Origin of the sequence: Leisingera sp. M658 (assembly GCF_025144145.1) — a bacterium.
Lineage (GTDB): Bacteria > Pseudomonadota > Alphaproteobacteria > Rhodobacterales > Rhodobacteraceae > Leisingera.
Window position 1 is genome coordinate 350,591 of sequence record NZ_CP083546.1, and the last position, 112,023, is coordinate 462,613.

Genomic DNA, 112,023 nt, shown 5'->3' on the forward strand with positions numbered 1-112,023 from the left:
CGAGCTGGACGGCAAACTGCTGTGGGCGCGGGACATGGGGCCGGATTTCGATGCCTCCAAACACGGGCTGAAGCCGGTGCATTGCCGCGACCTGGCCGGGCTGATCTACATCTGCCTGGCGGATGAAGCGCCGGATTTTAACGGTTTTGCCGAGGTGGCCCGCCCCTATCTGGAGCCGCATGATCTGGGCAATGCCAAGGTGGCCTTTGAAAGCTCGATCATTGAGAACGGCAACTGGAAGCTGGTCTGGGAAAACAACCGCGAGTGCTACCACTGCGGCGGCAACCACCCGTCGCTGTGCCGGACCTTCCCCGAGGATCCGTCGGTGACAGGCGTTGAGGGCGGCGAGACCCCGCCGCATCTGCAAAAGCACTTTGACCGGATCGAAGCGGCAGGCTGCCCGGCGCAGTTCCGCATGGATGCGCGCGGCCAGCACCGGCTGGCACGGATGCCGCTGAACGAAGGCGCGGAAAGCTACACCATGGACGGCAAGGCGGCAGTGGCCAAGCCGCTGGGCCGGGTGCCCTTTGCGGATGCCGGCACGCTGCTGAAGTTCCATTATCCGACCACCTGGAACCACTTCCTGCCGGATCATTCCCTCGTGTTCCGTGTCACTCCGATCAGCCCGACCGAAACCGAAGTCACCACCAAATGGCTGGTGCACAAGGATGCGGTTGAGGGCCAGGATTACGACATCAAGCGCCTGACCGAGGTCTGGATGGCGACCAATGACGAGGATCGCATCGTGGTCGAGGACAACCAGAAAGGCATCAACTCCCCCGCCTATGAACCCGGTCCCTATTCCGAGGTGCAGGAAAGCGGCGTCATTCAGTTCTCCAACTGGTATGCCGAGCATCTGACCCGCGCGCTGACCGGCCGCCATCTGATTGCGGCGGAGTAAGGTCATGGGATTGCAGGCCAATTTTGAGACATTGGACGAAACCCTGGCGTGGAAGGACGACGAGATGCTGGAATGCGTCTCGGTTGTTCCGGAAGCGCCGAACACCGCCACCTTCAGCTTCCGCGCGCCGTCCGGCGCGTGGTTCAAATACCAGCCGGGCCAGTTCCTGACACTGGAATTGCCGGTGCCGGAAGGGACCGTCTGGCGCACCTACACCATCAGCTCGTCGCCCTCGCGGCCATTGTCGATCTCGGTAACGGTCAAGGCCCAGGGCGACAGCATCGGCACCCGCTGGATGCTGGACCATCTGCGCCCCGGCAGGATCCTGCGCGCCTCCGGCCCGGCAGGGGTGTTCACCCTGCCAAAACGCCCGAATGGCAAGTTTCTGTTCATCTCCGCAGGCTCGGGCATCACGCCCAGCCTGTCGATGACACAGTATCTGTTCGACCGCGGCCAGTCGCCCGACATCTGCTTTATCAACTGCGCCAAACGCCCCAGCGAGATCATCGCCCGCCAGCAGCTGGAAAGCATGGCGTCGCGGCTGCCGGGGTTGAAGCTGAACCTGGTGGTGGAAGAGGACGATCCCTATCAGGTCTGGACCGGCTACCGCGGCCAGCTGAACCAGATCATGCTGGGCCTGATCGCGCAGGATTACCTGGAGCGCGAGGTCTACTGCTGCGGACCGGAACCCTTCATGCAGGCGGTGCGCGACATGCTCAACGGCCTGGGCTTTGACATGGAGAACTACAACCAGGAGAGCTTTGGCGCGCCGGTTGAAACAGCCGCTGATGTGCCCGAGATCGACGATGTGGTGCCGGAGGAAACTGCTGCCGCCGAGATCAGCTTTGCGGCGTCCGGTGTTATGGCAACCTGCACCGAAACAGATACGGTGCTGGCGGTGGCCAAGGCTTCGGGGCTGAACATCCCGTCGGGCTGCACCTTTGGCATCTGCGGCACCTGCAAGGTCAGGAAAACCGCAGGCGAGGTGCATATGGTCCACAACGGCGGCATTTCGGAGGAAGACGTGGAGGCCGGTTACATCCTGGCCTGCTGCTCCAACCCGATTGGCCGGGTTGAGGTCGATATCTGATGAAAACGGGCGCGCGCCGGATCTGGCGCGCGTCCTTTTTTTTAAGGCCTGATCAGGCTTCCAGCGCCAGTTTGTGCACGTGGATTTCGTTGATCGGGTGGCTCTCGGCGCCGATGATACCAGGGCGGGCGTGACGGTAAAGCGAGCGCCAGTAAGGCTGGATCACGGTGCCGTCGTCACGCATGAACTGCTCAATCTTCTCCATATGCCCCCGGCGGGTATCGGCATCGGCAATGGCTGAGGCGGCCTCCAGCATGCTGTCGAACTCGGTGCTGGCGAGACCGGTTTCATTCCAGGCCACCCCGGTTTTATAGGCCAGTGTCAGCACCTGCACCCCCAGCGGGCGGTGGCCCCAGTCGGTGGAGCTGAACGGATATTTGTCCCAGTCGTTCCAAAAGGTGTTGCCGGGCAGAACCGTGCGTTTGACCTTGAGGCCGGCATCGCGCATCTGCGCTGCCAGCGCATCGGTAGTATTGCGGCGCCAGTCGTCGTCGATTGAGAACAGCTCATGCTCGAAATCGAGCATCCCGGCCTCCTCCATCAATTGGCGGGCGGCTTCCGGGTCGCGCACCGGGGCGCCGATATCGGCGTATTCCGGGTGGATCGGGCAGACGTGGTGGTTCTCCGCCAGGGTGCCGCGCCCGTCATAGCCGAGTTCCAGCAGCACCGCGTTGTCGCAGGCCAGCGCCAGGGCGCGGCGGACACGGGCATCGGCATAGGGCTGCGCCCCGTCCACTTCGGCATCGCGGTTGGTGCGCAGCACCAGAGTGTTGGCCGAGACGGATTCACTCAACTTCCAGCCGATGGAGGTGAAGATATCGACGTATTCCCCCACGGTTTCATAGACCATGTCGATTTCTTCGGCCTCGGCAGCTGACAGATGGGTGGAGCCGTCGGTGCCGAAGTCAATAAACTCGATCCGGTCCAGATGGGCACCTTCGCCCCACCATTCGTGATCGGTGTTCTTTTCCAGGGCCACTTTGACACCGACCTCGTATTCCACCAATTTGTAAGGCCCGGTGCCGACCGGGTCGGCGCCCGGATCGCCCGACCAGCCGTCCGGCACAATGGCCGCGGGGTATTCGGTCACTGCCGGGATGATGGTGATGTCCGGGCGGGTGAGCTTTACCTTCAGCGTCAGATCGTCGACCACCTCCAGCGCGCCCTCGGCGGGGCCGTCGCCGGCCTCGTTCTGCAAGGAGCCCATGCGGGCCGCCATTGAGTTGCCTTCCCATTTGCCATCGCACCAGCGGGCAAAGTTATAGGCGACGTCCTTGGCCGTCAGGGTGCCGCGGCCGTCGTTCCAGTTCACGCCGGGGCGGATGTGCAGCAAGTATTCGGTGGCATCCTCGTTGACCTCCCAGCTTTCCAGCAGCCGCGGCTCAAAGGTGCCGTCGGCATTGTATTGCACCAGGTATTCCAGGTAGCCGCGCACCAGATTGCCCAGCTGCGGCCAGTTGAACAGCGGCGGATCAAGGAGGGCGCGCACGACCTGCTGGATGCGGATGGTGCCGCCCTTTTGGGCATTGGCTGCGGCCTGCACCGGCTGGCTGAGGCCGATCATGCCATAGGCCGCGGATGCGGTCACACCCAGCGCGGTTGCGCGGGACAGGAATTCGCGCCGGTCCAGTTTGCCTTGGGCTGTTTCCTCCGCATGCATGCGCACTGCGGGGTGGTGGGTTTCCCTGTTATAGTATTTGGTCATTTTGCTTCCTTTGTTGCTGTGTTCAGCGGCGGGAAAGATGCGGGCAGCAGTGGAAAGGGTGTGACTGGCTGCCCCGCCCGCCAGCAGCCATTCGCCGGTGGCTTTATTCCGCCGGCTCCTGAGTGATGGTGGTGGCGATTCCAGCCTGCTCGCGGCGGCCGTCGTTGTAGATCGCTTTGATCAGGGCGGCGCATTGCAGCACCATCACCACTGAGAAGGGCAGGGCGCCGATCACCATAGCGGTCTGGATTGCCTTGAGGCCCCCGACCAGCAGCAGCGCCGTCACCACCGCGCCAAGCGCCACACCCCAGAAAATGATATGCGGGCGGGCCTTGGGGCCTTCGTCGCCGGCGGCGTTGATGGTGTTGACGATCAGCACCGCGCTGTCCGCTGTGGTCACCAGATAGGTCATCAGCAGAACCACGATCATCACCGACATCGCCCAGCCGACCCAGGGCGACAGCATGTATTGTACCATGGCAAAGATCTTGTCGCCATCAGGTGCCGTGGCGATCTGGCCGTCGGCGCCGCCGTAAAGCTCCAGATCAATTGCGGTGCCGCCGGCCCAGGTGAACCAGACAAAGCACATCAGCGACGGCACGATCATGGCGCCCAGCACAAATTCGCGGATTGTGCGGCCCTTGGAGATCCGCGCCAGGAACAAGCCGACAAACGGGGCGAATGCAATCCACCAAGCCCAGTAAAACACCGACCAGCCGCCCTGCCAGCCTTCCAGCTTTGTGGCCACGCTGTCCGGGGTGCCGTCGCCGGTCCAGACCCGGAACATCATGTCCGGCAATGCGATCAGGTAATCCCACAGGCCAACTACCAGCGCCTGCAGGCCAAAGAAGGTGGAGCCGAACAGCAGAAAGAAGCTGAGCAATGCGATGCTCAGCACCATGTTGATATTTGACAGCCATTTGATCCCCTTGCCGACACCCGACAGGGCCGAGGCGGTGGAGGCTGCCATTATCACCAGGATTGCCACGATCACGCCGGCGGTATTGGCGGTGCCGGCCTCGTTGGCCAGCCCATCAATGCCAATCCGGGTGAGGCCGGAGACAAACTGTTCCACTCCGAAACCCAGGGTCTGCGCCACGCCGAGGATGGTGGCGACCACGGCGACGATATCCACCACATGGCCGATGGATCCGGACAGGCGGGCGCCGAACAGCGGTGTCAGCGACGAACGCATGGTCAGCGGCAGCCCGCGGCGGTAGCTGAAGAACCCCAGTGCCAGCCCGGCAATTGCATAGCAGGCCCAGGCACCCAGCCCCCAATGCAGGAACGACCATTTGTAAGCCATGCGGATATTGTCCGCAGCACCGCCGTTGGTCAGGCCCTGGATCACTTCAGGATTGTTGTTCCAGTGATAGATCGGCTCGGCCACCGCCCAGGTCAGCATGCCGACCCCGATGCCGGCCCCGAACATCATTGAAAACCACGAAAAGTTGGAAAACTCCGGTGTGTCGCCGTTCTGGCCCAGCTTCAGCCGTCCGGCGGCGGGCCAGATCGCCAGCGCGATACAGCACAGCACGAACAGCGCCACGGTCCAGATGTACCAGGCCCCGAAAGAGGCCAGAATGAAGCCGTTGACCGAATTCAGCACCGCACCGGATTGTTCGGGAAAGGCAATGGCCCAGACCACCAGCCCGCCGATCATCAGTTTTGAAGAAATGGTGACGATCTGGCTGAAGCCCCGGTAAAATCCGCTGTCGGACGTGCCGATCGGCAGATCCGTTAAAGGAGGTTTGATTGACATGAAAAATCCCTGTTTTCTGTTGATCTGCCGGTTGATGCCGCCCGGGGCTACGGCTTAGCAGACCTTACACAGGGCATTTTCTGGTACAAAAATTCTGCCTTTTGCAGTAGGCAATAATTTATGAATGACATTAGCAGCATTAATAGGAAGCTGAGCTATAATCTGGTCGCGCTGCATAGTTTCGACCTGGTGGCCCGGCATGGTAATTTCACCGGCGCAGCCGAGGCGCTGGGGCTGACACAATCGGCGGTCTCGCAGAAGATCAAGGGGCTTGAGACGGAATTGGGTATTGCTTTGTTCCGGCGCGAGCATCGCGGCGTGTCGCTGACCAACGAAGGTGTGCGGCTGTTGAATGTGGTCCGTCCGGCGATGGCGCAGATGGGAAACTCGGTGGCGTCGCTGCTGGAGCGCAAGTCCCGCCCCAGGGTGCGGATTTCGGCGGATTTTGCTTTTGCCAGCTTCTGGCTGCTGCCGCGGCTGTCGCATTTGCGCGCCGAACTGGGCGATGAGATTGAGATCCAGATCCTCGCCTCGCAGGTAGCGCCGGACGACTATGGCGAGGATTGCGATATCAAGATCCACGTCGGCCCGCGCAGCAGTATGGGCGACGGCGATGTGATGCTGCTGCAGGAGCGGGTGGGGGCGGTGTGCAGCCCGGCCTATCTGGAACGGCATGGCCCGGTGTCTTCGGCAGCAAGCTTGCTGGATTTTCAGCTGCTCAGCCTGTCAAAACCGGCCTCGGCGGAATGGCAGACCTGGCAGGGCTGGTTCGATCGCTTGGGTATCGCGGGCGAGCGGTCGAAGAACTATATCAGTTTCAACAACTACGACATGGTGGTGCAATCCGCAGTGTCTGGTGACGGCATTGCCCTGGGCTGGCTGGGGCTGATCGACAGGCTGTTGCAGAACGGGTCGCTGGTCAGAGTGGTGCCGGATGTGGTGGTCAGCGATGCCGGCTATGTGATGTCGCGCGACTATTCCAGCCGCCTGCGGGGGCCCAGTCTGGTGTTCGACTGGATCGCCGAACATCTGGCAGGTTCTGCGGTGATGTAGGGCTGGTGCCGGATTACCAGCCGCGGCGCCCCAGCAGCGCGTGCAGCCGGTGCTGCGGAGCAAAGGCATCGACCGCGGCAGGCCGGGTCAGCCGCAGCAGCACCCGGCGCAGCAGCAGCCCGCCCAGGCAGGCAAAGATCACCCCGCCGGCCGCCTGGCCCAGCAACACCCCAGGCGCACCGTATAAGGTGCCGCCCAGAACGGCCAGCGGCCAGGTCCCCAGGGTGTGGCGGCCCCAGTTGATCCATGTGGAATAGACCGGGTGGCCCAGATTGTTGAAGCTGGCGTTTTCGACAAACAGCACCCCGTTGAAGAAATACGCCAGTGCCAGCGGCCCGCAGAACAGGTAGATCAGCGTGCGGGTCTCGCCGGTGGCCGAGAACAGATCCGCAATCGGCACCCGCAGGGCAAACAGCACCGCCGCCATCAGCAACACATAGACCGCGGTAAAGGCGATGCCGGCCAGAAACGCCTGGCGCACACGGGCAAACTGCCCGGCGCCAAAGTTCTGGCCGATGATCGGGCCGATGGCGCCGGACAGCGCAAAGATCACCGAAAATGCCACCGGCATCAGGCGCCCGATCACCGCCATCCCGGCGACCGCCTCAGTTCCGAACTGGGCGATTTCGCGCAGCACAATGGCATTGCCGAGCGGGGTCGCGACATTGGTCAGCACCGCAGGCACTGCGATCGCCCGGATCGCCCGCAGGTCGCCGCCGATCTGCCGCAGCGAGGGCCGCATGAAGCCCTGATGCACCCGGATGGCGGGCCAGAAGGCGGCCCCCAGCATACAGGCCCGCGCCAGCACTGAGGCAATGGCCGCGCCATCCAGCCCCAGTCCCAGGCCAAAGATCAGCAGCGGATCCAGCACCGCATTCAAGCCGCCGCCGTACAGCGTCGCCATCATCGACCGGCGCGCATCGCCATGGGCGCGCAGCACCGCCATGCCGGTCATCGCCAGCGCCATTACCCACATCGTTGGCAGGATGATCCAGACATAGCGCATGGCCAGCCGCAACACCTCGCCCTCAGCGCCGAGCAGCGCCAGGATCTGCTCCAGATAGGCCAGCACCAGGACCGGCATCAAAAGCCCGGTCAGCATCCCGATGGCGGCCACGCTGGTGGCATATTGCTGCGCCTGATCCGGCCGCCCGGCGCCCAGCTCCCGCGCCACCAGCGAACCTGCAGCGATGGACAGTCCGATATTGATCGAATTGGTGAAAAACAGCAGCGTTCCGGCATATCCCACCGCAGCTGCCAGCGCGTCATTTCCCAGCATCGCGATAAAGGCCATGTCGACGAAATCAACCGCAAACATCGCCATCAGCCCGATGCTGGCGGTCAGCGACATTCGGGTGACATGCCGCATCAGGCTGCCGGTCAGAAAGACGGCTTTGCGGTCCGGTTGCTCTGCCATCTTTCAAACCCTTTGATGGTTATGATCCTGTCCCGGGCGGATATCTTCCTCCCTGCATGACGACGCCACCGCCCCGGTCTTGTCAATGCGTGCCGCTGCGCGTGGCGGCCGGATCAATCTGCGAACAGGTAATGGGTCTCGGCAATCTGCATGGCTTTCTCCTCGGTCAGACCCAGGAAACCGCGCAGCTGGCCTGCGTTTTCCTCCGGGCTGCTGCTTTCCCTCATCTGGAACAGCTGGCTGAACCCGGCATCGCGGATGCGGTCGTTTTCATGCAGGATGTCGTTGCGGATAGTCGGCAGCAGCCGCTCCAGCGTCAATTGCGGTGTACGCTCACCCGCCAGCCCGACCCGGTGCGCGTGGCCGGTCAGATAGTCGTTGCTGAACTCGCATTCGATCTGCAGGAAGCGGGTCGAGGAGCGGTCGGAATGAAAATCGTTCATCAGGTCGATGGCGCCGGGATCCAGACAGATGATCAGCTGGTCGGACTCGTAGTATTCGAACAGCATCCGCATCAGCGCGCGGCGGTGCCGGGTGCGCTTCATCAGCGCCGCTTGGATGCCGCCGAGGTCGGGCAAAGGGGTGTCTTCTTCGTTGAACAGGTAGTCGATGGCCGGGATATTGGTCACTTGCCGGATCTGCTCCAGCAGCCGCTTGGCCACGTGCCATTTCTTGCAGATCACGATCAGCAGCTCGCGTTCACGCCCCAGCGAGCTTTCGGTCTCCCAGAACCGCGGTGCAAACCGGCGCCCGATCCGGCCCCTTTGGACCAGGAATGTATACAGGCTGCGCCCCTCGTTGGAGATTTGGAAGTCGACGCCTTGCGCCGCATAAAGCCGCCCAAGCCGCGACTTCAGCTCGGTCGCTTCCGGGCTGATCTTGCGGGCGAACAAAAAGTCCTGACTCAGCAGCAGGTCGTAATGGTCATTGTGGAAATTCACCGGCATGCCGTAATCGGTGAACATCAGGAAGGTGAGGGTGCGGGTCTCGATCTCGCCTTCCGGGATCAGATGGCGCACCAGGGTCTGAAAGAAAGTTTCATCCGGGATCCAGGTGGTGCGGAAAAACCGCATCACATCGCGGCGCCTGCGGGTGAATTCCAGGATCCACTCTACCGTGCGGCGGCGCAGGCACCACCACTGGCTGCCGATCTGCACCTGGATATCGGCCGGCACCTCGCGCTGCAGCCCCAGGCGTTTCTGCAGCCCATGGCTCCAGTAAAACAGCTGCTTGTGCTTGCGCTCGTTAAAAATGTGCCGGTAGATCAGCCGGTCTTCCTTCATGCCGGTTTTGATCCAGTCGCTTTCGAAGAAATCAAAGCTTTCGATGAAATCTTTGTCATGCTGATCAAGGAACCGGTGGGCATACTCCGCAGTTTTCACCGCCATGCAATCGCCCGACAGCATGTAGAAATGGGTGGCGCGCGGGAATTCATCAACCGCGCTGCGCAGCGCGTGCAGCGTCGCCTCGACCAGCGACCATTCCCCCCAGCCGCATTTGATCCGCTTTTTGGCAAAGGCCACATTGGGATTGTCCGCCAGTTCTGTTCGGATCAGCTGGTAGTCTTCCGGCGCCGCCCGCCCGTCAAAGTGAATCGCCATGTAATCGCCGGCCGCGGTCAGCCGCTCAGCCTGCTGGATGATCGCCTCGGGGTCTTTATGGCAGAGCAGAATATATGCGATTTTTGCCATGGCGTGGACGGATTGCCTTGTTTTGCCTGATTGTTTCCCTTGATAAGCGGGCTTAAGGCACGAATAAACCAGATAGTTCCCGTTTCGGTAAACATATGCGAATACTGCTGGGGACAAGGCAAGAATAAACAAGAGGGCAGCGGATGGGGTTCCCCGGCACCTGGATGACGGAAAGTGAAACTGTGGTCTACCGGGTGGTGCCGAAATGCGCCTGCTCGACGATCGGGCAGATCCTGCATTACTCCGATCACGGGCAGTTTTTCGATGGCGACATTCATGACGCCAAGGATGGCCTGCACAAATGGGCGCTGGAGCACAGCCAGGGGCCGATCACCCGCAATGTGCAGGGGCATCGGTCTTACGCCTTTACCTGTGTTCGCAATCCTTACACCCGCGTGCTCAGCTCTTTCTTTGACAAGATCTGCGGCATTCAGCGCAACGGGCGGCGCTACCGCGGCAATCTGGTGCCCAAGCTGGCCTATGAATACGGCATCGAGGTCGGCGGCGAGGACGGTAAGCAGGAATTCGACCAGATCGCCAGCTTCCGCCGGTTTCTGCTGTTCGTGCGCGACACCATCCGCTGGCGCCGCCCGATGGACCCGGACATCCACTGGTCGGCGATGTCGGGGCATGTGTCCACCTTCATTCTGAACGGCGGCCGCTACAACCGGATCTTCTGGACCGAGGATTTCAACACCGGCATGCAAGGCGTGCTTGATGCGATCGAAACGCCGCATGCCGTGGACCTGGACGCGATCCCGCGCTTCAACGAAAGCGAAGGCCACGGCCCCAAGCGCGCGCACGCCGTTGAGGACTATTTCGACGATCTGTCAATGCATCTGGTCTATGAGATCTACAAACGCGATTTCGAGCTGTTCAAATACGATTTCGAGAACCCCGGCAACAAGATGCCGGTGGGCGAGATCGACCTGGACGAGGTGCACGCCAAGCTGGGGGAGTAAGCAGGCGGGCAGGGCGCTCCCGCGCCTTGCCGCAGCATCAAAGATGCAGCGCCAAAAGCCTTGGGCCCAGCGCCGCTGGCGCGGCGCGGGCGGGTGTCGCAATCGGCCATTCGGCTTCACCTTTGGCTAAATACTCCCGCCGGAGACACGCCGCGCGTTAGCGCGGCGCTTGGCCCAACGTCGCTTGGCGTGCTGGCGTTAGTTAGCGGGGCGTAGCGGGGGCGGGAGTTTTTGCTGAAACAGGAATGTTGCTGAGAGGCGGTTCAGGGACAGGCGCAAAAGAAAACCCGCCGCGTTTTTTGCGGCGGGTGTTGAAGGTTTCGTGACTGAAGGGCTTCAGTCCTCGTCAGGCAGCGCGCGCACGGCGCCCTTGGCCGCCGATGTGGCCAGCAGCGCGTAGGCTTTCAGCGCCTTGGATACTCTGCGCTTGCGCGGTGCGGCGGGTTTCCAGCCGGCCGCATCCTGCGCTTCGCGGCGCGCGGCGAGTTCCTCGTCCGGCACCGCCAGATGGATCGAGCGGTTGGGAATGTCGATCTCGATGGTGTCGCCCTGCTGCACCAGTCCGATCAGACCGCCTTCGGCTGCCTCGGGCGAGACATGGCCGATCGACAGGCCCGAGGTGCCGCCGGAGAACCGTCCGTCCGTCAGCAGCGCGCATTTTTTGCCGAGGCCTTTGGATTTCAGGTAGGAGGTCGGGTAGAGCATTTCCTGCATCCCCGGACCGCCGCGCGGGCCTTCATAGCGGATCACAACCACGTCGCCTTCTTTGACCTTGCCGGTCAGGATGTCGTTGACCGCCGCGTCCTGGCTTTCGCAGACATAGGCCGAACCGGTGAAGGTGAGATTGCTGGCATCGACGCCGGCGGTTTTCACGATGCAGCCGTCCAGCGCGATATTGCCGAACAGCACCGCAAGGCCGCCGTCCTGGCTGAAAGCGTGTTCCTTGGAGCGGATCACACCGTTTTCACGGTCATTATCCAACTCCTTGTAGCGGTTGGACTGAGAGAACGCTTGTGTTGTGCGCACGCCGCCAGGGGCCGCCTTGAACAGCGCCTCGGCCTCGGGGTTGTTGGCAACCTTGATATCCCATTTGGCAATCGCCTCGCCCATGGTCGAGGTATGCACGGTGCTGCAATCATTATGCAGCAGGCCCGCACGGGACAATTCACCCAGGATCGAGAAGATACCGCCGGCCCGGTGCACGTCTTCCATATGCACATTGGCCGTGTTCGGCGCCACCTTGCACAAGCAAGGCACCTTGCGGCTCAGCTGGTCCATGTGGGACATGTTGAAGTCGACTTCGCCCTCATTGGCAATCGCCAGCAGGTGCAGCACCGTGTTGGTGGAGCCGCCCATGGCAATGTCCAGGCTCATCGCGTTCTCAAACGCCTTGAACGTTGCAATCTCGCGCGGCAGCAGGCCTTTTTCTTCGCCCACATAGTGACGCTTGGTGATGTCGACGATCTTGCGGCCGGCCTCCAGGAACAGGTGTTTGCGGTCCGCATGGGTCGCCAGGGTCGAGCCGTTGCCGGGCAGCGCCAGGCCCAGGGCCTCGGCCAGGCAATTCATCGAGTTGGCAGTGAACATGCCCGAGCACGACCCGCAGGTCGGGCAGGCGTTCTCTTCGATGTGCTGGACCTGCTCATCGGTGAACTTGTCATTCGCCGCCGCCACCATCGCATCGACCAGGTCGATCTTCTTCATGTCCAGATCGGCAATGTCGATCTTGCCCGCTTCCATCGGGCCGCCGGAGACAAAGATCGCCGGGATGTTCAGGCGCATGGCGGCCATCAGCATGCCCGGAGTGATTTTGTCGCAGTTGGAGATGCAGACCATGGCATCGGCGCAATGGGCGTTGACCATGTATTCGACGCTGTCGGCAATAACTTCGCGCGACGGCAGTGAATACAGCATGCCGTCATGGCCCATGGCGATACCGTCATCCACCGCGATGGTGTTGAACTCCTTGGCGACACCGCCGGCCGCCTCAACCTCGCGGGCGACCATCTGGCCCAGGTCCTTCAAATGCACGTGGCCGGGCACAAACTGGGTGAAGGAGTTGACGATGGCGATGATCGGTTTGCCGAAATCATCGTCTTTCATGCCGGTGGCGCGCCACAATCCGCGCGCGCCCGCCATGTTGCGGCCATGGGTGGAGGTTCTGGATCGGTACATTGGCATCAGGCTATTTCCCTTAGTCTTTGCCCTCAGGGACACGATTTGCGCAATAAAGGCAACCTGCCGGGGGGCTGTTCGGTAATTTTGGCGCAGTTGGCGCCGGATTTCAGCGGTGAAATGTCTCTCGGGTTGTTTCTTAGGCGCGGGCGGGCGCAGGCTCGGGGCTTTTCAGCCAGTGATTCACCGCCAGTCCCAGCACCAGCGCCCAGAACGGCGCGCCGATTCCAAAGAAGCTGACGCCGGACACTGTGGTCATGAAGGTGATCAGCGCCGCCTCGCGGCCCTTGGCGTCTGACAAAGCGGCAGACAGGCTGTTACCGATGGTCGAGAGCAGCGCAAGGCCCGCGACAGTGGCGACCAGCGCTTTGGGCGCGATCAGGAACAGGCTGATGACGGTGGCGCCGCCCAAGCCCACCAGAATGTAGACGAGGCCCGTCATGACGCCTGCCAGATAGCGGGTGTCCGGGTTCTCATCCGCTTCCGGACCGGCGCAGATCGCGGCTGTGATGGCGGCAAGGTTGAAGGCAAAGCCGCCGAAGGGTGCGAGCAGAAGCGAGGCCAGCCCGGTGACAGTGAGGCTGGCAGAGACCGGTGTCTCGTATCCGCAGGCCTTGAGTGCGACCACACCGGGCATGTTCTGCGAGGACATGGTGACGATATAGAGCGGCAGGCCGATGCCGATGAGAACCGGCAGCGAGAAGGCGGGCATCACAAACTCAGGCCGCGCCAGGGTGAGGTCCAGCGCCTCCAAGCTGCCAAAGGCGCCGGTGGCTGCGCACCAGGTCACACCTGCCGCCAGCACCGCTGGGATTGTGTAGCGGGGAAACAGCTTGCGGCCAGCCAGGAAGGTGAGACCCATCACCGCCACCAGCGCGGTGTCACTTTGCAGCGACGTGAAAGCCGAGAGGCCGAACTGGAATAGTATGCCCGCCAGCATCGCGCTGGCCAGGCTGTCCGGGATAAGGCGGGAGAGGGCGGCAAACCAGCCAGTGACGCCGGTGAGGGTCAGGAGCACGGCGCAGAGCATGAAAGCGCCGACTGCCTCAGCCAGCGGCACACCGTCGAGGCTGACAGCCAGCAGCGCCGCGCCGGGGGTGGACCATGCTGTCAGGATCGGCATCCGGTAGATCAGCGACAGGATCAGGCAGGTCAGCCCCATCCCAAGCCCCAGCACCAGCATCCAGCTGTTGGCCTGGGACTGGGTGGCGCCGACGGCCTCGATGGCTTGGAAAATGATCGCGACAGATCCGGTATAGCCGACCAGCACGGCCACCGCGCCGGAGACAAGATGCGAGAGTTTCAGATCCTTGAGCATGCGGCTTTTCCTCTGGCGCCGGATCGGCTAGGGGTGTCGTGCGTTATAGCGCACATTACACATCGTGCGTTATAGCGCACAAGTGCTTTTTGAGCGGCGGATCTTATGAGCGATGAAACCATCACCCTGAACTTGCGGAACATCCGTACGCAGGCGGGGCTTAGCCTGTCCAAAGCGGCGGAGATCACGGGCGTCAGCAAGGCAATGCTGGGGCAGATCGAGCGCGGCGAATCAAGCCCGACGATTGCCACCCTGTGGAAGATCGCCAAAGGGTTTCACCTGCCGCTGACCGCGCTGATTGGAGAGGCTACGCGGCCGGTAAGCGCGGCCACCGGTGTTTATGAGACGGTGCAGTTTCCGGGCAGTATAGGGGTCAAGATTGTCTTTCCCTTTGATCCGCTGCTTGGGGCTGAGACCTTTCAGGTCACGCTGCAGCCAGGGCAAAGCCACCAGTCCCAGCCGCATGACACCGGCGTCACCGAGGAAGTGTTTGTGCTGCACGGGTCGATGGAGGTGCTGCGAGACGGCGAATGGGTGATGCTGGAGGCCGGGCAGGGGTTGCGCTTTGCCGCCGACCAGCCGCATGGCTACCGCAGCGCCGGGACCGGCGCGGCTTTTCTCAACATGCACCACTACCGGCAGGCAGGTCTGACGCAGCGGGACTAAATCCTTCACTTGTGCATTGTCTGCGGCGGGCCTACCAATTGCCCAAGCCATTGAGTTTTCTGGATTTGAAAGGGCACCGGAATGGACACGCTGCGCGGAAGCCTGTTGATGGTGCTGGCCATGGCCACCTTTGCGCTGGAGGACATGTTCATCAAATCCGCGGCCCGCGACATTCCTGTGGGACAGATTCTGATCCTGTTCGGGTTTGGCGGCATGGTCATCTTTGCTGCGATGGCGCGTGCGCAGGGTCACGCTCCCTGGCACCCGGGTTTTGGCACGCGCCCGATGCTGCTGCGCTCTGTGGCAGAGGTCGCAGGACGCCTGTGTTACACGCTGGCGATTGCGCTGACGCCTTTGTCCTCGGCCTCGGCCATCCTGCAGGCGACGCCTTTGGTTGTGGCAGCAGGTGCTGTGGTGTTCTTTGGCGAGACGGTGGGCTGGCGGCGCTGGCTGGCGATCGGGCTGGGGTTTGCCGGGGTGCTGCTGATCCTGCGTCCGGGCCTGAGCGGGTTTGAGCCTGCCTCGTTGTTTGCGGTTGCCGGCACGCTGGGGTTTGCGGGCCGGGATCTGGCCACCCGCGCGGCGCCCAGGGACATGAGCAACAACCAGCTGGGGTTCCTTGGCTTTGCCATGCTGGTGGTGGCCGGTGTGGCCGCGCTGGGCTGGACGGGCGGGGCGGTCTGGCCAAGTCTGGGCAATTCGCTGAAAATCACGGCAGCCACGGGGATCGGCGTCATTGCCTATAACGCTTTGTCCGGGGCGATGCGGGCGGGCGAAATCTCGGTGATTGCGCCGTTCCGCTATACCAGGCTGATCTTTGCCATGGTGCTGGGGGTGCTGGTTTTTAGCGAACGGCCCGATATGCTGACCCTGATCGGCAGCGCAGTAATTGTCGGCAGCGGTGTTTTCACGCTGCTGCGCAGCCGCAAGCCGTGATGCGCGTCTTGCGCCCGCCGCCGCGCCGCCTTACATCTGCCTCCCATGGCCAATAAGAAGCAGACATCCGACCCGAATTACAAAGTGATCGCCGAGAGCCGCCGGGCGCGGTACGATTACGCAATCGAAGACGATATCGAATGCGGCATCATGCTGGAGGGGTCCGAGGTCAAGGCGCTGCGCGGGGGCGGCTCCAACATCGCCGACAGCTATGCCGCGGTGGAGAACGGCGAGCTGTGGCTGGTGAACGCCTATATCCCGCCTTACGAGCAGGCCAAGCTGTTCAGGCACGAAGAGCGCCGCCGCCGCAAGCTGCTGGTATCGCGCAAAGAACTGTCGGATCTGTGGAACGCCACCCAGCGCAAGGGGATGACCCTGGTGCCGCTGGTTTTATACTTCAACCACAAGGGCCGCGCCAAAATCAAGCTGGGCATCGCCAAGGGCAAGAAGAACCACGACAAGCGGGCGAGTGAGGCCAAGCGCGACTGGTCCCGCCAGAAACAGCGGCTGCTGAAGGACGCACGCTGATCAGGGGAGGGCGCTGCCCTCTTGGCCTGGCGGCCAATTCACCCGAGGGTATTTCCAACCAGAAAGAAGCAGGGTTTGTGCGCCTGCAAGCTGATATCGATGCGTGCATGGCTTTGGTGCTATTCTGCCTGACAATCCCCTGCAGCCGGCCGGTGCCGCCGGGGCGGGTCGTGGGGGGCAGGGATGCGTTGGGTATCTGACTGATTAGTCGGATATGCCTTGCCCCGCAGGTTCGCTTTTGGATCAAACCCGGACAGAGACCGCGGCCCGGCGGGATGTGCCGCTGCCGGTGCCGATGATCAGCGCCAGTGCAGACAGCCTTAAAACTGTACCTGTTAGGGGGTGGCTGCGATGTACTGGGCTATATTCTCTTTCCCAAGCAGGCGCCTGTGCGACTCGAAGTCAGGGCCGGCAAAGACAATCCGCAGGTTTTCAACCTCCAGCAGCGGCTGCAGCGCCTCGACGGGCAGGCCGATCGCCCGGAGAATCGAAAGCTCTTTAAGGTTCTTAAGCGGGGTGAGATCGGTGACGGCTGTTCCGGAAATGCTGAAGTCCCAAAGGGTCTCCATGTCCTGCACCGCAGCAAGGCTGGACACGGCAGTATTGGTGAGCGACAGCACACGCAGGTTTTTGCCCGCCAGAGGCGCAAGGCTGGAGACGGCGGTGTCTGTCAGGTTCAGCTTGTGCAGCGCATCCAGCCCGTTCAGCGGTGTGATGTCGCTGATCCGGGTTCCGTCCAAGGCCAGCTCCTTCAGACCGGTTGCCCCTGTTATCGGGATCAGGTCCCTCACCTGCGTGTCTGACAGGATCAGGGTGTGCAATGCGGGCTTCCCTTCCAGCCCGTCCAGGTTTTCCAGCTGGGTTCCATCGGCGCGCAGCATCTCCAGCCGGTCGGAGGCGGCCAGCGCGGCCACGCTTTTGACCGGGCAATTGGAGATCCAGGCCACCTGCAGGTTGGTGCCCGACAGCGGGCTGAGGTCAGAGACCTGAGTGTTGAAGGCAAGAAAGACTGCCAGATCAGTAAGGCCGGATAGCGGGCTTAGGTCGGACACACCGGAATCCGCAATATTCAAGCTTTGCAGCCGGGTCAGGCCGCTGGCAAAAGACAGATCGGTGACATCCCCGGCCCCCCAGACCGAGAGATGCTCCAACTGTGTCATCCGGGCCAGCGGGGTGAAATCCGGCGCGCGGACAGAATCAAGACTGAGCCGCTTCAGCCGCGGCAGCCGGGTCAGCGGTGCAAGGTCCGGTGCGGTGATGTTGACCAAGGCCAGCCTTTGCAGCTTTGGCATCGCGGCGAGGGGGGACAGATCGACGGGGTCCTTGAACCGCAGGTCGGCCATCAGTGTCAGATCAGTCAGCTCAGTGAACTGGATCAGCCCCTGCAAGTCGGGCGTGTGGTTTCCAATCCGGACCTTTGCCTTCAAGTCGTTGCTGTCAATGCATGTTTTGCCGATATCCACGCATTCCGCGCGCAAGGCACCGGGGCAGAACATGCCCGCTGCAATCAGAAATGCTGCAAGGAAACTGGGGAAACCGGACATACAATGGGCCTTTGCAATGAAATGCTGAAACTGGGGTCCATGTTATTACCGCTCCGTTAAAGGCCCGCAAGATTTTTGTAACCACAGGTAGAGGGCGGCGCGGTCTTGCACCGCTGCGCCGCCGGATGTACCCATGGCGCATGCGCAGAAAGGGAGACGCTTTGATGCAGGATGATCCGAAGACGCTGGTTTCCACCGACTGGCTGGCCGCCCATCTGAAGGATCCGGATCTGCGGGTGCTGGACGCATCCTGGTATTTGCCGCAGGAAAACCGCGACCCCAAGGCGGAATATGACGCAGCCCATGTCCCTGGCGCGCGCTTTTTTGATATTGATGATATCTCGGACCACCGCTCGGAATTGCCGCATATGGTGCCGCCGGTTGAGAAATTCATGTCCCGCCTGCGGGCGATGGGTGTGGGCGACGGCCACCAGGTTGTGGTCTATGACACCGCCGGGCTGAAATCCGCCGCCCGGGTCTGGTGGCTGTTCCGGCTGATGGGGCAGCACAACATTGCCGTGCTGGACGGCGGTTTCCCGAAATGGCAGGCCGAAGGCCGCCCGGTTGAAGACCTGCCGCCGGTGATCCGCGACCGTCATATGACCGTACGGGTGCAGAACCACATGGTCCGCGATGTCACACAAGTTTCGTCCGCTGCCAAACTGGGTGACCATGAAATCATCGACGCCCGCGCCGCCGAGCGGTTCCGCGGCGATGTGCCGGAACCCCGCGAAGGGCTGCGGGCTGGGCATATCCCCGGATCGAAAAACGTGCCCTTTGGCAGCTTGCTGAATGCGGATGGCACCATGAAAGATGCTGATGGACTGGGCGCCGTGTTTGCCGCGGCCGGTGCCGATCTGAACAAACCTGTGATTACCACCTGCGGGTCGGGCGTCACCGCCGCCGTCCTCAGCCTTGCACTGGAGCGCATCGGCAAGACCGATCATGCGGTCTATGACGGGTCGTGGTCGGAATGGGGTGCCTTCCCGACCCTTCCCGTTGCTACCGGAGAGAACTGATGTTCGAGACCCTGAAACCCCAGCCCGCTGACAAGATCCTGGCGCTGATGCAAATGTACCGCGACGACCCGCGTGCGGACAAGATCGACCTTGGTGTCGGCGTTTACAAGAACGCCGAGGGCGTCACCCCGGTGATGCGCGCGATCAAGGCAGCTGAGCATAAGCTGTGGGAAGAGCAGACCAGCAAGGCCTACGTCGGCCTGGCCGGTGATCCGGCCTATGCGGATGCGATGATCAAGCTGATCCTGGGCGATGCGGTTGCGCGTGAAAACATTGCGGCTGCGGCGACCCCCGGCGGCACCGGCGCCGTGCGCCAGGCGTTTGAGCTGATCAAGATGGCCAACCCCAAGGCCCGGGTGTTCGTGTCGGACCCGACCTGGCCGAACCATGTGTCGATCCTGAACTATGTCGGCATTGAAACCGTCACCTACCGCTATTTCGACCGCGACACCCGCGGTGTGAACTTTGACGGCATGATGGAAGACCTGAAAGGCGCGCAAAAAGGCGACGTGGTGCTGCTGCACGGTTGCTGCCACAACCCGACTGGTGCCAACCTCAATGAGGTGCAGTGGAAAGAAGTCATCGCGCTCTTGAACGAGCGCGGCCTGATCCCGATGATCGACATTGCCTATCAAGGCTTCGGCGACGGTCTGGAAGAGGATGCGCTGGGTGTGCGCCTGGTCGCCTCCAGTTGCCCCGAGGTGCTGATCGCAGCCAGCTGCTCCAAGAACTTCGGCATCTACCGCGAACGCACTGGCCTGCTGATGGCGGTGTCCAACGACGCGGGGGCGCAAGGGTTGAACCAGGGCACGCTGGCGTTTCTGAACCGGCAGAATTACTCTTTTCCGCCGGACCACGGCGCGCGTCTGGTGACGATGATCCTGAACGATGAAGCCTTGCGTGCCGATTGGGCGGCAGAGCTGGAAGACGTGCGCCTTGGCATGCTGGACCTGCGCCAAAACCTTGCGGATGAATTGCAGCGGCTGACCGGCTCGGACCGGTTCGGCTTCATCGCCCAGCACCGCGGCATGTTCTCGCTTCTGGGCACCACGCCGGATCTGGTCGAGAAGATGCGGGTGGACAATGGCATTTACATGGTCGGCGACAGCCGCCTGAACATCGCCGGTCTTAATGCGCAAACTGTACCTGTGCTGGCCAAGGCGATCGTCGACGCCGGCGTCTGAGGCCGCGCCGTCAGGACAAGCCGAAACGCGCTCCTTTCAGGGGCGCGTTTTTCTATGGCGGCTGCAAATCCAAGACTTTTGGAAAAGTCTTGGCAAAAGTTTTCCAAAACTTTTGCGCGCTGCAAATGCACAGACGGCGCTCCATGAAAGCGCCGTCCTCTTGTTTCAATACCGTGCAAGGGGTCAGCTCGGCGAGAATTCCGGATAGGCCTCCATGCCCAGCTCCGCCATGTCCAGCCCGTTGACCTCATCCTCTTCCTCCACCCGGATGCCGGTGGTGGCGCGCAGGATGACCCACACTATGGCCGAGGCGGCGATGGTGAAGACCCCCACCACGGCAATCCCGGTCAGCTGTTTCAGCAGCGTTGCATCAGGGTTCGACAACACGACCGCAACAGTGCCCCAGATACCGCAAAGCAGATGCACCGGGATGGCGCCGACCACGTCGTCGATCTGCAGCTTGTCCAGGAACGGCACGGCGAAGACCACGATCACGCCGCCGATGGCACCGATCAGGGTGGAGAGACCCAGGCCCGGCGTCAGCGGTTCAGCTGTGATCGCCACCAGACCAGCAAGCGCGCCGTTCAGGATCATGGTCAGGTCCGGCTTTTTGAACAACACTTGCGTCAGCACCAGCGCAGCCACCGCGCCACCCGCTGCAGCGGCATTGGTATTGGCGAAAATACGCGAGATATCGGCAACATCCCCAATTGAGCCCATCGCCAGCTGCGAGCCGCCGTTGAAGCCGAACCAGCCCATCCACAGGATGAACGTGCCAAGCGTCGCCAGCGCCAGGTTGGAGCCGGGCATCGGGATGGTCTTGCCGTCCTTGTATTTGCCAATGCGCGGCCCCAGGATCAGCGCTCCGGTCAGCGCCGCCCAGCCGCCCACCGAATGCACCACAGTGGAGCCTGCGAAGTCCAGGAAACCCATCTGCTCCAGGAAGCCGCCGCCCCATTTCCAGCTGGCCTGGAACGGGTAGATCACCGACGTCAGAACGATGGTGAAAATCAGGAAAGGCCACAGTTTGATACGCTCCGCCAAAGTGCCCGAAACAATCGAGGCAGTGGCGGCACAGAACATCAGCTGAAAGAAGAAGTCCGAGCCGGTGGCGGCATAGGAATAGTCATCTGCACCTTCCGCGGTGATCCCCACCGCCTCCAGCACACCGGGGCCGAAGACGCCGGACAGCACACCGTCAACCGCCCAATTGCCCAGCGGATACATCAGGTTATAGCCGATCAGCCAGTAGAATACGGCGGCCAGCGAGAACAGTGCCATGTTCTTGGTCAGCTGCATGGTCACATTCTTGGACCGCACCAGCCCGGCCTCCAGCATGGCAAAGCCAGCGGCCATCCAGAACACCAGGCAGCCGCCGATCAGAAACAGCAGCGAGTTCAGGATAAACACGGTGTCGGTCGCGGGATTCACACCCGGCGCAGGGCCGTCCTGGGCCAGTGCCAGACCCGGCAGCGCGGCCAGTGCCAGGGCCGCCAGGGGGAGTTTCAGGGTCTTCATAAGTCTTTCCTCCATGCCGGGCGCCTTCAGAGCGCCTCGAGGTTGGTTTCGCCGGTGCGCACCCGCACGGCCTGTTCCACGTCCAGAACAAAAATCTTGCCGTCGCCGATCTTGCCTTCACCCAGCTTCCCTGTGCGGGCGGTCTCGGAAATCGCGCTGACGGCCTGGTCGGCCTGATCGGCGGGCACCACAAGTTCCAGCTTCAGCTTCGGCACAAAAGTCACCTCGTATTCGGCGCCGCGGTAGATTTCCGTGTGCCCGGCCTGGGCGCCAAAGCCTTTGATTTCGGTAACCATCAGCCCGCTCACGCCAAGACCGGTCAGCGCCTCGCGGACCTCGTCCAGCTTGAAGGGTTTGATGGCGGCTATGATCATTTTCATCTCTGCATCCCTTGGTTTCCGCGCTGCTCCGGCCCCAAGCCGATGCATTGTGCACCTGCAGCAAAACCCCCGGCCCGAGTCGTGCAAAGCCCAAGGCCAGCAAGTTTCCGCGTGTCATTCTGCGCACGCACAATAATTTTGCGCCTTTTGCCCGCTTCGCTTAAAAACCGGCCATCTGGCAAAGGGGGAAAGCTCCGGATTCTGCCCCCTCTACAAACCGGGGCGGGCAGGGTATTGTCCCGGGAAACGGGCAAACCGGGCAGGACATGACGATGGCACAAGGATCCGGGCGCAAGCCTTTGGTGGCAGAAAAACGCTATTCCGCAGGCGGCAAGGGCAAACCTTCCGCTGCGAAAAAGCCTGCGCGCAAGAAACCCGCACGCAAGGCCAAACCCAAGAAGACCGGCCTGTTCGGCCTGTTTTTCCGCAAGAAGACACGGGCGAAACCGGCCCCGAAGAAGCGCGGCTTCACCGGTCTCTTGCTGGCGCCTTTTGTCTGGGTGTTCCGGCTGGTCTGGGGCTTCAGCTGGCGGGTCGGCATGGTGGTCTGCCTGCTGGTCGGTCTGGCTGTGGCGTTGCAATATGCCAAACTGCCCGAGGTTTCGGCTTATCTCGACGGGCGCGCGCGCGGGTCGGTCACCCTGCTGGACCGCAAGGGCGACGTCTTTGCCTGGCGCGGCGATCAGTTTGGCGGGGTCATCCGGGCCGATACGGTTTCGCCGCACCTGAAAAACGCGGTTGTCGCGACCGAGGACAAGCGGTTTTACCGCCACTTCGGCATCTCCCCGCGCGGCGTTGCCAGCGCCATCCGCATCAACCTGCGCGAAGGGCGCGGGCCGCTGTCAGGCCATGGCGGCTCCACCATCACCCAGCAGGCGGCGAAGCTGCTGTGCCTGGGCCGGGTCTATGATCCCACCGAATGGAAAAGTGAAAGCGCTTACGAGGCCGACTGCCGCAAGGGCTCGCTGTGGCGCAAGGGCACCGAGGCGATCTTTGCCCTGGCGATGGAAGCCAAATACACCAAGGACGAGATCCTCTCGATCTACATGAACCGCGCCTATATGGGCGGCGGCGCATACGGTGCCGAAGCTGCGGCGCAACGCTATTTTGGAAAGTCTGCCAACCAGCTGAACCCGGCCGAGGGTGCGATGCTGGCGGGTCTGCTGACTGCGCCCTCGACGCTGGCGCCGACCAACAATCTGCAACGTTCACAGGACCGGGCGGCCACCGTGCTGCGGCTGATGCAGGAGCAGGGCTATCTGACCGCCGCCGAGATGCAGCAGAACCAGAACGCCCCGGCCGTGCTGAGCGAAGCCGCGGCGGCGCGGGCGGGCGGGTATTTTGCCGATTGGGTGATGGATTCCATTCCGGATTTTCTGGGTGATCAGACCACCGAGGATGTGGTGATCCGTTCCACTCTCGATCAGCGCCTGCAGGGCGCGGCTGAGGAAGCACTGAAGTACATCTTTGAGAATAAGGTCCGCCCTGGCTCCAAGGCGCAGGCGGCCATTGTGGTGATGAGCGCCGATGGTGCCGTGCGCGCGATGGTGGGGGGGCGCAAGACGCGGGTCTCCGGCGTGTTCAACCGGGCAACCCAGGCCAAACGCCAGACCGGATCGGCCTTTAAACCTTTTGTCTATGCCACAGCGCTGGAACTGGGCTATTCGCCCTACGACCGGGTGCTGGACGCGAAATACTGCATGAATATTCCCGGCTCCGGCCAGTGGTGCCCCGAGAATTATACCCGGAAGTATTATGGCGAAGTCACCCTGGCCCGGGCGTTGCGGGATTCCCTGAATGTGCCGGCGGTGAAAGTCTCCGAGGCGGTGGGCCGAGACAAGGTCAGCATCGTGGCCAAGGATTTCGGCATTGACAGCGATCTGGCCGCAGGCCCGGCGCTGGCGCTGGGGGCCTCGGAAAGCACTCTGCTGGAGATGACCGGAGCCTATGCGGGCATCCTCAATGGCGGTTCCTCGGTAACGCCCTACGGGGTGACCGAGCTGAAGCTGGTGAACGACAGCGACGCGCTGATGGGCGCCAGCGGCGGCATCGGCGAACGGGTGATCCGCCCCGAAGCCGCCCAGCAGCTGGTCTGGATGATGGAAAAAGTGATTTCGGGCGGCACCGGCAAGCGGGCGCAAATCCCGGGCTGGCAGGCGGCAGGAAAATCGGGGACGACTTCTGCGGCCAAGGATGCCTGGTTCATCGGGTTTACCGCGGATTATGTGGCGGGGGTCTGGATGGGCTATGACGACAACACGCCGCTATCGGGTGTGACCGGCGGCGGCCTGCCGGCCGAGATCTGGCGCGAGACCATGGTGCGGGTGCATGACGGTCTTACTCCCAAGCCGCTGCCGATGCTGGAGCCTGCCCCGATCGCCCCGCCGCCGCAGCAAACCCGGCGCGAGCGCCGCCGCCGTCAGGGGCCGCAGCTGGGCAAGGAACTGGGCCGCGCGGTGGACAATATCCTGCGCGACATCCTGGGCAACTGACTGAATTGCAGCAAACGTGGGGCTCCCGCCCGGTGAAGGCCCCCCTGAGGGGTGCCTACGCCAGTTGGGTCCGGCGCCGCACCTGACGGTGCGGCGCACGCCCTGCCCGCCGGGCAGGGCGCCAGGCCCAACGGGAGCGCAGCATCCAGGATGCTGCAGCGACGGGCGGGAGTTTTCGCCTTTGCTCCGCAAGGCACCGGACTGACCCGCCAAATAGAAAAGGCTCCCCGCAGGGAGCCCTTTGACCGTCATTCGTTATGTGCGTGTTTCAGCTCAACCGCTTCAACTCTGCAATCAGCGCGTCGATGTCGCCCTTGTGGCTGTCCAGGATGGCGCCGATCTCGGTGCGTTCGGTCAAGAGCAGGTTCACACCTTCGATGAACATATTGAAGAACAGATCCTGGCCGGAGCGGTCCGACACCAGGAAGGTCACTTCAAACGGCGACTGGCCCTTGAGGTAGGCTATGGTGCTCACCTCATACCATTTCTTCACCTTCTTGACGCCTTTGACTTCCAGCTTGCCGCCGATGAATTCGCGGAAGCGCTTGCCGTATTTGCGCGAGATATAGCCCTGGAACGCCTTGGAAAAGGCCTTCTTCTGGGACGAGGACGCCCGGCGCCCGTCCACACCCAGCGCATAGGCGGCGATATAGGAGGTGTCGCTGTAACGCTGGAAGATCCGCTCAAACTCGCGGAACATGGCGTTCTCGCCCTTGCCGGAATCGATCACCCGGTTGATGTCGCCAACCAGGCTGTTGATCAGCGTGCTGGCGCTGTTCTCGGTCAGCGCCCACAGGGCTTGCGGTGCGGCAATCAGAGCAGCGGCTCCGGCGCCCAGGCCAGTCAGGAATTTGCGGCGGTCCATATTCAAAATCCTTCAGTGTTCAGTTCGAACGGATCGATCTCCTGGATCTCCTCGCCATCGCCCAGCTGGAACCGGCGGTTCTGCAGATAGATCAGGCGCGATTGCGCATAGCTGTCGGCGCTCTCGTAGAGAATCGAGTCGATCGTGTCGGAATAGTTGCCACGATCGCCCATGCGGCGCACGATCTCAGCGTAAATTGTGATATTGTCGGCAGTATTCTGCTCGGCGTAGCCCAGCGGGTTGGTGAAGAAATCGACGGCAACCCCGACCGCGTCGCGGCTGGTGGAAGGGCCCAGCAAGGGCAGCTCCACATAGGCGCCTTCGCCGACGCCCCAGGTGTGCAATGTCTCGCCGAAATCGGTATCGACCGCAGGCACATTGAATTCGCTGGCCGGGTCGGCAAGCCCGGCAAAGCCAACGGTAGAGTTGATCACAAACCGCGAAAAGGCATTGCCGGCCAGTTTCAGATCGCCCTGCAGCAGCGCGTTGACCATCTGTCCGGGCATCGACAGGTTCTCGGCAAAATGCGAGAAACTGGTCACCATTGGCGCGGGCACGATTGCCACATAGCCTTTAGAGGCAGGCCGGAAGGCCAGCCGGTCAACGCCGCGGTTGAAGGCGTGAATTCCGCGGTTGGTGCGCTCATAAGGGTCAAAAACTTCACCCGAGGCCCGCGCAACCGGATCCTGTTTTGCGCAGCCGGCCGCAAAAACGGCCAAAATCAGCGCAGATACAAATTTCAGCGGTCGCAAATGAAAAGGCATTCGGGTAAGTGTCCAATTGATGCTGGAACAGACGGGTCGGAGGGCAAATAAGGGTTCCTCAGCCTATTTCCAGTGCGATTACATTTATTCACCAGCTTGTGTCTGTTCTGATACAAATTCAGGCACTACCAATGGCCCGGGAACTTCTATTGCAGACTGACCATGAATAAAAGCATTTATAAGAGCGGTTATGATGAGCTTCGGGCGGTGCGGCAGCAGAGCCGGGGGCTGTACTGGTTCACCGGGATTTTCAGTTTCTTCGTGAACCTGCTGATGCTGACCGGGCCTCTGTATATGATGCAGGTCTATGACCGGGTGCTGGGCAGCCGCTCGGAGGCGACGCTGCTGGCGCTGTCGCTGCTGGTGGTGTTCCTCTACGGCATGATGGGGCTGTTGGATTATGCCCGCGGCCGGATCATGGCGCGGGTCGGGGCGCGGCTGCAGGCGGCGCTGGACCACCGGGTGTTCGATGCGATGATCCGGCGCTCGGCGGTGGCGCAGGATCCGGCGGCGCAGACCGGGCTGCAGGATCTGGAATCGGTGCAGCGGCTGATCTCCTCGCCGGTGCTGACCGCCGCCTTCGACCTGCCCTGGACCCCGGTCTTTTTGGCGGGCATTGCCCTGTTCCATCCCTGGCTTGGGCTGCTGGCCCTGGGCGGCGGCGCAGTGCTGGTGATGATTGCGATCCTCAACCAGCTGTTCACCCGGCTGCCGGTGCAAAAGGCCAATATGACCGGCCACAAGGCCAACCTGATGTCCGAGGAGATCCGCAACGAGGCCGAGATGATCCAGTCGATGGGCATGCGCGGCGCGGCTTTCGGGCGCTGGAAGCAAGGCCGCGATGCGGCGCTCACCGACAGTGTGACGGCCAATGACACCGGCGGCGGCTTCACCACGCTGACCAAGACGCTGCGGCTGTTCCTGCAGTCGGCGATGCTGGGGCTGGGCGCCTATCTGGTGCTGCAGGGCGAGGTGACGCCGGGGGCGATGATCGCGGGGTCGATCCTGATGGGCCGCGCCCTGGCGCCGATCGAACTGGGCCTGGGCCAATGGGCGATGGTGCAGCGGGCGCTGAAGGGCTGGCACAGCCTGGCCGAACTGCTGGCCAAAGTGCCGGAGGAGGCCGAGCGCACGGCGCTGCCGAAACCCAAGGCGCTGCTGGAAGTGCAGGGCATGGCGGTGGTGCCGCCGGGCAGCAAGACGCCGCTGCTGCGCAATGTCAGCTTCCGGGTGCAGCCAGGCCAGGCGATCGGGGTGATCGGGCCGTCGGGCTCGGGCAAATCGACCCTGGCGCGGGCGCTGACCGGGGTCTGGGCGCCGGCCGCGGGCTCGGTGCGGCTGGACGGTGCGGCGCTGGATCAATACGCGCCGGATGTGCTGGGCGGCCATATCGGCTATCTGCCGCAGCGGGTGCAGGTGTTCGACGGCACCATTGCCCAGAACATCGCCCGGCTGCAGCAGCAGCCGGATGCCGAAAAAGTGGTGGAAGCCGCCAAGAAGGCCGCCGCCCATGAAATGATCCTGAAACTGCCCGAAGGCTATGACACCAAGGTCACCGCCACCGGCGGGCGGCTGTCGGGCGGCCAGATGCAGCGGGTCGGGCTGGCCCGCGCGCTGTATGCCGATCCGGTGATCGTGATCCTGGACGAGCCGAACTCGAACCTCGACAATGAAGGCTCGATTGCGCTCAATCAGGCGATCAAGCAGATCAAGGCCGAGGGCCGCTCGGTGCTGATCATGGCGCACCGGCCCGCGGCGATCCAGGAATGCGACATGCTGCTGGTGATCGACAAGGGCACCCAGACCGCCTTTGGCCCCAAGGACAAGGTGCTGCAGGAAATGGTCGCCAACCACCAGAACATCCGCCAGGCCACTGGCACAGGAGGCGTGCGATGAACGGGCAAAGCAACTGGCCGGCCCGGCGGCCGCTGATCATCGGCCTTTTGGCGCTGCTGGTGCTGGTGGGCGGCTTCGGCTCCTGGTCGGTGCTGTCGTCGATTTCCGGCGCGGTGGTGGCGACGGGGCGCATCGAGGTCGACCGCAACCGCCAGATCGTGCAGCATCTGGACGGCGGCATCGTGGCCGAAATCCTGGTTGATGAGGGCGACACCGTGGCCGAAGGCGCCACGCTGATCCGGCTGGATGCCAATGAGCTGACCTCGCAGCTGGTGATCACCGAGGGCCAGCTGTTCGAACTGATGGCGCGCCGCGGCCGGCTGGAGGCCGAGCGCGACACCGCCGCCGCGATCACCTTTGAGCCGGAACTGCTGGAGGCGGCTGAAGTGCAGCCGGATGTCAGCGATCTGACCGAGGGCCAGCGCCGCCTGTTTGAAGCCCGCAAGGACACCACCGCCCGCGAGATCGAACAGCTGGAGAAGCGCCGCACCCAGATCCAGGAGCAGATCCGCGGTGTGGAGGCGCAGCAAACCTCGATGAATGTGCAGCTGGAGCTGATCGGCGAGGAGCTGGAAAGCCAGCAGTCGCTTCTGGACCGCGGGCTGGCGCAGGCGGCGACGGTGCTGAACCTGCGCCGCACCCAGGCCAGCCTCGAGGGGCAGCTGGGCGAGCTGGTGGCCACGGAGGCGCAGTCCGAGGGCCGCATCACCGAGATCGACATCGAGATCCTGAAGCTGGCCACCAGCCAGCGCGAGGAGGCAATCAGCCGGCTGCGCGACCTGCGCTACCAGGAGCTGGAGCTGGCCGAAAACCGCCGCTCGCTGCAGGGGCGGCTGGCGCGGCTGGACATCACCGCGCCGGTCTCCGGCATTGTCTACGGGCTGCAGGTGCAGACGCCGCGCTCGGTGATCCGCCCCGCGGATCCGGTTTTGTACCTGGTGCCGCAGGACCGGCCGCTGGTGATTGCGGCGCAGGTGGCGCCGACGGATATCGACCAGCTGTACACCGGCCAGGAGGTCACCTTGCGGTTCTCGGCGCTGGACCAGCGCTCGACGCCCGAGCTCTTTGGCCATGTCACCCAGGTCTCGGCGGATTCGTTTGAGGATCAGGGCAGTGGGGTGTCCTATTACCGCGCCGAGATCGAGCTCAACCCCGGCGAACGCGGCCGCCTGCCTGCCGGCACGGTGCTGATCCCGGGGATGCCGGTGGAAAGCTACATCCGCACCGACGCGCGCTCGCCGCTGGCCTATCTGGTCAAGCCGCTCGCGGATTATTTCAACAAGGCCTTCCGCGAAAGCTGACGGCACAAAGTAAGGCCAAGATTGCGCAAAGCCGCACTGGTGCTTCGCATTTGCTCTTTCCGAATTCCGCCTGTCCGGGTAGCGTCCCGGCCAGCAAAGACTCGGAAGGAAATCGGCCATGAGCATTGAAGCAAAACTGAAGGAGCTCGGGGTGACCCTGCCCGAAGCACCGGCACCGGCGGCGAACTATGTGCCTTTTGTGGTTTCGGGCGATATGGTTTACATCGCGGGCCAGATCTCGGCCGATGAAAACGGGCTGATCACTGGTAAGCTGGGTGCTGATCTGAACGTTGAGGCCGGCCAGGCTGCAGCCAAGCGCTGTGCAATTGCGCTTCTGGCCCAGCTCAAGGCAGCTTGCGGCGGTGATCTGGACCGGCTGGTGCGGGTCGTTAAGCTGGGTGCATTTGTGAACTCGGCCCCTGACTTCACCGGCCAGCCGATGGTGGTGAACGGCGCCTCCGACTTCCTGGTCGAAGCCCTGGGCGACATTGGCCGCCATGCCCGTTCGGCGGTCGGCTCGGTGTCGCTGCCGCTGGGTGTTGCAGTGGAAATCGACGGCGTTTTCCAGATCAAATGAAGCCCGTCCTGCCTGCCGCTATCCTGACTGTCCCGCTGGCCCACCGTGCGCTGCATGATGCCGCGGACGGGCGCCCGGAGAACAGCCGCGCTGCCATCCGGGCAGCAATTGCGGCGGGTTATGGGATTGAGATCGATCTGCAGCTGTCCAGCGACGGCTGTGCCATGGTCTTTCATGACAACGGTCTGGACCGGCTGGCGGAGGCCTCTGGTCCGGTCCGCGCCAGGACCTGCAGCGCGTTGCAGGCCATCCCGCTGAAGGGCGGTGACGGGGAAGGCATTCCGGAGCTGTCTGAAGTGCTGGAGCTGGTGGCAGGCCAGGTGCCGCTGCTGATAGAGCTGAAGGATCAGAACGGGCAGATGGGCCTTACCGATGGTGCGCTGGAGCGGGCCACGGCAGAAGCGCTGAAGGGCTATGCCGGTCCTGTGGCTGTGATGTCCTTTAACCCCAATTCAGTCGCGGAACTGGCCCGGCTGGCGCCGGATATTGCCCGCGGCATCACCACCAGCGCCTATGATCCCGCGGAATGGCCGGAGCTGCCCAGGGCGGTCTGCGACGGCCTGCGCGGCATCCCGGATTTCGCGCGCACCGGGTCGAGTTTTATCAGCCACGAAGCCGGCGATCTGCCCCGTCCGCGGGTGCAGGCGCTGCGCAACGATGGGGTGCCGGTGTTGTGCTGGACCGTGACCTCTGCGGCGGAGGAAACCGCGGCGCGCGTCTTTGCCGACAATGTGACGTTTGAACAGTACCTCTCGCCGCTAACATCTTGATCCCGCAGGCGCAGACCCCACATCTTTGAAGCGGTGCGGAGGAATTGCATGACCCAGGCGCAAATCGAAATCCGGGTGCTGGCCTCACTGTCGCAGATCGCGGCAGAGGACTGGGATGCCTGCGCCTGTCCTGAGGCGGCAGACGGCACCCGCCCGCTGGATCCATTTACCACCCACCGGTTTCTAAGCGCGCTGGAAGACAGCGGCTCGGTCGGGCCCGGCACTGGCTGGCAGCCGCAGTATCTGACCGCCTATCAGGACGGGCTGCTGATCGCCTGCGCGCCGCTTTACGCCAAGGGGCACAGCCAGGGCGAATATATCTTTGATCACAATTGGGCGCATGCTTATGAGCAGGCCGGCGGGCATTACTACCCCAAGCTGCAGGTCGCGGTGCCCTTTACCCCGGCCACGGGACGGCGTTTTCTGGTGCGCCCGGGCTTTGACGGTATCGGCCATTCGGCGCTGGTTCAGGGGGCGGTGCAGCTGGCAGCCGACAACAAACTGTCCTCGCTGCATGTGACCTTTTGCACCCAGGACGAGGCAAGGATGGGGGCGGAGATGGGGCTGATGCGCCGCTCTACCCAGCAGTTTCACTGGCAAAACGACGGTTATGCCGATTTCGAAGGTTTCATGCGGGCGCTGTCCTCGCGCAAGCGCAAGAACATCCGCAAGGAGCGGATGCAGGCGCAATGTTTCGGCGGCGAGATCCGGGTCTATCAGGGGGACAGCCTGCAGCCTGAGCATTGGGATGCCTTCTGGGAATTTTATCAGGACACCGGTGCGCGAAAATGGGGCGCGCCTTATCTGACGCGGCAATTCTTCGATATCGCCCATCACACGATGGCGCAGAATATGGCGCTGATTCTGGCAGAGCGCAACGGGCGCTATGTTGCAGGTGCCTTGAATTTCATTGGCCGTGAAACGCTTTACGGGCGTTATTGGGGCTGTGTTGAGCACCATCCCTGCCTGCATTTCGAGCTGTGTTATTATCAGGCGATAGAGCTGGCGATAGCCCTGGGGCTTGACCGGGCTGAGGCGGGCGCGCAGGGTGAACACAAGCTGGCGCGCGGCTATCTGCCGTGCGAAACACACAGCTTGCACTGGATCGGCGATCCCGGGTTTGCCGGGGCCGTCGAACGCTACCTCGAGGCTGAACGGGCCGCCACCGAGGAAGAGATTGAAATCCTGACCGATTACGGCCCGTTCCGCAAAGCCCAAGTGGAGGAGCAAGAATGACGGAAAAACTGTCCGACGCCACCCGCGGCCCGCTGCTGGAGCCGCTGTTTGCCACCGGCTGGGAAATGGTGGAGGGCCGGGATGCTATCACCAAGATCTTCAAGTTCAGCAATTTCGCCGATGCCTTCGGCTGGATGACCCGCGCCGCGATCTGGGCCGAGAAATGGAACCACCACCCGGAGTGGAGCAATGTCTACAACCGGGTGACGGTGGTTCTCACCACCCATGATGTGGACGGGGTCAGCGCGCTGGATGCCAAACTGGCGCGCAAGATGGACGGGCTGTTCGGCGAGCCGCAGACTTGAACGGACGCTCTGACGGAAAGGTCAGCAATTCTGTCCAAATGTTTCGCGCGCGAAACATTCCGGCAGGCATGCTGACCTTATTTTTCACCGTTTATTAAGGGGTTGTCCTGCGGCCGCCGGGTCAGGCAGCCGCAGCCGGACTTGGCTTCAGCCCATTGACTCCAGCAATCCTTCGCCGGCGGAAAGCTCGCATTGGCCGGGGTTTTCTTCCTTGTTGAGGACTTTCACCTCGCCGTCCTCCACCAGCATCGCATAGCGCAGCGAGCGTCCGATCAGACCGGCCGAGGGCACGTCCAGACGCATGCCGATTGCCTCGGTCAGCGTGCATTCGGCATCCGACAGCATGGTGATCCCGGCCTCGGTGGCACCGGTGTTTTCGCCCCAGATGTTCATCACAAACGGATCATTACCCGCCAGGCAGATTATTTCCTCGACACCCTTGGCGGCAAACTGATCCTTGGTGCGGATGAAGCTGGGCACATGCGCCGAATGGCAGGTGCTGGTAAAAGCGCCGGGAACCGCGAACAGCACGACTTTGCGCCCCTTCAGCTTGTCTGACAGCTGCACCTGCTCGGGGCCGTTGTCTCCGATGAGCGTCAGTGTCGCGTCCGGCAGTTGGTCTCCAACAGAAATCATCGCAGGTTCCTCTTTCTCATGATTGCGTTTTGAAGCCCCGGGTATATAGGGTCCGATGAAAGCGTGACGGGAACTGCTGAGGGAGGCAAGGGATTATGTCCCACATCGTCGTTATTGGAGCAGGGCAGGCCGGGTCCTCGCTGGTGGCAAAACTGCGTAAGGATGGGTTCGACGGGGAGATTACCCTGATTGGCGCGGAAGACGCACTGCCCTATCAGCGCCCGCCTTTGTCCAAGGCCTATTTGCTGGGCGAGATGGAGCTGGAACGCCTGTTCCTGCGGCCCGAAAGTTTCTATGCGGACAACAACATCACCCTGAAGCTGGGTCAGCGGGTGACTGGCATCGATCCGGCAGCGAAAACTGTGAGCCTGGGCGATGAGGTAATCCCCTATGACCAGCTGGCGCTGACCACCGGTTCCGACCCGCGCCGCTTGCCGGCGGCGATCGGCGGCGATCTGGACGGCGTCTATGTGGTGCGCGGATTGGCCGACGTGGATGCGATGGCACCGCATGTGGCCGAGGGCAAGCGCGCGCTGATCGTCGGCGGCGGCTACATCGGGCTGGAGGCCGCCGCGGTCTGCGCCAAGCGCGGCGTGCACGTGACGCTGGTCGAGATGGCTGACCGCATCCTGCAGCGTGTTGCGGCGCCGGAAACCTCGGATTTCTTCCGCAGCCTGCATTCCTCCCACGGAGTGGACATCCGCGAAGGCGTTGGGCTGGAGCGGCTGGAAGGCGAAGACGGCAAGGTGACCCGCGCAGTGCTGAGCGGCGGCGAAACCGTTGAGGTGGATTTTGTCGTCGTTGGCGTCGGCATCACACCCACTTCGCAACTGGCTGAAATTGCCGGGCTGGAGCTGGACAACGGCATCAGGGTGGACGCCAAGGGCCGCACTTCGGACGCTGCGATCTGGTCGGCGGGCGATTGCGCCTCCTTCCCGTTTCAGGGCAAGCGCATCCGCCTGGAAAGCGTGCCGAACGCCATTGATCAGGCCGAGGTGGTGGCGCAGAACATGCTGGGCGCGGACAAAGAGTATATTGCCACACCCTGGTTCTGGTCCGATCAGTATGACGTCAAACTGCAGATTGCGGGTCTGAACACCGGCTATGACAATGTGGTGACCCGCCAGGGCGAGGGCCAGCAGGTGTCGTTCTGGTATTACAAGGGTGATCAGCTGGTGGCAGTGGACGCGATGAACGACCCGCGTGCCTATATGGTGGGCAAACGCCTGATTGATATGGGCAAAACTGCGGACAAAGCGGTGGTGGCTGACACCGCCGCTGATCTGAAGCCGCTGCTGAAAGCGTGAGGATCATCGCAGGAGACTTCCGCGGCCGTGCCTTGGCCGCGGTGGGCAAGGGCGATGCGGGCGCCCATCTGCGCCCGACCACCGACCGGGTGCGCGAAAGCCTGTTCAACGTGCTGATGCACACCGGCGCCATCCCCGGCGCCCGGGTGCTGGACCTGTTTGCTGGTACCGGCGCGCTGGGGCTGGAGGCGTTGTCACGCGGCGCGGCTGAGGCGGTTTTTGTGGACGACGGTCGCGTGTCAGGCGGTTTGATCCGCAAAAACATCACCATTTGCCGCGCCGAAAGCCGCTGCACCCTGGCCCGCCGCGATGCACTGAAGCTGGGGCAGAACCCGGCGGCCCCCTTTGATCTGATCTTCCTTGATCCGCCTTACGGCAAGGGGCTGGGGGAAAAGGCCCTGGCCGCAGCTGTGGCCGGCGGCTGGGTGGCGCAAGACGCTTTGGTGGTCTGGGAAGAAAACGCACCGGTCGCCGCACCGGAAGGGTTCGAGCTGCAGGACAGCCGGAAATACGGCGATACCCATATTTCGCTGATGTGGAAAGCCGCCTGAGGCAACTTTCCTAAGGCAATTTGCTGCAAGTCCTTCACGGATAGTGGAAAACAGGGCACTTTCCGGGCAGTTCACAGCCGCTGGTCCGGCGTGTTTCCCAGTGCAGGGCCGCAGTCTTTTGGCGCATCACAGCTGCGGATCCCCGGCAGGTTTGCCAAGGCTCTTGCCGTTTCCACAGCGAAAACGATCCCTGCGAAACCTCGCAATTATCCCACCCTTGCCCCGATCTTGCCCGATTTCACCCGCATCACTGGGGGCAACACGGATACACGAGGATGGGTGAATATGGACCGACTGACCGAGATGGAGGCCTTTGCCAATGTGGTGGACCAGGGCGGCTTCACCGATGCGGCACGCAAGATGGGGATCTCGAAATCCGCAGTCTCCAAGCATGTTTCAAGCCTGGAAACCCGGCTTGGCGCGCGGCTTTTGAACCGCACCACCCGCCGGGTGTCCCCGACCGAGATTGGCCTCGCCTATTATGACCGCGCCCGCCGGGTGCTGAATGATGCAGGCGAAGCGGATGCGCTGGTTACCTCAATGCAATCTGCCCCCTCGGGGCTGCTCAGGATTTCTGTTGCTACCGATTTCGGTGTCAATCACCTGTCGCCGGTACTGTCGGATTTCCTGCAGGACTTCCCGGACATCACCGTCAACATGGTGCTGAACAACCGCTATGTGGAGCTGATCTCCGAAGGCTTCGACATGGCGGTTCGGATCGGCGAGCTGGAAGACAGCTCTCTGCGCGCCCGCAAGCTGACCGAAACCACCAAGCGGATGATTGCCTCTCCCGCCTATCTGGAAAAATACGGCCGTCCGCAAAAGATTGACGAGCTGAACAGCCACAAGCTGCTGCATTATTCCAGCCAGTCCAGCGGCAACGTCTGGAAGATCACAGCGCCGTCGGGTGAAAAACGCCAGGTGCGCACCTCAGGCTGGTTGTCGGTGAATGACGGGCAATCGCTGCTGAATGCCGCGATTTCCGGCCTCGGCATCGCCTATCTGCCCAGCTTTCTCTACTCGGAAGCGCTGGAAGAAGGGCTGGTCGAAGACGTGATGCCCGGCTTGCCGGTGGAAACCCAAGGCATCTATGCGGTCTACCCGCCCGGAAAATTTACCCAGCCCAAAGTCCGGGCCTTCATTGACTTTCTGGTGCAGGCTTTTGCCGACCGCGACCCGTCGGAATGGAAAACCTGAACCGGGTCTACGGAAAACCGGACCAAGATATCCCTCGAAGACCTGCCCCCGCACCGAATGCGGGGGCCTTTTTTGATCCGGTGACTCTGCTTTTTGCTGCAAAACACCGCGGGAAAGGCTCCCGCCCGCCCCGGATCAATCAAAGATTGACCCGCGCCCGTTGGGCCAGGCTCGGCGCATAGCGCCGAGCCTGGCCCAACACCGCCAAGGGGTCTTGGCAAAGCCAAGGTACCTGCGGGGGCGGGAGTTTTCCGGTGCGTATCCTTTGCAGGGCCTCAATCGGCGAGCAGCACAGCTTCAACTCGCCGGTTTGCTTCGCGGCCGTCCGGGATCAGATTGCTGGCTATCGGGGCTAAAAAGCCGGCGCCGGCGACCTCGATCCGTGCCGCATCCGCGCCCAGCTCCTCGACCAAACGGTCCTTCACCGATTGCGCGCGGCGTTTGGAGATACCGATGTTCTGCTGCTGCGAACCCACCGTGTCGGTATGCCCGACCAGCAGCAGGCGGTATTGCGGATTGGCGGCCAGATAGTCCGCAAGCGCGCGCAGGCTGGCATAAGTGCCGTCCTGCAGCCGGGTGGAGCCGCTTTGAAACACCAGATCCGTCAGAACCGCGTGGCCGCGCACCTCCAGCACTTTGGCCAGTTCCACCGGCCGCACCGTGCCGGGCGTCCCAGGGCCAGGTTTCACCACCGCCGGCACGGCTGTTGCCGTTGCAGCCGATCCAGGCGGATGCACTGTGATCATTTGCAAAAAAGCCGCGCCGCCTGCGCGTGATACCAGGAGCGAGACCGCCTCGTCCCCTTTGGCCGCGGACAGGAAGTGATAGCTGGAGATATCCACCATCATGTCCGGCGACGGCACCACCTCAATCCCGAAGCGGAAGCCGAAACCGCCGCAATCACGCGCGGCACAATCCAGCAGCACCTCATAACCGCCGGCCTGCAGCTGGTCCCGCAAGGGCGCCAGGATCTGCAGCACAGTGCTGTCTCCTCCCAGCCGCCAGGTGCGGCGCAGAATCCGCCCTTCGAACCGGCGCGATGGGACTTTGTCCGCCTCTTCCGGTCCGATCGGCAGCTGGTAAACACCAAGCGCCGTGACCCGTTCCGAAACAGCATCTGCACCGGCTGGCAGGATGATTTCAGCCGCCGCCGGCAAGGCCGGAAGCAGCATCACCGCGGCTGCCGAAATGAAACGTCTTAGCGGCACTGGCTGTGGTATTCCGGGTTGGGAACCATGGCAGTGGCGCTGGCCACCCGGTTGGACATGTTGAAAAAACCCGCAACATTGGCAATGTCCCAGATCTCCCGGTCGCTGAAGCCTGCATCCCGCAGGCCTTGCCGGTCCGCTTCCTCAATCTCCGCGCTGGAAGTGGTCATCTTGGCGGCAAAATCCAGCATTGCGCGCTGGCGTGCTTCCAGCGGCGCCACCCGGTAGTTCATCACCAGCATTTCACCCAAAGCCGGATCACCCGACAGCTGCGCCATGCGCCACCAGGCAATAGAAACACCGGTTGATCGCCGAGACCACCACCGCGATCATCTCCCGCTCCAGCTTGCTGAGGCCGCTGTCCGCCAGCATCAGGTCGTTGTACATGGCGGTAAAGGCATTCAGCTTGTCGATGTCAAAGGCATTGGCCTTAAGCACGTTGGGCACAAAGCCCAGCTTTTCGACGCAGATATCGAAATACTTCTGTGTCTCCGGCGGCAACGGGTCCGCCATCGGCAGATTCAGGGCTGTGGGCGGGGTTTGGTCACGCATCGGTCAATGGCCTTTCTGTAAAATCCGGTAGTGGTACTGTCCGGTGCATTTCATGCCGAGGGAAGCATAAAGCCCGTTGGCGCCCTCGTTACGTTTGGTGCACAGAACCGCCAGCTCGCCGGCACCGTTTTCCAGCGCCCAGAATGCCGCCTGGCGCATCATCCAGGCGCCCATGCCGCAGCGGCGCTGATGCGGCAGGATTTCCAGTGCGTGGACTATTGCCACCCCATTGTGAATGGCCACGAACCCGGCGCCAGCCGGTTTGTCCTTGTGGCGGGCCAGCAGCCCGGTCTTTGGCCCCTGTACCCGCTGCATCACCGCCAGGCGTTCAGGCCCGATGCCGCCCTGCTCCCAGATCTCGCGCTGGATCGCCAGCGGTTCCCAGACGCAAAAGGCGGTGACCCGCGGCACCGGGATATCCGTCAAATGCGCGGCCGGGCAGGTCCACAGGTTGACCGGATCCTTGACCGCATAGCCGCGCGCCGCCAGCTGCGCGTCCAGTTCCGTCTCGCCGTCGCGGATCATGAACAGGCCGTCCTGGCCCATCGCGCGCATTGCGTCCTCAGCCGCGGCAATCTCCGCGTCCGAGGCAGTGCCGTGTACCGTCGCCGCCGACACCCGGCTGCCGCCGCCCTGACCGTCGCGCAGGGTCACGGGGCCCAGGCCGCGGGTGGAGGCAGGCGGCCATGTCGCCTCGGTCAAAGCATAGTAACGGGGATCGGTGGTCACTGCTCCAGCTCCTTTGCCAATGCTGTCATTGCCGCATCAATGCGCGCGCCATCGGTGCCGCGGATCACGATATTGGCGCCAAAGGCACCGTCTTTTTGGAACGGGTAGCAGCCGACTGACAGATCCTCATATGCCTCGGCCAGCGTGCGCAGCGGTCCGGCAATCTCGCCCTCGCCGCGCAGTACCCGCAGGGTCTGCGACAGCATCGGCTGGCCGCCGGTCAGGGTTGGTAATACGCTGGCCACCATCGCCTGAAAGATCAGCGGTACACCGGCCATCACATGCACATTGCCAAGGGTGAACCCCGGCGCGGCCGAGACCGGGTTTTCGATCAGCGCGGCGCCCTCCGGAATGCGTGCCATCCGCAGGCGGGCCTCGTTCAATTCCAAGCCTTGAGTGTCATAATGCGCCTGCAGGATCGCGCGGGCGTCATCGCGGACGTCCAGATGCGCGTCAAACGCCTTGGCGATGCAGTCTGCGGTGATGTCGTCATGGGTTGGACCGATGCCACCGCTGGTGAATACATGGTCATATGCCCCGGCCAGCGCCTGCACTGCGGCTATGATCGCGGCCTCGTCATCGCTGACAATGCGCACTTCCATCAGGTCTATGCCGTGTTTGGCCAGCTCGCCCGCAAGATAGTGCATATTGGCATCGCGGGTGCGGCCCGACAGGATTTCATCCCCGATGACCAGCATGGCAGCTGTTGGATTGGCCATGGTCTTCCTCCCTTGATACCTCGTCTTCGCAGATATAGGCCTAAGCCCATGCGCTTTGAAACCCCTCTGATCCCCGCCGTGCTGATCCGCCGCTACAAACGGTTCCTTGCCGATTGCCGGCTGGAGGACGGGCGCGAGGTTACCGCCCATTGCGCCAATCCCGGCAGCATGATGGGGCTGGCGGAGCCGGGCATGAAGATCTGGCTGGAGCCGAACGACGACCCGAAGAAAAAGCTGAAATACGGCTGGCGGCTGGTTGAGCACGCGGACGGGCATTTCACCGGCGTTGATACTTCGGTTCCGAACCGCGCCCTGCGGGCTGCGCTGGAAGCCGGAGAAATCAGCGAACTGGCCGCCTACAAGACCGTGCGCCCCGAGGTGAAATACGGCGAGAAGAGCCGCGTCGACTTTCTGTTGCAGCAAGACGGTCTGCCGGATTGCTATGTCGAAGTGAAAAGCGTGACGCTGTCGCGGGAACCGGGCCTGGCGGAATTCCCGGACAGCGTCACCGCCCGCGGCACAAAACACCTTGGCGAATTGGCCAATATGGCGGCCCAGGGCCACCGGGCTGTGATGCTGTATCTGGTGCAGCGCACCGACTGCGACCGGTTTCAACTGGCTGCAGATATTGACCCGGCCTATGCCGCCGCCTTTGCCCGCGCCTATTCGGCCGGGGTGGAGCGGCTGGTGCTGGGCACCAGGATCACGCCGCAGGGGGTCGAGGCCGGCGCGCCGGTCGCCGCTGCACATTAGCAACGCCGGCCTTCTGGTCAGGCGGCCTTGCTGGCTGCGTCTTCCTGGCTGGCAGGGTCTGCGTGAACAAGCGTGCGGGTCGGGAAGGGAATATCGACCCCGGCAGCATCCAGCGCTTCTTTGACCTTGCGCTTCATATCGGCCTGATACTGAAAGTGCTCGGCTGCATCGACCCAGACACGCACCAGAAAATCCACCGAACTGCTGTTCAGCGCATTGACCTGAATGAAGGGTTCCGGATCGCTGTGCGAGCGGCTGTCGGCCATGATTGTGTCGCGGATCACCTGTTCTGCCGTGGCCAGATTGGCGCCATAGCCGACACCAAAAGTCCACTCTGCCCGGCGGGTGTCGAAGGCGGAGTAATTGGTGATGGTATTGCCCCAAACCTCGGAGTTGGGGATGATCACCTTCAGATTGCTGAGGCTGGCGATGACAGTATTGTTCAGGGTCATTTCATGCACCGTGCCCGTTTCGCCGTTCACATCGATGAAGTCACCCAGCTTGAACGGGCGGAACAGGATGATCATTACGCCCGCTGCCACATTCGACAGCGCACCCTGCATGGCCAGGCCGATCGCCAGGCCGGCGGCACCGATGGCCGCCACAATCGATGTGGTCTTGACGCCAAAGGTATTCAGAACAAACAGCACCGCAAAGGCGAGAATGACATAACGTGCCAGATTGCCGAGGAAATGAAACAGGGTCACATCGAGTTTGGCGTGGGTATCACCCAGGGCCACGATCCGCCGCTTGACCCAGCGCGCGGCGATGAAGCCCGCCAGAAGAATGGCAATTGCGGCCAGCACGTTGCCCAAGGCCTGCGCCAGAAATTCCAGCGTCACCAGATCTGCCAGTGATTTTCCTCCGTAAATCTCAGTCTTCATCAGGTCATCAATGTTATCCATGCCGCTGCATTCCTCCTGGCTTGTGCTGTTTCCGCTCTCCCGGCCCAACGCAGCAGGGTTGAAAAAGTTCCCAGAAGCCGCCGCTGCCCCCTCTGGCCCTTTTGGCCAAGACCCCTTAGATAGCTACGGAACAAAACCCGATGGAGCTCCGCCTGATGAGATCGAAAGACGGCCGCACAACCAAGGACGGCATCCGCATTCATGAAGCCGGCGACTTTGCCGGCATGCACAAGGCGGGTGCCTTGGCGGCGCGTATTCTGGACGAGATTGCCGCGCATGTGTTTCCGGGCCAGACCACTGGCGAGATCGACCGCCGTATCACACAGATGGTCGAAGATGCCGGCGCCAAATCCGCAACCATCGGTTACAAAGGCTATCAGCACGCCAGCTGCATCTCGGTGAACCATGTGGTTTGCCACGGCATCCCCGGCGACAAGAAGCTGAAGGATGGCGACATCCTGAACATTGACGTGACTGTGATTGTCGACGGCTGGTTCGGCGACACGTCGCGGATGTTTGTGGCCGGTAAGCTGCCGCGCAAGGCCGAGCGTCTGATCCAGGTCACCCATGATTCGCTGATGGTGGGCATCGAGGCGGTGAAGCCCGGCAATACCTTTGGCGACATCGGCCATGCGATCCAGGTCTACGCCGAAAGCCAACGGATGAGCGTGGTGCGCGATTTCTGCGGCCACGGATTGGGCACGGTCTTTCATGCGCCGCCCAACGTGCTGCACTATGGCCGCCCCGGTACCGGCCCGGTGCTGGAAGAGGGCATGTTTTTCACCATTGAACCGATGATCAACATCGGCCGCCCGGAGACCAAGATCCTGGCGGATGAATGGACAGCCGTGACCCGCGACAAGTCGCTGTCAGCGCAGTTTGAGCATTCGATCGGGGTCACTGCAGACGGGGCTGATATTTTCACCCTGTCGCCGGCCGGGAGATTCCACCCGACCTACGGGTAAGCTGTCAGGGCGGCGGCGGGGGCCGGCCCCCGCACCCCCGGGGTATTTTCAACCAGAAAGAAGCAGCAGCGGGCTTTGGGACTAACCGTCCCGGTCCTCTGCTTCCTGCTGCCGCCACAAGGCCAGCAGCATGGTGCTGCCCGCCCATGGGGTTACCGCGTCCTGAATGAACAGCGGTGCCCGCAGCGGTTTCGGCTTGGGTCTTGTCTTGGTTTCAGTCTCTGCAAGGGAGGGCAGAAACGGGGTGCGCAATGTCTGCTCCATGCGGGCGACAGTACCACGACGGTCTCAGATCGACAAAAGGGCCGGTACCTCTGCCATATCGTTGAACACTTCAGCCCCCAGCGCGGTGAGCCTGCCGCCGCCGCCTTGCGGAGCATACCCGAGGCAGCGCATGCCCGCGCGCACCGCGGCGGTGACGCCGCTGCCGCTGTCCTCGATCACCAGGCAATCGCGCGCCTGCACACCGAAGTGGCTGGCGGCGGCCAGGAACAACCCCGGTTCCGGCTTGGCCACACCCAGGGATTGGGCTGAGAACATCGCCTGCGGGTGGAACCGCTCCCACAGCCCGTTCTGGCCCAAAGTGATGCGCATCTTTTCCTCGCTGCCGTTGGAGGCCACGCAGGCCGGAATGCCATGTGCATCAAGCCTTGCCAGCAGATCAGGAATGCCCTGTGTGAGCGGTATGCCTTCTTTCAGCCGGGCATAGGTCTCGGCATGGATTTCCGCGATCCAGTTTTCCGGAAGGTCCGCGCCCAGGCTGCGGGCCTTTGCCATCACACCCGCCATGGTGCCGCCGGTAAAATGCGCCATTGCCTGCTCTAAGGTCAGGTCCAGCCCGTGGTGCGCGAGGTTGTCCGCCATCGCCTGGTTCGAGACCGGTTCACTGTCCACCAGCACGCCGTCGCAGTCGAAGATCACCAGTTTCGGGGTCGGAAAGGTCTTGGGCAAGACGGTCTGCCTCTATTCGGAAATGGCTGCAGGTTACAAGTTTACCCGTCATGCCCGGCTGCGGCAAAGAACAGAAACAAAAAATGCAGGAAGAAGACCCCCTGCATTCCTGTTTATACCCCGAAACTCAAGCGGCTTCGAACTTGCAACGCTTCTTCTTTGCCAGACTGACCAGCACTTCGTGACGTTTGTTTGCCGCATCCAGCGCCTCGTTTGCGTTGGCATAATTCCCAATCACGGCCGGCCAGAACAGCAGTGCCGCCGCAACGTTCTTTCCAGATGCCGTCTTGCCTTTTTTGGCCTCGGCACGGATTTCATCAAGCTGGCCCATCTGGGTCTTGATTCCTTCGCAGGTCAGCGAAGCGTCATCGACATTATTTGTGGTGACAACGTCCGGTGAAACGCAGCCCGACAGGAACAACGAACCTGCCGCGAGCAGGCCAAGAAACGATGCAGTTTGCATATTGGATCCTTTGAAACCGCAGGAAAAGGCGGCGGTTTGGGTTAATTCACCAGCCGACTACAATCTCTGATCTGATCCTGCAAACAAAAATCACGCATTTGGTGAAAGGCCGATCAGATAGCACCGGCTGCGCTCCGGCGCCACATGCTGCAGCTGGTGCCGAGCAACGCTGGCCATGTACCGCACGCCACGCCGGTTGTTTCTGAACTGATCACCATCACTGTGGAGTAACGTTTCGATCTGCACCGAAGCATCCAAGAGGCGGTGCGGGCTAGGCAGGAGGTCCTGAACAAACTGAGGACTTTAACATGCTGACCTGCATAATCCGTTACCGCATCGACCCTGCCAAGAGGGCGCAGTTCGAACGCTACGCCCGCAACTGGGGGCAGGCGATCCCGCGCTGCGGTGCGGATCTGGTCGGGTATTTTGCGCCGCATGAAGGGTCGTCGACACTGGCTTATGGCATCTACAATGTGGAGAACCTTGCTGAGTATGAAGCTTATCGTGCCCGGCTGGCGGCGGACCCCTTAGGGCGCGAGAACTATGAGTTTGCGCAGAAAGAGCGGTTTTTGCTGCGCGAGGACCGGACCTGGCTGAAACTGGCCTCGGCGCCGCATGGGGCTGGTTGAGGGGGTGGATATGATAGCTGTGATGTTCGAAGTGGAAATCTCCGAAGGGCAAAAAGAGATCTATCTGGAGACTGCGGCCGCGCTGCGAGAGCAACTGGAACAGGTGGACGGGTTTGTCTCGGTTGAGCGGTTCCAAAGCCTGAGCGCGCCGGAGAAGCTGTTGTCGCTGTCCTTCTGGCGGGATGAAGCTGATGCCCGTTCCGGGGGAACCCGGCCGGGAGGCAGCTTGTGGCGGCTGCGGAAAAAGACGGTGCACCGGGTGGCGGCTCCCGCCCGGCTTAGGAGCATGAAACATGCTCTGCGCCCGTTGGGCGTGGCAGCGCGCCTTTGCGCGCTGCCATCCGCCGCGCCGCAGGCGCGGCCGGACCCAACTGCAGGCCGGGTCCGTCAGGACCTGGAGCGGCAGGCGGGAGCGCCTTGCCTGCCTTTAGAGTTCCGCCGCCAGCCGCGTGCCCTGGTTGATGGCGCGCTTGGCATCGAGTTCCGCGGCGACGTCGGCACCGCCGATCACATGTGCAGTAATGCCATGCTCTGCCAGATCATCTGCAAGCGACCGTTCGGAGACCTGGCCGGAGCATAGAACGATGGTGTCCGCCGGAACCAGGGTGGGATTTTCGCGCGCGTCGCCAAAGGAGACATGCAGCCCGTCCGCATCAATGCGCTCGTAGTTCACGCCGCCCAGGAATTCCACGTCCTTCATCTTGAGCGTAGCGCGGTGAATCCAGCCGGTGGTCTTGCCCAGCCGTTTGCCATGGCGTTCCGCCTTGCGCTGCAAGAGTGTTACGCGGCGGGCAGGGGCGGCAGGCTGCGGGCCTTCAGGGGCGAGACCCGCGCGGTGCTCTGCCGGGTCGGTGACGCCCCATTCCTTCATCCAGGCGGGCAGATCGGTGGCGGGGCTGTGGCCCTCTTCCAGCAGGAATTCCGAAACATCAAAGCCGATGCCGCCGGCGCCGATCACCGCAACCCGCTGTCCGGCCGGTTTCTTGTGGCGCAGCACGTCGATGTAGCTGAGGACATTGTCCTTGTCCTGGCCGGGAATGGCCGGATCGCGCGGGATAACGCCGGTGGCGACAACGACCTCGTCAAAACCGGTCAGGTCCCCGGCGGAAACTTCGCGGCCCAGTTCCAGCGTGACGCCGGCCTCGGCCACCATGGTGCGGTACCAGTCGACCAGGCCCCAGAATTCCTCTTTGCCCGGCACCTGTTTGGCCATGTTGAGCTGGCCGCCGATTTCATCTGCCCGGTCGAACAGGGTGACCTGGTGGCCGCGCTGGGCGGCGGTGACTGCAGTGGCTAGGCCCGCGGGGCCTGCGCCCACGATGGCCACCGTTTTCGCCGCCGCGGCGGGTTCGATCACCAGCTCGGTCTCGTGGCAGGCACGGGGGTTGACCAGGCAGGACGTCAGCTTGCCGCTGAAGGTGTGGTCGAGGCAGGCCTGGTTGCAGGCGATGCAGGGGGCGATATGGTCGGCCTGACCACCCTTGGCCTTGGCCACGAAATCCGCATCTGCCAGCATCGGCCGCGCCATCGACACCATGTCGGCGCAGCCCGTTGCCAGCACGTCTTCGGCAACTTCAGGCGTGTTGATACGGTTGGAGGTGATCACCGGAATGCCAACTTTGCCCATCAGTTTTCTGGTAACCCAGGCAAAGGCGGCACGGGGAACCGAGGTGGCAATGGTCGGAATCCGTGCCTCGTGCCAGCCGATGCCGGTGTTGAGGATGGTGGCGCCGGCCTTTTCAACCTCTTGCGCCAGCTGCACAACTTCCTCGTGGGTGGAGCCCTCAGGCACCAGGTCGATCATCGACAACCGGTAGATGATGATGAACTCGCGGCCCACAGCCTCACGCGTGCGGCGCACCACTTCGATGGGCAGCCGCATCCGGTTCTCATAAGACCCGCCCCAGCGATCGGTCCGCTTGTTGGTGCGGGTGACCAGGAACTGATTGAGGAAATAACCCTCGGACCCCATGATCTCGACCCCGTCATAGCCTGCCTCCTGCGCCAGGCGGGCGGCGTTGACGATGTCGGCGATCTGCTTCTCAATACCGTCCTCGTCCAGCTCATGCGGCGGAAAGGGGGAGATCGGCGATTTCACCGGGCTGGGGCCGACGCATTTCGGGCCATAGGCATAGCGGCCAGCGTGCAGGATCTGCATGGCGATCTTGCCGCCTGCTTCGTGCACGCGGTCGGTCACCACGCGGTGGTTCTCGACGTCTTTGGCCGAGGTCATCATTGAGGCACCGGGCAGCACCGAGCCTTCGAGGTTCGGGCCGATACCGCCGGTGACCATCAGTGCGACCCCGCCGCGGGCGCGGGCAGCATAGAATTCGGCAACGCGATTCCAGTCGCCGGTTTCCTCCAGCCCGGTGTGCATCGAGCCCATCAGCACGCGGTTCTTCAGCGTGGTAAAGCCCAGATCCAGCGGGGCAAGCATGTTGGGGTACGCAGTCATCTGAAACTCTCCCTGGCAGTTGCCGCTTAGGATCATGGTGCGGGGGCTGCTTGTCACGTGCAAACGCCGCGTCACCCCCTTGCGTGCCCCCGCGGCAAGCGGTCTAAGGTTGAGCAATGAATGCCTAGGAGAGCCTGATGACGCCAGAAGAGATTGCCAAGCTGCCCTACCGCCCGAATGTCGGAGTGATGCTGATCAATGCCGAGGGCGCGGTCTTTGTCGGTCAGCGCAAGGACCGTTACAAGGACGCCTGGCAGATGCCGCAGGGCGGGATTGATGCGGGGGAGGACCCGCGCGCGGCGGCCTTGCGTGAACTGGAAGAGGAAACCGGGGTGGTGCCGGAGGTGGTCGAGATCATCGCCGAAAGCGATGGCTGGCTGCCCTATGACCTGCCGCATGACGTGGTGCCCAAGTTCTGGGGCGGTAAATTCCGAGGGCAGGAACAGAAGTGGTATCTGATGCGGTTTCTGGGGCGCGATGATCAGGTCAATATCGAGACGGATCACCCGGAGTTTTCGGCCTGGTGCTGGCAGCCGGTGGCGCAGCTGGTTGAGAAGATCGTGCCGTTTAAGCGCGAGGTTTATGCGCGGGTGGTAGCTGAGTTCAGGGAGTATTTGTGAGATGGAATCGCGCCGGTCTCTCTTAAGCTGTTCAGTCCGGCCGAAAGGCCGGGCAGCGCCTGACCTTCCCCGCGGGAAGGCACTTTGCACCTCCCCAAGGTCAGGCGCTGCCCTAAGCGTTCTGATCGCGGCAACGGTTGTGACGATATTCGCCAATTCTGCTGCCGCCCTCAGCTGTCTTCCCTGGGGACCGGCAGATGCCTATCTGCAGGCCGCAAAGTCGGACAGCGTCTACAACATCATCGCGGGCGAACTGCGGTTCGACGAAAGCCTGCTGCCGCAATCCCATGCTGACAACCCGAATGACACGCCGCCGCTGACCCGCATTCCGGCGCAGCTGTCAGGCAAGATGCTGGACGGCAAGTATTTCTCCGGACGGGTCAAGGTGCCGGCAGTGCTTGAGGTGGAATGCCTAGGCCCTTGGTGCGGTGGCATGGCCTCGGGTACGGATCAGGTGTTCTTTGCCGAACAGCGCGGGCAGGAGCTGGTGATCCGGGCGGGTGCCTGCGGCGGGTTTGTGTTTGCCGATACGTCTGAAGTGCGGCGGCAGGTTTTGGATTGCCACCGCGGCAAGGCGTGCGAGCCTGCAATGCCGCGGTGACCGGGGTTACTCTGCCGGGGCTGGGTGCCGTTTGGCGCGCAAGCGCAGCCGCGACTGGCCAAGCCACAGGCTGAACAGGGCCAGCAGGGCGCCCAGCATCTGGTTGGGCGTCAGGGTCTCACCCAGCAGCAGCCATCCCAGGATCACTGCCGACAGCGGGCTGAGGACGCCGAGCAAAGACACCTGCGACGGTTCGATCCGGGCCAGGCCGCGGAACCACAGGATATAAGTCAGCGCGCCGCCGATCAGGCTCATATAGGCGAGGCCGGCGATGTTGGCGGCGGTGAAAACGGGGATCTCCGGCACCATCCACAGCGTCACCGGCACCAGCATCAGCCCGCCTGCGGTCAGCTGCCATGCAGTGAAGGTGAGCGGCGGCACAGGCGGCTGCCATTTGCGGCTCAGAACCACACCGCCAGCCATCGACAGCGCCCCGCCTAGGCCGGCCAGCACGCCCCATGTGTCGAGTTCGGCCGCAGGGGTCAGCACCAAAAGAGCAACGCCGGCGATGCTTAGCAGGGCGGCGGCAACGGCGGCGGCGCGGATCTGCGATTTCAGCAGCAGGGCTGACAGAAACACCACGGTCAGCGGCTGCACCGCACCCAGCGTCGCGGCAACGCCGCCCGGCAGGCGGTAGGCGGATACAAACAGCAGCACCCAGAACAGCGAGAAATTCAGCGCTCCCAGCACCGCCAGGCGCGGCAGCCAGTTGAGCGGCGGCAGCCGGCGCACCAGCAGCAGCAGCAAAAGCCCCGCAGGCAGCGCCCGCAGCAAAGCCACCACCAGCGGCGAATGGCCGGGCAGCAGAGATGTCGTTACGATATAGCTGCTGCCCCAGATGGCAGGGGCAAGCGCCGTCAGCAGAAGGGTCCGGATGGGCATGGGTTTCTCCTTATCTTGATGTCGAGATAATGGATTTTATCTTGACGTCAAGATGTAATCTTTTAAACCGGGGATATGGACCATGTGGATTACATTACCCAGCAATGGGAACGGGAGCGGCCGGATCTTGATGTTACGGCCATGGGCGTGATTGGCCGGGTGGCGCGGCTGTACCTGGCGTATCAGCGCGGAATGCACACGACCTTTGCAGAGTTCGGGCTGAATGCGGCCAAATTCGATGTGCTGGCCACGCTGCGCCGTTCGGGAGATCCTTACACATTGTCACCGGGCGAATTGCTGAAGGCAACAATGGTGGCCTCGGGCACGATGACCAACCGGATCGACCGGCTGGAAGCGGACGGGCTGGTCAAGCGCGACGTGAACCCGGAGGACAGCCGCAGTTTTCTGGTGGGGCTGACTGAGGAAGGCCTTGCCTTGGTTGACCGGGCGGTAACCGCGCATGTGCAGACGCAGGCGCGGCTGCTGGAGGGGCTGGGGACACAGGAGGTTGAGACCTTCAAGGCGCTTTTGAGCAAAGCCCAGGCGGCGGCTGACAGCTGACGCCAAAAGTTCAAAAAGTCCAAATACGCTGAAGTAAGGGGGCTGCGCGGGCTGGCGCCCTTGCGTCCTGCGGACGGCGGGGCGGGGGTGGCGCAGAGCGGCAAAGCCGCTCTGCGCCACCCCCAACGGGAGAGACTGCACCGTCAGGTGCTGGTTCGACGGGCGGGAGAACGCCGCTGAATTCAGGCCAGTCCGGCTTCTTCCAGCAGGTGCAGAACATTGGTTTCCGGGCGCGGGCCGATATGGCGGATCACTTCGCCTGCACAGATGCAGCCCATCCGGGCACAGATTTCCATGCTGCGGCCAGTGGCCATGCCGAACAGGAAGCCGGCGGCAAACTGGTCGCCCGCGCCGGTGGCATCGACAGGCACAATGGCTTCGACCGGGACGTCGATGCGCACGCCGTCATTCAGCACGGTCACCCCGTCGCTGGACCGGGTGCAGACCACCAGCGGGCAGATTGCGGCGGTCTTGGCCATCGCGGCCTCCAGGTCATCGGTTTCAAACAGCGCGCAAATCTCGTCCTGGTTGCCGATCACAAAATCCAGTTCGTTGCCAATCAGACTCAGGAAGCTGTCCCGGTGCCGTTCAACGCAGAACGGGTCGGAAATCGACAGGCCGACCCGGCCGCCGCCCTCGCGGCATTTGCGGGCCGCTTCCATGAAGGCGGTCTTGCCCTTGTCCTTGTCGAACAGATAACCCTCCAGGAACATGATCCTGGCCTTCCCGGCGGCGTCTTCGGGAACATCCGCCGAACTCAGTTCCGAAGAAATCCCCAGATACGTATTCATTGAGCGTTCACCGTCGGGCGACACAAAGATCATTGACCGTGACGTCGGCTGCTCGCCATCCGTAACCGGCGGGTTCACAAAGGCGACGCCTTCGTTGTTCATCGCATCGGCATAGAATTGTCCCAGCGCATCGCCGCGGACCCGGCCGATAAAGGCGGCCTGCAGCCCCAGCGCGCCTGCGCCGGCAATGGTATTGGCGACCGAGCCGCCCGGGGTCAGCACCCGGTTGCCCATCGCAGCATAAAGATCCTCGCAGCGCTCGCGCTCGATCAGCTGCATGATGCCTTTTTCGATGCCCTGTTCGGCCAGGAAGCTGTCTTCGCATTGTGCAATCACATCGACGACGGCGTTGCCGATACCGACGAGCTGATAGGTTTTGGTCATGGTCCCTCCTCGGGAAAATCCGGAGCGGTTCCGGTTCGGAATATATGCCGCGCCAAAGGTTTATAGGTTCTTGTCTTCATACATGCAGAGGTCGCGGATCAGGCAGCTGCCGCACATCGGTTTGCGCGCCTTGCAGTGATAGCGGCCATGCAGGATCAGCCAATGGTGGGCGTGCTGCTGGAAATCCGCCGGGATGTTATCCTCTACCGCGCGTTCCACGGCGTCCACATCCTTGCCCGGGGCAATTCCGGAACGGTTGCCGACGCGGAAGATATGGGTATCCACTGCTTGTGCGGGCTGTTTCCACCACATGTTCAGCACCACATTGGCAGTCTTGCGGCCCACCCCCGGCAGGGATTGCAATGCGGCGCGGGAATTGGGCACCTCGCCGCCGTAGTCATCAACCAGGATCTGGCTGAGCTTGATCACGTTCTTGGCCTTCTGGCGGAACAGGCCGATGGTTTTGATGTGTTCGGTCAGCCCTTCAAGGCCCAGATCCAGCATTTTCTGCGGGGTATCGGCGATCTTGAACAGCGCGCGGGTTGCCTTGTTCACACCGGCATCGGTCGCCTGCGCCGAAAGCGCCACTGCCACCACCAGCGTGTAGACATTGACATGTTCCAGCTCGCCCTTGGGTTCGGGCTCAGCTGCCTGGAAGCGCGTGAAAATCTCTCGCAGCGTATGATAGTCGAGTTGCTTTGCCATGGCAGCGTTTATGTACAGGTCAGACCTTAAAGAGCAATTGAAATTGCGGTGCCGGGGCAGTTTGCGGCGGCATGTAAGAGAGCAGGCGGGCGGCTTTTAATGCTGCGTTTGCGGCGGCGGTTTTTACAGCATTTTTCCGCCCCGCCCCGGCACTTCTATGATTGCCGCCCCGGCCCCGTTTTCCAGGCGAGTGCGCGGAGCAGGGGATTTCGCAAGTTCCGGGTCGAACGGCCGGAGCGGGCGTAGTAAGTTGGTCCGTAAGTCAGAACAGGTTGGGCCGATGAATATCGAAACACGGGAAAACACCTATCATTACGGCGTCATGCGCCGGGCGATTGAGCTGATCGACGACGGCGGCGAGGATCTGACGCTGGAGCAGCTGGCCGCCCGTATGGATATGAGCCCGGCGCATTTTCAGCGGCTGTTTTCCTCCTGGGTCGGGGTTTCGCCCAAACGCTACCAGCAGTATCTGCGGCTGGGCCATGCCAAGGCGCTGCTGCGCGAGCGGTTCACCACGCTGGAGGCTTCGCACGCTGTGGGGTTGTCGGGATCCGGCCGGCTGCATGATCTGTTCCTGCGCTGGGAGGCGATGAGCCCTGGCGAATATGCCCGCAAGGGGGATGGCCTGCGGATCTTTTGGGGCTGGTTCGATAGCCCCTTTGGCCTGGCGCTGGTGATGGGCACGGAAAAGGGCATCTGCGGGCTGGGGTTTGCTGCCGAGACCGGGGCGGAGCCCGCCATGGCGGACATGCGCGCCCGCTGGCCGCAGGCGGAATTCGTCGAGGATCCCGCAGCCCTTCACCCGCTGGCAGAGGCTGCATTTGCCCAAAAAGGCGAGACCGCGCTGCACATGATCGGGGCGCCACTGCAGATCAAGGTCTGGGAAGCGCTGCTGCGCATCCCATCAGGTCACGTCACCACATATTCCGAGCTGGCGCAGGCCATTGGATCCCCAAAGGCCGTGCGCGCGGTTGGAACAGCAGTCGGGCGAAACCCGGTCAGCTGGCTGATCCCCTGCCATCGGGCCCTGCGCAAATCCGGGGCGCTGGGCGGCTACCACTGGGGCCTGCCGGTCAAGCGCGCGATGCTTGCTTATGAGGCGGCGCGGGACGAGGAGGCTGCGGCAGATGATATGCGCGCTGCCGGCTGAACAGGCGCTGCAGCAGGCCCGGGTGTGACGGTTTGGCCGTTAACCGGGCTTCGTGGCGCTGGCGGGCGGCTTCGCGTTCCGCCTCATAAGGTTTCGGCAGGTGGTGCTGCGTGTCCCAGCGGTCCTTGCCCAGGGTGATCATGGAAATCCATTCATAAGTCAGCATAGTGTGTCTCCTTCTCGGAAGTGCAGAAAACCAGACCACTGCTGACAGGCTGTTGTCAGTGGATTGTGCTAGGGTGTCAGCAGACTGTCACTGGAGCCTGCCCATGCCGCGCACCGGCCGCTTGTTTGAAATCATCCAGATCCTGCGATCCGCCGCTGCCCCGCTGCGGGCCGAGGATCTGGCAGCAAAGCTGGAGGTTTCCAAACGCACCATCTACCGCGATATCTCTGCCTTGCAGGCGATGCGCACCCCGGTCGAGGGGGAGGCCGGGATCGGTTACATGCTGCGCAAAGGCTATGACCTGCCGCCGCTGAATTTCGACGAGGAAGAGCTGGAAGCGCTGCATGTGGGGCTGGCGATGCTGATGCGCACAGGTGACGGCGCTTTGCAAAAGGCCGCGGAACGGGTCAGCCACAAGATCAAGGATGTGCATGCCACCGCCGACTGGTTGCAGGTGGCGCCCTGGGGGGCACCGCTGGATGATCCCGAACAGGGTTGTGTATCCAAGGGTCTGCTGCGCCAGGCGGTGCGGGACAGCTGCAAGCTGCACCTTACCTATCTAAGCCCGGAGCGGGGTGAAAGCCGCCGGACCCTTCGCCCCCTGGCGCTGATCTACCACATTGAATGCACCATGCTGGCTGCCTGGTGCGAACTGCGCGGCGGGTTCCGGCATTTCCGCACTGACCGGATGCTGGCAGCGGAGTTGCTGGAGGATAGTTTTGCACCAGAGGCCGGCGCCTTGCGCAAGCTGTGGATGGAGCAGGAAGGCTGGGACTTTGCCTTTGCGCCATAACAGGAGCTTAGGCGGATTTTGCGCGGTATTTCGCCCATGATTGCGGATCCTGACTTGAGATGGCGGCGCGGCACCCCGATATTCGTTCGGAATGCCGGGCGTTGCCCGGGTCTGAGAAAACAGAAGGCAATTTGATGATGCAGATGAAACTCACCACGGCAGGTATTGTTGCCGCAGCACTGGGCCTGGGCGCCTGCACCGATCCGGCAACCGTTGGCACGCCGGGCAGCAACACTCAGCAGGGCGCAATCCTGGGCGGCATCATCGGCGCCGGCGTCGGCGCCATCGCCAATGACTCGGACCGGGGCCTGGGGGCTGTGACCGGCGCGCTGGTCGGGGCGACTGCGGGCGGGGTGATCGGCAACCAGCTGGACGCGCAGGAGCGTGAGCTGCGCCAGACCCTGGCCAATGACGACATCACCATTGTCAACACCGGCGACCGGTTGATCCTGTCCTTCCCGAACGATCTGACATTTGCCACCGACAGCGCCGCTGTGGCGCCGGCTGTGCAGGGCGACCTGCGCCGGGTGGCCGACAGTCTGGTGCGCTATCCCAACAGCACCATCCAGGTGATCGGCCATACCGACAGCGATGGCGATGCCGGCTATAATCAGGGCCTGTCCGAACGCCGCGCCAATGCGGTTGCCAGCCAGATCCAGGCCGGCGGTGTGCCCTATCACCGGATGCGCATCATCGGCCGCGGCGAAGAGCAGCCGGTGGCTTCAAACCTGACGCCCGACGGCAAAGCCCGCAACCGCCGCGTCGAGGTGGTGGTGATTCCGCAGGCGGCCTGATCCGGCACCTGACTGTATGTTCGGCAGCCCGCCCCCTCGCCGGGGCGGGCTGTTTTCGTTTCAGGGGGTGCCGGTTTACGTAACGCTGCACAGGGCCTGCGCGGTGATTGCTGTTCCCTGATACGGGCTGCTTCATACATGATAAGGGCAACAGAGACGCGAACAGAAGGAATACCCCATGGCTGATCCCGTATTGCTCACCATTTCCGGCTCCCTGCGCCGCGAGGCCACCAACCGCAAACTGCTGGCCGAAGCTGCGCGGGTATTCGGCCCCGCGACCGTGGTTGAGGCGGATCTGCACCTGCCGCTGTATGACGGCGACGCCGAAGAGGCGGACGGCATCCCGCCTGCAGTGCAGCTATTGGCGGATCAGATCGCGGCAGCGGATGCGGTGGCGATTTCCACCCCGGAGTACAACAAAGGCCCGTCCGGCATGCTGAAAAACGCGCTTGATTGGGTGAGCCGCACCGAGGGCAACCCCTGGGCGGACAAGCCGGTGGCGGTGATGTCGGCGGCGGCAGGCCGGGCCGGGGGCGAGCTGGCGCAGGCGCTTCTGCGCGGTTTTCTGGTGCCGTTCCAGCCGCGGATCCTGACTGGGCCGGGGGTGCATCTGGCGGGATCCAGCAAGGAATTTGATGAGGCGGGCAGGCTGACCAGCGATCACTATGAGGCGACGCTGACCAAACTGATGCTGAAGCTGCGCGGTGAACTGGACCGCTGAGCTTGCCTTGCCGCAGCGCGGGGTTAAGGTGACGGCATGAAACGTGATGTGGTCTCCTCTCCCGCGCAGCATTCTATGGACATGATAGACCCGGCCCGGACGGCTGCCTTTCAGGCGGCGCTGGGGCGGCGGGCGGAGATTTCGGCGGGTAGTGTGCTGCCGCCGTTTTTTCATCAGCTCTACTTCTGGACGCCGCTGCCGCCCGAGGATCTGGGCCGCGATGGCCACCCTAAGGTGGGCGGCGCTGGTCTGATCCCGGACATGGGCCTGCCGCGGCGGATGTGGGCTGGCGGGCGGCTGCGCTTCGCGGCGCCCTTGCGGGCCGGGATTGCGGCGGAAAAGACGTCGGTTCTGGAAAGAGCCGAGCAAAAGACGGGCCGCACCGGGCCGTTGGGGCTGGTCACATTGCGCCATGAAATCCGCCAGCAGGGGGCGCTGTGCCTGACGGAATGGCATGATCTGGTCTACCGCGAAGACCCGGATCCGGCAGCCGCCAGGCCGGTGCCACCGGCAGCCCGTACCGATGAGACAGAAGTGCGGCAGAACTCGTTCAACTCTACCCTGCTGTTCCGGTATTCTGCGCTGACTTTCAATGGGCACAGGATCCACTATGACCTGGAATATGCCCGCGAAACAGAGGGCTACGCGGGCCTGGTTGTTCACGGGCCGCTGCTGGCGCAGCATCTGATGCTGCTGGCGGAAGAACTGCTGGGGCCATTGGCGGAATTCTCCTTCCGGGCGTCCTCGCCGCTGATGCATTTCGAGACCGCCAGCCTGTGCTGCAATGGCCAGGACCTATGGGTGCGCGCCCCGGACGGGCGGCAATGCATGAGCGCAGTAGCCGTGCCCAGAGGCTGAAACGGGGGAGCTCCCGCGCCCCAAGCTGCCCTTTCCGGGCAGATTAGCGGCTTGGGCGTGGCGCCGCTTTGCGGCGCAGATCGGGGCGTGGTTCAGAGGTTGTCTTGCACGCGGAAACCTTCGGGGATGCTGTCCGTACCCTCCAGCAGCAGGTCCGCCATCACATGCGCCGCTTTGGGGGCCATGCCAAAGCCGATCTTGAAGCCGCCATTGGCGATGAAGTGGCTGTCGCGGCCCGGCCAGGCGCCCAGCATCGGAGCGCGGGACTTGGCGCGGGGGCGCACGCCGGCCCAGCGTTCGATCACTTCGGCGCCGTGCAGCACAGGCACCGCAGTGCGGGCACGGTCGACGATATCGTCGAGCTGGGCGTCCGTGCTCTTGCCGTCCTCAAACTCACGTTCACTGGTGGAACCGATGGCCAAGGTGCCGTCTGCGTGCGGGATGATATGCAGGCTGTCAGCATAAAGCTGCGGCACCGCACCCTCGTGAAAACGCAGGAGGGCGGCCTGTCCCTTGACTCCGCCGCCCACAGTTTTGCCGAACGCCTCGTTCAGCTCCAATAGGCCGGCGTAGCCTTTGGCGTGGACCACTTTGCCCTGATCGGCGGCCTCCGGCTGTACCTCAACCCCCATCACAGCCAGGGCAGAGACCAGAGCCGCACACGCGCGGCGGGGATGCATCCGGGCGCTGAGAGTGTCGTGAATGACATAGCCCGTTGCGCTGGGCGGCACCCAGGGGCCGAGGCTGTCCGCCTTGCAGACGCGCCATTCGGCTGCGTCTTTCCATAACTCACGGGCCGTTACTTCGCGCTGACGGGCAAGCTCCAGCGCGCGTGCATCATTGATGGGCTGCAGCCGCCCGGTGCGGCCATAGCCGGGGGAGACGCCGCCAGTGGCTTCGACCTCTGCCCAGAAGCTTTCGGCCATCAGCAGGCTTTCCAGCTGGAATTGTTTCTTGGGGTTCCAGTTTTCCGGCACATGCGGGGCGAGCGCGCCGACAAGGCCGCCGCTGGACCCGGCGCCGGCCCCGAACGGGTCCACGACCTGCACCTGCGCGCCGCGGCGGGCACAGAGCCAGGCGATCGACAGGCCGAAAATGCCAGCCCCGCGCACCGTTACATCTGCCATTGCCATTTGAGGATCCTTTCGCCAGTGTCGCGCCGTTCCGGACAACCACTTAGGGGATTATAGCATGGCAGACCAGCAGGCCCGCCTCAGCTGGCGCGATGGCACCGTGCCGGTGTCAGATCAGTTCGATGATCCCTATTTCTCTATCCAGGACGGGCTGGCGGAGACCGAGCATGTGTTTCTGGCCGGTAATGACCTGTCTGCACGCTTTGCCCCGGGTTTTCAGATTGCCGAGCTGGGGTTTGGAACCGGGCTGAACATGCTGGCCGCCTGGCGCGCCTGGGAGGCGGCAGGGCAGGCAGGGCCATTGCAATTCACCAGTTTCGAGGCCTTTCCGATGGCGCCTGCCGACATGGCCAAGGCGCTGGAGGTCTTCCCCGCGGTTGCCCCCTGGGCGGAGCGGTTTCTGGCGAAATGGCAAGGCACTGGCACCTGTGATCTGGGCAGCCTGCAACTGGAGGTGATTGGCGGCGACGCGCGTGTGTCGCTGGCGGAGTGGACAGGGCAGGCGGATGCCTGGTTTCTGGACGGGTTCTCTCCGGCGAAGAACCCCGAATTGTGGGAAGAGGCGCTGATGGGCGAGGTTGCGGCGCATACCGCAGCGGGCGGCTCGGCGGCGACCTACACGGCGGCGGGATTTGTGCGCCGCGGGCTGGAGGCCGCAGGATTTGAAGTGACCCGCATCCCCGGCTACGGGCGCAAGCGGCATATGACAAAGGCAGTGAAAGCATGACCCAGGCGATCCCGGCCAAGGCCCAGACCAACAATGTGCCGCTGGGCATCCTGTTGATGATCGGGGCGACGGTTGTCTTTGCCTTGCAGGACGGGATCTCGCGCCATCTGGCGGGCACCTACAACACTTACATGGTCGTCATGGTGCGCTACTGGTTCTTTGCCGCCTTTGTGATGTTTCTGGCGGCGCGCGCACCGGGCGGCATCCGGGCTGCGGCGCGAACCGATCAGCTGTGGCTGCAGATATTCCGCGGTGTTTTGCTGGTCGGTGAAATCTGCGTTGCAGTTTATGGCTTCACCGTGCTGGGCCTGATTGAGAGTCAGGCCGTGTTCATCTGCTATCCGCTGCTGGTGGCCGCCCTCAGCGGGCCGGTGCTGGGGGAAAGCGTCGGCTGGCGGCGCTGGGCAGCTATTGGCGTCGGGTTGATCGGCGTGCTGATCATCCTGCAGCCGGGTATGGGGGTGTTCAACCCGGCGGCAATCATCCCGTTTGTCTCGGCGCTGATGTTTGCCATCTACGGTCTGGTCACCCGCTATGCGGCGCGCAAGGACAGCACCGCCACCAGCTTCTTCTGGACCGGAGTTGCAGGCATGGTCTTCATGACCGCCATCGGTATCTGGTACTGGGAACCGATGAGCCAGACCGACTGGTTCTGGATGGCGCTGTTGTGCGTGTCCGGCGTCACCGGCCATTGGCTGCTGATCAAATGCTACGAGATGGCCGAGGCCAGCGCCGTGCAGCCCTTTGCCTATTTCCACCTGATCTGGGCGGCGATGCTGGGCATGGCCGTGTTCGGCGAGGTGATCCGCACCAATGTCGCCATCGGCGCCGGTATCATCATCACGGCAGGCCTGTTCACCCTATGGCGCGAACGCGTGAAGGGTTGAGCCGCGCAGCTCCTCTGAAAACGGGACCGGTAGCGGCGCCTTGCCCAGCCGGGCGCGGTAGACCGGCAGGCTCTCGGTGACCCGCATTACATAGTTGCGGGTCTCGTTGAACGGGATGTGTTCGATCCAGTCGACGATATCCGGGCTGCCATCGCGCGGATCGCCATAGCGCTGCATCCACGCTGTGGGCCGGTGCGGCCCGGCGTTGTAGCCCGCTGCCATCATCACCACATTGCCGCGGAATTTACCGGCCAGCCCTGCCAGGTAATTAGCCCCCAGCTTGGCGTTGTAATCCCATTCGGCGGTCAGGCGGGAGGTCTTGTGGCCTGCCAGAATGCCCAGCTCGGTCGCCACCAGTTTGGCGGTGGCAGGCATCACCTGCATCAGTCCGCGCGCGCCGGCATGGCTGATCACCGCCGGGTCGAATTCGCTTTCGCGGCGGGCAATGGCCAGGGTCATTTCCTCGGCCATTGGCAGTTGCCGCTTGGCCACCGGGTGCAAGGGGTAATAGGCGCCTTCCAGCTCCACCCCGCCGCGGGCCGCACGTTTAGAGATCATCACTGCCAGATGCGGCTGGTTCAGCTCCACCGCCATCTGCCCCAGCTGGCGTGCCTGCACCGGCGGCAGGGTTTCGACCAGATGGGTGAAAAAACGCTCGGCCAAGGCCAGATCGCCAGCTTTCAGAAGTTCGAGCCCTGCCATGGTGACCGAGGATTTGGCAAAACCGGCCTTGCTCCAGTCCGGCAGGTCTGCCGGTTTCACCAGCGCCGGATCAAACGGGCGGCCCAGCTGTTCGGCGGCCAGCAGGCCATAGAAAGACGTCTGGTATTGCGCGCCCTTGGCATAGGCCTCATGCGCCTTGTCCGGCTGGCCCATTGCCGCATAGGCGCGGCCCAGCCAATAGCCGCCGCGTCCAATCGAAATCGGGGTCTCGACCGAGGCCAGGAACCGCTGAAAATGCACCGCGGCCAATTCCGGGTCCCGCAGTTTTTGCAGGGCGATATATCCCGCCAGCCATTCACAGTCCGAGTAGCCATAACCGTCCTCGGGCGAGGAGAAATGATAGGCGGCCAGCTGATAGGCGCGCTCGTAATCCTTGTCCCGCATCACTTGCCGCGCCAGATCGCGGCGACGGCGCAGCCATTTGGCGGGTTCACCCAGTTTTTCGGCACTGGTGCTGCGCTCCATCAGCATCTGAATGGCGCCATCCTGCAGCCGCTTGCGGTCGCGCCAGGCAAACCGGTCATAGGCAAGGCCTGCAGATCCCTTCAGCCGGTCCGGTACGGCTTCGATCTTGGCATCCACTCCGGGCGCGCGTTCCTGCAGGGCGATGCGTGCCTCCGCCAGCTTGCGTTCGCCCTCGGGCACCAGCGCCAGCATCCGCTTGGAACTGACCAGATGATCCTCCCACAACAGCCGGTCCAGCCGCGCCGCATGATGCGGTTTCAGCAGCTTTGAAAAATCCCGCAGGAACGCCTTTTGAATGGCGCTGCCCATTGGCTTGGTGCGCCAGGCCAGCACGATCTCCGCCTCGCCATCGCCGCGCCGCCCGGCGGCAATCAGCGCCTTGCCCAGGCTCAGCGCGCCTTCGGCGGTCTGCGGGCGTTCATCTGCGTAAAAGGCCAGAATGGTATCGCGGCCGGCGGCCGCAATCGCATCCTCGTTCTGGCGCCGCAGATAGGCGAGACCGGGCCAATCCCGCCGCCGCTCCAGAAACGCCATCACGTCGCGGGCCGAGCCCAGCCCGGCCCGCAGCCGGTGCCATTCGATGATATCGCGGGCGGTGCTATGCCGCTGCCCGGCTTCGCGGGCGGCCAGATCCCATTTCTCTGCCCGCATCAGATCCAGGGCGGTGCCAAGGCCGCGCGCCAGCGCCGGCGTCCCGGGAAGGGCCGCCGAGATTAGCAGAATAAGGGCCAGGATGCGTGTCATCTCTTGCATTTTCCAGCGGTCCGGGGATAGAGGCTTGAACGTTACTCATTGGCGTGCCGGTATCAACTCAAATCCCCGGCATTCTATATCTTGACGGCGGCGGATTGCCGCCTGCACCTGCAGCAAAGGGAGCGTGCCCATGTTCAAAGGCTCTATGCCAGCACTCGTCACCCCGTTTTCGAACGGCGAGCTGGATCTGGATGCGCTCAAACGCTTGGTGGAATGGCAGATTGCCGAAGGCTCCACTGGTCTTGTGCCCGTCGGCACCACCGGCGAAAGCCCGACGCTGACCCATGACGAGCACGAGCTGGTCATTGCGGAAACGGTCAAGGCGGCGGCCGGCCGGGTGCCGGTGATTGCCGGTGCCGGCTCCAATAACACCGTCGAGATGATTCGATTCGTCGAGTTTGCCAAAAAGGCCGGCGCCGATGCGGCGCTGGTGGTGACCCCCTATTACAACAAGCCGACCCAGCGTGGGATGGTGCAGCACTTTACCGCAGCCCATGACTGCGCGGAACTGCCGATCATCATCTACAACATCCCGGGCCGTTCGATCGTCGACATGACGCCTGCAACCATGGGCGAGCTGGCCAAGCTGCCGCGCATTGCGGGTGTGAAGGATGCCACCGGCGATCTGGCCCGTGTCAGCCAGCAGCGCGCCTCTTGCGGTGCGGATTTCGTGCAACTGTCCGGCGAAGACGCCACCGCGCTGGGTTTCAACGCCCATGGCGGCGTGGGCTGCATCTCGGTCACCGCCAATGTGGCGCCGAAACTTTGTGCCGAATTCCAGGCCGCGACCCTTGCAGGCGACTATGCATTGGCGCTGGAGTACCAGGACAAGCTGATGCCGCTGCATGAAGCGATCTTCATCGAGCCGGGCCTGGCTGGCGCCAAATACGGCCTGTCGAAACTCGGCATGTGCAGCGAAGAAGTCCGCTCGCCGCTGACCACGCTGGAAGACAGCACCAAGGCCGCCATCGACGCCGCCATGGGGCATGCCGGCCTGCTGTAAATCTCGGGTCACTGTCACAAAATCAAGGGCGGCCTCCGATGGAGCGCCGCCCTGTTTGCTTCTTTCTGGTCTTCAATACTCCGGGGTGAATTGCCCCTTCAGGGGCAAGAGGGGCTGGCCCCTCCCGCCCGCTCAATCCAGTGCTTTGGCTAGATGCTGCGTCTTGTCGGGATTTCGGGTCACGTAGATCCTGGAAATCCGGCCATCCCGGATTTCCAGCGCTGTTGCTTGCAGAATGCCGTCCTCTGCCCAGTTCAATATGGCCGGCAGGCCGTTCAACTGGCAGAACCGCCAGCGGTCCGGCGTCCTGCGGCCGGATTTGCGAGCAAGCCCTTCAAGCAGCCGCAGCACCTTGTCCCGCCCGTAGATCGGGTTAAGGGCCGCCATTGCCTTGCCGCCGCCATCGGAGATCAGCTGAACCTCCTGGGTCAGCAGCTGGGTCAGCGCCGCAGTGTCGCCGGTCTTGGATGCGCGGAAAAAGGCTTCGGTCAGATCGCGTCCCTGGTCCGGGTCTGCGGGGGCATGCGGCCGAAGCTGCTGCACCTTGCGCCGGGCCCTTGCCGCGAGCTGGCGGCAGGCCTCCGGGGTTCGGTTCAGCGCTGCGGAAATGTCCTCATAGGCGCTGTCGAAGATATCGTGCAGCAAAAAGGCGGCGCGTTCCAGCGGCGACAGGGTTTCCAGCGCCAGCAGCAGGGCAACGGTGACATCGTGATCCAGAAGCTCGGTCGCGTCTTCTGTCAGAATCGGTTCGGGCAGCCATTCGCCGGGGTAGGTCTCGCGCCGGGCGCGGGCTGATTTCAGCTGGTCCAGGCACAGACGCGTGGTGATCCGCATCAGATAGCCGGCCGGATCCTGCACCTGCGCCTGCGGGGCTGCCTGCCAGCGCAGAAAGGCGTCCTGCAGAATGTCCTCGGCGTCGCTTACGCTGCCCAGCATCCGGTAGGCGGCCGCAAACAGTCGCGGCCGCGCCTTCAGAAACGCATCGGTTTCGTCCGTTTCGGGGTTTGCAATCACGCGGCAGTTGCCTCCTGTCCGGCAGGATGCGGGGTGCGGAAGCCGATTGCAATCCGGTTCCAGGCGTTGATGGTGGACACCACCAGTGTCAGCGCCGCCTGTTCACGGGGCGAAAACTGCTGTGCGACCAGATCATAATCCGCGTCCGGCGCTGCGGTGGTTTCAATCCTTGTCAGGGCTTCGGTCCAAGCCAGGGCGGCCTGTTCCCGCGCGGAATAAAGTGAGGACTCGCGCCAGGCATTCAGGAGATGCATCCTGTCTTCGCTCTCACCCTTCGAGCGCATGTCATGCGTGTGCATGTGAATGCAGTAAGCGCAGCCGTTGATCTGCGAGGCCCGCAGTTTCACCAATTCAATCAGGCTGTGTTCCAGCCCGCTGTCTTTGAGCGTGGCTTCAAGCGCCAGCATCGGCTGAAACAAGTCGGGGGCGGCGGCGAAGTAATCAAGGCGCTGGGTCATCATTCTGTTCCTTTTCAGATGGCTTCAGGAACAGGACGAGACAGCAAGGCCGTTTGTGACATGCCGCCGTAAAAATACACGAAATAAATCGGGGCGCCGCAGTGGGCGCCCCGGAAGATGTCAGCGCTTGCCGTAGTAGAGGCCGACCACATGTTCGGCCTGCGCAAAGAACAGCCAGCGCGATACGGCGATGCCTGCGATGTGCGAAAGGACCGCGAGAGCAGCAAACAGATGTTTGACCAGAACTCCCTGAACCGGGGTCAGGATCAGCAGCAGGGGCAGGGCAAAGCCCAGCACAAATGCAATCATCCGCAGCTTCTGCGCGTGTTTGCGGCCCACCACATGCACAAATTCGCGCAACAGGTAGTTCGACCCGGTGTGCGGCGGCTCAAACGCACGGACCGCGCCGCGCTCGCCGAGGCCGGTGGCAGTGCCGATGTCGGTGCCGGAGGCCTCCAGCGCGCGGTCGCCCTTGGCCCAATAAGCCAGTTGCACAGCACCTGCGATGGCCAGCAGCCAGGGCGCCACGGCCTCGGCCCCCGCCAGCAAGGCGCCACCAGCAAGGCTGAAGGACAGGAACATGACCGGTGTCAGTTCCATATTCCAGCGCGGGATGGTTTTAAGCTGGGTATAGATCATCGAGGTGGTGAATACCGTGGCAAGGCTGAGAGCGGCACCGATCCAGCCCAGCAACGTCCACTGGCTGTCCAGGAACACCGCGCCAAGCGCATAAAGCCCCATGACGATGAGGGCGCCAACGGCACAGACACCCTCGCGCGACAGCCAGCTGGTTTTCCACTGGGTGAAAGCGCGCCATGCACGCTCCGGGCGGCCAAGGTGGAAGGTAGAGGCCATTAGGCCGCCGCAAGCCAGGCCAAAGGCGATGGCGTAAAAGACAAAAGCCACCGTGCCGGTCACTGCGGGCTGGCCGAGGCCAAGGAAGGCCAGCAGGCCAAAGCCCAGCCCCGACAGGGTGGTGAAGATGATGACGGATGGTGCGGGATGCATCAGTTCGCCCCCCCTGAAGATCGGCCTGAAGATTGACCTGGAATTTTGTCGAGTGCTTTGTCCAGCCAGCCCAGGAACCCCTGAGGTTCTTCAGCGACTGGCGCCAGCAGCGGAGCGAGGATGTCGATCTCTTCTTCGATCGTGTCCTTGGGCCGGGGCGGCAGGTATTTGTTCACCGGTTTGGTGCCCATTTCCGGCATCAGATCCATGCCGCCGCGCTCCGCCACCAGTTTGGAGACATCGCTGCCGGGATCGCCAAGGTCGCCGAAATGGCGCGCACCTGCCGGACAGGTCCGAACACAGGAAGGAACTCGGTCCACTTCCGGCAGGTTCTCGTTATAGATCCGGTCCACGCAAAGCGTGCATTTCTTCATCACACCTGCGGCCAGGTCCAATTCGCGTGCGCCGTAAGGGCAGGACCAGGCACACAGGCCGCAGCCGATGCAGTGGTCCTCATTCACCAGAACGATACCGTCTTCGACCCGTTTGTAGCTGGCGCCGGTGGGGCAGACGGTGACACAGGGCGCGTCCTCGCAGTGCAGGCAGGACTTGGGGAAATGGATCAGCTGCGCTGCCGGGTCCGGCTGGCTGCTGCAGGGTGTGAGCTTCACCTCATAGGAATGCACCCGGTTCAGGAAGGTGCCCGAAGGGTCGCTGCCATAAGGGTCTTGGTCCGATAGGGGGGCACCATAGTTTTCGGTGTTCCAGCCTTTGCAGGAAATCACACAGGCATGGCAGCCGACGCAGGTGTCCAGGTCGATGACCAGACCCATTTTGCGGTCGGTCTTGGCGGGAAGCTCAGTCATTGCGTACTCCGTGTGCGGCTTGCGGAGCCAAGAAAATTCGAATTTTCTTGGCAATTTTCTTCGAAGAAAATTGCGCCCGTCATTTGCCTACTTTCCACTTCAGTTCTTTCGGGCCGGTGCCAACGGGCGACTCCTGAGCAGGGAAGGCCGGCTGGCTTTCCTGCAGGTCAGCCGGGGCGGCGGCCTTTTCGATTTTGACTTTCAGGTCGAACCAGGCCGCCTGGCCGGTGATCGGATCCGAGTTGGCCCACCGCATGCCGTCGCCCTTGGGCGGCAGCAGCTCGTGGATCAGGTGATTGAGCAGGAAGCCTTTAGTGGCCTCCGGTGCGTCTTCTTCCAGCGCCCAGGCGCCTTTGCGTTTGCCGATAGCGTTCCAGGTCCAAACCGTGTTGTCGTTCAAGGCCGCCATCTCCATCACCGGCACGGTGATCGACCCATGCGGCGAGGTGACCTTGGCCCAGTCGCCGTCCTGCAGGCTGTTCTCGCGCATCAGTTTGGTCGGAACATACAGCGGGTTGCGGCCGTGCAGCTGGCGCAGCCAGGCGTTCTGGGTGCCCCAGGAGTGGTACATCGCCATCGGACGCTGGGTCAGCGCGTTGACAGTGAAGCCTTCATTGCCCTGCTGGTCGGTCTCGTACCAGATCGGCAGCGGGTCCATCACGTCCTTGACCCGCTGGCGCAAATGGTCCGGGGGCTGGCGGTCGCCATGGCCTTCGGCGGCGAGCTGGAACTTGCGCATCGGCTCAACGTACAGCTGGAACAGATAGGGTTGCGGGCTGTCATAGATACCCATGTCCACGGCCCAGTCCTGATAGGCGGTGTTCCAGGGTTTGTAATACCCTGCCTCTTCGGGGATGTGGGCCACATGGAAGCCGCCGTTTTCGATGTATTGGTTCAGCTGTTCCGGGTTCACTTCGCCGCGGCCGGTTTTGCTGCCGTCTGTGCCGCGGAAACCGGACAGCGGGCCAATCCCCGGCTTGCGCTCGTGGTTGACGATGTAGTCAGCGTAGTCTTTCCACTTGGCGGTGCGGTCTTCATTGGTGAAGCCCGGCAGCTTCATCCGGTTGGCCAGCTGGACCAGCACCGTCTGGAAGCCGCGCACGTCGCGGTCCGGCTCAATCACCGGCCAGCGGATGGCATCGGCTGCCGCATCCGCCTCGCAGATCGGGCGGTCCAAGAGCGAAATACAGTCGTGGCGCTCCAGATAGGTGGTATCGGGCAGGATCAGGTCGGCAAAACTCACCATTTCGGAAGAATAGGCGTCCGAGTAGATGATGTGCGGGATCTTGTAGTCGCCGTTTTCATCCTTGTCGGTCAGCATCTCCATCACACCTTTGGTGTTCATGGAGGAGTTCCACGACATGTTGGCCATATACATGAACAGCGTGTCGATCTTGTAAGGGTCGCCCGCATGCGCGTTGGAGATCACCATATGCATCAGCCCGTGGGCCGACATCGGGTTTTCCCAGGTGAACGCCTTGTCGATCCGCGCCGGGCTGCCGTCTTCTTTCAGCGCCAGATGTTCCGGTCCGCGGACAAAGCCCAAGTGCGGGCCGTCCAGCGGGGTATCGGGGGTTGCCTTGCAATGCGGGGTGGGGTGCGCCTCGACCGGTTTGGGGTAGGGCGGTTTAAAGCGGAAGCCGCCGGGAACCTCAACCGTGCCAAGCAGGATCTGCAGCACATGCAGCGCGCGGCAGGTCTGGAAACCGTTGGCATGTGCCGACACCCCGCGCATCGAGTGCATGGAGACCGGGCGGCCGGTCATCTTGGTGTGTTTTTCGCCACGGAAGTCGGTCCATTCCACATCCAGCTCAAACGCCTCGTCAAAGGCGACGCGGGCCAGCTCGCCCGCAATGGCGCGGATGCGCTTGGCCGGGATGCCGCATTTGTCGGCGATGGCTTCGGGGGCGTATTCATCGGCCAGATAGCGCTCGGCCATCTGGTGGAAGACCGGGCGGTGGGTGATGCCGTCTTTTTCATAGACTGCCGACAGATCGGGCCGCACGCCGGGCTGGTCGAACGGGGTCAGCTTGCCGGTGGTGCGGTCGATCACCAGCATCTTGCCGTCGTCGTCCCGCAGGAACAGGCCTTTGTCCGGGCCTTCAGATGCATTCACCAGCACCGGCGCGTTGGTGTAGCGGCTGAGATAGTCCAGGTCGATCTTGCCAGCCTTCATCAGCACGTGGATCATCGACAGGATGAACAGCCCGTCGGTGCCCGGCGTGATGCCGACCCATTCGTCTGCAATCGCGTTATAGCCTGAGCGGATCGGATTGACCCCGATCACCCGCGCGCCGCGTTTCTTGATTTTGCCCAGACCCATCTTGATCGGGTTGGAATCGTGGTCCTCGGCCACGCCGAACAGCATGAACAGCTTGGTGTGGTCCCAGTCGGGCTGGCCGAACTCCCAGAACGCGCCGCCCATGGTGTAGATGCCGGCGGTTGCCATGTTGACCGAGCAGAAACCGCCGTGTGCCGCATAATTCGGGGTACCGAAGCTTTGCGCCCAGAAGCTGGTGAAGCTTTGCGACTGGTCGCGGCCAGTGAAGAACGCCAGCTGCTCGGGCGCCTCGTGGCGGACCGGCTCCAGCCAGCCCACCGCAATTGCCAGCGCCTCGTCCCAGGAGATTTCCTTGTACTGGCCCGAACCGCGCGGGCCGGTGCGGATCATCGGCGCCTTCAGGCGCGACGGGGCGTTGACCTGCATGATGCCGGCCGACCCTTTGGCGCAGAGCACGCCTTTGTTCACCGGGTGGTCGCGGTTGCCCTCGATATAGGCGACCTTGCCGTCTTTCATGTGCACGTTGATGCCGCAACGGCAGGCGCACATGTAACAGGTGGTCTGCCGGATCTCGTCCGAGACCTTGGGCGACGTGTTCAGGATTGGCTGCTGATGGGTCATGGGCGGGTCCTGTTGGGTGTTTCGGGCGACCGTATGACGGAAAGCCTCAATTTGGGAATAGTGTTCTGCGAGGGTTCGGGTTTTTGGGAGGATGGTTCAAATATCCGGACCCGGGGCGCCTGCGGCCTGCAGGATGGTGACGGCGATAATCTGGGTGACGTCTTCGGCGCTGCAGCCGCGCGACAGGTCGTTGGCGGGTTTTGCCAGCCCCTGCAGAACCGGGCCGATGGCGGAATAACCGCCCAGCCGCTGGGTGATCTTATAGCCGATGTTGCCGGCATCCAGATTGGGGAAGATCATCACATTGGCCTGGCCTGCCACGCTGGAACCCGGCGACTTGCGTTCCCCGATCGCGGGCACAAAGGCGGCGTCGAACTGCAGTTCGCCATCGGCCTGCAGATCAGGGTGGGCGTCCTGAAACAGGCTCAGCGCCTCGGTCACCTTGTCCACTGCCGGATGCTTGGCACTGCCCTTGGTGGAGAAGCTGAGGAAGGCCAGTTTCGGATCCACCCGCAGCAGCGCTTGTGCGGACCGGGCCGAGGCGGCGGCGATTGAGACCATCTCGGCGGGGTTCGGATCAATCACCAGACCGCAATCAGAGTACAGCATCGCCCGGGCGCCATCGCGGGCGCCTTCGGGCGGGTACATCAAAAAAAAGGAGGAGACCATGCCCGCATCCGGCGCCATGCCGATCACCTGAATGGCGCTGCGCACCACATCGCCGGTGGTGTGAACCGCGCCGCCGACGGTGCCGGTGGCATGGCCCAAACGCACCAGCATAGCGGCATAGACCAGCGGGGTTTCGGCAGCGGCGCGGGCGGCGGCGGCGTCCACGCCCTTGTGCTTGCGCAGGCTGTGGTACTCAGCCGCGAAGGCCTCGGTCAGCCCGGATGTGGCCGGGTCATGAACCGCGACGCCCTCGCTTGCGCTGGCGCCTTCGGCTTGCAGGGCGGCGGTGACGTCGGTTTGGGGGCCGATCAGGATCACATCGGCGATACCGGCCTGATGCGCCGCCAGGGCGCCGGCCACGACGCGGGGGTCAGTGCCTTCGCTAAGGGCAACAACAGGACGGGCGGCCGGGGCTTCGGCCTGCAGCAGTTCGAGGGGCGAGAGTGTTTTGGTCACGGGCATTGGTCCTGTAGCTGCGGTTAGGGGCGTCGGGCGTTCAGAACGCCAGCCGCGCAATATTGATCAGCGAAAAGGCGGTCAGCATCAGCACCACCGCGCGCCGGAACAGTCTTTGCGAGACAGCATGAAAACCGCGGGAGCCGGCCCAGATGCCAAGCCCCAGAATGGGAAAAGCCAGCAAAATGCCGGTTAGCGTTTCCGGGCCTACCAGCCCGTTTGCGGCCATCACCGGCAGCGCCATCAGGTCGATGCCGGTCAAAAATACGATCATCGTGGCGCGGAACACCGCAGGCGGCACCGGTTGCGCGGTCAGGAAGGCCGCCACCGGCAGCCCGCCGACACCGGCGCTGTTGGCGATGCCTGCGATGGCGCCGGCGCTCGCGGTGCCATTGCGCCCGACCGGGCGTTCCAGCTGCCAGCCGCTTAGCAAAACCAGGCTCAGCACCAGGATCAGGCAGGAGATCGCCATTCGCGCCTCATCCTCGCCCAGCCGGGCCATGATGGCGATGGCGGGAACAGTGGCGACGGCGGCACCGGCCAGCAGGGCAAAGGCGCGGCGCCAGTCGATATGCGGGCGGATGCCGCGTGCCTGAAAAATGGTCATGGCGATTTCGCAGGAAAACACCACCGGGATCAGCGGCAGCGGATTGGTGGTCAGCGCTGCCAGAATGATGAAGATCGCGGAGAACCCGAAGCCGGAAAAACCGCGGATGACGGCCGCCGCGAATAACGCGGCGGCCAGATAGGCCCCCTGGCCCATTGTCAGATCAAAGGGCAGGGGCATCAGGTTCAGACCTGCTGCGGACGCATGTCGTCTTTGCTGATGCCAGCAACGGCGACCGGTTTCTTCATTGCGTCGCGGCGGAACGGCTCACCCAGTTCCTGGTTGATCATCGCTTCGATCAGGGTGGTGATGCCTTTCTTCTGGTCTTCGCAGGCCTGACGCAGGGCGTCGGTCAGCTCGTCCTGGGTGCGGGCAATCACCCCTTTCAGGCCGCAGGCATTGGCAATCCCGGCGTAAGAGACCTGCTGGTCCAGCTCGGTGCCGACAAAGTTGTCGTCGAACCACAGGGTGGAGTTACGCTTTTCGGCGCCCCACTGGTAGTTGCGGAACACAACCTGGGTCACGGCGGGCCATTCCTCGCGGCCGATCGCGGTCAGCTCGGTCACGGCGATGCCGAAGGCGCCGTCGCCCGAGAAGCCGACAACCGGAACGTCCGGGCAGCCGATTTTCGCACCGACAACCGCCGGCAGGCCGTAACCGCAGGGGCCGAACAGGCCGGGGGCCAGGTATTTGCGGCCGTCTTCAAACGACGGGTAGGCGTTGCCGATGGCGCAGTTGTTGCCGATGTCCGAAGAGATGATCGCGTCTTTCGGCAGTCCGGCCTGGATCGCACGCCATGCGCGGCGCGGGCTGAGCCAGTCGGGCTTGGCATCGCGGGCGCGCTGGTTCCAGGTGGTGCCGGGATCGTCCTGCTCGCTGTCCATCGAGGACAGTTCCTGGGCCCAAGCCGACTTGGTGTGCGAGATCAGCGCCTTGCGCTCATCACGGCCCGCGTCGCCTGCGGTATCCGCCAGCTGGCTAAGGATGGTGTCTGCAACGGTCTTTGCGTCGCCGACGATGCCCACGGAGACTTTCTTGGTCAGGCCGATGCGATCCGGGTTGATGTCAACCTGGATGATTTTCGCGTCGGTCGGCCAATAGTCGATGCCATAGCCGGGCAGGGTCGAGAACGGGTTCAGGCGGGTGCCGAGTGCCAGCACCACGTCAGCTTTGGAGATCAGCTCCATGCCGGCCTTGGAGCCGTTATAGCCCAGGGGGCCAGCAAACAGCGGGTGCGAGCCGGGGAAGGCGTCGTTGTGCTGGTAGCCAACGCAGACCGGGGCATCCAGACGCTCGGCCAGGGCCATGGACGCGGGGATCGCGCCGCCGATGACAACGCCGGCACCGTTCAGGATGACCGGGAACTTGGCGTTCGACAGCAGCTCAGCTGCCTGGCTCACCGCATCCGCGCCGCCGGAGGGCAGTTCAAAGTCGACGATTGCAGGCAGGTCGATGTCGATCACCTGAGTGAAGTAGTCGCGCGGCACGTTGATCTGGGCCGGCGCCGAGTTGCGCTTGGCCTGCATGATCACGCGGTTCAGGACTTCGGCCATGCGCGAAGGGTCGCGCACTTCTTCCTGGTAGCAGACGCAGTCGGCGAACATGCGCATCTGTTCCATTTCCTGGAAACCGCCCTGACCCATGGTCTTGTTCGCGGCCTGCGGGGTGACCAGCAGCAGCGGGGTGTGGTTCCAGTAGGCGGTTTTCACGGCGGTCACAAAGTTGGTGATGCCGGGGCCGTTCTGGGCAATCATCATCGACATCTTGCCGGTGGCGCGGGTGTAGCCGTCCGCCATCATGCCGCCCGAACCTTCATGGGCGCAATCCCAGAAGGTGATGCCTGCCGGCTCAAAGATATCGGAAATCGGCATCATGGCCGAACCGATGATGCCAAAGGCGTGTTCGATGCCGTGCATTTGCAGGGTTTTGACGAAGGCTTCTTCGGTGGTCATTTTCATGGCGGGTTCTCCTGAGTGAGACGCGGAATTCCCCCGGGCGCAGTGCCGGGAATTGACTCTGGTTTAGGGGGCGGGGGGAGGCCGGGTTAGGGCCAGTTATCAGGCCCGGATAGGTCCAAAACTGGCGTGATGAAAATAGCAAAGGGGGATTTTCATATACGCTTCAGCCGGTCACGCTGTGCAGGCGCATGAATGCAGCTGACGCGGCAAATGATACGTTTGGTATCATTTGCCGCGCCATTCGCTGCGGGCTTCTGGATTCAGCCTTGCTTCAGTGCCTTGGCAATCAATGCCAGGCCAGGCTCAATCCTTGTGACGGGAATCGAAGAATAGCCAAGCCGGTAATAATTCTGCCGTCGGTGCTCGGCATCAAAAAACGGTGCGCCGGGCTCGATGATAACGCTTTTTTCCTTCAGCCGTTCTGCAACAGCGGTGGTATCCACCCCCTCCGGTGCCCGCATCCACAGGGCCGAGCCGCCAAAGCTGCCGACGCCGGCAATGGTGAGGCCGTGCTTGCCGATGGCATCCTCGATCACGGCGCGGCGGTCATGCAGCACCTTGGCGGTGCGGCGGATCTGGGCGTCGTAGTGGCCCAGCGACAGGAAATAGGCGACGGTGCGCTGGACGTGGCCCGGCGGGTGCCGCAGCACGCTGGCGCGCAAAGCCCTGGCCTGGCGGATAAACGGCTCCGAGCCGACCAGATACCCAAGCCGCAGCCCGGGAAACAGCGACTTGGAAAAACTGCCGGCATAGATCACCCGCCCTTCGGTATCGAGAGACTTCAGCGAAGGGGAAGGCGCGCCCAGAAAGGACATCTCGAATTCGTAGTCATCCTCGACGATCACCGCGTCGATTTCACTGGCCCGCTGCAGCAGCTCCTTGCGCCGTTCCATCGGCATGGTGAAGGTGGTCGGGCTTTGATGGCTGGGGGTGCAAAAGATCACATCGGTGTCTTGCGAAATCCGCTCGGGCGGCATCCCGCCGTCATCGACCGGAATGCAGTCCACCTGGCAGCGGGTCTGCACCACCTGGTCGCGCAGGGTGTAATAGGCCGGATCCTCGACCGCAGCCCGCCGCCTGCGGTTCAACAGCAGCTGGCAGGTGATCCACAGCGCATTCTGGGCGCCCAGGGTGATTAAAACCTCTTCAGGCCGCGCAGTGATCCCGCGCCGCGGCAGCGTGTGGCGGGCGATGTATTCGATCAGCAGCGGATCGTCCTGGTCAAAGTAATCATTTGCCAGCGCGGCAAAATCTTTCTGCCCCAGCGCCCGCAGCGCGCACAGCCGCCAGTTGGCATGGTCAAACAGCGAGGCATCGGCTTGCCCGTAGATGAACGGATAGCGGTACTCGCGCCAGTTCTGGGGTTTGCGCGGGGTGTCGCCGCCGGTAAAGCTGCGCGCCAGCACCTTGCCCCAATCCATCGCATCGCCGGACTTCTGCTGCGGCGTGTAGGAGGGCGGCACCGGCGCATTGTCGGAAACAAAATAACCCGACCGCCCGCGCGAGGTAAGGTAATCATTGGCCAAAAGCTCGGTATAGGCCAGCGTCACGGTGATCCGGCTGATCCCCAGATGCGCCGCCAGTTTGCGCGAGGACGGCAGTTTTTCCCCGACCCGGAACCGCCCGGACAGAATGCCCTCGGCAATCATTTCCTGGATCTGCGCTTGCAGAGTGCCCTGGGCGTCAGGGTTGAGGAAAAAGGTATCGACGGAAATGCCCATGCGCGCCACCTTAGGGTGGACTTAAACGCGGTGCAATCTGGACTTAGGGCCAGTTTCGGGAAATCTGCTGCTTGCTTTGGTTCGGCCGGGAGTGGCAACTTGCCGCCATGCTTAAAGTACTAGGCCATTTGGCAATTGTTGTTCTTTTTACGATTCTCAGCCAGTTGGGCGGCATCGCCTGGTTGACCGCGCTAGCCTTCCGGCGGCGGCTGTTGGCGTTCCTGATCTTTTACGCAGGCCTAAGCATGGCTGCCGTTTGGGCCGCGCCGTATTTCGGCCGGATAGCACTCAGCTGCGGAGGACGCGGGCCTTTGCAGGTGCAATCCTGGGTCTATTGCGCCTTGAACCGGAACTACGTGACGCCAGAACTGGCAGAGTTGCTGCAGGACACCGCCGCGGTTATGAACCAGACCTTTCCCGGTACGGTGACACAAGTACTGGACGCGAATTTCCCCGTGCTGCCCGGGTTCCCGTTGCTGCCGCATTTGTCCCATGACGATGGCAACAAGGCCGACCTTGCCTTCTACTATGCGGATGCCGAGGGGTATGCGCCTGGGGTAACCCGGTCGCCCTTGGGCTATTTTGCCTTTGAGCAGGGACCAACGGGCTGTCCTGGCAACAAGCTGACTCTGCGCTGGGACTTGGACTTCTTGCAGCCGCTCTGGCGGGACCTGAAGCTCGATGCAGGCCGGACCCGCCATCTGCTGCAGATATTGGCAGCAGATAAGCGCACTGGAAAGATCTTTCTGGAGCCGCATTTGCAGGACCGCCTGAAGGTGCGCTCCAGCAATTTGCGCTTCCAGGGTTGCCGGGCGGCGCGGCATGACGACCATATTCACTTGCAACTCTGATCCGTGCTGCCTGCTTAGTCTTCTCCGGGCACAACGTCCCATGCGCCCAAGAAACATCAGGTGAGCCGGGCGGCTCCGGTGTTTTGACCCGTTTCTTGCGGTTTTAATCACCCGGCGGCGGCAAGCGCAAGAAACGGGTCGAGCGCAGCTGGGTGGGGCGCTTAGGTCAAGGCCAGCTAACCAATGGAGGCTTTGACGATGGAACTGAAAAACAAGACACTCATCATTACCGGCGCCAGCAGCGGCATTGGCGCCGCCGCGGCACTGCTGTTTGCAGCAGAAGGGGCCAATGTCGTGCTGGGGGCCAGGCGGCAGGCGGAATTGCAGACCCTTGCCGGGCAGATCAACCAAAGCGGCGGCAAGGCGGCCTGTCTTGCCGGCGATGTCACCAGCGAAGCTTATTCGGCAAACCTGGTGGCTCTTGCCGTGGAAGAATTCGGCGGGCTGGACGGGGCTTTCAACAATGCGGGCATGATGGGCGAAATGGGGCCGGTGGAGCATATGGACGCCGCCAATTGGAACGCGGTAATCGCGGCCAACCTGACGGGGGCATTTTTTTCGGCCAAGGCACAGATCCCGGCGCTAAGGGCGCGGGGCAGCGGGTCGATTGTCTTTACCGGATCTTTTGTCGGCGTCAGCAACGGCGGCATGCCGGGCATGGGGGCCTATGCCGCGTCAAAGGCCGGGCTGGTGGGGCTGGTTCAGTCGCTGGCCTCTGATCATGCGGCGGAAGGCATCCGGGTGAATGCCCTGCTGCCGGGCGGCACCAAGACCGCGATGGCCGGCGACGATCCGGAGACGCACAGCTTTATCGCCGGGCTGCACCCGATGAAGCGGATGGCCGAGCCGTCCGAAATTGCCCAGGCCGCAGTGTTCCTGTTGTCCGACCGGTCCAGTTTCGTAACCGGAACGCCAATGGCCGTGGACGGCGGGGTTGCCGTGCGGCTGGTCTAGGCGCCAGCACTTAAAACGAAAAAGCGCCCCGGAAATTCCGGGGCGCAGTTTGATCGTCCAACAGGGAGAGATGTCAGCCGAATACTTTGGTCAAAGCCTTGTCGACCGCATCGCAGATCTGGTCGATGTCGTCTGCGGTGGCGATCAGCGCCGGGCTGAAGCACAGGGTGTTGTTGCGGCCCGGCAGCGAGCGGTTGGTGACGCCGATGATCACGCCTTGCGCGCCGCATTCCGCGACAACCTGCTGGGCCAGTTTCTCGTCCACCGGCTCCTTGGTTTCGCGGTCGGCAACCAGTTCGGCGCCCAGGAACAGGCCCTTGCCGCGCACATCGCCGATAACTGCGTGCTTTTCCATCAGTGCGCGCAGATTGCCCAGCATCCGCTCGCCCATGGCATTGCAGTTGTCCAGCAGGTTTTCGTCTTCGATGATTTTCATGTTTTCCAGCGCCGCGGCGGGACCGGCGGTGCAGCCGCCAAAGGTCGAGATGTCGCGGAAATAACCCATCGGGTCCGAGGCATCTTCCTTGAACATGTTGAAGACTTCCTCGGTGGTCACCATGCAGGCAATCGCCGCATAACCTGAGGCCACGCCTTTGGCCATGGTCACAAAGTCCGGCTTGATGCCGTACTGCTGGTAGCCGAACCACTTGCCGGTGCGGCCAACGCCGCAGACCACTTCGTCGATGTGCAGCAGCACGTCGTGCTTCTTGCAGATCTCCTGCACGCGCTCCCAGTAACCTTCGGGCGCTTCGATGACACCGCCGCCTGCGGTCACCGGCTCCAGGCAAAGGGCGCCAACGGTTTCCGGGCCTTCGCGCAGGATCACTTCCTCAATCGCGTCTGCCGCGGCAATGCCGAACTCGCGGCCCGACAGGTGCTCAAGCCCCAGTTCATGCTTGCGGTATTCCATGCAGTGGGGGACGCGGACAAAGTCCGGCGCAAACGGCCCGTACTGCGCATTGCGCTCGTCCTGGCCGCCCGCCGACATGGTCGCCAGGGTGGAGCCGTGGTAATCGCGGTCGCGGTACAGGATCTTGGTTTTCTTGCCGCCGTATTTCTTGTGGGCGATTTGGCGGATCATCTTAAAGGCCTTCTCGTTGGCCTCGGATCCGGAGTTGGTGTAGTAGACGCGGGTCATGCCCGGCATCTTCTCGATCAGCTTTTCGGCAAACAGCGCACCGGGGATGGAGCCGGCCGAGTTGGCGAAATAGCAGATCTTCATCATCTGTTCGTAGACGGCCTTGCAAACGCTTTCGCGGCCATAGCCGACGTTGACGGTCCAGACACCGCCAGACACCGCATCCAGGAACTCCTTGCCGTTCTGATCCCAGACGCGCATGCCCTTGCCTTCGACAATGATGCGCGGGTCAGTGGTTTCCAGCGCCTTGTGCTGGAACAGGTGATGCCACATGTGGGCCTTGTCGGCCTCGACCACACGGGAGAGATCGTTTTCGTTGAACGTGCCGTCCATGACATGTCCTTTCGGCGTTAGAAGTGAATCAGGCTGCCCGGAACCCTACAGGGCTTCAGAGGCGTATTATGTACCAGAAACGTCAGATTCCGGGAATTCGTTAGGGCCAGAGCATGTGCTTGCTTAGGTCCAGAGACGTCCGGTTCAGCGAATTAGCGGCGCGGCGCCGGCTGCGGATTGCCCTGGAACAAATGTTCTGAAGTTACCGGCTTGAGAGCGGATGTCCCAAAGGGGCAAGCTGCAGGCATCCTGGGCGCGAGTCGCGGCTGGGCGGACCGCAAAGGAGGTAACCGGTGGCGGAATACAGATTGATGGTGGCCCCGAACGGGGCCCGCCGCGGGCGCGGCGATCACCCTGAATTGCCGGTGACACCACAGCAGACGGCAGCGGCGGCTGCAGCCTGTTATGCGGCCGGCGCCCAGGCCCTGCATCTGCATGTGCGCGACGATGCGGGGCGTCATTCGCTGGATGCGGGCCGTTACCGCGAAGCCCTTGATGCGGTGCGGGAAAGCGCGCCGGGGATGGCGGTGCAGATCACCACCGAAAGCGCCGGTGTCTATGACACTTCTGCCCAATTCGCTTGCCTGGAGGCGTTGCGCCCTGCCGCGGCTTCGGTTTCCGTCCGGGAAATGGCACGGGACACCAGCATCGCCACGCGGGCCTATGCGCTGTGCGCAGAGGCGGGGACGCAGGTGCAGCACATCCTGTATGGTCCGGACTGCATCGCTCAGCTGCGCGTCTGGTATCAGGACGGCACCGTGCCCGGTGCGATGCGCGATGCGATCTTTGTTCTGGGCAAATACACCCCGCCGGTGCTGGCGCACCCTGACGGGCTCGCGGCCTTTCGTGACGCAGCGGCGGATCTGCGTCTCAACTGGACTGTCTGCGCCTTTGGCCGGCATGAGCACGCCTGCCTGCTGGCCGCCATCGCCGCAGGCGGGGATGCGCGAATCGGATTTGAGAATAACATCGAAACACCGGAAGGCGGGCTGCTGGCAGACAATGCAGCCTCGGTTGCCGCCTTCGTCCAGGCCGCGCGGGATGCGGGCCATCGCCTTAAGGAGTGCTGATCATGTCTCACGTCTTTCCCCGCCACACCAAGGCCGCGCTGCCCACCGCCGTGTCCGGCGAGGGCTGCTATCTGATCGATGCAGACGGCAAGCGCTATTTCGACGGCTCCGGCGGTGCCGCGGTGTCCTGCCTCGGCCATTCCGACGCTGATGTGATCAAAGCGGTGCAGGATCAGGTCGGCAAGCTGGCCTTTGCCCATACCGGCTTCCTCACCTCGGACCCTGCCGAGGAACTGGCGGATCTGCTGGTGACCCACGCGCCGGGTGATATTGACCGGGTGTATTTTGTCTCCGGCGGTTCCGAGGCGACTGAGGCGGCGATCAAACTGGCCCGCCAGTACCACCTGGAACGCGGCGAACCGCAGCGTTGCCGCATCATCGCCCGCAAGCAAAGCTACCACGGCAACACCCTTGGGGCGCTGGCCGCAGGCGGCAATGAATGGCGCCGCACCCAATTCGCACCGCTGCTGATCGACATCTCGCATATCTCGGCCTGTTACGAATATGTTGGCAGGGCTGAGGGAGAGAGCAGTTTTGACTATGGCCAGCGGGTGGCAAATGAGCTGGAGGCGGAAATCCTCCGCCTTGGCCCCGAGACCGTAATGGCCTTCATGGCGGAACCGGTGGTCGGTGCCACCTCAGGTGCGGTGCCTGCGGTTACGGGTTATTTCAAACGTATCCGCGAGATCTGCGACAAGTACGGCGTGCTATTGATCCTGGACGAGGTCATGTGCGGCATGGGCCGTACCGGCCATCTATTTGCCTGCGAGGCCGACGGCGTGGCGCCGGATATCCTGTGCATCGCCAAGGGGCTGGGCGCCGGTTATCAGCCGATTGGTGCGATGCTTTGCACCCGGCAGATTTATGAGGCGATTGAGCACGGATCCGGTTTTTTCCAGCACGGCCACACCTATATCGGCCACCCGGTGGCGACCGCTGCGGGGCTTGCCGTGGTCAAGGCGATGCTGGAGCGCGGGCTGGTGCAGCGTTGCGCCGAAATGGGAGAGAAGCTGCAGGCAGCATTGGAGGACCGTTTCGGCCAGCACCCCAACGTCGGCGATATCCGTGGGCGCGGGTTGTTCCGTGGGGTCGAGCTGGTGGCTGACCGCGAAACCAAGGAACCTTTCGATCCGGCGCTGGGTCTGGCCAAGAGCATCAAGAAGGCAGCGTTTCAGGCCGGTCTGATCTGCTATCCGATGTCCGGCACCCGCGACGGTCAGAACGGCGACCACATCCTGCTGGCCCCGCCGTTTATCATCACCGATGAACAGATCGCAGAAGTGGTGGATAAGCTGGAGGCCGCAATCACCCAGTGCCTGCCGCAAGCTTAAGCTGTTCGAAGAAAAACTAACCGCCCGTCCGCCCCCATGGGGGCGGGCGCCGCCCTCAGCGCATTTTGCTCCCGGTGTCGCCTAGCTGCTCCAGAATGCTGGCGTAGTTCTCGACCCCTTGCGCCCCAGTCACCAGATGGCGGCCATCGAACACCATCGCTGGCACGCCGCGGATGCCCTGGTTTACCCAGAACGCTGCGCGCTGGCGCACGCTGTCGGCATGTTTGCCGCTGTCCAGCGCAGCACGAGCCTCGGCACCTTCAAGGCCAAGGCTGGCGGCTGCATCCGCCAGCACTTCCAGGTCAGAGACATTCTTGCCATCCGTGAAATAAGCTGTCAGCAACGCCTGTTTCATCTCATGGCCCTTGCCGCGTTCCTCTGCCCATTCGATCAGCTGATGCGCCTGGAACGTGTTGTATATCCGCATCCCGTCAAAGAAGCGGAAGGTGAAGCCCAAGGCCTCCCCCAGTTCCGTCAGCTGCCCCCTGACCTGCGCCGATTGTTCCGCCGTGCTGCCGTATTTCGCGGCCAGATGCTCCCGCAGGTCCTCGCCTTCCGGCGCCATGTCCGGGTTCAATTCAAACGGCTGCCAGTAGATGTCGAGAACCGCTCCGGCGCGGCGGGCAGCGAAGGCCAATTGGTTGTACCCCACCGCGCACCACGGACAAACCACGTCCGAGATGATATCCACCCGGAGGGCGGGGCGGGCTTCGGAAGTTTCCATGGCGCGGGTCCTTTGATTTTCAACGTGCTGCAGGGGAGATGGGGGCGGTGCGCCTGGAAAGCAACCTGCGCGCGGCGCCCGATCTGTGCAGAACAGACCTGGCTACGGGCTCGCCGCGAAAGGATCAGCGGACTGGAGCGGTTTGGGCGTGCGGGTATCCTTGCCGGCGGCGGCCTCGCCCGGGCCGCGATTGCGCCGGCTTGCCAGGATAGCAAATTGCGTACAGCCTGAGTTCGGGCCTGACTGCAAGCCGCCCGCTTTGCCCGGCCCCGTCAAAGGAGACTGCCATGCCCCGGACCGACACGCTCCTCTCTGCCTTCCCGCGTGCAATTCTGCTGGGAGGCCCGACACCTCTGGAACGTCTCGACCGGCTGTCCGCGGAGCTGGATATCGACCTGTGGATCAAGCGCGACGACCTGACCGGTCTCAGCTTCGGCGGCAACAAGACCCGCCAGTTGGAGTTTTACATCGGTGCGGCGCGCGCGGCTGCAGCCGACACCATCCTGATCACCGGCGCGGTGCAATCGAATTTTGCCCGCACTGCCGCCGCCGCGGCTGCAAAATACGGCATGCAAGCGGTGTTGCAGCGAGAGGAGCGGGTGCCGGATATGGATCCGCTCTACCATAGTTCAGGTAATATCTTCCTGTCGGATATCCTTGGCGCCGGAGTTATGAGCTATCCGGACGGCGAGGATGAAGCCGGCGCAGATACCGCCCTGGAAGCCCGTGCCGAAGACTTGCGCGCCGAGGGCCGCAGCCCTTACATCATCCCGCTTGGCCTTGGCCATCCGCCGCTTGGCGCGCTGGGCTATGTGCAGGGCGGGGCGGAACTGGCAGCGCAGATTGGCGGTTTTGATGCCGCCGTGGTGCCGTCGGGCAGCGGAGCGACCCACGCCGGGTTTCTGACTGGAGTGCGTCTTGCGGGCATCACCGCGCCGGTCTTTGGCATCTGCGTGCGCCGTGACGCTGCGCTGCAGAAAGCGCGGTTGGAGGCCGTGGCAGATGCGCTGGCCGATCTGATGGGCATCCCGCGTCCTTTTGGCCGCGATGATATTCTCACTTGGGACGGTGCGCTTGCCCCGGGGTATGGCCGCGCCGGCCCCGCCACCTGCGCCGCATTGCAGCGCATGGCCAGGGCAGAGGGGATCCTGCTGGATCCGGTTTATTCTGCCAAGACATTCGCCGGGCTGCTTGGCCTCTTGGAGGAGGGCAGCATCCGCAAGGGCCAGAAAGTGCTGCTGCTGCACACCGGCGGGCTGCCGGCGCTGTTTGCCTATCAAAACGACCTTGGATTTGGTGGCGCGCAGGCATCATGACCGGCTGCCAATGGATATCGTGCAGGCCCTGTGATGATCTTTTGCACCGCTGTCCCCGCGGGGACACGGCGGAGTAACTACGGGCCGTGAAAAGGCCGCCGGTCATGGCAGGAGCAGAGCTGACCGGTGGATTTTGCGGTGACCTAACCCTTGCCGAGCTGGCTTGCGTCCCGCGCAATTGCTTCTATTGCGGCCCAGTTGCCAGCCTTGACCAGATCGGCCGGCGCCACCCAGCTGCCGCCGGCGCAGACCACATTAGGCAGGCTTAGATAGGTTTCTGCATTGGCGGGGCTGATGCCGCCGGTGGGGCAAAAGGAGATTTGCGGCAAGGGCGCGCCGATCGCTTTCAGCGCGGGCGCACCGCCGGAGGCTTCGGCCGGGAAAAACTTCAGCATCCCATAACCGCGCGCCAGCAGCCGCATCGCCTCGGTTGCTGTCGCGGCACCGGGTAACAGCGGCAAGCCGATGGATTCGCAGGTGTCCAGCAAGTCATCCGTCGCACCGGGGGAGACGCCGAACTGCGCGCCGGCCTCCTTGGCGGCTTCGGCGTCTTCGGGGGTGATCAGCGTGCCTGCCCCGACCACACCGCCCTTTACCTGTGCCATCTCGCGGATCACATCCAGCGCGGCACCTGTGCGCAGGGTGACCTCAAGCGCAGGCAGGCCGCCTGCCACCAGCGCTTCGGCCAGGGGACGGGCATGGGCCGCATCCTCCACCACCAGCACCGGCATCACCGGGGCCAGGGTGCAGATCCCGCATGTGCGCAGGCTGGCGTCCTGAGGGGTTATCCGCGTCATACTAAACTCCAAAAACGCTGGCGCCTTCGTCGGCCGAAGCGACCGAGCGGCGGAACAGGGAAAACAGCTCACGGCCCGTGCCGTGCTGATAGGCGCTGAGGTCGGCAGTGGCGGTATCGCGCTCCAGCACCCCTTCGGTGAGGACTTCCATCGTGCCGCGCACCGCATCCAGCCGCAGCATGTCGCCGTCCTGGAGTTTGGCAATTGGGCCGCCGTCCAGCGCTTCGGGCACCACATGGATCGCGGCGGGGATCTTGCCGGAGGCCCCGGACATCCGCCCGTCGGTGACCAGCGCCACTTTCTGGCCCTTGCCCTGCATAATACCCAGCATCGGCGTCAGGCTGTGCAGCTCCGGCATGCCGTTGGCCTTGGGTCCCTGAAAGCGCACCACAACAATCACGTCACCGGTCAGCTCGCCTGCCTTGAAGGCGGCCTTGGCTTCTTCCTGGTCATGAAAGACGCGGGCGGGGGCCTCGATCACCTGATGTTCCTTGGCCACTGCCGAGACCTTGATCACTGACGTGCCCAGGTTTCCGGTCAGCCGTTTCAACCCGCCGGTTGCCTGGAACGGTGCGTCTGCCGGGCGCAGCACCGAGTCGTTCAGGCTTTGCCCCGGACCGGGGCGGAAGGTGAGGCCGTCTTCGGACAGGAACGGCTCCATCACGTAGTTTTCCAGCCCGTCGCCTGCCACGGTTTTGGTGTCGGGGTGCAGGCAGCCGGCCTTGAGCAGTTCGCCGATCATGTAGCCCAGGCCGCCGGCCGCGTGGAAATGGTTCACGTCAGCAAGGCCGTTGGGATAGACCTTTGCCAAAAGCGGTACAGCTTCGGACAGATCTGCAAAATCCTGCCAGTCCAGCAGGATGCCGCCTGCACGGGCCATTGCGATCAGGTGGATCAGCAGATTGGTGGAACCGCCGGTGGCCATCAGCCCGACAATGCCATTGGCATAGGCTTTCTCGTCCAGCACGTGGCAGACCGGGGTGTAGTTGTTTCCCAATGCACTGAGCGACAGCGCGCGTTTGGCGCCCTCAACCGTCAGCGCCTCGCGCAGCGGCGTTCCGGGGGTGACAAAAGAGGAGCCGGGCAGGTGCAGGCCCATAAACTCCATCAGCATCTGATTGGTGTTGGCGGTGCCGTAGAAGGTGCAGGTGCCGGGGCCATGATAGGCCGCCATCTCGGCCTTCAGAAGGTCTTCGCGGGTGATCTCCCCGGACGCGAACTTCTGCCGGATCTTGGCTTTTTCATCGTTTGCCAGACCGCTGGTCATCGGACCCGCCGGCAGGAAAACCGCCGGGATGTGGCCGAACGCCTGCGCGCCGATCACCAGCCCCGGCACGATCTTGTCGCAGACGCCAAGAAATACCGCGGCGTCGAATACATTATGGCTGAGCGCTATACCTGCGGCCATGGCAATGGTGTCGCGGGAAAACAGGCTCAGCTCCATGCCGGCCTCGCCTTGGGTGACGCCGTCGCACATGGCAGGCACCCCGCCTGCCACCTGGGCGGTGCCGCCGGCCCGGCGCACAGCGTCGCGGATCAGGGCCGGGTAGGTCTCAAACGGCTGATGCGCCGACAGCATATCATTATAGGCGGTGACAATTCCCAGATGACCCTTGGCGCCCTGGGCCAGTGTCTGCTGGTCCGCCCCGGTGGCGGCATAGGCATGGGCCTGGCCGGAGCAGGACAGATGCGCCCGCGCAGGTCCCTTGCCGCGGGCAGCAGCCATCCGCTCCAGATAGGCCGAGCGGGTGGCCTCGCTGCGGGCGATGATACGGTCGGTGACGGCGGCCAGGGTGGGGTTCAGGGTCATGGGGTGCCTTTGTAGCAAACTGCGGGGGCAAAGGGGAGGGCAGTCATCTCAGGTTCCGATACTGCGCCAGCGGCGGCCGTCGCGGTGGATCAACAGCAATGAGTCATCGGGTCCCGTGCTGCCGCTGTCATAGGGCTGCGGCGCTTCGCCCGCGTCCTCCCAGCCGGCGATGATCGGGTCGGCCCAGGCCCAGGCGGCCTCAACCTCGTCGCCGCGCATGAACAGGGTCTGGTTGCCGCGGATCACATCCATGATCAGCCGCTCATAGGCGTCCTGCGGGCGGCCCGACTCCGGCAGCTCATCTGCAAATGTCATGTCCAGATTGGCCCCCGTCAGGCGCATGCCGCCCGGGCCGGGGTCCTTGATTGTGGTCTTCAGGGTAATTCCTTCGTCGGGTTGCAGACGGATCACCAGCACATTGCCATGCACGGTGCCGGACCCTTCGAAGATGTTGTGCGGCGGGTCGCGGAAATAGACGGCGATCTCGCTCACCCGCTCGCGCAGGCATTTGCCGGTGCGCAGGTAGAAAGGGATCCCGGCCCATCGCCAGTTCGCCACTTCAACCTTCAGCGCGATATAGCTTTCAGTGCGGCTGGATGGGTTGGCAGCGTGGTCACGGTAGCTGTCACTGGATTTACCGCCGTTCCGGCTCCGGTACTGGCCGCGGGCGATGCTGGATTGGGGCACCGGGCGCAGCGCCTCGATCACTTTGACCTTTTCATCGCGCACGGCGTTTGGGGTGAATTGCGCGGGCGGCTCCATCGCAGTGAGGCACAGCAGCTGCATCAGATGGTTCTGCACCATGTCCCGCATGGCGCCGGATTTATCGTAGTATTCCCCGCGCCCTTCAACGTCGATGCTCTCGGCCACGGTGATCTGCACATGGTCGATGTGCGAGGAGTTCCACAAGGGTTCAAACAATGAGTTGGCAAAGCGCAGCGCCATCAGGTTCTGCACGGTTTCCTTGCCCAGGTAATGGTCGATCCGGTAGATCTGCCGTTCCTCGAAATGGGCCCGCAGCGCGGTGTTCAGTGATTGGGCCGAAGCCAGATCATGGCCAAAGGGTTTTTCCAGCACGATGCGGCTGTCCGGTGTGGCAATCCCTGTCTCGCTGAGGCGGCGGGCAATGTCGGTGAACAGCGACGGGCCGACCGACAGGTAGAAGGCGCGCACCGCATCGTCGCGCAGTTTCCCGTGAATCACATCCCAGCCGGCATCACCGCGTGCATCCACGGCGACATAGTCCAGAAGGGCGGTGAAAGCGGCGATTTCCGCAGGCGTGGTTTCTACATCCTGTCCGAAATCGCGGATCGCATCAGCAGTCTGGGCGCGGAACTCCTCGGCTGTCAGGGCGCTGCGCGAGCTGCCGATGATGCGGCAGGCATCGCAGAACTGGCCGATCTGGAAGCGGTGGAACAGGGCCGGCAGGATCTTGCGGCGGGCCAGGTCGCCGGTCGCGCCAAACAGCACGAGGTCAAAGGGTTCAACGGGGATGACGCGGGAAACCATTGATTTTACATCGCTGTTCTACAGAGGCCAGACCATTGTGCCGCTTGGGGCGGGGCAATTCAATTGCCTCTGTTGCCATACGGCTGGTTAAAGTTGAGTTATCGCTAACATATGGGGCCGGTGAGGGCCATCCGGAAAAATACGGCGGTCAGCGCGCTTGAAAACAGGTCAGCCTTGCTGCCGGAATGTTTCGCGCGCGAAACATTGGGTCAACAGTACTGATCAAATCTTGGCCTGTCCCGGACTTCCCGCTTGAATTGACCGCCGGCTTGGGGAATTGGGACGCCATGAGCATGTTTCACTGCCCCAATTGTGCCAGCCCGGTGATCCCGGCGGCGGCCACGGTCAAGCTGACCGCTTGCGAGGCCTGCGGCACCACCCTGTTCATCGAGGATGCGCAGGCGCGGCTCGCAGGCGATGCAGGTGTCATGCATGACGCCCCGCTGCTGTTCGGCCTTGGCAGTGCCATCCGGCTGGGCGGCCACCAGTTGCAGATCCTGGGCCACGCGCGGTTTTCCTATGGGCGCGGATACTGGGACGAGTTTTGGGCGCTGGATGACAAAGGCGCCCCCTGCTGGGTCTCGGTAGATGAGGGTGACATCGTGATGCAGCGGGTGCTGCAGCGCGCTGCCTGGCCGCGGTATGACGGTTATCTACGGCTGGGGCAGCGCATTGACTATGACAGCGTGGAGTTCGCAGTTACCGAAGAAGACGATGCCGAATGCGTGGCAGTGCGCGGCAGTTTCGATCAGCCGCTGCTGGTGGGCGAGCGCTATCGCTTTGTAAACTTGCAGGGCGATGACGGCACGCTGCTGTCAGCGGAGTTTCAGGGCAGCAGCCGCGAATGGTACCGCGGCCAGTGGTTTGATCCGTTTGAGGTCGAGGTGCTGGCATGACCCGGAACGCTGAACTGAAGGCGGTCAACTGCAGCTCCTGCGGGGCAGGGCTGGATATCCTGGGCGGCGGCCGGGTGACAGTGCATATCTGCCCCTATTGCGGCACTGAACTGGACGCGTTGGACAATTACCGCGCTATTCGCAAGTTCAACGATATCAAACGCCCGATCAGCCCGTTCGCAATCGGCATGACCGGTACTCTGTTCGGTGCAGACTACACCGTGATCGGCACCCTGCAGCACGAGGAACGCTGGGGCGTGCGGACCTGGATCTGGGTGGATCACCAGCTCTATTCCCCGACCCACGGCTATGCCTGGCTGACGATTGAGGACGGCCATTTGGTTTTCACCCGCCGCTACCGCCGCCCGGTGTGGATGTCGGTGCATTGGGTGGAGCGCTCGGAACACCGGCCAAAGGTGCATACAGGATCCCGCTCGTTCCATTACTACGATACCTCGACCAGCCGGATCACCTTTGCCGAAGGGGAGTTCACCTGGTCCCCGAAAAAGGGTGAAAAGACCACGACGGTCACTGCCCTGGCTGATGACGCAATGCTGAGTTTCGCACAAACCGGAAACGAGCGTGAAGCTTGGCTGTCGCAATACTTGCCTGCCGGGGATGCGGAAACAGGATTTGGCATCCAGACCGGGTTGAAGCCGCACGGCATACATCCGTTGCAGCCCTTTAAGGCCGGGCCGAATTTCGGCTTCATAAAATGGGCCTCAGCCGCCTGTGCCGTGATTTGCTTGATCATCGGAATGAACCTGCAAGGGCGCTCTGGCGAGATTGCGCTGAAGCGGACGGTTCTGACGGCTGCTGACCTGCCGGCAGAGCTTCCCGTGATTGTCAGTGAAGCCGGCAAGCTGACACGCATCAGACTCGCAGGAAATACAAACAACAGCTGGGCTTTTGTCGGGATTGAACTGACAGACCCGGAGGATGAGCCCGTGTTCCTAGCTGGACGCACGGTTGAGTATTACCATGGGCGGGATTCCGATGGGAACTGGAGCGAAGGCGACAACAAGGCGCAGCTGACCTTCCGGCCGCTGACGGCCGGCACCTACACGCTGAGCCTGGAGGTTGAGGAAAGCGGCCACTGGACGGAGCTGAGCTACCCGCAATCCACGCAAGCACGCCTGAAAACTGCGGCACAAAACCGGCCGGCGCTCAGCAAACTTACGGTTTCAGCGGCATCCGGATTGTCATCCGGGCTTTACATGGGCTTTCTGGCCATCGCATTCGGCCTGCTGGCCGGGCAGGGTTTCCTGCGCGCCTGGTGGCACCGCAAGGCGCGCTGGCGCGGCAGCGACTGGAGCGATGAGGATTAAGCCATGAACCTGTTCCGCGTCATCTTTCTGGTCATGTCCGGCATCTCTATCGCCGGGGCGGCCTATGTCTCGTACCAGGGTTACGGCGGTGAAAGCCGCGACCTGGACACATCCATCCGCGCCGCCAGCGGCGGGCGCTATTCAAACGGCAACGTCAAATAACCGGGAGACCCCATGGAGTATTTCTCTGCCATCCAAGCCGCTGAGCTGATCAGCACCGTGTTTTATACCTTTGTCGGCGTGGCGCTGATGGGGCTGGTCTGGAAAGTGATCGACTGGATGACGCCCTTTCCGATCATGAAGGAGATCGAACAGGATCAGAACATGGCGCTGGCGGTGCTGATCGGCTTTCTGTTTCTGTCCATCTCGATCATCATTGCGGCTGTCATCCTGTCATGAGTGATGCGGCCCCGGATGCCGGAGGCGCGCGGCTGCGCGAGTTCTGGCTGCTGGCCGCGACCTTTCTGGTGGCGGTATCGGGGCTGATATACGAGCTGATCGCGGCGACGCTGTCCAGTTACCTGCTGGGAGATTCCGTGCGTCAGTTCTCGCTGGTGATCGGGGTGTTCCTGTCGGCGATGGGGCTGGGCGCCTGGCTGTCGCGCTTTGTCGGTCAGGCGATGAGCGGCTTTATCTGGGCGCAGATCGGGCTGGGGGTGGCTGGCGGTTTTATGGCGCCGGCGATTTTCTTTTCCTATGCCTGGATGGAGAGCGTTTCGGTGCCCCTGTACGGGCTGCTGGTGCTGGTTGGTGTGTTGTCAGGGATGGAGATTCCGCTGATAGCGCGGGTGCTGAAGCAGATCGGCGCGCCGGAGTTCCGGTTCGAGAACGTGCTGAGCGTGGATTATACCGGCGCGCTGGCGGCCTCGGTCGCCTTTCCGCTGCTGATCATTCCGCAGCTGGGGCTGATGTCGGCCAGCCTGAGTTTCGGGGCCTTGAACCTGGGTGTTGCCGGTCTGTCTTTATGGGTGTTCCGCGCCGATGCCAGCCGGGTGCAGGCCGCAGTCTGGGCCGTGGTTTTTGCCGCCACGCTGGCCGCCCTGTGGCAATCTGAGCGGCTGGTGTCGGTGGCCGAAGCCGATCTGTTTGAAGACGACATCATCCTGAGCGAGGCAACGCCGTATCAGCAGATCACCGTGACCCGCTACAAGGACCGGGTGCGGCTGTTTCTGGATTACTCGATCCAATTCGATACTTTGGACGAGCATCGCTATCACGAAAGCCTGGTGCACCCGGCAATGGCGCTGGCGCCGCGGCGCAAGAATGTGCTGATCCTGGGCGGCGGCGATGGCATGGCGGTGCGCGAGGTGCTGCGCTGGGACGAGGTGGAAAGTGTCACGCTGGTGGATCTTGACCCGCGGGTGACGGAGCTGTTCCGCGGTCATCCGCAGTTGTCGGGGCTGAATGGCGGGGCGCTGAAGGATTCACGTGTGACGATCCGCAATATGGACGCCTGGACGTTTGTGGAAGGTTCCGGGCAGGTGTTTGACGTGATCATAGCGGATCTGCCGGACCCCAAGAACCTGGCGCTGTCCAAGCTTTACACCCGTCAGTTTTATGGCGCCCTGATGGAACGGCTGAGCGCGCAAGGGGTGGTGGTGACCCAGGCCGGCTCGCCCTTATATGCCCGCAGCGCTTTTTGGTCGGTGGCAATGACACTGGAAGCAGCGCGCAATCCATATCGTCCGGGAGAGGGGCTGCAGGTACTGCCGTATCACGCCTATGTGCCAAGCTTTGGCGATTGGGGCTTTGTCCTGGCCACGCCGCAGGCGCCAAGGCCGCGGGAACTGACACTGCCTGCGGGGCTGAAGTTCTTGAATGCCGCTGTCTGGCAGGCGGCGCAGGTCTTTGGTGATGACACCGGGCCGGTTGAAGTGGAGATCAACTCGCTGCAATCCCATGCGCTGGCCGGGTATTATCAGGACGGCTGGGATCAGTGGTTTGAGTAAGGCCGTATCCCGGCACGGAAAACAGCTCGGGACACATCTGTTTTTGGCGGCCGGTCTGTCACGGGACCCGGGCAAGCGTTGATTTGATCAAATCTTGCCCGGACCTGTTTCAGCCGTTAAGCATATCCAGCAAAGACCAAGGCACCAACAGGGAGGAATGCCCATGACCCCGCTAGCCGGCCTTAAGGTGGTTGAACTTGCCCGTATCCTGGCCGGGCCCTGGATCGGCCAGTCGCTGGCGGATCTGGGCGCCGAAGTGGTGAAGTTGGAAAGCCCGGACGGCGACGACACCCGCAAGTGGGGGCCGCCGTTCATTGAGCGGGACGGCGACAAGACCGCCGCCTATTTTTATGCCGCCAACCGGGGCAAGGACTGTGTAATTGCTGATTTCCGGACTGAGGAGGGTAAGCAGACTGTCCTTGATCTGATCCGCGACGCCGACATTCTGATCGAGAACTTCAAGGTTGGCGGGTTGAAGAAATACGGATTGGATTACGACAGCCTGGCGCAGATCAACCCACGGCTGATCTACTGCTCCGTCACCGGTTTTGGCCAGGACGGGCCTTATGCCAAACGGGCAGGGTATGACTTTCTGCTGCAGGGGATGTCAGGGCTGATGTCGATCACCGGCGCGCAGGACGGCCAGCCGCAGAAGGTGGGGGTGGCGATCACCGATATTGTCACCGGGCTTTATGGCACCATTGGCATTCTTGCGGCAGTGGAGCAGCGCCACACAACGGGCCGCGGCCAGCATCTGGATATGTCGCTGATGGATTGCGCGACGGCCTTGCTGGCGAACCAGGCGATGAACTATCTGGCGACCGGCGACAGTCCGGTGCGGCTGGGCAATGACCATCCGAATATTGCGCCCTATCAGGTAATGGCGGTGAAGGACGGCCATGTGATCCTGGCGGTGGGCAATGACGGGCAGTTCCTGCGGCTGTGCGATGTGCTGGGGCTGGCCGAGGCCAAAGCGGATGCGCGGTTCCAGACCAACCAGCTGCGGGTTGCCAACCGCAAGGTGCTGACTGCGGTTCTGGAGGAGGTGCTGGCGGCCTGGACGCAAACGGATCTGCTGGCAGCGCTGGAGGCGGCAACGGTGCCGGCCGGGCCGATCAACACCATCGGGCAGGCCTTTGAGGATCCGCAGATCCAGCACCGGCAGATGCAGATCGCGCCGGAAGGCGTGCCAGGGGTGCGGGGGCCGTGGAAGTTCTCGGAAGCGGAACTTGCGCTGGAGAAATCGGCACCGACGCTGCCAGAGTAACCTGCAGCCCGGCGCGCAGCAGAACGGATGCAGTTATTCCTGAAAGCCTGCGCTCAGGCTCAGCGGCGGTTGTTCTCCCAGCAGACGCCGTACCTTCGGGTCAATGCGGGGGCTGGCCTCAGGGTAAGCACCTGTTGCGGCAAGCGCCTCGCGGGCCGAGGTTCTTTCGCCGATCCGCACCCAGACGGTGTTTGTGGCGAAGGGCGCCTGGCCGGGGCCTGCGGAGATCCCCAGGGTCAGCCCCTGCAAATAGGAGATCTGCTGCGGATGGGCGGGCATCAGCACTGTTTCTGACAGGTAGCCGCCGCCGCGGCGGGGCGTTTCATACATGCAGATCCGGTTGTTGCGGAGGGTGGCCATGCCGGCATAGCGGCTGCGCTGGCGAATGCTGCCGTCGCGGGCAATGGCGCGCTCAAACGTATGGGTGACGGCGCAGCCGTCCTGCGGGCGCAGCCAGATCAGCGTGCGCACGATCTGGCCGGGCCAGGTCGGGGTGCGGAAGTAACCGTGGTAGACGCCCATGAAACGGCGCAGGCGCCGGGCCTGATCGCGGAACAGGCTGCCGAATTGCAAGGCCGGGGCCGAGACCGCGGCGGCTGCGCCCCTTTGCTGGCGAAAGTCCTGATGCGGGGCAAACAACGCCTCTTCCTCCAACCCGAAGTAACGCGCGATGCGGTGCAGATTGTGGGCCGAAGGCAGGCCGTGCCCGTTGAGATACCGGTTAAACTGCTGCCGGTTCATACCGATCTCGCGGCAGACTTGGGCGATGCTGCCGGTATCGGCGCACAGCCTTCGCAAATTGCGGGAAAAATCGTCGGGCATCGGTGCGGGCTTTCACTGAATGACTGCCTGACTGCGTACACTCGCTTACATATGCGTACAACTGATCACTTTTCATTCGATGCCGGTTTGGCAAGAGTGCCGCCAAGGGGCACCGCCCGGAACTGAGACAAGGAAGACCAAATGCCCGGCGCATTCAGCATCATTGAAAACACCTGGATCACCCTGCCGGACGGGCGCAAGCTGGCGGCGCGGATGTGGATGCCCGAAGGCGAGGGGCCGTTTCCGGCAATTCTGGAGTATTTGCCCTATCGCAAGCGCGACGGCACCGCGCCCCGCGATGAAACCACGCATCCGGTTTTCGCCACCGAAGGCTATGCCTGTATCCGGGTGGATATTGCCGGCACCGGCGACAGCGAGGGCGTGTTTGACGATGAATACTCCGAGCAGGAGCTGAGCGATGGCGAGGCGGTTCTGGCCTGGATCGCGGCGCAGGACTGGTGCGATGGCAATATCGGCATGATCGGCATCAGCTGGGGCGGTTTCAACGGGTTGCAGCTGGCATTCCGCCGGCCGGAGGCATTGAAAGCGGTGGTGTCGGTGGCCTCGACCGTGGACCGGTATGCCGATGACATCCACTACATGGGCGGCTGTTTGCTGAGCGACAACGCCAACTGGGGCAGCCAGATGTTTGCCTATCAGTCGCGCCCTGCGGATCCTGAGCTGCGCCCGGACTGGCGCGCGGATTGGATCAAGCGGATCGAAGAGATGCCTTTCATGGCCGCGGACTGGCTGCGGCAGCAGACCAGGGATGGCCAGTGGAAGCATGGATCGGTCTGCGAGGACTGGTCTGCGATCCAGGCACCGGTGCTGGCGATCACTGGCTGGGCCGATGCCTATGTGAATGCGCCGCCCGCGCTGGCCGCCAATCTGACGGTGCCGGCCAAGGCGATGATCGGCCCTTGGGAGCACCGGTATGCCCATATCGCCAAGCTGGATCCGGCGGATTTCCATGGTGAGGTGCTGGCCTGGTTCGGCAAATGGCTGAAGGGCGAGGAGACCGGGGCCGAAGACCTGCCGGATTACCGCGTTTTCATGCAGGAGCATTTTAACCCGACGATGCAGAACAAGCCGCGCCGGGGCCGCTGGGTGGCAGAGGCGCAGTGGCCCTCACCCAATGTGCTGGACCGGGTGATGCATCTGGGCGCGGGCGTGCTGGCCGGAGAGGCTGCAAACGGCACGCTGGCCGTCAGCAGCCCGGCGACGGTCGGGCAGGCGTCGGGCTATTTCTGTCCGGGGATGCGGTTTGACAATGAGCTGGCGGGCGATCAGGCAGATGACGATGCGTTGTCGGCCTGTTTTGACAGCGCACCGCTGGCAGAGCCGCTGGAGCTGCTGGGCCGCCCACGGGTCAAGGTGGCGTTCAGCGTCGGCAAGCCGGTGGCGCAGCTGGTGGCGCGGCTGTGCGATGTCTCGCCTGAAGGTATCTCGCAACGGATCACCTTCCGGCCGCTGAACCTGACTTGCCGCAACGGGTTTGAGGCGCCGCAGAAACTGGTGCCGGGCGAGCGGTATGAGGCGGAGATCGAGCTGAATGAATGCGCCCACCGCCTGAAGGCGGGGCACGTGCTGCGGCTGGCGCTGTCGACGTCCTATTGGCCGATAGTCTGGCCCGCGCCGGAAGCGGCAGAAGTCACGCTGGATCTCAAAGCTTGCACGCTGGTGTTACCCGAGCGGCGGGTTTCGCAAGAGATCGAGCCGCAGAACCCCGGCGCGCCGCGTGATTATCCGCTGTTGCAGGCGGAACAGCTGCGGGGGGCTGGCGGCAGCTCCAAGACCTGGACCCGGGAGGACGGCGCGCTGGTGCTGGATACCTTTGACGATTACGGCAAGGCGGTGGATCCCTACCACGGCATGTGCGTAGGCAGCCATGTCTCCATGCACTACGAGGTGCATCCGGATGATCCGGCTACGGCTGCCTTTGCGAGCGACTGGAATTTCGAGTTCGGGCGCGGCGGCTGGCAGGTGTCGATTGATACTGAAAACAAGGTGACCTGCGACCGGGAGAATTTTCACCTCTGGCGCCGGGTGACGGCCTATGAGGGCGTAAACAGGGAGATGGTCCTGACCAAGGAGTGGCAGGAAGTGATTCCGCGCGGTGTGCTGTAATCCGGGGCGGGATGCGGGCGGATTTTCGGCAATTCGTCCGCATTTGCCTTGGATTTGACATAGTGCGTTACCGAAAACACACAGGCCTTTAACCATTTGATTGCAAATTAAACCCTCAGCGGGCTGCCGTTGCCTTGGCCGTGCCGGATCGGCCAGTATCCTGGTTAACGAGCGGTTAACAAACAGTATTGGGGGCGAGAAAGTGAAGCTTTCCGTTGTTGTGCCCTGCTACAATGAAGAAGAGTCGGTCCCCATGCTGGTGGAGCGGCTGGTGCAGGCCATTGAACCATGGGCGCAGGACGCCGAGATCATCCTGGCGGATGATGGATCCAGCGACGAAACCTGGGCAGCGATAGAGGCGGCCCATGCCAAGTACCCTGTGGTGCGCGGCATCCGCCTCTCGGCGAACCGCGGCCATCAGGTGGCGCTGACCGCGGGGCTGGAGGCTGCGCGAGGCGCGCGTGTCTTTATGCTGGACGCCGACCTGCAGGACCCGCCGGAAATCCTGCCGGACATGATGATGATGATGGATCGCGGCTATGACGTGGTCTACGGGCGCCGGGCCGAACGGCAGGGGGAGACCCTGTTCAAGAAGATCACGGCCTATGGGTTCTACCGTTTCCTGAACACGCTGTCGGATGTGGATATTCCCAAGGATACCGGCGATTTCCGTCTGGTCAGCCGCCGCGCGCTGGCGGCGGTGCTGGCAATGCCCGAGCGCGCGCGGTTCATCCGCGGCATGTTTGCCTGGGCAGGCTACAAGCAGATCGGGCTGGAATACGTGCGCGACGCGCGGGTTGCGGGCGTTACCAAATACCCGTTCCGCGCCATGCTGCGCTTTGCAACTGATGCGCTGACCGGGTTTTCCACCAAGCCGCTGAAGATGGCGACGCGGCTGGCCTTTCTGAGCCTCTATGTGACTTTCCTGATGGCGGTCTATGTGTTTCTGTCGCTGGTCCTTCACAACACCGCGCCGGGCTGGGCGTCGATGCTGCTGGCGATTTCCTTCTTCTCGGGCATTCAGCTGCTGACGCTGGGGATCATGGGGGAATACATCGGCAGGCTCTATATGGAGAGCAAGCAGCGGCCGATGTACTTCTTGTCAGAGGAGACCGGCAGTGCGGCGGTGGCTGACCCGGTGAACATCGAAACGGCCCCCCGGCACAAGGAAGCGTCGTAAGGTGGCTGTTTTGGGGGGCGATTCCGGTCAGGTTCTGCGGTTCTCGATTGTGGGCGCGACGGTCGCGGGGCTTTATGTGCTGGGCTATACCACGCTGCTGGCATCGGGGCTGGCACAGGCGTCCGCCAATGTGCTCGCCTTTGCCGCGGCTGTCGCTGTTCAATATGTACTGCAAACGGCATGGACCTTCCGCCGCCCGCTGGGCATGCCGGAACAGATGCTGCGCTTTTCCTGCACCATCGCTGCGGGATTTGCCGTCTCGGCGCTGATCACCGGCGTGATCGGTCCTGCGTTGGGCTGGGCGGATTGGCTGTCCGCCGCTGCCGTCACGGTGATCCTGCCGGTTCAGAATTTTATCATCTTCCGCCTCTGGGTGTATTCCGCGGCTGGCTGACTATCGATTGGAGCAACTATGTCTCATATCTATTCCAACGAGTTTTACGATTACATTGACCAGGGCGCGCGATCTTCGGCGCAGGCGATGATTTCGGTGGTGCAGCCGCATCTGCACGCGGGCAGTGTGCTGGATCTGGGCAGCGGCCGCGGCGTTTGGCTGAGCGAATGGATCAAGGCCGGTGTGATGGATGTGGCCGGCGTTGATGGCGATTATGTAGATCGCGACCGGCTGGCTATCCCGCGTGAGCAGTTCCACGCTGCTGACCTGACCAAACCCTTTGATCTGAAACGCAAGTTCGATCTGGCGCAAAGCCTGGAAGTGGGTGAACATCTGCCTGAGGCGGCCTCGGAGCGGCTGGTGGATAGTCTGACCTGTCACGCCGACCGGGTTCTTTTCTCAGCCGCGGTGCCGGGGCAAGGGGGGGAATTTCACATCAACGAAAAGCCACTGTCATTCTGGCAGGAGATGTTTGCCGCGCGCGGCTTCTCTGCCTTTGACTTTGTCCGGCCCCAACTGAAGGACATCGAGGGCGTCGAGCCTTGGTACCGCTATAACACCGTTCTATACGCCAATGCCGCTGGGCGAAAAAACCTGCCGCAGGCGGTGCTGGCATCGGAAGTCCCGGCCGGGCAGAACGTGCCGCTGGCTGGCAGCCTCGGCTGGCGGATGCGGAGGGGGATCGTCTCGTTGATGCCGCAGTCAGTGGTAACCAGAATTGCCCAGGGGCGCGCTGCGGTGCTGGCCCGCCGTGCACGCCGCCTGCAGGAGGCTGCTGGATGACATTTGCCACCGCCGGCAGCACTGCTACGGGGCGACCTGCAGTGCCGCAATTGCTGGTAACAGTTGCTGCGGTTTTTGCCCTGATGCTGTTGGCCGCGCTGTTCCAACTGCATGATCCAATGATCCGGCATGACGACTATCCGGCGCTGCTGGCGGACCCATCATTGTTCTATTCCAAAACTCTGACCGAAGGACGTTGGGTCAACTATCTGTGGCATTTGCGCGGCGTAGTGACGCCGGCCTGGGTTAACTTCCTGACCTACCACCTGCTGTGGGCGATCTATCTGGGCTGTCTGGTGCATAATGCTCTTGGCCGGCAAACTGAGGTCTGGCAGCGGGTGATGGTAGCGTTGATTGCCGGGTTGTGTCTGCCATCGGTGCTGATCTCGCTGTGGTTTAACACATTGATCCCGGGGCTGGCGATTCTGGCGCTCTATGGCTGGCTTGCCACCCGGCTGAGCGAGCGGGCGTGCCGCTGGCTGATGCTGGTCTTTGTTCCGGCGGCGCTGATGTCTTATACGACCTACCCGTTTTTGATCCTCGCGATGAGCCTGACTCGCGCTGATGCCGCACGTTCGGCGAAGGACCTGGCGGGTTTGCTGGTGCTGTTCATTGCCAGCTTTGCCCTGGGTATGCTGGCAATCTATGCGCTGAACTATGCCGAACACGGGGTGTTCGGCGTGCCGATGGCAGACTGGCGCAATCCCAGCCCTGCGACGGATCTGGCCTCGGCATTGAAAAATTCCAAACTGGCCGCGGATTTCCTGGTGAACCTGGTGCTGAAAGGCGGTTACAGCATCACCGGGCTGGCGCTGCTGCAAACTGCGGTGCTTGGCTGTGCCGTGTGGGCCGTGTGGAGCCGGGATAAATGGCGGGCGCTGTACATGCTGTCCGGGGCCGGGCTGGGGCTGGCGCTGATCTGCCTGCAGGTTATTCGCAGCGGCATCGACATGCCGGTGCGGTCCGGCGGGTTTCTGTGGGCATTTGGCGCAATCTTTGTCGGCTTGTTCGCGCTTCAGCTGCGTGACAGCGGGCGGGCCCGGCTGAGCCGCAACCTGCTGTTTGGCTTCACGGCCCTGTATGTGATCTTTGCCGGGCTGACTCACTATTTCTCTACTGAATGGAACCGCCTGAGCCGGCACATGGCGGCAGATCTGGGCGGCGGCGAAGGGACGGTCTATGTCACAGGCACCTATCTGTCCCTGGAAGCGGCCAACAAGTCCGACCTGCAAAAGGATCAGTCGGTCGAATTCCGGCTGAATTACCTGACGGGGCGGGAGATCGTGATGTGCGAAAGCCGGCCTGAAGCCTGTGCCGGCCTGCCCGAGGAGTTGCGCGGCGGCTTGCTGGACGGCAGGGGCTTTGAAGTGCGCCATATCGATGGCGGTTCGGTTCTGATGCTGTCGCCCAAGGCGCTGCGGGAAGGCAAGCTGGAGGCGGCCCGGAAAAACCGCCAGGCTGACGAATAACGCCGGGCACTGGCCCGGCGGTATGATCCGGCGGTTCGGGGCTGCCTTAGAAATCGAGGCCCAGATCCAGGGTGCGCGCCGAATGGGTAAGCGCGCCGGAGGAAATGTAATCAACCCCGGTGGCAGCCACCTCGGCAATGCGGTCGAGACGCATGTTGCCGGAGGCCTCGGTCACCACCTTGCCCTTGGCGATCTCCACGGCTTTGACCAGAGTCGGGGTGTCCATGTTGTCCAGAAGCACAACATCGGCACCGCCGGTGGCGATGACTTCGGTCAGCTGGTCCAGTGTATCGACCTCGATTTCCACCTTCATCATGTGGCTGACGCTGGATTTGGCGGCGTCCAGAACGGCGCGCACCCCGCCAGCTGCGGCGATGTGGTTGTCCTTGATCAGGATGGCATCCGACAGGCCGAACCGGTGGTTGTAGCCGCCGCCGTGCAGCACTGCCTGCTTCTCGGCGATGCGCAGCCCAGGCGTGGTCTTGCGGGTGCAGGTGATGCGGGTGGCGGTGCCTTTGGTTTCGACGGCAAAGGCCGCTGTCAGCGTGGCAATGCCGGTCAGCCGTCCGGCAAAGTTCAGCGCCACACGCTCGCCCGACAGGATAGAGGCGGCTGAGCCGTCGATGGTCATCAGCGTGTCGCCCTTGCGGCATGGGCTGCCGTCGGGCAGGAGTGTTTCCACCTTGAGCCCGGCATCCACCAGGTGAAAGGCGATGCGGGCGATCTGCATGCCGGAGACCACGCCGTCCTCGCGGGCGTTCAGCCGGGCGGTATAGGCGGCGGTGGCCGGGATCACAGCGCGGGTGGTGATGTCGCCGTTCTGGCCCAGGTCTTCCATCAGCGCTGCACGCACCATCGGTTCCAGGATCAAGTCGGGCAGGGTGGCGAATTGGGTGCTCATGTCGGCTCCTTCACGGCCGGGGGGCAATCCGGTCACGGATCGCCATGGCCTCGTCCAGGGTGATGCGGGTGCGATGTGCCTGCGCGGGATCGGCTGTGGGGAAATCGTCGCGGAAATGACCGCCCCGGCTTTCCTCGCGCTGAAGCGCAGCGGCTGTGATCAGCGTGGCGGTAGCGCACATATTGGCGAAATTCTCGTCCGCGGCCTGCCCGGCTTCGAGCCGGGCAATGGCTGCCAGCGCCTGTTTCAGGCCTTGGGCGGTCCGGCGCACGCCGGCATGAGCTGTCATGGTTTCCCGCAGGTGTTTGACTGCTGCGGCGTCCAGGTCCTGCCCGCCCGGCGGGAAGCTAGGGTGGATCTCATCCACATTTACGGGGGTATCCAGCGACGCGATGTCCTGAACTGCGTTGCGGGCATAGACCAGCGCTTCCAGCAACCCGTTAGAGGCCAGACGATTGGCGCCATGCAGGCCGGTGGAGGAGGCCTCGCCGCAGACCCAGAGGTCTTTCAGGCTGCTGCGGCCCTGCATGTCGGCCTCGACCCCGCCCATGTGGTAATGTGCGGCGACGGCAACCGGGATCGGGTTTTGCACCGGGTCGATGCCGGCACGGGCGCAGGTTTCTGCGACCGTGGGGTAACGGGTCAGCACCTCGGCGCCGAGCGCTTCGGTGGTGTCAAGCATCGGGCGGCGGCCGCCTTGGGTTTCGGCAAAAATCGCCCGTGCAACGATGTCGCGGGGAGCCAGTTCGGCGTCCGGGTGCTCAGCTAGCATGAAGCGTTCACCATTCGCGTTGATCAGCACCGCGCCTTCGCCGCGCAGGGCCTCGGTCGCCAGCGGGGCGGGGTCTTCGCCGATGTCGAATGCGGTGGGGTGGAATTGCACAAACTCCGGGTCGGCAATGCGGGCGCCGGCGCGGGCGGCAAAACCGATCACCTGGCCGCGGATGCGGGGCGGGTTGGTGGTATGGGCATAAAGCCCGCCGGAGCCGCCGCCGGCCAGCAGCACGCCGGGGCATTTGATCAGCACCGGGGCAGAAGGCGTATCGGCGCGGGTGATCCAGATGCCGGTGACGGTACCGCCTTCGGTTTCCAACCGCACAGCTTGGGTGTTTTCCAGCACCTGCACGGACGGAGCTGCGCGCACGGCGGAAATCAATGTCTGCATGATCTTGCCGCCGGCCTGGTCGCCCTTGACGCGCACCACGCGGGCGGCGGAATGGGCAGCTTCGCGGCTCATCACATAATTGCCGTCCGCATCGCGGTCAAATGGCGTGCCGAGGCCGGTCAGGTCGACGATGTGCGCGCGCGCGACCCGTGTGACCATCGCGGCAACCTCTGCGTCAACAGTTCCGGCACCTGCCTGCAGAGTGTCGGCGGCGTGGGCCTCGGGCGTGTCGTGATTGGCCATGGCCGCTGCAACGCCGCCCTGCGCCCAGGCAGAGCTTGCGCCCTTGCCCAAGGCTTCAGGTGAGATCACCAGAACCGGCCGCGGTGCCAGCTCAAGCGCGGCATAGAGCGCGCCAAGACCTGCGCCGGCAATAACAATGCGGCCGGTTTCGATCACAGATCAGACGCCAAGTTTCTGGCTGAGGTCAATCATCCGCTGCACCGCCACACGGGCCTTTTCGGCCACAACTTCATCGACCACGACCGGCTCGGACATGGTGTGCAGAGACCAGAGGATCTTCTCCAGCGTGATCTTCTTCATGTAAGGGCACATGTTGCAGGGGCCGACAAAATCCACCTCGGGCAGTTGATCGGCGATGTTCGAGGCCATCGAACATTCAGTGATCAGCATCGCCTTTTCCGGCTTCTCGTCCGTCACGTATTTAAGAATACCGCTGGTGGAGCCTGAGAAATCGGCCTCGGCCACCACATCCGGCGGGCATTCCGGGTGGGCGATCAGCCGCGTGCCGGGGTTCCATTCGCGGAAATCGCGAAGATCCTGGGCGGTGTATTGCTCGTGCACGATGCAGGAGCCTTCCCACCAGACCACGTTTTTCTGCGGCACCTGTTTGGCGACGTTCTGGGCCAGATACTGGTCCGGTGTCATGATCACCGTGTGGCTGTCTTGCGCCGCGACGATCTGGGCTGCGTTCGACGAGGTACAGCAGATGTCCGATGCGGCTTTCACCTCAGCCGTGGTGTTCACGTAGGACACGACCGGCGCGCCGGGGTATTTGGCGCGCATCTGTTCGATGCCCTCGGCGGTGATTGATTCCGCCAGCGAGCAGCCGGCCTCCATGTCGGGAATCAGCACGGTTTTGTCCGGGCTGAGGATCTTGGAAGTTTCGGCCATAAAATGCACGCCGCACTGGACGATCACATCGGCCTCGACGTTCGCAGCCTCGATCGCCAGCTGCAGGCTGTCGCCGACGACGTCGGAGACACCGTGATAAATCTCGGGCGTCATGTAGTTATGCGCCAGGATCACCGCGTTGCGCTGCTTTTTCAGCTCAAGAATGGCTGCAACATAGGGCGCATGGGCGACCCATTCGATGGGGTTCACCACACGGTTCATCCGCGCGTAGATATCCGTCATCTTTTCGGCAAGGGCAGGATTGGGCGCCAGATCGTACTGGCTGGCGAGTTGATCCCGCATGGATTGCAGGTCGAACATGGCAAGTCCTCAAAGTTGCGTCCAAGGGGACACTTTGGACGGGGGTTGTTTCATGTTCATTTGGCGCACGCAAGCACGCGAGAAGGCTTTTGCAGCCAAAAGCGGTGATTTGGCGCTAACAGGCGGCATCTTCGGGAAGCCGTTACTTCCCAGATGGGTATCGGGGGCAGAATTTTCCAGCCGGTTTGCCGTTTTTGGCTGTCCCGGCGTCCTCTCCTGTGATTTGGAGCCGCGCAAAGCCATGTTAGACCGGGCCGGCAGTTGGCCTTTGGGAGAGTGACCGGACGCGATGAATGATCTGTGGGCAGGACTGAGCCAGGCCTTTTGGCTGCTGGCGACGCTGGACGCGGATCTGGTGGAGATCACCCTGCGCTCGCTGCGGGTGACGCTGACCGCGCTGGCGATTGCCTGTGCCATTGCGCTGCCCTTGGCGGCTTTCCTGGCGGTTCGGCGGTTCCGGCTGCGACGGGCCACAATTGCGGTGCTGAATGCGCTGATGGGGCTGCCGCCGGTGGTGGTGGGGCTGGTGGTCTATGTGTTCCTGTCGCGGGCCGGGCCGTTTGGTGTCTTTGGCCTGCTGTTCACGCCCACGGCGATGATCATTGCGCAGGTGATCATCGTTGTTCCCTTGGTGGCCTCGGTTGCGCATCAGTCATTGCGGGAACTGTGGAGCGATTACCACGATCTGCTGATCTCGATGAACGCAACCCAGCTGCAGCGTATTCAGGCGCTGTTGTGGGACGGGCGGCGGGCGCTGCTGACTGCGGCGCTGGCTGGGTTTGGCCGGGCCATAGGCGAGGTCGGCGCGATCATGGTGGTGGGCGGCAATATCGACCACGCAACGCGGGTACTGACCACGGCAATTGCGCTGGAGACCGGCAAGGGCGAATTTGCTATGGCGCTGGGGCTGGGCTTTGTGCTGATCGCGCTGGCGATTGCGGTCAACCTGGCAATCCACTGGCTGGGCCGGACGGAGAGCGAGGGGCGCTGGTGATGCAGATGTTCCCGCTGGTGGCCAAGGGCGCCATGGTGCGCCGCCGCAGCAAGATCTTGGTCGGGCCGGTGGATCTGACACTGGGCGGGCAGGGCACTTCGATTGTGATCGGCCCCAATGGGGCGGGCAAAACAACGCTGCTGAAGATGCTGCATGGCATTGTGCGGATGAACGGCGGCAGCCTGGACTGGGCCTGCCCGCTGGAAGAGGCGCAAAAGCATCAGGCTTTTGTTTTCCAGACCCCAGTGATGATGCGGCGCTCGGTGATCGAGAACATCGCCTATCCGTTGCGGCTGACCGGCATTGCCCGCAAAGAGGCGCGTGCGCGGGCGGCGGATTGGGCCTGCCGGGTGGGGCTGGGGGCAATCCTGGAGCGCCAAGCGACTATGCTGTCCGGCGGTGAGCGGCAGAAGCTGGCTCTTGCGCGCGCCCTGGTGCGCGAGCCGCAGGTCTTGTTCCTGGATGAGCCTTGCGCGGCGCTGGATGGCCGCGCCACCCGCGAGATCGAGGATATTCTGGCCCATGCATCGGAAAGCGGCACGCGGCTGGTGATGTCCACCCACAACATGGGCCAGGCCCGGCGGCTGGCGGATGAGGTGATCTTTGTCCTGCAGGGCCGCATTCATGAATTCAGCCCGGCGAAAGATTTCTTTGCCGGACCCGAAACCTCTCAGGGACGCGCATTTCTGAACGGAGATATTGTAGAATGAAACATCTGATTATTGCTGCCGTTGCCTCAATGGCAATGGCCACGGCAGCGCTGGCGGAAGAGATGAAGATGGCGGTGACCACTTCCTTCCACAATTCCGGTCTGGCCGAGGTCCTGCTGCCGGAGATCAAGAACGATCTTGGTCTGGACGTGCAGCTTTTGGTTGTTGGCACCGGTCAGGCACTCCGGCTGGGCGAAGCCGGTGACGTGGATGCAATTCTGGTGCATTCGAAGAAAGCCGAAGAGACGTTCCTGGCTGGCGGATACGGCACCCACCGCCGCGAGATCATGTATAATGATTTTGTCTTCATTGGGCCAAAGGCGGATCCGGCCGGCGTGTCCGGCGCAGCGGATGCTGCAAACGCGCTGCAGAAGATTGCCGGGGCAGAGACCGCCTTTGTCAGCCGCGGCGATGACAGCGGCACGCATAAGAAAGAGCTGAGCCTGTGGGCCTCGGCCGGCCTTGATCCTGAAGGTTTCGGCGACTGGTACCGCGCGGTTGGTGCGGGGATGGGGGCTGCTCTGAATACGGCATCGGGCATGGACGGTTACATCATGTCCGACCGGGCAAGCTGGCTCAACTTTGGCAACAAAGGCGGCTTGGCGCTGCTGTTTGCGGGTGATCCGGTGCTGTTCAACCAATACGCCTACATTCCGGTGAACCCGGAAAAACATGGTCACGTGAAGAACAGCCTGGCGGTGCAATTGGAGGCTTGGCTGGTTTCGGACAAAGCGCAAGAGCTGATCAATGACTATCAGATCAATGGCGAGACGCTGTTTGTGTTCAACGCCAAACAGTAGCGATTTTGATCTGCCCGCTGAGCCTCTGCTGTCTGCGGGGGCTGTTCCATTGCAGTGGTACTCCCGCCCATTCCGGGTATCAAAGATACCCTGCAAAGGTTGGGCGTGGCAGCCGCGCTGTGCGCGGCAGGGGGCGTTGCAATTGAACAAACCGCAGTCGCGGCTGAAGCGGTTGCGCGCCGCGCGCCAGCGCGGTGCGCGGCCCAACTGAGAGGTGCATTTTCAAAATGCGCCGGAACAGGCGGGAGCCTCTTGCTTCAGGCCCCGCCGCCAACAGTCAGGGTGACCCGGTCGCCGGCAAACCAGGTGCGGCCAAACTCGACGGGGCGGTTCCCGGGATCAGTATTGATGCCGGTGGTGCGCAGGATCGGGCTGCCTTCGGCTATCTTCAGATGCAGGGCCTGGGTCGCGTTGGCGAGTTTGGCCGTGATCCGGGTTTCGGCGCGGGTGTAGTCCTCAACACCCTGTTTTTGCAATGCCGCGGTGACTGAGCGCAGGTCTTCCAGCGCGCCCAGCATTCCCGGAAACCGGTCCGCGGGAAAGATGCTTTGAAACAGGGCAATGGGCTGGCCGTCAGCAAGAGAAAGCCCGTCATAGACATGCACCTGGGCGCCGGGATCCAGCTGCAGCGCATTGGCTTCACGGGGCGCCGCGCCGCGGGTTTCCAGGGTCAGGATCTGTTTGGCGGGGCTGCGCCCCTCACGCGTCAGGTTCTGGTGAAAGCGCACCCGCTTGCCAATTGGATAATCCGCTGGTTTGGCCGCCACGAACACCCCGGCGCCGCGGCGCGGGTGCACCAGGCCCTGTTCCGCCATATCGGCCAGCGCCCGGCGCACAGTGTGGCGGTTCACCCCGAAACGGGCCGACAGCTGCGCCTCGGCGGGCAGCTTGCCTCCGGTTTCGTAGCGGCCTTGTGCGATGTCATCCGTCAGGGCAATGGCGATGGATTTCCAAACGGGGGTGCGGGCCATGTCATGGAACTTTCACAAGTCTTGGATTGCGCCTGCGGGGGCGACTCAGGTATCATTTGTCTAGTTGTATAGTTTATGTAGACAACCTGGCCAAGAGGCTTAGACAAATGAACACGAATTTTTCCGCAGAAGACCGCAAGGGCTGGATGAGCTTGCTGGCCTCTGCTGACGAGGGCCGGCTCGCTGAGCTGTGGCAAGAATACGGGGCTGATCCGGCTTGCAACTGGCTGCGCGCGCCAGAGGCGGGCGGCGTTATGGTCCGGGGCCGCATGGGCGGGTCCGGCGCCCCCTTTAACCTGGGTGAGATGACCGTCACCCGCTGTGCGCTGTCATTGGAGGACGGAACGGTTGGTCACGGCTATGTGCAGGGCCGCAGCAAAGCAAAGGCCGGAATGGCCGCCAAGATTGATGCGTTGATGCAGACCGGCGCGGCCGCGGGCCTGCGTTCCGCAGTGCTGGAACCGCTGGCCGCCGAACACAAGGCCCGCAAGACGGCCCGGGCCGCCAAGGCTGCGGCGACCAAGGTTGAGTTTTTCACAATGGTGCGGGGAGAGGACTGATGCCTCAGCAGTCTCAGAACACGGCCTATGCCGGCGGTTTCAGCAATCCGCCGGTGGTCTCGGCCCAAGCGTTTCGCGCAGCGATGAATGCGATGGCACGTCCCGGCCGGATCGAAGAGATCACCGGCGCTGCCCCGCCGCACGGGGTCTCGGTTGCCGCAGGCAGCCTGCTGCTGACCCTGTGCGACCCGGAAACCGGTGTCTTTCTGGCCCCGGACGTGGACAGCGAAGCCTTGCGCGGTTGGCTGGCATTTCACACTGGCGCGCCTATCGTAGCGGCGGAGCAGGCGGATTTTGCCCTTGGCAGCTGGGCATCGCTGATGCCGCTTGACCGCTTCCGCATTGGGACGCCGGAGTATCCGGATCGCTCTGCCACCCTGATTGCGGAAGTGCCGGCGTTCGACGCGCCCAATGCCGTCCTGTCCGGGCCGGGCATCAAGGATACCGCAAAGATGGCGCTGCCCGTTTTGGCGGCCTTTCAAAACAACGCGATGCTTTACCCGCTGGGAGTGGACTTCTTTTTTACCTTCGGGACACAGGTGGCTGCGCTGCCCCGGTCCACCCAGATCAGCGCGGAGGCCTGAACGATGTATGTTGCAGTAAAAGGCGGCGAGCGGGCGATTGACAACGCCCACGCCTGGCTTGCCGAGGAGCGCCGCGGTGATAGGGATGTGGCGGAGCTGTCCCTTGACCAGATCCGCGAACAGCTCAGTCTGGCGGTGAACCGGGTGATGGCAGAAGGGTCCCTGTACGATCCGGATCTGGCGGCACTGGCGATCAAGCAATCGCGCGGCGACCTAATCGAGGCGATCTTTTTGATCCGCGCCTACCGCACCACCTTGCCGCGGTTTGGTTATACGCTGCCGGTGGAAACCGGCGGGATGGCCTGCGACCGCCGGATTTCCGCGACTTTCAAAGATGCACCGGGGGGGCAGGTGCTGGGGCCGACGTTCGACTACACCCATCGCCTGCTGGATTTCAAACTGGCCGCAGATGGTGAGGTGCCCGAAGCACCGGTTGCAGAGCCGCGCAAGGAAGCGACACCGCATATCAGCGAGTTTCTGCAAGGTGAGGACATTATTGAACGCGAGCCGGTCTCGGATTCGGTGCCGGGCGACCTGACCCGCGAGCCGATGTCCTTTCCGGCGAACAGGTCTGTGCGGTTGCAGTCGCTGACCCGCGGGGATGAAGGGTTCATCCTTGGGATGGCGTACTCCACCCAGCGCGGCTATGCGCGCAACCACGCTTTTGTCGGCGAGCTGCGGATCGGCACGGTGCCCGTGGAGATGGAGATCCCCGAACTGGGCTTTGCCATTGAGATCGGCGAGGTGGAGCTGACCGAATGCGAAACGGTGAACCAGTTCAAGGGGTCCAAGACGGTGCCGCCGCAGTTCACCCGCGGCTATGGTCTGGTGTTCGGCCAGTCAGAGCGCAAATCCATCGCCATGGCGCTGGTTGACCGCGCGCTGCGCTGGGAGGAGCTGGGGGAGGACAACCTGGGCGCCGCCGCGCAGGACGAGGAATTTGTCCTGAGCCATGCCGACAACATTCAGGCCACCGGTTTTCTGGAGCACATCAAGCTGCCGCACTACGTGGATTTCCAGTCCGAGCTGGAGCTGGTGCGCAAGCTGCGCCGCGAGGCTGCTGAGCTGGCTGAGACGCTGGCGGAACGGGAGGCCGCGGAATGACTTACCTACTGTCCTTTCCGGCGCTGCGGCGCCCAAGAAAATATACAACCCCGAGAAACGCCAGACCAATGGCCAGGCCAGAACAAAAACTCACAGGATCCATGGATACCTCCGTGTGCCGGGAGAGTGGAAAATGACTTCAAATCAACGGCTGGCGGAAGCTGGCGACTACAACTTTGCATACCTTGACGAACAGACCAAGCGGATGATCCGCCGGGCGATCCTCAAAGGGCTGGCGGTACCGGGGTACCAGGTGCCTTTTGCCAGCCGTGAGATGCCGATGCCTTATGGCTGGGGCACCGGCGGCGTGCAGGTCACGGCGGCCACGCTGACGGCGGACGACACGCTGAAAGTGATCGACCAAGGGGCCGACGACACCACCAACGCGGTGTCGATCCGCAAGTTCTTTGAAAAGACGGCGGGTGTGGAGACTACCGAGGAGACGGAGAAGGCCAGCATCATCCAGACCCGCCACCGGATCCCCGAAGCGGAACTGACCGAGGATCAGATCCTGGTCTATCAGGTGCCGATCCCGGAGCCGCTGCGGTTTCTGGAGCCGAGGGAGACTGAGACCCGCAAAATGCATGCCTTGCAGGAATACGGGCTGATGCATGTGAAACTGTATGAGGACATCAGCCAGCACGGGGCAATTGCCACCGCCTATGCCTATCCGGTGAAGGTGGAAGGGCGCTATGTGATGGATCCCTCGCCGATCCCGAAGTTCGACAATCCCAAGATGGAAATGGCGGCGATCCAGCTGTTCGGTGCAGGCCGGGAGCAGCGCATTTACGCGGTGCCGCCTTATACCAAGGTCGTATCCCTCGATTTTGAGGACTACCCGTTTGAAGCCAGCAAGGCTGATCACGCTTGCGACCTTTGCGGTGCGGAGGACAGCTATTTGGATGAGGTAATCCTGGATGACGCGGGCAACCGGATGTTTGTCTGTTCCGATACCGATTACTGCCGCTCGCGGCGCGGCGCAGGCCATACCGGCCGCCTGAGTGAGGAGGCAGCGTGATGACACCTTTGCTGCAAGTGAAGAACGTCGCCAAAATGTATGGCGCGCGGATCGGCTGCACGGATGTGAGCTTTGATCTCTACCCCGGCGAAGTGATGGGGATTGTGGGCGAAAGCGGCTCAGGTAAATCGACGCTGCTGAACAGCCTGGCGGGTCATCTGGTACCGGACCGGGGAGAGGTGATCTTTGACACCCGCGCCGATGGTCCGGTGGATACCGTCACCATGTCCGAGCCGGAACGCCGGATGCTGAGCCGCACCGATTGGGCGTTTGTGCATCAGCACGCCCGCGACGGGCTGCGTATGTCTGTCAGCGCGGGCGGTAACATCGGCGAACGGCTGATGGCAGTCGGGGACCGCCATTATGGCGCGATCCGCGAACGCGCCGCCGATTGGCTGGGCCGGGTGGAGATTTCCGAAGGCCGCATTGATGACCGTCCGTCGGCCTTTTCCGGTGGCATGCAGCAGCGGCTGCAGATTGCCCGCAATCTGGTGACCGGCCCGCGGCTGGTGTTCATGGATGAACCGACCGGCGGTCTTGATGTTTCGGTCCAGGCGCGATTGCTGGATCTGTTGCGGGGGTTGGTGCGGGAAATGGGGCTGAGCGCCATCATCGTCACCCACGATCTAGCCGTTGTGCGCCTTTTGGCGGACCGGCTGATGGTGATGAAGGACGGCCATGTGGTTGAAACCGGGCTGACCGATCAGGTGCTGGATGATCCCCAGCATGGCTATACCCAGCTGCTGGTCTCCAGCGTGCTGCAAGTCTGAGGGCAGGGTGATGATTGAACTGAATAATGTAAGCAAGAGCTTCACCCTGCACAACCAGGGCAGCGCAGTGATCCCGGTGATGGAAAACGCCACGCTGCGTGTAAAGCCGGGTGAATGCGTTGGCCTGACTGGGGCCTCGGGGGCGGGGAAGTCCACCCTGATGCGGGTGATCTATGGCAACTATCTGGCAGCGTCCGGCAGTGTGATGGTCGGCGGGGTAGATGTCGCCGAAGCCGCGCCGCGTGAGATCCTGGCGTTGCGCCGCGAGACCCTGGGATATGTCAGCCAGTTCCTGCGTGTGGTGCCGCGGGTGCCGGCGCTGGATGTAGTGGCTGAGCCGCTGCTGGCAGTGGGGACGCCGCTGGAGCAGGCGCGAGATACGGCGGCCTCGCTGCTGGCGCAGCTGAACATTCCGAAACGGCTGTGGAGCCTTAGCCCGACCACATTTTCGGGCGGGGAGCAGCAGCGGGTGAATATCGCCCGCGGCTTTGCCTACGGTTATCCGGCGCTGCTGCTGGATGAGCCGACCGCGAGCCTTGATGCCAGGAACCGCGCCACCGTGCTGGACCTGATTGACCGGGCCAAGGCGCGGGGCGCGGCGATCATCGGTATCTTCCATGATGAGGCGGCGCGTGCGCAGGTCTGCGACCGGTTCGTGGATGTCTCGAAATTTGCTCCGCAGGCCGCGGCATGAACGGGGCAGCTGGCAAGGGACCGGTTATTGCTGTGGTCGGCCCTTCTGGTGCCGGCAAGGACAGCCTGATGTCGGCGCTGGCAGTATCAGGCCCGCAGCTGCGGCTGATGCGCCGGGTTATCACCCGCGCACCCGAGGCGGGCGGAGAGGATTATCAGGCGGTGACGGAACCTGAGTTTTCGGCGTTGGCAGAAAATGGGGTCTTTGCCCTGCACTGGCAGGCACACGGGCTGCACTATGGCATTCCACGCGACATTGAAATGCTGCGGGAGGGATCGGACGGCGTGCTGGTGAACCTTTCGCGTGCCGTGCTGCTGAAGGCACAGGAGGTGTTCGGAGATTTCATCGTGCTGTCGGTGACTGCTGCGCCGGAGGTTCTGGCAGAGCGTCTGCTGGCACGCGGGCGGGAAGATGCGCAAGAGGTACGGCGCCGTCTGACGCGCGCGGCCAACCCGCTTCCCGACGGGCTGGCCCGTGTGCATGAGATTGACAACAGCGGTGCGCTGAGCGCGGCGGTGCGGGCCGCGCTGGCCGCCATTCAGCCGGAAAGGGGGTAGCGATGGATCAGGTGGAACCGGCCGTCCGCTGCTTCGCCCACCAGCGCCAGATCCCGGATCACGAAGGGGGCTGGCAGCAGCGGGAGGAGATGCGTGCCGAGCGCGTCTTGCACCGCAGGCAGCTGCGGCTTGGGCAGTTTGCCGGTCAAGGTGATATGAAAGCGGAACTGGTCCAGAACATAAGGGTAGCCCCAGCGGCTGAGGTTTGCGTCCTGCTCCGGGGGCAGCCCCGCGCCGCGGCGGCGTTCCAGCTCAGCCTCAGACGCAGGCGCGCGGAACAGGTCAAGCTCTGTCACGCAGGCGGCGGCCAGCGCCTTCAGCGCGGTTTCGTCCCCAGCAGGGCGCAGGGCCAGGAAACGGCCCAACCGGGCCAGCTGCAGACCGTCGAGCGTGACCGGTTTCTGCGTGGCGGCCAGCGCCGCGCAGGTGTCTTCAAGCGCCGATCGGGTCTGCCCCCCGGCGAGACGCATTGGCGGCTTCAGGGTGGCGTGCAGCCCGTATTTGCGCGGCACATCGGTGATTGCCGTCACGTCCAGCCCGTGAACCTGCGGGTGGGGCAGATCCAGACCCGCTTCCATGTCCCAGCCCAGCCAGGCGGCGGCAAAGCGGCTCCAGTCCGCATCAGCGGGCGGGGCGTAATAGATCGCGTATCGCGTGAATGTCACATTGGCCTCCTAAACGTGGCCTTCCATAGCTTGAAAGATGTGAAGTTCAGATGACAGAAGACTTGATCCTTGCCAATGCAACACTGGTGCTGCCGGGCGAGACCCGGACCGGCAGTGTTAAGATCGCGGGTGGTGAAATCACTGATATCGCAGATGGGGCTTCGGTTCCGGCAGGCGCAATTGATTGCGAGGGTGACTGTGTCTGCCCGGGGCTGGTGGAGCTGCACACCGATAATCTGGAACGCCACATCCAGCCCCGGCCCAAGGTGGACTGGCCGCATGCCAACGCCATCATCGCCCATGATGCGGAACTGGCAGGCACTGGGATCACCACGGTGTTTGATGCCATGCGCGTGGGGTCGATCAGCCGCAGGGAAAGCCGCTATGGCGCCTATGCCAGGCAGCTGGCCTTCGAACTGCTGGAACTGCGGGCGGCAGACGCGCTGAAGATCTCGCATTTTCTGCATCTGCGGGCCGAAGTTTGCAGCGATACGCTGCTTGATGAACTGAATGCGTTTGGAGATGCGGACCGGGTTGGGCTGGTTTCGCTGATGGACCACACGCCGGGCCAGCGGCAGTTCCGCGATATTACAAAGCTTGAGCAATACGTGAAGGGAAAGCATGGGTTTGACGATGCGGCTTTTCAGGCCCATGTCGCGCATCTGAAAGATCTGCGCGATACCTACGGCGACGTGCATGAAGCTGAGGCGGTGAAAGCCGCCAGGAGGTTCGGTGCGGTGCTGGCCAGTCATGACGACACCACAGCGGATCAAGTGGCTGTATCAGCCCGGCATGGCATCAGCCTGGCGGAATTTCCGACAACGATAGAGGCGGCGCAGGCCTGTCATGGTCACGGGATCAAAGTGATGATGGGGGCGCCGAACCTGATCCGCGGCGGCTCGCATTCCGGCAATGTGGCAGCGCATGAGCTGGCGGAGCTGGAGCTGCTGGACATTCTTTCGTCAGACTATGTCCCCGCGGCATTGCTGATGGCGGCAGTCCAGCTGGGCGAGCTGTGGGGCGATATGGCGCGCGGCCTGGGCACGGTAACCCATGCGCCGGCCGATGCTGTTGCGCTGGGTGATCGCGGGCGGTTGGAAACCGGTCAGCGCGCGGATCTGATCCGGTTCCGGCTGAAGGCCGGCGCGCCTGTCCTGCGCGGTGTCTGGTCGCGCGGAGAGCGTGTGGCCTGAGCGGCCCAAAAGCCGGCAGCGGGAGGAGCGCCCGCCCTCTTGGGGCGGGGGCGTGCGCTGCCCGGCCTTCCGGGCCGGGCGGTGACCGGGATCAGCCGGCCCGGTAGAACATATAGCGCCCAGGCTGGATGCCATCCGGGCCGTCCAGTTCTTCAAAACCAATCAGCGGCTGGCCGGAGACGATGATGCCGCCGGGTGCCATGACCTGCGCGATGACGGGGGAGAGGGCGGCGGCCTCGGCGACATCCTTTTCCTTGATCCCGAAGCCGAAGTCATAATGCGCCAAGGCGATTTTGCGCCCCTCGGCTGCCAGCCGTTCCAGCATTGGTTTTGCCTCGCCTTGCAGGAAATCCTGCTCCGGCGGCACGCAGGAGGGGTGGCATTGCAGCAACCGGTCAATGACCCAGATCCGCCGGCTGGGCAGCGTTTCACGCAGGTGATCATAGGTGCGGCCGTTGCCAAGCCCCATGTCCAGCACATCGCCGCCCAGCGGGGTGACCTTATCTGCGGCCCAATTCAGCCCGTCGCGCTGGGCGGTGAGGCGGCGCAGCATGGAATCAAGACGGCTCATTCAGGACATCCTTTCGTCATAGATCCAGGCCTCTGCCGGGCCATCCAGCAGGCGCCGTGCAAGAGCGGCGGTAAAATCCCAGACCGCGTGGTCATGCACCAGGTGGTGGGTCAGAAGGCCGTAAGGCTCTGCATTGTCGGCATCCCCCTGTCGGCGGTCGCGGAGCTGGCGCGCCACTTGCGCAATCAGCTGCTCCGGTGGCAGCAAGCTGCGGGTGCCTTTCCAGTCGATGGGATCCAGGTGGGTGTTCACCCGCAGCAGGCCGGAGGCGGGTTTGGCGCTTTTGCGCGGTGTAAAAGTGGAAACTGCCGTGAAACCGGTACCCGCCAGCCACGTCAGCATTTCCGGAGAGATCCGGTTCCAGGGGGGCACGAACATAGGGCGCAGGCTGGTGCCGAATATCCCTTGCAGAGAGATCAGGCCGCGCTCGGCATCGTCCAGCAGTTCCTCCAGCGGGCGGTGGGCACCGAACTCGGCTTTCTTCTCGCCGGCGGGGGCGTGGTTCTGATGCGCCCAGCCATGCACCACCGGGATCAGTTGCGGGTGATCTGCAACAAAACGGCCAAGATCCGGGGTGACGCCGTGCGGGATCACCGCGAGATGCACAGGCAGATCCAGATCCTCAGACAGTGCTGCCAAACGCTCCAACTCGGTTGAATGGGACATCGCGTCATCATCCCGCCACCACAAAGGCAGAGTCAATCCTGCCGTCTGCCAGTGCTCCAGTTCCCGGTCCAGCCCGCTCCAATCCGGTGTCATTCGCGCCCTCCCGCAAGTTCTGCGGCAATCTCCACACTCCGGGCGGCGCCGTCAAACCTGAAACCGCCTGCAACCCGCGGCGGTGCGTGCAATACTGCCTTGACCGCAGCGCA

General features: G+C 62.9%; 108 protein-coding genes and 2 pseudogenes (2 of these 110 only partly in view). 61 read left to right on the forward strand and 49 right to left on the reverse strand.

The annotated features are described in order from the left end of the window. Together K3724_RS01860 and K3724_RS01865 are read left to right on the forward strand one after the other, a co-directional pair. Positions 1-901, forward strand: the 3' portion of a protein-coding gene (locus K3724_RS01860) for an SRPBCC family protein (RefSeq protein WP_259992540.1). It extends 335 nt beyond the left edge of the window; only the last 901 of its 1,236 coding nucleotides appear in the window; its start codon lies beyond the left edge, outside the window; the stop codon is at positions 899-901. 4 nt (positions 902-905) lie between these two features. Continuing rightward, positions 906-1,991, forward strand: coding sequence for a hybrid-cluster NAD(P)-dependent oxidoreductase (locus K3724_RS01865; protein WP_259989525.1), 1,086 nt, complete (start codon positions 906-908; stop codon positions 1,989-1,991). Positions 1,992-2,043: 52 nt separating this feature from the next. Here K3724_RS01865 and K3724_RS01870 read toward each other — a convergent pair whose 3' ends face one another. Both K3724_RS01870 and K3724_RS01875 read right to left on the reverse strand, forming a co-directional pair. After that, positions 2,044-3,696, reverse strand: a complete 1,653-nt coding sequence (locus tag K3724_RS01870) for an ABC transporter substrate-binding protein (RefSeq protein ID WP_259989527.1) — start codon at positions 3,694-3,696, stop codon at positions 2,044-2,046. Positions 3,697-3,799: 103 nt separating this feature from the next. Continuing rightward, a complete protein-coding gene (locus K3724_RS01875) occupies positions 3,800-5,458 on the reverse strand; it encodes a BCCT family transporter (RefSeq protein ID WP_259989529.1) in 1,659 nt (552 codons plus the stop codon). A 120-nt stretch (positions 5,459-5,578) separates the two neighbouring features. Here K3724_RS01875 and K3724_RS01880 point away from each other — a divergent pair, with 120 nt between their 5' ends. Next, positions 5,579-6,511 carry a LysR family transcriptional regulator gene (locus K3724_RS01880; protein WP_211038133.1) on the forward strand — a complete coding sequence of 311 codons (933 nt, stop codon included), beginning with the start codon at positions 5,579-5,581 and terminating at the stop codon, positions 6,509-6,511. A gap of 13 nt (positions 6,512-6,524) precedes the next feature. Here K3724_RS01880 and K3724_RS01885 read toward each other — a convergent pair whose 3' ends face one another. Both K3724_RS01885 and K3724_RS01890 read right to left on the reverse strand, forming a co-directional pair. Next, positions 6,525-7,928, reverse strand: a complete 1,404-nt coding sequence (locus K3724_RS01885; RefSeq protein ID WP_259989532.1) for an MATE family efflux transporter — start codon at positions 7,926-7,928, stop codon at positions 6,525-6,527. 113 nt (positions 7,929-8,041) lie between these two features. Beyond that, positions 8,042-9,619, reverse strand: a complete 1,578-nt coding sequence (locus K3724_RS01890; RefSeq protein WP_259989534.1) for a DUF5928 domain-containing protein — start codon at positions 9,617-9,619, stop codon at positions 8,042-8,044. Positions 9,620-9,762: 143 nt separating this feature from the next. Between K3724_RS01890 and K3724_RS01895 the strand changes: the two genes are divergently transcribed. Next, on the forward strand, positions 9,763-10,581 hold the full coding sequence (locus K3724_RS01895) for a sulfotransferase family protein (protein WP_259989536.1): 819 nt from the start codon (positions 9,763-9,765) through the stop codon (positions 10,579-10,581). 336 nt (positions 10,582-10,917) lie between these two features. Here K3724_RS01895 and ilvD read toward each other — a convergent pair whose 3' ends face one another. Continuing rightward, positions 10,918-12,762, reverse strand: a complete 1,845-nt coding sequence (gene ilvD / locus K3724_RS01900) for a dihydroxy-acid dehydratase (RefSeq protein WP_259989538.1) — start codon at positions 12,760-12,762, stop codon at positions 10,918-10,920. A 133-nt stretch (positions 12,763-12,895) separates the two neighbouring features. Continuing rightward, positions 12,896-14,074 (reverse strand): benzoate/H(+) symporter BenE family transporter, encoded by a 1,179-nt coding sequence (locus K3724_RS01905; protein WP_259989540.1) that lies wholly within the window; start codon positions 14,072-14,074, stop codon positions 12,896-12,898. 105 nt (positions 14,075-14,179) lie between these two features. Between K3724_RS01905 and K3724_RS01910 the strand changes: the two genes are divergently transcribed. The 3 genes from K3724_RS01910 (at position 14,180) to smpB (ending at position 16,204) form a co-directional block, all read left to right on the forward strand. Next, on the forward strand, positions 14,180-14,740 hold the full coding sequence (locus K3724_RS01910) for a helix-turn-helix domain-containing protein (protein ID WP_259989542.1): 561 nt from the start codon (positions 14,180-14,182) through the stop codon (positions 14,738-14,740). An 81-nt stretch (positions 14,741-14,821) separates the two neighbouring features. After that, the gene (locus K3724_RS01915) at positions 14,822-15,676 is read left to right on the forward strand and encodes a DMT family transporter (RefSeq protein ID WP_259989544.1); all 855 of its coding nucleotides are present in this window, start codon (positions 14,822-14,824) and stop codon (positions 15,674-15,676) included. A gap of 45 nt (positions 15,677-15,721) precedes the next feature. Further along, positions 15,722-16,204: an SsrA-binding protein SmpB gene (gene smpB / locus K3724_RS01920; protein WP_259989546.1), complete on the forward strand. Its 483-nt coding sequence runs from the start codon at positions 15,722-15,724 to the stop codon at positions 16,202-16,204. 335 nt (positions 16,205-16,539) lie between these two features. Here smpB and K3724_RS01925 read toward each other — a convergent pair whose 3' ends face one another. Beyond that, positions 16,540-17,748, reverse strand: coding sequence for a leucine-rich repeat domain-containing protein (locus K3724_RS01925; protein WP_259989548.1), 1,209 nt, complete (start codon positions 17,746-17,748; stop codon positions 16,540-16,542). A gap of 164 nt (positions 17,749-17,912) precedes the next feature. On the opposite strand from K3724_RS01925, the gene sseA reads away from it, so the two are divergent. Both sseA and K3724_RS01935 read left to right on the forward strand, forming a co-directional pair. Next, entirely contained in the window at positions 17,913-18,767 is an 855-nt protein-coding gene (gene sseA, locus K3724_RS01930) for a 3-mercaptopyruvate sulfurtransferase (protein WP_259992541.1), read from the forward strand. Next, positions 18,767-19,951, forward strand: coding sequence for an amino acid aminotransferase (locus K3724_RS01935; protein ID WP_259989550.1), 1,185 nt, complete (start codon positions 18,767-18,769; stop codon positions 19,949-19,951). Before sseA ends, K3724_RS01935 begins: the two co-directional genes overlap by 1 nt. A gap of 183 nt (positions 19,952-20,134) precedes the next feature. Here K3724_RS01935 and K3724_RS01940 read toward each other — a convergent pair whose 3' ends face one another. Further along, a complete protein-coding gene (locus tag K3724_RS01940; protein ID WP_259989552.1) occupies positions 20,135-21,469 on the reverse strand; it encodes an ammonium transporter in 1,335 nt (444 codons plus the stop codon). A 26-nt stretch (positions 21,470-21,495) separates the two neighbouring features. Beyond that, positions 21,496-21,849, reverse strand: a complete 354-nt coding sequence (locus tag K3724_RS01945; protein WP_259989554.1) for a P-II family nitrogen regulator — start codon at positions 21,847-21,849, stop codon at positions 21,496-21,498. Positions 21,850-22,121: 272 nt separating this feature from the next. Between K3724_RS01945 and K3724_RS01950 the strand changes: the two genes are divergently transcribed. After that, the gene (locus K3724_RS01950) at positions 22,122-24,341 is read left to right on the forward strand and encodes a transglycosylase domain-containing protein (RefSeq protein WP_259989556.1); all 2,220 of its coding nucleotides are present in this window, start codon (positions 22,122-22,124) and stop codon (positions 24,339-24,341) included. A gap of 268 nt (positions 24,342-24,609) precedes the next feature. On the opposite strand, the gene K3724_RS01955 is transcribed toward K3724_RS01950, so the two are convergent. Together K3724_RS01955 and K3724_RS01960 are read right to left on the reverse strand one after the other, a co-directional pair. After that, positions 24,610-25,206, reverse strand: coding sequence for a phospholipid-binding protein MlaC (locus tag K3724_RS01955; RefSeq protein WP_259989558.1), 597 nt, complete (start codon positions 25,204-25,206; stop codon positions 24,610-24,612). Positions 25,207-25,208: 2 nt separating this feature from the next. Then, on the reverse strand, positions 25,209-25,970 hold the full coding sequence (locus K3724_RS01960; protein ID WP_259989561.1) for a VacJ family lipoprotein: 762 nt from the start codon (positions 25,968-25,970) through the stop codon (positions 25,209-25,211). Between the two features lie 162 nt (positions 25,971-26,132). On the opposite strand from K3724_RS01960, the gene K3724_RS01965 reads away from it, so the two are divergent. From K3724_RS01965 to K3724_RS01990, 6 genes are all read left to right on the forward strand, one after another. Further along, entirely contained in the window at positions 26,133-27,866 is a 1,734-nt protein-coding gene (locus tag K3724_RS01965; RefSeq protein ID WP_259989563.1) for a type I secretion system permease/ATPase, read from the forward strand. Beyond that, entirely contained in the window at positions 27,863-29,167 is a 1,305-nt protein-coding gene (locus tag K3724_RS01970; protein ID WP_259989565.1) for an HlyD family type I secretion periplasmic adaptor subunit, read from the forward strand. The genes K3724_RS01965 and K3724_RS01970 overlap by 4 nt, the downstream gene beginning before the upstream one ends. Before the next feature lie 118 nt (positions 29,168-29,285). Further along, positions 29,286-29,744 carry a RidA family protein gene (locus tag K3724_RS01975; protein WP_259989567.1) on the forward strand — a complete coding sequence of 153 codons (459 nt, stop codon included), beginning with the start codon at positions 29,286-29,288 and terminating at the stop codon, positions 29,742-29,744. Continuing rightward, a complete protein-coding gene (locus tag K3724_RS01980) occupies positions 29,741-30,514 on the forward strand; it encodes a glycerophosphodiester phosphodiesterase family protein (RefSeq protein WP_259989569.1) in 774 nt (257 codons plus the stop codon). Before K3724_RS01975 ends, K3724_RS01980 begins: the two co-directional genes overlap by 4 nt. A 48-nt stretch (positions 30,515-30,562) precedes the next feature. Next, a complete protein-coding gene (locus tag K3724_RS01985) occupies positions 30,563-31,750 on the forward strand; it encodes a GNAT family N-acetyltransferase (RefSeq protein WP_259989571.1) in 1,188 nt (395 codons plus the stop codon). Further along, a complete protein-coding gene (locus K3724_RS01990; protein WP_129372104.1) occupies positions 31,747-32,055 on the forward strand; it encodes a 4a-hydroxytetrahydrobiopterin dehydratase in 309 nt (102 codons plus the stop codon). Before K3724_RS01985 ends, K3724_RS01990 begins: the two co-directional genes overlap by 4 nt. 147 nt (positions 32,056-32,202) lie before the next feature. Here K3724_RS01990 and K3724_RS01995 read toward each other — a convergent pair whose 3' ends face one another. Next, the gene (locus K3724_RS01995; RefSeq protein WP_259989574.1) at positions 32,203-32,691 is read right to left on the reverse strand and encodes a peroxiredoxin; all 489 of its coding nucleotides are present in this window, start codon (positions 32,689-32,691) and stop codon (positions 32,203-32,205) included. Positions 32,692-32,786: 95 nt separating this feature from the next. Between K3724_RS01995 and K3724_RS02000 the strand changes: the two genes are divergently transcribed. The 3 genes from K3724_RS02000 (at position 32,787) to K3724_RS02010 (ending at position 35,746) form a co-directional block, all read left to right on the forward strand. Next, positions 32,787-33,998 carry an NAD(P)/FAD-dependent oxidoreductase gene (locus tag K3724_RS02000; protein WP_259989576.1) on the forward strand — a complete coding sequence of 404 codons (1,212 nt, stop codon included), beginning with the start codon at positions 32,787-32,789 and terminating at the stop codon, positions 33,996-33,998. Continuing rightward, complete coding sequence (rsmD, locus tag K3724_RS02005; RefSeq protein ID WP_259989578.1) at positions 33,995-34,549, forward strand: 16S rRNA (guanine(966)-N(2))-methyltransferase RsmD; 555 nt, start codon at positions 33,995-33,997, stop codon at positions 34,547-34,549. Before K3724_RS02000 ends, rsmD begins: the two co-directional genes overlap by 4 nt. A 285-nt stretch (positions 34,550-34,834) precedes the next feature. Beyond that, complete coding sequence (locus K3724_RS02010; RefSeq protein WP_259989580.1) at positions 34,835-35,746, forward strand: LysR family transcriptional regulator; 912 nt, start codon at positions 34,835-34,837, stop codon at positions 35,744-35,746. Positions 35,747-36,021: 275 nt separating this feature from the next. Here K3724_RS02010 and K3724_RS02015 read toward each other — a convergent pair whose 3' ends face one another. The 4 genes and pseudogenes from K3724_RS02015 to K3724_RS02030 all read right to left on the reverse strand — a co-directional run bounded on the left by K3724_RS02015 (position 36,022) and on the right by K3724_RS02030 (position 38,954). Then, positions 36,022-36,918: an OmpA family protein gene (locus tag K3724_RS02015; protein WP_259989581.1), complete on the reverse strand. Its 897-nt coding sequence runs from the start codon at positions 36,916-36,918 to the stop codon at positions 36,022-36,024. Positions 36,919-36,944: 26 nt separating this feature from the next. Next, positions 36,945-37,506: pseudogene (locus K3724_RS02020) on the reverse strand (peroxidase-related enzyme). A 3-nt stretch (positions 37,507-37,509) separates the two neighbouring features. Then, the gene (locus tag K3724_RS02025; RefSeq protein ID WP_259989583.1) at positions 37,510-38,235 is read right to left on the reverse strand and encodes a GNAT family N-acetyltransferase; all 726 of its coding nucleotides are present in this window, start codon (positions 38,233-38,235) and stop codon (positions 37,510-37,512) included. Next, the gene (locus tag K3724_RS02030) at positions 38,232-38,954 is read right to left on the reverse strand and encodes a molybdopterin-binding protein (protein WP_259989585.1); all 723 of its coding nucleotides are present in this window, start codon (positions 38,952-38,954) and stop codon (positions 38,232-38,234) included. The genes K3724_RS02025 and K3724_RS02030 overlap by 4 nt, the downstream gene beginning before the upstream one ends. A gap of 48 nt (positions 38,955-39,002) precedes the next feature. On the opposite strand from K3724_RS02030, the gene sfsA reads away from it, so the two are divergent. Beyond that, the gene (gene sfsA, locus K3724_RS02035) at positions 39,003-39,707 is read left to right on the forward strand and encodes a DNA/RNA nuclease SfsA (protein ID WP_259989587.1); all 705 of its coding nucleotides are present in this window, start codon (positions 39,003-39,005) and stop codon (positions 39,705-39,707) included. A 17-nt stretch (positions 39,708-39,724) separates the two neighbouring features. Here the strand turns inward: sfsA and K3724_RS02040 are convergent, their stop codons facing one another. Next, positions 39,725-40,612, reverse strand: coding sequence for a mechanosensitive ion channel family protein (locus K3724_RS02040; RefSeq protein ID WP_259989589.1), 888 nt, complete (start codon positions 40,610-40,612; stop codon positions 39,725-39,727). 155 nt (positions 40,613-40,767) lie between these two features. On the opposite strand from K3724_RS02040, the gene map reads away from it, so the two are divergent. Then, entirely contained in the window at positions 40,768-41,577 is an 810-nt protein-coding gene (map, locus tag K3724_RS02045; protein WP_259989591.1) for a type I methionyl aminopeptidase, read from the forward strand. A gap of 81 nt (positions 41,578-41,658) precedes the next feature. Here map and K3724_RS02050 read toward each other — a convergent pair whose 3' ends face one another. From K3724_RS02050 to K3724_RS02060, 3 genes are all read right to left on the reverse strand, one after another. Continuing rightward, complete coding sequence (locus K3724_RS02050) at positions 41,659-41,841, reverse strand: hypothetical protein (protein WP_259989593.1); 183 nt, start codon at positions 41,839-41,841, stop codon at positions 41,659-41,661. Positions 41,842-41,865: 24 nt separating this feature from the next. Continuing rightward, positions 41,866-42,528 carry an HAD family phosphatase gene (locus tag K3724_RS02055; RefSeq protein ID WP_259989595.1) on the reverse strand — a complete coding sequence of 221 codons (663 nt, stop codon included), beginning with the start codon at positions 42,526-42,528 and terminating at the stop codon, positions 41,866-41,868. Positions 42,529-42,655: 127 nt separating this feature from the next. Continuing rightward, positions 42,656-42,991 (reverse strand): YgdI/YgdR family lipoprotein, encoded by a 336-nt coding sequence (locus tag K3724_RS02060; protein ID WP_259989597.1) that lies wholly within the window; start codon positions 42,989-42,991, stop codon positions 42,656-42,658. 308 nt (positions 42,992-43,299) lie between these two features. Between K3724_RS02060 and K3724_RS02070 the strand changes: the two genes are divergently transcribed. Further along, positions 43,300-43,620 (forward strand): NIPSNAP family protein, encoded by a 321-nt coding sequence (locus K3724_RS02070; protein WP_259989598.1) that lies wholly within the window; start codon positions 43,300-43,302, stop codon positions 43,618-43,620. A gap of 10 nt (positions 43,621-43,630) precedes the next feature. Continuing rightward, positions 43,631-43,810, forward strand: a pseudogene (locus K3724_RS02075) (antibiotic biosynthesis monooxygenase family protein); the annotation flags it as partial. A 237-nt stretch (positions 43,811-44,047) separates the two neighbouring features. Here K3724_RS02075 and K3724_RS02080 read toward each other — a convergent pair. Continuing rightward, positions 44,048-46,075 (reverse strand): NADPH-dependent 2,4-dienoyl-CoA reductase, encoded by a 2,028-nt coding sequence (locus tag K3724_RS02080; RefSeq protein WP_259989600.1) that lies wholly within the window; start codon positions 46,073-46,075, stop codon positions 44,048-44,050. A 137-nt stretch (positions 46,076-46,212) separates the two neighbouring features. Here K3724_RS02080 and K3724_RS02085 point away from each other — a divergent pair, with 137 nt between their 5' ends. Both K3724_RS02085 and K3724_RS02090 read left to right on the forward strand, forming a co-directional pair. Continuing rightward, the gene (locus K3724_RS02085; protein WP_259989602.1) at positions 46,213-46,695 is read left to right on the forward strand and encodes an RNA pyrophosphohydrolase; all 483 of its coding nucleotides are present in this window, start codon (positions 46,213-46,215) and stop codon (positions 46,693-46,695) included. A 139-nt stretch (positions 46,696-46,834) separates the two neighbouring features. Then, complete coding sequence (locus K3724_RS02090; protein ID WP_259989604.1) at positions 46,835-47,296, forward strand: hypothetical protein; 462 nt, start codon at positions 46,835-46,837, stop codon at positions 47,294-47,296. Positions 47,297-47,302: 6 nt separating this feature from the next. On the opposite strand, the gene K3724_RS02095 is transcribed toward K3724_RS02090, so the two are convergent. Then, positions 47,303-48,178, reverse strand: coding sequence for a DMT family transporter (locus K3724_RS02095; RefSeq protein WP_259989606.1), 876 nt, complete (start codon positions 48,176-48,178; stop codon positions 47,303-47,305). Between the two features lie 75 nt (positions 48,179-48,253). Here K3724_RS02095 and K3724_RS02100 point away from each other — a divergent pair, with 75 nt between their 5' ends. Continuing rightward, complete coding sequence (locus K3724_RS02100; protein WP_259989608.1) at positions 48,254-48,739, forward strand: MarR family winged helix-turn-helix transcriptional regulator; 486 nt, start codon at positions 48,254-48,256, stop codon at positions 48,737-48,739. A gap of 182 nt (positions 48,740-48,921) precedes the next feature. Here K3724_RS02100 and K3724_RS02105 read toward each other — a convergent pair whose 3' ends face one another. Both K3724_RS02105 and nth read right to left on the reverse strand, forming a co-directional pair. Then, the gene (locus K3724_RS02105) at positions 48,922-49,914 is read right to left on the reverse strand and encodes an adenosine kinase (protein WP_259989610.1); all 993 of its coding nucleotides are present in this window, start codon (positions 49,912-49,914) and stop codon (positions 48,922-48,924) included. Between the two features lie 60 nt (positions 49,915-49,974). Then, positions 49,975-50,619, reverse strand: a complete 645-nt coding sequence (gene nth, locus K3724_RS02110; RefSeq protein WP_259989612.1) for an endonuclease III — start codon at positions 50,617-50,619, stop codon at positions 49,975-49,977. Positions 50,620-50,899: 280 nt separating this feature from the next. Between nth and K3724_RS02115 the strand changes: the two genes are divergently transcribed. From K3724_RS02115 to K3724_RS02135, 5 genes are all read left to right on the forward strand, one after another. Then, positions 50,900-51,769 carry a bifunctional helix-turn-helix domain-containing protein/methylated-DNA--[protein]-cysteine S-methyltransferase gene (locus K3724_RS02115; protein ID WP_259989614.1) on the forward strand — a complete coding sequence of 290 codons (870 nt, stop codon included), beginning with the start codon at positions 50,900-50,902 and terminating at the stop codon, positions 51,767-51,769. A 269-nt stretch (positions 51,770-52,038) separates the two neighbouring features. Then, positions 52,039-52,728, forward strand: coding sequence for a YafY family protein (locus tag K3724_RS02120; RefSeq protein ID WP_259989617.1), 690 nt, complete (start codon positions 52,039-52,041; stop codon positions 52,726-52,728). Between the two features lie 134 nt (positions 52,729-52,862). Beyond that, positions 52,863-53,522 carry an OmpA family protein gene (locus K3724_RS02125; RefSeq protein ID WP_129372080.1) on the forward strand — a complete coding sequence of 220 codons (660 nt, stop codon included), beginning with the start codon at positions 52,863-52,865 and terminating at the stop codon, positions 53,520-53,522. Positions 53,523-53,700: 178 nt separating this feature from the next. After that, positions 53,701-54,243 (forward strand): NADPH-dependent FMN reductase, encoded by a 543-nt coding sequence (locus K3724_RS02130; protein WP_259989619.1) that lies wholly within the window; start codon positions 53,701-53,703, stop codon positions 54,241-54,243. Between the two features lie 36 nt (positions 54,244-54,279). Further along, on the forward strand, positions 54,280-55,101 hold the full coding sequence (locus tag K3724_RS02135) for an acyl dehydratase (RefSeq protein WP_259989621.1): 822 nt from the start codon (positions 54,280-54,282) through the stop codon (positions 55,099-55,101). A 92-nt stretch (positions 55,102-55,193) separates the two neighbouring features. On the opposite strand, the gene K3724_RS02140 is transcribed toward K3724_RS02135, so the two are convergent. Further along, positions 55,194-56,234: an FAD-binding oxidoreductase gene (locus tag K3724_RS02140; RefSeq protein ID WP_259989622.1), complete on the reverse strand. Its 1,041-nt coding sequence runs from the start codon at positions 56,232-56,234 to the stop codon at positions 55,194-55,196. A 58-nt stretch (positions 56,235-56,292) separates the two neighbouring features. On the opposite strand from K3724_RS02140, the gene mnmD reads away from it, so the two are divergent. Both mnmD and K3724_RS02150 read left to right on the forward strand, forming a co-directional pair. After that, entirely contained in the window at positions 56,293-56,961 is a 669-nt protein-coding gene (mnmD, locus tag K3724_RS02145; protein WP_259989624.1) for a tRNA (5-methylaminomethyl-2-thiouridine)(34)-methyltransferase MnmD, read from the forward strand. Beyond that, positions 56,958-57,848 (forward strand): DMT family transporter, encoded by an 891-nt coding sequence (locus K3724_RS02150; RefSeq protein ID WP_259989626.1) that lies wholly within the window; start codon positions 56,958-56,960, stop codon positions 57,846-57,848. The genes mnmD and K3724_RS02150 overlap by 4 nt, the downstream gene beginning before the upstream one ends. On the opposite strand, the gene K3724_RS02155 is transcribed toward K3724_RS02150, so the two are convergent. Further along, complete coding sequence (locus tag K3724_RS02155) at positions 57,822-59,780, reverse strand: lytic transglycosylase domain-containing protein (protein WP_259989628.1); 1,959 nt, start codon at positions 59,778-59,780, stop codon at positions 57,822-57,824. The two genes, K3724_RS02150 and K3724_RS02155, sit on opposite strands and share 27 nt — an antisense overlap. A 139-nt stretch (positions 59,781-59,919) precedes the next feature. Here K3724_RS02155 and dapA point away from each other — a divergent pair, with 139 nt between their 5' ends. Beyond that, a complete protein-coding gene (gene dapA / locus K3724_RS02160; protein WP_259989630.1) occupies positions 59,920-60,792 on the forward strand; it encodes a 4-hydroxy-tetrahydrodipicolinate synthase in 873 nt (290 codons plus the stop codon). A gap of 132 nt (positions 60,793-60,924) precedes the next feature. On the opposite strand, the gene K3724_RS02165 is transcribed toward dapA, so the two are convergent. The 9 genes from K3724_RS02165 to K3724_RS02205 all read right to left on the reverse strand — a co-directional run bounded on the left by K3724_RS02165 (position 60,925) and on the right by K3724_RS02205 (position 72,391). After that, positions 60,925-61,806, reverse strand: a complete 882-nt coding sequence (locus K3724_RS02165) for a sigma-70 family RNA polymerase sigma factor (protein ID WP_259989632.1) — start codon at positions 61,804-61,806, stop codon at positions 60,925-60,927. Then, on the reverse strand, positions 61,803-62,264 hold the full coding sequence (locus tag K3724_RS02170; RefSeq protein ID WP_259992542.1) for a carboxymuconolactone decarboxylase family protein: 462 nt from the start codon (positions 62,262-62,264) through the stop codon (positions 61,803-61,805). Before K3724_RS02170 ends, K3724_RS02165 begins: the two co-directional genes overlap by 4 nt. Before the next feature lie 120 nt (positions 62,265-62,384). Beyond that, positions 62,385-63,272: a DmsC/YnfH family molybdoenzyme membrane anchor subunit gene (locus K3724_RS02175; RefSeq protein WP_259989634.1), complete on the reverse strand. Its 888-nt coding sequence runs from the start codon at positions 63,270-63,272 to the stop codon at positions 62,385-62,387. Further along, complete coding sequence (locus tag K3724_RS02180; RefSeq protein WP_259989637.1) at positions 63,272-64,078, reverse strand: 4Fe-4S dicluster domain-containing protein; 807 nt, start codon at positions 64,076-64,078, stop codon at positions 63,272-63,274. The genes K3724_RS02175 and K3724_RS02180 overlap by 1 nt, the downstream gene beginning before the upstream one ends. 79 nt (positions 64,079-64,157) lie before the next feature. Continuing rightward, the gene (locus K3724_RS02185) at positions 64,158-66,980 is read right to left on the reverse strand and encodes a molybdopterin oxidoreductase family protein (RefSeq protein ID WP_259989640.1); all 2,823 of its coding nucleotides are present in this window, start codon (positions 66,978-66,980) and stop codon (positions 64,158-64,160) included. Between the two features lie 96 nt (positions 66,981-67,076). Then, entirely contained in the window at positions 67,077-68,105 is a 1,029-nt protein-coding gene (pta, locus tag K3724_RS02190) for a phosphate acetyltransferase (RefSeq protein ID WP_259989642.1), read from the reverse strand. A 40-nt stretch (positions 68,106-68,145) separates the two neighbouring features. Next, complete coding sequence (locus K3724_RS02195) at positions 68,146-68,892, reverse strand: sulfite exporter TauE/SafE family protein (RefSeq protein WP_259989644.1); 747 nt, start codon at positions 68,890-68,892, stop codon at positions 68,146-68,148. Between the two features lie 5 nt (positions 68,893-68,897). Next, on the reverse strand, positions 68,898-70,670 hold the full coding sequence (gene xsc / locus K3724_RS02200; RefSeq protein WP_259989646.1) for a sulfoacetaldehyde acetyltransferase: 1,773 nt from the start codon (positions 70,668-70,670) through the stop codon (positions 68,898-68,900). Positions 70,671-70,930: 260 nt separating this feature from the next. Beyond that, positions 70,931-72,391: a PLP-dependent aminotransferase family protein gene (locus tag K3724_RS02205; protein ID WP_259989649.1), complete on the reverse strand. Its 1,461-nt coding sequence runs from the start codon at positions 72,389-72,391 to the stop codon at positions 70,931-70,933. Between the two features lie 128 nt (positions 72,392-72,519). Here K3724_RS02205 and K3724_RS02210 point away from each other — a divergent pair, with 128 nt between their 5' ends. Together K3724_RS02210 and K3724_RS02215 are read left to right on the forward strand one after the other, a co-directional pair. After that, positions 72,520-73,242 carry a hypothetical protein gene (locus K3724_RS02210; RefSeq protein ID WP_259989651.1) on the forward strand — a complete coding sequence of 241 codons (723 nt, stop codon included), beginning with the start codon at positions 72,520-72,522 and terminating at the stop codon, positions 73,240-73,242. Between the two features lie 198 nt (positions 73,243-73,440). Further along, positions 73,441-74,196: an SDR family oxidoreductase gene (locus K3724_RS02215; protein WP_259989653.1), complete on the forward strand. Its 756-nt coding sequence runs from the start codon at positions 73,441-73,443 to the stop codon at positions 74,194-74,196. A 73-nt stretch (positions 74,197-74,269) separates the two neighbouring features. On the opposite strand, the gene K3724_RS02220 is transcribed toward K3724_RS02215, so the two are convergent. Next, positions 74,270-75,667, reverse strand: a complete 1,398-nt coding sequence (locus tag K3724_RS02220; RefSeq protein ID WP_259989655.1) for an aspartate aminotransferase family protein — start codon at positions 75,665-75,667, stop codon at positions 74,270-74,272. 293 nt (positions 75,668-75,960) lie between these two features. On the opposite strand from K3724_RS02220, the gene K3724_RS02225 reads away from it, so the two are divergent. Both K3724_RS02225 and K3724_RS02230 read left to right on the forward strand, forming a co-directional pair. Further along, positions 75,961-76,737: a 3-keto-5-aminohexanoate cleavage protein gene (locus K3724_RS02225; RefSeq protein ID WP_259989657.1), complete on the forward strand. Its 777-nt coding sequence runs from the start codon at positions 75,961-75,963 to the stop codon at positions 76,735-76,737. 2 nt (positions 76,738-76,739) lie between these two features. After that, positions 76,740-78,068 carry an aspartate aminotransferase family protein gene (locus tag K3724_RS02230; protein WP_259989659.1) on the forward strand — a complete coding sequence of 443 codons (1,329 nt, stop codon included), beginning with the start codon at positions 76,740-76,742 and terminating at the stop codon, positions 78,066-78,068. Between the two features lie 55 nt (positions 78,069-78,123). Here K3724_RS02230 and K3724_RS02235 read toward each other — a convergent pair whose 3' ends face one another. Next, on the reverse strand, positions 78,124-78,792 hold the full coding sequence (locus tag K3724_RS02235; protein WP_259989661.1) for a DsbA family oxidoreductase: 669 nt from the start codon (positions 78,790-78,792) through the stop codon (positions 78,124-78,126). Between the two features lie 287 nt (positions 78,793-79,079). Here K3724_RS02235 and K3724_RS02240 point away from each other — a divergent pair, with 287 nt between their 5' ends. Further along, positions 79,080-80,108: a D-cysteine desulfhydrase family protein gene (locus K3724_RS02240; protein ID WP_259989663.1), complete on the forward strand. Its 1,029-nt coding sequence runs from the start codon at positions 79,080-79,082 to the stop codon at positions 80,106-80,108. Between the two features lie 143 nt (positions 80,109-80,251). On the opposite strand, the gene eda is transcribed toward K3724_RS02240, so the two are convergent. Genes eda through zwf form a run of 3 tightly spaced genes read right to left on the reverse strand, consistent with a single transcriptional unit; the run spans position 80,252 to position 84,224 of the window. Next, a complete protein-coding gene (gene eda / locus K3724_RS02245) occupies positions 80,252-80,905 on the reverse strand; it encodes a bifunctional 4-hydroxy-2-oxoglutarate aldolase/2-dehydro-3-deoxy-phosphogluconate aldolase (protein ID WP_259989667.1) in 654 nt (217 codons plus the stop codon). A gap of 1 nt (position 80,906) precedes the next feature. Next, the gene (gene edd / locus K3724_RS02250; protein ID WP_259989669.1) at positions 80,907-82,715 is read right to left on the reverse strand and encodes a phosphogluconate dehydratase; all 1,809 of its coding nucleotides are present in this window, start codon (positions 82,713-82,715) and stop codon (positions 80,907-80,909) included. Between the two features lie 48 nt (positions 82,716-82,763). Further along, positions 82,764-84,224 (reverse strand): glucose-6-phosphate dehydrogenase, encoded by a 1,461-nt coding sequence (zwf, locus tag K3724_RS02255; RefSeq protein ID WP_259989671.1) that lies wholly within the window; start codon positions 84,222-84,224, stop codon positions 82,764-82,766. Positions 84,225-84,511: 287 nt separating this feature from the next. Between zwf and K3724_RS02260 the strand changes: the two genes are divergently transcribed. From K3724_RS02260 to K3724_RS02285, 6 genes are all read left to right on the forward strand, one after another. Continuing rightward, complete coding sequence (locus tag K3724_RS02260; RefSeq protein WP_259989673.1) at positions 84,512-85,120, forward strand: DUF4178 domain-containing protein; 609 nt, start codon at positions 84,512-84,514, stop codon at positions 85,118-85,120. Then, the gene (locus K3724_RS02265; protein ID WP_259989675.1) at positions 85,117-86,448 is read left to right on the forward strand and encodes a DUF4178 domain-containing protein; all 1,332 of its coding nucleotides are present in this window, start codon (positions 85,117-85,119) and stop codon (positions 86,446-86,448) included. The genes K3724_RS02260 and K3724_RS02265 overlap by 4 nt, the downstream gene beginning before the upstream one ends. A gap of 3 nt (positions 86,449-86,451) precedes the next feature. Further along, entirely contained in the window at positions 86,452-86,610 is a 159-nt protein-coding gene (locus K3724_RS02270) for a hypothetical protein (protein ID WP_259989677.1), read from the forward strand. 12 nt (positions 86,611-86,622) lie between these two features. Next, positions 86,623-86,847: a DUF350 domain-containing protein gene (locus tag K3724_RS02275; protein WP_259989679.1), complete on the forward strand. Its 225-nt coding sequence runs from the start codon at positions 86,623-86,625 to the stop codon at positions 86,845-86,847. Continuing rightward, positions 86,844-88,397, forward strand: coding sequence for a polyamine aminopropyltransferase (locus K3724_RS02280; RefSeq protein ID WP_259989681.1), 1,554 nt, complete (start codon positions 86,844-86,846; stop codon positions 88,395-88,397). The genes K3724_RS02275 and K3724_RS02280 overlap by 4 nt, the downstream gene beginning before the upstream one ends. A gap of 163 nt (positions 88,398-88,560) precedes the next feature. Next, positions 88,561-89,664, forward strand: coding sequence for a CaiB/BaiF CoA-transferase family protein (locus K3724_RS02285; RefSeq protein WP_259989682.1), 1,104 nt, complete (start codon positions 88,561-88,563; stop codon positions 89,662-89,664). Between the two features lie 33 nt (positions 89,665-89,697). On the opposite strand, the gene K3724_RS02290 is transcribed toward K3724_RS02285, so the two are convergent. Then, positions 89,698-90,486 carry a helix-turn-helix transcriptional regulator gene (locus K3724_RS02290; protein ID WP_259989684.1) on the reverse strand — a complete coding sequence of 263 codons (789 nt, stop codon included), beginning with the start codon at positions 90,484-90,486 and terminating at the stop codon, positions 89,698-89,700. A gap of 141 nt (positions 90,487-90,627) precedes the next feature. Between K3724_RS02290 and K3724_RS02295 the strand changes: the two genes are divergently transcribed. The 5 genes from K3724_RS02295 to K3724_RS02315 all read left to right on the forward strand — a co-directional run bounded on the left by K3724_RS02295 (position 90,628) and on the right by K3724_RS02315 (position 96,439). Next, positions 90,628-92,613 carry a CocE/NonD family hydrolase gene (locus tag K3724_RS02295; protein WP_259989687.1) on the forward strand — a complete coding sequence of 662 codons (1,986 nt, stop codon included), beginning with the start codon at positions 90,628-90,630 and terminating at the stop codon, positions 92,611-92,613. Between the two features lie 202 nt (positions 92,614-92,815). Next, complete coding sequence (locus K3724_RS02300; RefSeq protein WP_259989689.1) at positions 92,816-93,793, forward strand: glycosyltransferase family 2 protein; 978 nt, start codon at positions 92,816-92,818, stop codon at positions 93,791-93,793. A 1-nt stretch (position 93,794) separates the two neighbouring features. Continuing rightward, a complete protein-coding gene (locus tag K3724_RS02305) occupies positions 93,795-94,187 on the forward strand; it encodes a GtrA family protein (RefSeq protein ID WP_259989691.1) in 393 nt (130 codons plus the stop codon). An 18-nt stretch (positions 94,188-94,205) separates the two neighbouring features. Then, positions 94,206-94,970, forward strand: a complete 765-nt coding sequence (locus K3724_RS02310; protein ID WP_259989693.1) for a methyltransferase domain-containing protein — start codon at positions 94,206-94,208, stop codon at positions 94,968-94,970. Next, positions 94,967-96,439: a hypothetical protein gene (locus K3724_RS02315; protein ID WP_259989695.1), complete on the forward strand. Its 1,473-nt coding sequence runs from the start codon at positions 94,967-94,969 to the stop codon at positions 96,437-96,439. Before K3724_RS02310 ends, K3724_RS02315 begins: the two co-directional genes overlap by 4 nt. Before the next feature lie 46 nt (positions 96,440-96,485). Here the strand turns inward: K3724_RS02315 and nadC are convergent, their stop codons facing one another. From nadC to nadA, 3 genes are read right to left on the reverse strand one after another with little or no spacing between them, the layout of a single operon-like run. After that, a complete protein-coding gene (nadC, locus tag K3724_RS02320; RefSeq protein ID WP_259989697.1) occupies positions 96,486-97,340 on the reverse strand; it encodes a carboxylating nicotinate-nucleotide diphosphorylase in 855 nt (284 codons plus the stop codon). A gap of 10 nt (positions 97,341-97,350) precedes the next feature. Beyond that, positions 97,351-98,904: an L-aspartate oxidase gene (locus tag K3724_RS02325; RefSeq protein ID WP_259989700.1), complete on the reverse strand. Its 1,554-nt coding sequence runs from the start codon at positions 98,902-98,904 to the stop codon at positions 97,351-97,353. Between the two features lie 3 nt (positions 98,905-98,907). Then, positions 98,908-99,960, reverse strand: coding sequence for a quinolinate synthase NadA (gene nadA, locus K3724_RS02330; protein ID WP_259989702.1), 1,053 nt, complete (start codon positions 99,958-99,960; stop codon positions 98,908-98,910). A gap of 289 nt (positions 99,961-100,249) precedes the next feature. Between nadA and K3724_RS02335 the strand changes: the two genes are divergently transcribed. The 3 genes from K3724_RS02335 to K3724_RS02345 are packed head-to-tail and all read left to right on the forward strand — an operon-like array spanning position 100,250 to position 102,464. Further along, positions 100,250-100,954: an ABC transporter permease gene (locus K3724_RS02335; RefSeq protein ID WP_259989705.1), complete on the forward strand. Its 705-nt coding sequence runs from the start codon at positions 100,250-100,252 to the stop codon at positions 100,952-100,954. Continuing rightward, entirely contained in the window at positions 100,954-101,664 is a 711-nt protein-coding gene (locus K3724_RS02340) for an ATP-binding cassette domain-containing protein (protein ID WP_259989706.1), read from the forward strand. The genes K3724_RS02335 and K3724_RS02340 overlap by 1 nt, the downstream gene beginning before the upstream one ends. Continuing rightward, on the forward strand, positions 101,661-102,464 hold the full coding sequence (locus K3724_RS02345; RefSeq protein WP_259989709.1) for a substrate-binding domain-containing protein: 804 nt from the start codon (positions 101,661-101,663) through the stop codon (positions 102,462-102,464). Before K3724_RS02340 ends, K3724_RS02345 begins: the two co-directional genes overlap by 4 nt. Before the next feature lie 257 nt (positions 102,465-102,721). On the opposite strand, the gene phnF is transcribed toward K3724_RS02345, so the two are convergent. Continuing rightward, on the reverse strand, positions 102,722-103,435 hold the full coding sequence (phnF, locus tag K3724_RS02350; RefSeq protein WP_259989712.1) for a phosphonate metabolism transcriptional regulator PhnF: 714 nt from the start codon (positions 103,433-103,435) through the stop codon (positions 102,722-102,724). A gap of 107 nt (positions 103,436-103,542) precedes the next feature. Here phnF and phnG point away from each other — a divergent pair, with 107 nt between their 5' ends. From phnG to phnN, 7 genes are all read left to right on the forward strand, one after another. Further along, entirely contained in the window at positions 103,543-103,995 is a 453-nt protein-coding gene (gene phnG, locus K3724_RS02355) for a phosphonate C-P lyase system protein PhnG (RefSeq protein WP_259989714.1), read from the forward strand. After that, positions 103,995-104,579, forward strand: a complete 585-nt coding sequence (phnH, locus tag K3724_RS02360; RefSeq protein ID WP_259989717.1) for a phosphonate C-P lyase system protein PhnH — start codon at positions 103,995-103,997, stop codon at positions 104,577-104,579. Before phnG ends, phnH begins: the two co-directional genes overlap by 1 nt. Before the next feature lie 3 nt (positions 104,580-104,582). Beyond that, positions 104,583-105,683 (forward strand): carbon-phosphorus lyase complex subunit PhnI, encoded by a 1,101-nt coding sequence (locus tag K3724_RS02365; protein WP_259989719.1) that lies wholly within the window; start codon positions 104,583-104,585, stop codon positions 105,681-105,683. Positions 105,684-105,816: 133 nt separating this feature from the next. Continuing rightward, positions 105,817-106,701 (forward strand): alpha-D-ribose 1-methylphosphonate 5-phosphate C-P-lyase PhnJ, encoded by an 885-nt coding sequence (locus K3724_RS02370; RefSeq protein WP_259989721.1) that lies wholly within the window; start codon positions 105,817-105,819, stop codon positions 106,699-106,701. After that, complete coding sequence (gene phnK, locus K3724_RS02375; protein ID WP_259989723.1) at positions 106,701-107,471, forward strand: phosphonate C-P lyase system protein PhnK; 771 nt, start codon at positions 106,701-106,703, stop codon at positions 107,469-107,471. Before K3724_RS02370 ends, phnK begins: the two co-directional genes overlap by 1 nt. 10 nt (positions 107,472-107,481) lie before the next feature. Further along, the gene (phnL, locus tag K3724_RS02380) at positions 107,482-108,165 is read left to right on the forward strand and encodes a phosphonate C-P lyase system protein PhnL (RefSeq protein WP_259989726.1); all 684 of its coding nucleotides are present in this window, start codon (positions 107,482-107,484) and stop codon (positions 108,163-108,165) included. Continuing rightward, positions 108,162-108,722 (forward strand): phosphonate metabolism protein/1,5-bisphosphokinase (PRPP-forming) PhnN, encoded by a 561-nt coding sequence (phnN, locus tag K3724_RS02385; RefSeq protein WP_259989729.1) that lies wholly within the window; start codon positions 108,162-108,164, stop codon positions 108,720-108,722. Before phnL ends, phnN begins: the two co-directional genes overlap by 4 nt. On the opposite strand, the gene K3724_RS02390 is transcribed toward phnN, so the two are convergent. Next, positions 108,704-109,387, reverse strand: coding sequence for a DUF1045 domain-containing protein (locus K3724_RS02390; protein WP_259989731.1), 684 nt, complete (start codon positions 109,385-109,387; stop codon positions 108,704-108,706). The two genes, phnN and K3724_RS02390, sit on opposite strands and share 19 nt — an antisense overlap. Positions 109,388-109,437: 50 nt before the next feature. Between K3724_RS02390 and K3724_RS02395 the strand changes: the two genes are divergently transcribed. Further along, on the forward strand, positions 109,438-110,580 hold the full coding sequence (locus K3724_RS02395; RefSeq protein WP_259989733.1) for an alpha-D-ribose 1-methylphosphonate 5-triphosphate diphosphatase: 1,143 nt from the start codon (positions 109,438-109,440) through the stop codon (positions 110,578-110,580). A gap of 91 nt (positions 110,581-110,671) precedes the next feature. Here K3724_RS02395 and K3724_RS02400 read toward each other — a convergent pair whose 3' ends face one another. The 3 genes in view from K3724_RS02400 to K3724_RS02410 are tightly spaced (each overlapping or abutting the next) and all read right to left on the reverse strand, a layout consistent with a single transcriptional unit that may run on beyond the window. After that, the gene (locus tag K3724_RS02400) at positions 110,672-111,151 is read right to left on the reverse strand and encodes a class I SAM-dependent methyltransferase (RefSeq protein WP_259989735.1); all 480 of its coding nucleotides are present in this window, start codon (positions 111,149-111,151) and stop codon (positions 110,672-110,674) included. Beyond that, positions 111,152-111,910 (reverse strand): polysaccharide deacetylase family protein, encoded by a 759-nt coding sequence (locus K3724_RS02405; protein ID WP_259989737.1) that lies wholly within the window; start codon positions 111,908-111,910, stop codon positions 111,152-111,154. Beyond that, a protein-coding gene (locus K3724_RS02410; protein ID WP_259989739.1) for a glycosyltransferase family protein crosses the window boundary here: on the reverse strand, positions 111,907-112,023 show its end. 1,020 nt of this gene lie beyond the right edge of the window; 117 of the gene's 1,137 nt are visible here — the last part of the coding sequence; the start codon falls outside the window, past its right edge; the stop codon is at positions 111,907-111,909. Before K3724_RS02410 ends, K3724_RS02405 begins: the two co-directional genes overlap by 4 nt.

Excerpts from the sequence above, each read along its gene's own strand:
- K3724_RS01865 (WP_259989525.1), top strand. The coding sequence starts at position 906 with ATGGGATTGCAGGCCAATTTTGAGACATTGGACGAAACCCTGGCGTGG.
- K3724_RS01870 (WP_259989527.1), bottom strand. The coding sequence starts at position 3,696 with ATGACCAAATACTATAACAGGGAAACCCACCACCCCGCAGTGCGCATG.
- K3724_RS01875 (WP_259989529.1), bottom strand. The coding sequence starts at position 5,458 with ATGTCAATCAAACCTCCTTTAACGGATCTGCCGATCGGCACGTCCGAC.
- K3724_RS01880 (WP_211038133.1), top strand. The coding sequence starts at position 5,579 with ATGAATGACATTAGCAGCATTAATAGGAAGCTGAGCTATAATCTGGTC.
- K3724_RS01885 (WP_259989532.1), bottom strand. The coding sequence starts at position 7,928 with ATGGCAGAGCAACCGGACCGCAAAGCCGTCTTTCTGACCGGCAGCCTG.
- K3724_RS01890 (WP_259989534.1), bottom strand. The coding sequence starts at position 9,619 with ATGGCAAAAATCGCATATATTCTGCTCTGCCATAAAGACCCCGAGGCG.
- K3724_RS01895 (WP_259989536.1), top strand. The coding sequence starts at position 9,763 with ATGGGGTTCCCCGGCACCTGGATGACGGAAAGTGAAACTGTGGTCTAC.
- ilvD (WP_259989538.1), bottom strand. The coding sequence starts at position 12,762 with ATGCCAATGTACCGATCCAGAACCTCCACCCATGGCCGCAACATGGCG.
- K3724_RS01905 (WP_259989540.1), bottom strand. The coding sequence starts at position 14,074 with ATGCTCAAGGATCTGAAACTCTCGCATCTTGTCTCCGGCGCGGTGGCC.
- K3724_RS01910 (WP_259989542.1), top strand. The coding sequence starts at position 14,180 with ATGAGCGATGAAACCATCACCCTGAACTTGCGGAACATCCGTACGCAG.
- K3724_RS01915 (WP_259989544.1), top strand. The coding sequence starts at position 14,822 with ATGGACACGCTGCGCGGAAGCCTGTTGATGGTGCTGGCCATGGCCACC.
- smpB (WP_259989546.1), top strand. The coding sequence starts at position 15,722 with ATGGCCAATAAGAAGCAGACATCCGACCCGAATTACAAAGTGATCGCC.
- K3724_RS01925 (WP_259989548.1), bottom strand. The coding sequence starts at position 17,748 with ATGTCCGGTTTCCCCAGTTTCCTTGCAGCATTTCTGATTGCAGCGGGC.
- sseA (WP_259992541.1), top strand. The coding sequence starts at position 17,913 with ATGCAGGATGATCCGAAGACGCTGGTTTCCACCGACTGGCTGGCCGCC.
- K3724_RS01935 (WP_259989550.1), top strand. The coding sequence starts at position 18,767 with ATGTTCGAGACCCTGAAACCCCAGCCCGCTGACAAGATCCTGGCGCTG.
- K3724_RS01940 (WP_259989552.1), bottom strand. The coding sequence starts at position 21,469 with ATGAAGACCCTGAAACTCCCCCTGGCGGCCCTGGCACTGGCCGCGCTG.
- K3724_RS01945 (WP_259989554.1), bottom strand. The coding sequence starts at position 21,849 with ATGAAAATGATCATAGCCGCCATCAAACCCTTCAAGCTGGACGAGGTC.
- K3724_RS01950 (WP_259989556.1), top strand. The coding sequence starts at position 22,122 with ATGGCACAAGGATCCGGGCGCAAGCCTTTGGTGGCAGAAAAACGCTAT.
- K3724_RS01955 (WP_259989558.1), bottom strand. The coding sequence starts at position 25,206 with ATGGACCGCCGCAAATTCCTGACTGGCCTGGGCGCCGGAGCCGCTGCT.
- K3724_RS01960 (WP_259989561.1), bottom strand. The coding sequence starts at position 25,970 with ATGCCTTTTCATTTGCGACCGCTGAAATTTGTATCTGCGCTGATTTTG.
- K3724_RS01965 (WP_259989563.1), top strand. The coding sequence starts at position 26,133 with ATGAATAAAAGCATTTATAAGAGCGGTTATGATGAGCTTCGGGCGGTG.
- K3724_RS01970 (WP_259989565.1), top strand. The coding sequence starts at position 27,863 with ATGAACGGGCAAAGCAACTGGCCGGCCCGGCGGCCGCTGATCATCGGC.
- K3724_RS01975 (WP_259989567.1), top strand. The coding sequence starts at position 29,286 with ATGAGCATTGAAGCAAAACTGAAGGAGCTCGGGGTGACCCTGCCCGAA.
- K3724_RS01980 (WP_259989569.1), top strand. The coding sequence starts at position 29,741 with ATGAAGCCCGTCCTGCCTGCCGCTATCCTGACTGTCCCGCTGGCCCAC.
- K3724_RS01985 (WP_259989571.1), top strand. The coding sequence starts at position 30,563 with ATGACCCAGGCGCAAATCGAAATCCGGGTGCTGGCCTCACTGTCGCAG.
- K3724_RS01990 (WP_129372104.1), top strand. The coding sequence starts at position 31,747 with ATGACGGAAAAACTGTCCGACGCCACCCGCGGCCCGCTGCTGGAGCCG.
- K3724_RS01995 (WP_259989574.1), bottom strand. The coding sequence starts at position 32,691 with ATGATTTCTGTTGGAGACCAACTGCCGGACGCGACACTGACGCTCATC.
- K3724_RS02000 (WP_259989576.1), top strand. The coding sequence starts at position 32,787 with ATGTCCCACATCGTCGTTATTGGAGCAGGGCAGGCCGGGTCCTCGCTG.
- K3724_RS02010 (WP_259989580.1), top strand. The coding sequence starts at position 34,835 with ATGGACCGACTGACCGAGATGGAGGCCTTTGCCAATGTGGTGGACCAG.
- K3724_RS02015 (WP_259989581.1), bottom strand. The coding sequence starts at position 36,918 with ATGCTGCTTCCGGCCTTGCCGGCGGCGGCTGAAATCATCCTGCCAGCC.
- K3724_RS02030 (WP_259989585.1), bottom strand. The coding sequence starts at position 38,954 with ATGGCCAATCCAACAGCTGCCATGCTGGTCATCGGGGATGAAATCCTG.
- sfsA (WP_259989587.1), top strand. The coding sequence starts at position 39,003 with ATGCGCTTTGAAACCCCTCTGATCCCCGCCGTGCTGATCCGCCGCTAC.
- K3724_RS02040 (WP_259989589.1), bottom strand. The coding sequence starts at position 40,612 with ATGGATAACATTGATGACCTGATGAAGACTGAGATTTACGGAGGAAAA.
- map (WP_259989591.1), top strand. The coding sequence starts at position 40,768 with ATGAGATCGAAAGACGGCCGCACAACCAAGGACGGCATCCGCATTCAT.
- K3724_RS02050 (WP_259989593.1), bottom strand. The coding sequence starts at position 41,841 with ATGGAGCAGACATTGCGCACCCCGTTTCTGCCCTCCCTTGCAGAGACT.
- K3724_RS02060 (WP_259989597.1), bottom strand. The coding sequence starts at position 42,991 with ATGCAAACTGCATCGTTTCTTGGCCTGCTCGCGGCAGGTTCGTTGTTC.
- K3724_RS02070 (WP_259989598.1), top strand. The coding sequence starts at position 43,300 with ATGCTGACCTGCATAATCCGTTACCGCATCGACCCTGCCAAGAGGGCG.
- K3724_RS02080 (WP_259989600.1), bottom strand. The coding sequence starts at position 46,075 with ATGACTGCGTACCCCAACATGCTTGCCCCGCTGGATCTGGGCTTTACC.
- K3724_RS02085 (WP_259989602.1), top strand. The coding sequence starts at position 46,213 with ATGACGCCAGAAGAGATTGCCAAGCTGCCCTACCGCCCGAATGTCGGA.
- K3724_RS02095 (WP_259989606.1), bottom strand. The coding sequence starts at position 48,178 with ATGCCCATCCGGACCCTTCTGCTGACGGCGCTTGCCCCTGCCATCTGG.
- K3724_RS02100 (WP_259989608.1), top strand. The coding sequence starts at position 48,254 with ATGGACCATGTGGATTACATTACCCAGCAATGGGAACGGGAGCGGCCG.
- K3724_RS02105 (WP_259989610.1), bottom strand. The coding sequence starts at position 49,914 with ATGACCAAAACCTATCAGCTCGTCGGTATCGGCAACGCCGTCGTCGAT.
- nth (WP_259989612.1), bottom strand. The coding sequence starts at position 50,619 with ATGGCAAAGCAACTCGACTATCATACGCTGCGAGAGATTTTCACGCGC.
- K3724_RS02115 (WP_259989614.1), top strand. The coding sequence starts at position 50,900 with ATGAATATCGAAACACGGGAAAACACCTATCATTACGGCGTCATGCGC.
- K3724_RS02120 (WP_259989617.1), top strand. The coding sequence starts at position 52,039 with ATGCCGCGCACCGGCCGCTTGTTTGAAATCATCCAGATCCTGCGATCC.
- K3724_RS02125 (WP_129372080.1), top strand. The coding sequence starts at position 52,863 with ATGATGCAGATGAAACTCACCACGGCAGGTATTGTTGCCGCAGCACTG.
- K3724_RS02130 (WP_259989619.1), top strand. The coding sequence starts at position 53,701 with ATGGCTGATCCCGTATTGCTCACCATTTCCGGCTCCCTGCGCCGCGAG.
- K3724_RS02135 (WP_259989621.1), top strand. The coding sequence starts at position 54,280 with ATGAAACGTGATGTGGTCTCCTCTCCCGCGCAGCATTCTATGGACATG.
- K3724_RS02140 (WP_259989622.1), bottom strand. The coding sequence starts at position 56,234 with ATGGCAATGGCAGATGTAACGGTGCGCGGGGCTGGCATTTTCGGCCTG.
- mnmD (WP_259989624.1), top strand. The coding sequence starts at position 56,293 with ATGGCAGACCAGCAGGCCCGCCTCAGCTGGCGCGATGGCACCGTGCCG.
- K3724_RS02150 (WP_259989626.1), top strand. The coding sequence starts at position 56,958 with ATGACCCAGGCGATCCCGGCCAAGGCCCAGACCAACAATGTGCCGCTG.
- K3724_RS02155 (WP_259989628.1), bottom strand. The coding sequence starts at position 59,780 with ATGACACGCATCCTGGCCCTTATTCTGCTAATCTCGGCGGCCCTTCCC.
- dapA (WP_259989630.1), top strand. The coding sequence starts at position 59,920 with ATGTTCAAAGGCTCTATGCCAGCACTCGTCACCCCGTTTTCGAACGGC.
- K3724_RS02170 (WP_259992542.1), bottom strand. The coding sequence starts at position 62,264 with ATGACCCAGCGCCTTGATTACTTCGCCGCCGCCCCCGACTTGTTTCAG.
- K3724_RS02175 (WP_259989634.1), bottom strand. The coding sequence starts at position 63,272 with ATGCATCCCGCACCATCCGTCATCATCTTCACCACCCTGTCGGGGCTG.
- K3724_RS02180 (WP_259989637.1), bottom strand. The coding sequence starts at position 64,078 with ATGACTGAGCTTCCCGCCAAGACCGACCGCAAAATGGGTCTGGTCATC.
- K3724_RS02185 (WP_259989640.1), bottom strand. The coding sequence starts at position 66,980 with ATGACCCATCAGCAGCCAATCCTGAACACGTCGCCCAAGGTCTCGGAC.
- K3724_RS02195 (WP_259989644.1), bottom strand. The coding sequence starts at position 68,892 with ATGCCCCTGCCCTTTGATCTGACAATGGGCCAGGGGGCCTATCTGGCC.
- xsc (WP_259989646.1), bottom strand. The coding sequence starts at position 70,670 with ATGAAAATGACCACCGAAGAAGCCTTCGTCAAAACCCTGCAAATGCAC.
- K3724_RS02205 (WP_259989649.1), bottom strand. The coding sequence starts at position 72,391 with ATGGGCATTTCCGTCGATACCTTTTTCCTCAACCCTGACGCCCAGGGC.
- K3724_RS02215 (WP_259989653.1), top strand. The coding sequence starts at position 73,441 with ATGGAACTGAAAAACAAGACACTCATCATTACCGGCGCCAGCAGCGGC.
- K3724_RS02220 (WP_259989655.1), bottom strand. The coding sequence starts at position 75,667 with ATGGACGGCACGTTCAACGAAAACGATCTCTCCCGTGTGGTCGAGGCC.
- K3724_RS02230 (WP_259989659.1), top strand. The coding sequence starts at position 76,740 with ATGTCTCACGTCTTTCCCCGCCACACCAAGGCCGCGCTGCCCACCGCC.
- K3724_RS02235 (WP_259989661.1), bottom strand. The coding sequence starts at position 78,792 with ATGGAAACTTCCGAAGCCCGCCCCGCCCTCCGGGTGGATATCATCTCG.
- K3724_RS02240 (WP_259989663.1), top strand. The coding sequence starts at position 79,080 with ATGCCCCGGACCGACACGCTCCTCTCTGCCTTCCCGCGTGCAATTCTG.
- eda (WP_259989667.1), bottom strand. The coding sequence starts at position 80,905 with ATGACGCGGATAACCCCTCAGGACGCCAGCCTGCGCACATGCGGGATC.
- edd (WP_259989669.1), bottom strand. The coding sequence starts at position 82,715 with ATGACCCTGAACCCCACCCTGGCCGCCGTCACCGACCGTATCATCGCC.
- zwf (WP_259989671.1), bottom strand. The coding sequence starts at position 84,224 with ATGGTTTCCCGCGTCATCCCCGTTGAACCCTTTGACCTCGTGCTGTTT.
- K3724_RS02260 (WP_259989673.1), top strand. The coding sequence starts at position 84,512 with ATGAGCATGTTTCACTGCCCCAATTGTGCCAGCCCGGTGATCCCGGCG.
- K3724_RS02265 (WP_259989675.1), top strand. The coding sequence starts at position 85,117 with ATGACCCGGAACGCTGAACTGAAGGCGGTCAACTGCAGCTCCTGCGGG.
- K3724_RS02270 (WP_259989677.1), top strand. The coding sequence starts at position 86,452 with ATGAACCTGTTCCGCGTCATCTTTCTGGTCATGTCCGGCATCTCTATC.
- K3724_RS02275 (WP_259989679.1), top strand. The coding sequence starts at position 86,623 with ATGGAGTATTTCTCTGCCATCCAAGCCGCTGAGCTGATCAGCACCGTG.
- K3724_RS02280 (WP_259989681.1), top strand. The coding sequence starts at position 86,844 with ATGAGTGATGCGGCCCCGGATGCCGGAGGCGCGCGGCTGCGCGAGTTC.
- K3724_RS02285 (WP_259989682.1), top strand. The coding sequence starts at position 88,561 with ATGACCCCGCTAGCCGGCCTTAAGGTGGTTGAACTTGCCCGTATCCTG.
- K3724_RS02290 (WP_259989684.1), bottom strand. The coding sequence starts at position 90,486 with ATGCCCGACGATTTTTCCCGCAATTTGCGAAGGCTGTGCGCCGATACC.
- K3724_RS02295 (WP_259989687.1), top strand. The coding sequence starts at position 90,628 with ATGCCCGGCGCATTCAGCATCATTGAAAACACCTGGATCACCCTGCCG.
- K3724_RS02310 (WP_259989693.1), top strand. The coding sequence starts at position 94,206 with ATGTCTCATATCTATTCCAACGAGTTTTACGATTACATTGACCAGGGC.
- K3724_RS02315 (WP_259989695.1), top strand. The coding sequence starts at position 94,967 with ATGACATTTGCCACCGCCGGCAGCACTGCTACGGGGCGACCTGCAGTG.
- nadC (WP_259989697.1), bottom strand. The coding sequence starts at position 97,340 with ATGAGCACCCAATTCGCCACCCTGCCCGACTTGATCCTGGAACCGATG.
- nadA (WP_259989702.1), bottom strand. The coding sequence starts at position 99,960 with ATGTTCGACCTGCAATCCATGCGGGATCAACTCGCCAGCCAGTACGAT.
- K3724_RS02335 (WP_259989705.1), top strand. The coding sequence starts at position 100,250 with ATGAATGATCTGTGGGCAGGACTGAGCCAGGCCTTTTGGCTGCTGGCG.
- K3724_RS02340 (WP_259989706.1), top strand. The coding sequence starts at position 100,954 with ATGCAGATGTTCCCGCTGGTGGCCAAGGGCGCCATGGTGCGCCGCCGC.
- K3724_RS02345 (WP_259989709.1), top strand. The coding sequence starts at position 101,661 with ATGAAACATCTGATTATTGCTGCCGTTGCCTCAATGGCAATGGCCACG.
- phnF (WP_259989712.1), bottom strand. The coding sequence starts at position 103,435 with ATGGCCCGCACCCCCGTTTGGAAATCCATCGCCATTGCCCTGACGGAT.
- phnG (WP_259989714.1), top strand. The coding sequence starts at position 103,543 with ATGAACACGAATTTTTCCGCAGAAGACCGCAAGGGCTGGATGAGCTTG.
- phnH (WP_259989717.1), top strand. The coding sequence starts at position 103,995 with ATGCCTCAGCAGTCTCAGAACACGGCCTATGCCGGCGGTTTCAGCAAT.
- K3724_RS02365 (WP_259989719.1), top strand. The coding sequence starts at position 104,583 with ATGTATGTTGCAGTAAAAGGCGGCGAGCGGGCGATTGACAACGCCCAC.
- K3724_RS02370 (WP_259989721.1), top strand. The coding sequence starts at position 105,817 with ATGACTTCAAATCAACGGCTGGCGGAAGCTGGCGACTACAACTTTGCA.
- phnK (WP_259989723.1), top strand. The coding sequence starts at position 106,701 with ATGACACCTTTGCTGCAAGTGAAGAACGTCGCCAAAATGTATGGCGCG.
- phnL (WP_259989726.1), top strand. The coding sequence starts at position 107,482 with ATGATTGAACTGAATAATGTAAGCAAGAGCTTCACCCTGCACAACCAG.
- phnN (WP_259989729.1), top strand. The coding sequence starts at position 108,162 with ATGAACGGGGCAGCTGGCAAGGGACCGGTTATTGCTGTGGTCGGCCCT.
- K3724_RS02395 (WP_259989733.1), top strand. The coding sequence starts at position 109,438 with ATGACAGAAGACTTGATCCTTGCCAATGCAACACTGGTGCTGCCGGGC.
- K3724_RS02400 (WP_259989735.1), bottom strand. The coding sequence starts at position 111,151 with ATGAGCCGTCTTGATTCCATGCTGCGCCGCCTCACCGCCCAGCGCGAC.
- K3724_RS02405 (WP_259989737.1), bottom strand. The coding sequence starts at position 111,910 with ATGACACCGGATTGGAGCGGGCTGGACCGGGAACTGGAGCACTGGCAG.